We start from the raw sequence: 110,084 nt of genomic DNA on the forward strand, positions 1-110,084 counted from the left end.
CGCCAGCACCAGCCCGACAAGGCCGCTGCCCAGCACGCCGATGCGCATCGCCACCAGTTGCAGCGCCACCAGCATCCCGCGCCGCTCCGGCGGTGAACTCTCGGCCAGGAACGCCGTCGTCGGCCCCACATCGCCGCCCGCCGCAAGGCCCTGCAACAGGCGGAAGATAACCACCAGCACCGGCGCCCATATGCCGATGACAGAATAGCTCGGCGTCAACGCCAGCCCGATTGCACTCACGCCCATCAGCGCGAAGGTCGCCAGCATCGTCGGACGACGGCCAACCTTGTCCCCGAGCAGTCCGAACAGGATCGCGCCCAGCGGCCGTGCGCCAAAGCCGGCCCCCGCCGTCATCAGCGTCAGCAGCAGCGCACTCCCCGGCGCACCTGCGGGGAACATCACCCGCGAGACGTTCACCGCGAAAAAGCTGAAACTGAGGAAATCGTAGAATTCCAGCGCATTGCCGGAAATGACTGCCGCGAACTGCTTCCGCGTCGGCAAGTGCCGTGGCTCGTGTGCCTGATCGTTCATGCTGCCCTCTCCCCCGTCAGGCAAATTCAATCCTCGGCAGCGCACTCCGCACAATGGCCGCGGATTTCCACTACCGGTCGCACCTCGGCAAAGCCCGCCGCCTGTGCCGCCAGCCGCAGCGCGCCAGTCAGCTTGTCGTCGTCGTTGTGCACGGCCTTGCCGCACAGGTCGCAGATCAGGAAGATGCAGTCATGCCGACAGCCGGGATGGCTGTTGGCAACATAGGCATTGGCGCTTTCCACCCGTCGCGCCAGATTGGTGCGCACGAACAGGTCAAGGATGCGATAGACCGAATTGGCCGCCACCCGCTTGCCCCGCCGCGTGCCGACGCTTTCGGCAATGTCATAGGCCGAGGCCGGCTTCTCGTGCGCTGCAAGCGCCTCGAATACGTCGGCGCGCATTTCGGTCCACTGCTCTCCAGAAGCCGTCAGCGCTTCACGCGCCGCCTCGATCAGCTTGTCGCCTGCGAAATCGTGATGATGGTGCCCGGACATCGGCCCTAGATAGGCACGACCGCGCGCCTGCGCAAATCAGTTCCGCGTGAAGCCGGCCTTGTAGAGGTCCGGGAATAGCCGCTTGAGGTTGGCCACCTTGGGCGCGTCCCACCGCTTGATATAGCCGTGGTCGGGATTGTTGGCGGCAAAGTCCTGATGATAGCCTTCAGCTGGGTAGAATGCCTTGTACGGCTCGATCGTGGTGACGATCGGCTGCTTCCACAGACCGGACTTCTTCAATTGAGCAAGATAGGCCGCAGCAACCTTGGCTTGTTCCTGATTCATCGGCACCAGCGCATTGCGATACTGCGTGCCGTGGTCGGGGCCCTGGTAGTTCAACTGCGTCGGGTCCGCGCCGACGGCGAAGAACACGCGCAGCAACTGGTCGTAGCGGATCTTCGCAGGGTCATAGGTCACCCGCACCGCTTCGGCATGGCCGGTCCGTCCAGTGCCGACAACGTCATAGATCGCGGTGTTCTTCGCCCCGCCGTGATAGCCGGAGACGACGCTGCTCACACCGTTCAGGTGGCTGAACACCGCCTCAATGCCCCAGAAGCAGCCGCCCGCGAAAACCGCAGTCTTCTTGCCGGCAGGCTCGTTGGCCTGAACCGCTGCGGCGGGCGTTGCCACTGCGCCCTCGGCCTGTGCGGGTTGCTGGCAGGAGGCGGTGAAGATCCCAACCGCCAGTGCTGCGGAAAGGATCGGTCGGCGCATCTTAGCGCGAAGCCTGTTCGCTGGCGTGTTCAAGATCCGGCGTCGCCAGTGCGGTGGTCCCGGCAGAAATGCCCATGACAGCGGCCCCCATCAGGAACCCAAAAGCCAGAGCGCGGAAGAAGTCAGGCTTGAACAGGCCCATTGTCGTCAGCTTTCACAAATCGTCTTTGCGTCTCGCTGCCCATGGCCCGAGTCGCCTGAATCTTCGGTGACGCCCTGCACAGGGATTCATTCAGGTGATGTGACAATCTGCGAACCGTTCACGGCGTGCGACGAAGCGTTAGGCTCGAAGCTGCACCCACACCGGCGCATGGTCGCTGGCCTTCTCGCGCCCGCGATATTCCTTGTCGACGCCCGCCGCCACCAGCCGGTCGGCCAGCTCTGGCGAGAGCAGGGCATGATCAATGCGAAAGCCGTGATCGCGCTGCCAGGCACCGGCCTGATAGTCCCAGAACGTCCACACCCCGCCCAGCGGGTTGAAGGTGTCGATCGCGTCGGTCCAGCCATCGTTGAGCAACCGCCGGTAGGCATCACGCGATTCGGGCTGCATCAAGGCATCATTGGCCATGGCCTTGACCGAGAAGGTATCCTTGTCTTCCGGGATCACGTTGTAATCGCCGATCACCACCGCGGGCACGTCCTCGGCAGTAATCTCGGCCATGCGCTTGCGCAGGCGCTCCATCCAGCGCAGCTTGTAGTCGAACTTCGGCCCCGGCTGCGGATTGCCGTTGGGCAGGTAGATGCACACCACGCGAATGCCGAATACATCGGCTTCGAGATAGCGCGAATGCTCGTCCTCGGGCTCCCCGGCTAGACCGCGCTGCACTTCGACCGGCACTTGCCCATCGGCAAGAATCGCCACGCCGTTGAAGCCCTTCTGGCCATGCCAGATCGCGTGGTAGCCGATCTTCTCGAACTCGGCAGCCGGGAAGCCCTCGTCCTGCGTCTTGATCTCCTGCAGGCAGGCAACCGATGGCCGCGTCTCCTCAAGCCATTCGAGCAGGCGGGGAAGGCGGGCCTTGATCCCGTTGATATTGAACGATGAAACCTTGATCATATCGCGAAGCTTGCGCCGCAACCGCAACCCGATGCCGCCTGGGGATTACTCACCCGGAACGCCGCCCCCCCAAGCGATTCGACATACTCCACCACGCTGCCTTCCAGCAGGCCAAGGCTGACCTCGTCGACCACCAGCCGCACGCCATCGGTTTCGGCGATGAGGTCACCGTCCTCCGGCGCATCGGCGAGGCCGAACTTGTACTGGAAGCCCGAACAGCCGCCGCCTTCCACCGAAAGCCGCAGGATTGCGGGCTTGCCCTGCTTTTGCGCGATGGTGGCAACGCGGGCGGCAGCGCTGGGGGCGAGGGTGACCTGGGTTTCGCTCATGCGATGCAAGATAGGAGCGCGGCAGCGAAACCTCAACGCCCGAAGCTAGCGATTCCGCTCGTCCTCAAGCCGGTCCTCGATCGATTCATCGTGGCCAGTCCCGCTGGAGAGGAACACCAGCCCCATCAGCGCCGCCATCAGCATGATCGTCAGCCACACGCCCAGCGCCGAGGCGATGTAGAGGTGGATCGAGACGAAGCCGATCTGCATGTAGAGCACGGTAAGCACCACGCCGACGACCGCAGTGCTGAACAGCGCCATCCAGTTCATGATCTGCCGGTATCGCGCCCAGGCAAATCGTGCGTTTTCAGGATCATCGAGCGGGGAATGTCCGGCCATGGCAAAGTCCTTTGGCGATCGAAGATGGTGCGCGCAACGGCTTTGACAATGGCGACCAAGATGTCATGATCCCTATGGGAGATCAGGCGGCCCGAAAAGACGCCCGAAGGCGCAAGTCGGCCGCATCACGCAGGAGGATGCCATGACGATTGCGCAAGTCATTCAGGGAAGAGGGGAAGTCTGGAGCGTGTCGGCCGACGCGCAGGTATCCGACGCGATCGACATGCTCGCCCACCACCGCATCGGCGCCCTGCCGGTCAGCGATGGGGACAGCGGCGTGGCCGGGATTTTCTCCGAACGCGACATGATCCGCTGCCTGCACAAGCATGGCGAGGCGGCGCTGCACATGAAGGTGCGCGACATGATGACGGCACCGGTCGTTACGGTTTCACCCAAGACTTCGGTGATGGAGGCGCTGGCCCTGATGACCCAGCGCCGCTTCCGCCATCTCCCTGTAGTGGAAGGAAATCGCATGGTCGCCTTCGTCTCGATCGGAGACCTGGTGAAGCACCGGCTCGACAAGATCGAGGCCGAAGCGGACGCGATGCGGGTCTATATCCAGCAGGCCTGAAGCCACGATTCAGCGTTTCCAACTCTCGGGGGCAGAAGGGCAACTCCCCCCGAACTCTCCCCCAACTCCCCGCATCCCCCGGGCACTTTCGCGCTGCAAACGGCGATCTCGTATTTCACGTGAAACACTCTAGGCTTCCCTCACACTTGAGGAAATCCATCATGCACCTGACCCGCCGTTCGCTCCTCGCGGGAGCCGCCGCGACTGCCTCGCTGTCGATCTCGATCCGGGCGCAAGTCCTGCCACCGCGAGGCTTCGCCACCCCCTCGGGCACGTTCCCCTTTGGTCCGGAGGTCTATCGCGAGCGCCGGGCGAGGCTGATGGCCATGCTCAAGGACGGCGTGGCGGTGATCCATGGGGCCGAGCGGGACCGGACCAGCGGGCCGGTGAGCCCGCCGTTCCATCAGTCCGGCGATTTCGCCTGGCTGACCGGGATCGTCGACGAACCCGGCGCGGTGCTGGTGCTCGCGCCTGCCGAGCGGACCTACCGCGAATTCCTGCTGCTCCCGTCGCGCGATGTCGAGACCGAGCGCTGGGATGTCGAGCGCCTGCCGCTGGGTTCGCTGATCGAACAGCGCACGGGAATTCAGCGGGTAAGGCGCACTTCGGGGCTGGACGGCCTCGTGACGCAGCTCGCGGCACGCAGCCGGACGCTGCATTTCATGGGGCCGATCACCAGCGCTTCGGCCCCGGTGCCACCGGCGATGGAGCTTTATGGCCGGGTGATGAGCCATGTGCCCGGCTGCACGATGAAGGACCAGAGCGCGCTGCTCCCGGCCCTGCGCACGGTGAAGGAACCGCGCGAGCTGGAGCTGATGCGCAAGGCGCTCGCCGCGACGCAAGCGGGGCACTTGGCGGCGATGAAGGCAGTGCGCCCCGGCATGACCGAGCGCCAGCTGACCGCCGTGCTAGAAGACGGCTTCCGGCAGGGCGGGGGTGAGGGGCTATCGTACGATTCGATCGTGGCGACCGGCCGCAATGCCGCCTCGCTGCATTATGCCCATGGCAATTCCGCAATTGGCGCGCAGGATCTGGTGCTGATCGATGCTGCGGCCTCTGTCGGCACTTACGCCTGCGATATCACCCGCACCTTTCCAGCCTCGGGCAAGTTCACCGCGCAGCAGCGCGCGGACTACGAACTGGTCATGGCGGCGCAGGATGCGGCGGCCAAGCTGTTGAAACCCGGCGTGATTCACGAGGACATGACCGAAGCGGCCAGCGCCGTGTTCCGCAAGGCCGGGCGGATCGACGAGTTTACCCATGGCCTCGGTCATTTCGTCGGCCTCGATGTCCATGACGCTGGTGATTATGCCAAGCCGATACCGGCGGGCGCTGTCATCACCATCGAGCCGGGGCTCTACAACCAGCAAATGAACCAGGGCATCCGCATCGAGGACCTCTACCTCGTCACTGCCAGCGGCTGCGAACGCCTGAGCACCGGCATCCCGCGCACCGCGGCCGAGATCGAAGCGTTCATGGCGCGATAGGGCGACCCGCAAGACTTACGTTTCCGCAGCGCAGGCCCGGGGTTCATGGCCTCACCATCAGGCACGCCATAAGCGTTGTGGACCCCGGCCTTCGCCGGGGTGACGGTGATTGGTGCCAAGAATGGTGCGGCACCCTTTCGGTCCAAAAATTGGTATTGCCCTTGAGCGATTCCGCTTGCGCGGTGCGCCCCTGTTGCCATGATCCGGGATCAATAGGGGAGTTCCTGGGATGGGTGGGCTGCTGGCCCCCGAAAATCTGCCGTTCGCCGTCGCACTGGCCTTGCTGGTGCTGCTGGTCATCGTGCAGGTTACGGGAATATCGGATTTTCTGGGCGACGCCGATGGGCATGACGCCGAGCTTGATGCGGGGTCCGCGCTGGCCAGCGTGACCGGGTTGGGCGCGCTGCCGTTCGTGGTGTGGCTTTCGTTCTTCCTTGCGACCTTCGGGCTTGTCGGCCTGTCGCTGCAGCAGCTGGTGACGTCGTTCTTCGGCGCGCCATTCGGCCCCGGCGCGGCGACCGCGATGGGGCTGCTTGCCGCGTGGCCGGTGAACACCGTGATTACCCGTCTGCTGGGGCGCGTCTGGCCGCATGACGAAACCACTGCCGTGCCGGTCGATGCGCTGCTCGGGCGCAAGGGCACGATCGAGATCGGCCGCGCCACGCGTGGCAGCGCGGCGCGCGCGCAAGTGCGCGACATGCACGGGCAGGTGCATCTCGTCATGGTCGAACCGCACGAGGACAGCGCAACGCTTGGCGAGGGCTGCGAAGTCCTGCTCGTCCACCGCGAGGGCGAGACCTTCTATGCGGTGCCGGTCGACGGCCCGCTGCGCCTGGCCGACTGATCCCTTCCAAAGTTCCTTCCTCTTCGGAGACTGACATGAACCAGCTTGTTCCCATCGGCATCTATGCAGGCACCGGCCTTGCGCTTCTGCTGGTGATCGCCTTCACCTTGACCCGGCTTTACCGCCGCGCAACCAAGGAAGTGGGCTTCGTGCGAACCGGCTTTGGCGGGGAAAAGGTGGTGATCAACGGCGGCGCGCTGGTGCTGCCGGTGCTGCACGAGACGATGCCGGTGAACATGAACACCGTGCGCCTTGCCGTGGAGCGCAAGAACACCGATGCGCTGATCACGCTCGACCGGTTGCGGATCGACGTGAAGGCCGAGTTCTACGTGCGCGTGCGCCCCGATGCCGGTGCCATCGCCATGGCCGCGCAGACGCTGGGCATGCGCACGATGCAGCCCGAAGCGCTGAAGGATCTGGTCGAAGGCAAGTTCGTCGACGCGCTGCGCTCGGTCGCGGCGGGCATGACGATGAACCAGTTGCACGAACAGCGCGCCGACTTCGTGCAGAAGGTGCAGCAGGTGTCGTCGAACGACCTGGCCATGAACGGGCTGGAGCTGGAATCGGTCTCGCTGACCGGGCTCGACCAGACCAGCATCGAGCACTTCAATGCCAACAATGCCTTCGACGCCGAGGGTCTGACCAAGCTGACCGAGCAGATCGAACTGCGCAAGAAGGCGCGCAACGACATCGAGCAGGACACGCGCGTGCAGATCGAGATGAAGAACCTCGAGGCCGAGCAGCAGTCCCTGAAGATCAAGCGCGACAACGAATTTGCCCGGCTGGAGCAGGAGCGCGAGATCGAGATGCGCCGCGCCGAACAGGCCGCCGAAGTGGCGCGCGAACAATCCTTGCGCAATCAGGAAGCGGAAGCCGCGCGGATCGAGGCCAAGAAGCTGGTCGACAGCCAGCAGATCGAGGCTGACCGCGCGGTGCAGCAGGCGCGGATTGCGCAGCAGCAGGCGATCGAGATCGCCCGCCAGGAGCAACAGATCGCGATCCAGAACAAGAGCCGCCAGGAAAGCCAGGCCAAGGCCGAGGCCGACGAGGCCCGCGCCAAGGCGGTCGCCGCCGAGGAACAGGTCGTCACCTCGCGCGAGACCGAAGTAGCCGAGCGCGGCAAGCGCATCGAGCTGATCGAAGCGGCCAAGGCGGCCGAGCGCGACGCCATCCGCGTGAAGGTGGAAGCCGAGGCCGAGAAGGCCGCAGCCGCCAACCGCGCCGAAGCCGCCCGGCTTGAAGCCGAGGGCGAGGCCGAGGCCGAAAAGCTGCGCGCCGAGGCAGCACGGGTGCGCTTCGAAGTGGAAGCGGCAGGCCAGCGCGCGATCAACGAGGCGGCGAACCTGCTCTCGTCCGACCAGATTTCGCTGCAGACCAAGCTGGCGCTGCTGAAAGTCCTGCCCGAACTGGTGCGCGAATCCGCCAAGCCGCTGGAAGCGATCGATTCGATCAAGATCGTGCAGGTCGATGGGCTGACGCGGTCATCGGGCGGGGCGGGTTCCAGTGGGGAAGGGGGCGGGGTGGCTCCGGCCAATGGTAACCTTGCCAGCGATGCACTGACGGCTGCACTCAGCTATCGCGCGCAGGCACCGATCATCGATGGCTTGATGAAGGAACTCGGGCTTGATGGCGGTTCGCTGGAGGGGCTGGTCAAGGCCGCGCCGGCGGTGGCTGAAGTGCCAGCGGCTGCGGCCAGCGAGGAACCGGAGATTTGAGAATCCTCCCTGATTTTCCGAAGGACAATCGGGGAGTGGGACCGCCAGCGCAGCTGGGGGTGGAGGGGTGATACTGATTGCCCCTCCGTCAGTCCTGCGGACTGCCACCTCCCCATTTGCACTTCGTGAAAATGGGGAGGAGCTGGATGGTGTCGGCCCATTTGCACTTCGTGAAAATGGGGAGGAGCTGGATGGTGTCGGCCCATTTGCACTTCGTGAAAACGGGGAGGATCTTTAGGATCAACCGAGCCGCTTGGCGACCAAGTCCTGCAGGTTGGCTTCGGGCCTTGCGCCGTAATGCGAGATCACTTCGGCGGCGCAGACGGCGCCCAGCGTAAGGCTTTCGGCAAGCGGCTTGTTCCGGACGTAGCCATAGAGGAAGCCGGCGGCGAAGAGGTCGCCGGCGCCGGTGGTATCGATGACCTTGGCGATCGGCTCTGCGGGCACGTGGGCGTGTTCGCCGTTGCTGATGGCGTGGGCGCCGTTTTCGCTGCGGGTGACGACGACGGTCGGCACCTTGGCGGCGATCTGTTCGATACCGGCGTGGAAGTCCTCGATACCGGTGAGTGCGGCGAGTTCGTGTTCGTTGGCGAACAGGATGTCGATCTGGCCGTCAGCGATCAGGGCGCGGAAATCGTCGCCGTGGCGCGAGATGACGAAGGCATCGGAGAGGGTAAAGGCGACCTTGCGACCGGCATTGCGCGCGGCGGCGATGGCGCGGCGCATGGCCTTGCGCGGCTCTTCCGGGTCCCACAGGTAGCCTTCGAGATAGAGCACGCTGGCCGAGGCGATCTGGGCGTCGTCCAGCGCTTCGGCGGGCAGGAACTGCGAGGCACCGAGGAAGGTGTTCATCGTGCGCTGGCCGCAGGGCGAGACGAAGATCAGGCAGCGCGCCGTCGGCGGTTCCTCGGCGCGGGCGGGGGTCTGGAAATCGATGCCGCCTGCGCGAATATCGTGGGCAAAGACCTCGCCCAGCTGGTCATTGGCAACCTGCCCGATGAAGGCGCACTTGGCACCGAGCGCGGCAAGACCGGCGAGCGTGTTGGCAGCAGAACCGCCGGAGATTTCGCGCGCCGGGCCCATCGCGTCATAGAGCTCCTGGGCGCGGGCGGTGTCGACCAGCGTCATGCCGCCCTTGGCGAGGCCCAGCCGTTCGATGTCCGCATCCTCGCAAGGGGCCATCACATCGACGATGGCGTTGCCGATGGCGATGACGTCGTAAAGCGGTTCGGACATTCAGGCAGGCTCCGTGATTTCGGGAATGGCGCTGGCCTAGCGGCTAGGCTGGATTGCAGCAAGGGCGAGGGGAGGCAGCAATAGCGGGGGGCAGCAAGCGCGCGAACGCGCCGGGCGGGACGGCTCGCGCGCCAGTCCGCCCAGAGCCACGGTTGACGATGCGCCGACAGCGCGGCATCCCGCACCTGTGACGCATCCCAAGATCCTTGCCGTTCCCGCTCTGGCTCTTCTGCTCGCATCCTGCGGTGGGGGAGCGGTGCCTTCGGGTGGAAAGACTCCGGTTGTGCGATCCGCTTCGTCAGCTCCGGTGCGGACCACGGTGCCGCGTCCGGCTCCGGTGGGCAAGCCCGTCGCGCAAGTGCAGATGATCCCGGGCCTTGAAGGCGTGATCGGAGCGGACGCACTGCAATTGGGTCGCGTGTTCGGCACGCCGCGGCTTGATGTGATCGAGGACGATGCCCGCAAGATGCAGTGGTCGGGCACGGCCTGCATTCTCGACGTCTATCTCTATCCACCTGCGAACGGCGGCAAGCCCGCTGCGACTTACGTCGATGCGCGACGCGGGGACGGGCGTGACGTTGACCGCGCGGCTTGCGTGGCCGCGCTCAGGAAGGCGCCGTAACCGCGCAGGACGGGGCTGCGGGAAGCGTCGCCCAAGGCGCAAAGGCTGAGACGCCTTCGCGGGAGACATCGGCCAGCGTGTAGCGATCGAGCACGGCGAGGAAGGCTTCCAGCGCTTCGGCCAGGACACTGCTGAGCGCGCAGTTGTTGCGCAGGGCGCAAGCGGCGCAGTCGGCCAGGCGCATGCCCCTTTCGAGCTGGCGCACCGCTTCGCCGACGGTGATTTCCGCTGCCGGGCGGGCCAGCGTGATGCCGCCGCTGCGGCCACGCTGCGATTGCGCGAGGCCCGCCTGCACCAGCCCTTGCGCGACCTTGGCGACATGGTGGTAGCTGAGGCCCTGCTCGGCCGAGAAGGCGGGCAGGCTGACCGCCGAGCCCTTGCGCGCGAGCACGATCAGCAGGCGCAGGCCGAAGTCGGTGTGCTGGGTAAGTTGCATGGCGCAGAGATGATTTTTCCGCTTGCGTGAATCAAGCAAATTAAATACCGGTATTTTCAATACCTGATTGGAGATCCCTGATGCGCACCGCTTCCGAACATGCAAAGACCATCGTCAAGGCCACCGCTCCGGTGATCGAAAAGCACGGAGTGGACATCACCACCGCGATGTACAAGCGCCTGTTCCAGAACGAAGATGTGAGGAACATGTTTGATGCAGCCGCGCAGGAAAGTGGCGAGCAGCCGCGTCGTCTTGCCGCAGCGATCCTTGCCTATTCGAAGAACATCGACAAGCTGGAGAACCTCGGCCCGGCGGTGACGCGGATGGTGCAACGCCACGTCGAAACCGGCGTGAAGGCCGAGCACTACCCCTATGTTGCCGAGGCGCTGCTGCCGGCGATTCGCGACGTGCTGGGTGCCGAAGTTGCCACCGACGAAGTGCTGGCGGCTTGGGGCGAGGCTTACTGGATGCTCGCCGACATCTTGATTGCCGCCGAAGCCGACGCTTACGCCGCAGCAGCCTGACCCCCCAGATCGAGGGCCGTTGCTGCAACGCGCCCGCCTGCCGTGGATCCCCTCAGAAGCGGCAGGCGGGCTATGTTGCGTGTGGGCTACTCCGCGGCGAAGCTGATTTCGGCGTGGGCGCGCAGGCGCTCGACCAGCGCTTCACCGAGGACCGCGCCGGGGGTGCCTACCATGCCGGGGGCCTTGGCCGAGAGCAGGGCGATGCCGGTTTCCGCGATCATCCGGCTGGTCGAGCCATAGCCGGGATCGTACCGCCCCTTCACGCCATAGCGGATGGTCTGGCCATCGGGCATTTCACCGAGGAACAGGACATCGTAGAAACCGGTCTCCCGCTCTTCCTTAGAGGGGCCTTCGCCCGGTTGCGGATCGTCGGGGCGGCCGATCATCGGCGTCTTGGCCATGTGCTCGGCTATGGCCTTGCCCTGATCGCCGGGGCCGGTGAGGACCATCTCGTCGTAGACGAAGTCCGTGCCCCAGGCGTGGCCGAGCAGCGCGTTGGTGCGGTGGACGTTCTTGGTGTTGATCGCCGCCATGATGAACGGCGTTTCCCATGAATCCAGCGCATCGTCGTGCTGGACCTTGTCGCCCGCAGGCTGGGCTGGGCCTTCGAAACCGGGGGTAAGGCAGAAGCTGCTTTGCATCAGCGGGATCAGCGAGGGGTCCTTGCCCAAGGCGGCGAGCGTGGCCTTGAGACTGGCGGCGGTCCCGCCCGAGGCGCCACCCTTCATGCCGCGCACGCGCCCTTTGACGCGGGGGGCGGGGCGGCCAAACCGCGCCACCGCTTCCTTCTGCAGCATCAGCACGCCCAGATCGAACGGGATCGAATCGAAGCCGCTCGAAAAACAGATGCGCGCGCCGGTGCGCTGGGCCGCTTCGCCGTACTTGTCGATCATCTGGCGCATCCAAACCGGTTCGCCGCACAAGTCGGCATAGTCGGTGCCAGCGGCGATGCAGGCGGCAAGCAGCGGTTCGCCATAGAGCTGGTAGGGGCCGACCGTGGTTACGACGACCTTGGCCTGCTCGACTATGGCCTTGAGACTTGCGGGATCGGCGGCATCGGCGACGATCAGCGGGGTGTTCTTGGGCGCCTCGATCAGGGCACGCACTTCGGCGAGCTTTGCGGCCGAGCGCCCGGCCATGGCCCAGCGCGGGCCTTCCTGCCCGTAATGGCGTGCCAGATATTCCGCGACCAACCGCCCGGTGAACCCCGTCGCCCCGTAGACGACAATGTCATAGGGCCTTTCCGACTTCTCCATCAGCCTCTCCGCCTGTTGTGCTTATGCACGGCAGCTTGGCGAGTTCGGTGACGATTGCAACCGGATTTAAGCGGAAGGTTAAGGCGCTGCTACAGGCGTGGCAGCGTTACGCCGCGCTGGCCCATGTATTTGCCCGCGCGGTCGGCGTAGCTGACTTCGCACGGTTCGTTGCCCTGCAGGAACAGGAACTGGCAGGCGCCTTCGTTGGCGTAGATCTTGGCCGGCAGCGGCGTGGTGTTCGAAAATTCGAGCGTGACGTGCCCCTCCCAGCCCGGCTCCAGCGGCGTGACGTTCACGATGATGCCGCAGCGGGCATACGTGCTCTTGCCGAGGCAGATCACCAGCACGTCGCGCGGCACGCGGAAGTATTCGACGGTGCGCGCCAAGGCGAAGGAGTTGGGCGGGATCACGCAGACATCGGTCTCGCGGTCGACAAGGCTGGCGCCGTCGAAGTTCTTGGGGTCCACCACAGCGGAATCGACATTGGTGAAGATCTTGAACTCGGGCGCGACGCGGGCGTCATAGCCGTAGGACGAGAGGCCATAGCTGATGCAGCCATCACGGCGCTGGTTCTCGACGAAAGGCTCGATCATGCCTTCGTTGAGCGCCTTGTCGCGGATCCACTTGTCGGAAAGAATGGCCAATTGGCTCTCCCATGTGAAGCTTGTGCGGGAATGCCCACCCCCGACCCCTCCCGCTTGCGGGAGGGGGGAAAGGCCCCGGAATGTCTAGGCGAGATTGGCGGGGCCGAAGGCGTTGGGCAAGAGCACCGACAGGCGCATTTCCACGGTTTCCTGCGCGCCGACGCAGATCACCAGCGGATCGGTGCCGCCCAGTGCCGCCAGCTCGTTGAGAATCTGGCGGCAGCGGCCACACGGGCTGATCGCCGCCTCGACCGCGCCACCCATGCCGCCATGCACTGCCACGGCCAGCAGACCGCCGCGGCGTCCGGCGTGCGAAGCGATGGAGGCGGCCACCGTTTCTGCGCAGAGCGAGAGGCCGTAGCTGGCATTCTCGAAGTTCGCGCCGGTGACGATCGCGCCGTCATCGAACAGCAGCGCCGCGCCGACGTGAAAGCCGGAGTAGGGGGCGTAAGCCGTGTCCATCGCGCGCCGGGCGGCGGCGATCAGGTCCTCGCGGGAAGCGGTCAGAAGGTCAGTCACGCAAAGGTCCTCACGGTTGCACCACCACCCAATGCACGGGCTTTGTGCTGGCATCCAGACGCAGGCGGTCGCTTGCCGTCCACATCACCCATGGCCGGCCCGCATAAGTCGGTGCGAGGAAATCCTGCGCCACCCAGATATTGCGATCGATCCGCGCGGCGAGGTGGTACTCCTTCTCGAGACTGCGCGAAACCATCAGGATCACCGGCTTTTCGGCGTGCTTTTCCACCTGGTTGAGGAACGTGGTCAGCTCGCTTTGCATCTGCGCTTCGCCGGGGACCTGCGGGCAGGTGCGCGAATCGAGGTCGAGCCGGATGGCGGGCGGCAGCAGGTCCTTGTCGCGCGGGACGATGGTGACGAAATTAGCGGCCTGCGCATCGGCCGGAGCGCACAGGTCATAGACGTGGAGCGCGCCGACCTGCATGCCCCGCTGGCGCGCGGCGATCACGCCATCGGCAAAGGCGGTATCTCGGGTCGAAGTGCCCTCGCTTGCGGTGAGGTAGGCGAAATCCGCACCTGCAGCGCGCAGCAAGCGCCAGTCGATCGGGCCGTCATCGTCGCTCAGCCAGACGCCTTGCACGGCATAGTCGCGGCGGTCCGGCATCCAGTTGCGGGCCTTCCACCAGGCAAAGCCACCGGCGACCATGGCCGCCAGCAGCAGGACGCCAAGAATGCGTCTTCGTGCCGCACCAGGGCGGCCAGTTTTCCGTTTTTTCGGCATATCGAGAGTTGCGCGCCCCGATTCTCAGATCAGCCCCTGATATGCAGCACGCAGATCAGGGTAAAGAGCCGACGGGCCGTGGGAAAATCCGTATCGATCTTGCCTTCGAGGCGTTCGAGCAGGGTATCGGCAGCATCGTTGTGAATGCCGCGCCGGGCCATGTCGATCGTCTCGATCTCGGACGCGGTGGCCTTGCGAATCGCCTGATAGTAACTGTCGCAGATCGCGAAATATTCGCGGATCGGGCGGCGAAAACGGCCGAGGCCGAGAATGATCGTCTCGAGCGGGGTGCCGGCATCGTCGGCAATGGCCAGCACCAGCCGCCCGTCGTCGACTGAAAGCTTGAGCCGGTAGGGCCCGGTGTGCCCCGCCTCGAACGCGCGCAGCGGCTTGAAGGTGTTTTCCTCGATCAGATCGAAGATCGCGATGCGCCGCTCCTGCTCGATATCGGCGTTGCGCCAGATGATCGTCGCTTCGTCCAGCTCGATATGGGAGATGCGCGGGTCTGCCATCAGGGCTTCATGTGTTGCAGACGCGCAAGGCTCGGGCAAGGGTTTTGACCGCGTGCTCCCCGCTATCCACAGGGTCTGTCCATTGCCGGATCGGGCCCGTTCGGGCACTATGCGCCGATGTCCGCCAGCGAAGCCATCCTCACCCGCGAACCTTCGGAAATCCGCGCGCTCCCCTCCAACGTCGAGGCGGAAGCGGCCTTTCTGGGGGCGGTGCTGATCGACAATCGCATTCTGGAAGAACTGCAGACCCCGCTGAAATCCGAGCATTTCTTTGCGGCCGTCCATGGCCGCGTGTTCGAGCGCATCCAGGCGCTGATCGATCGCAAGGCAGTGGTCACCCCGGTGACGCTCAAGCCCTATTTCGAAAGCGACGAGGGGCTGAAGGAACTGGGCGGCGTTGCCTATCTGGCGCGGTTGACGTCTGACGGCCAGGGCCTGCTAAACCCGCGCGAGTTGGCCGAGCAGATCTATGACCTCGCCCTGTTGCGCGAGCTGATCTCGGTCGGGCGCAATCTCGTCGAAGGCGCGTTGGACACCAGCGATTCGGTCGCCCCGCTGGAGCAAGTGGAGAAGGCCGAAGCCGCGCTCTATGCCGTGGCGGAAGGCGCGCAGACCGGCAGCGAGGCGCAGAGCTTTGCCCAGGCTACGCGCGCATCGCTGGAAATGATCGAGAAGGCGCTGCTTTCGGGCGGCCATATCTCGGGCAAGACCACGGGCCTGACCTCGGTCAACGAGAAGATCGGTGGCCTGCACGATTCCGACCTTATCATCCTTGCCGGACGCCCCGGCATGGGCAAGACCTCGCTCGTCACCAACATCGCCTTCAACGCCGCCGACCGGCTGCGCCGCGACATGGCCGATGGCATTTCGCTCAAGGATTCGGTCGGGGCGGGGGTCGCCTTCTTCAGCCTGGAAATGAGCGCGGATCAGCTGGCCACGCGTATCCTTGCCGAACAGTCGGGCATCAGTTCCGAAGCGCTGCGCATGGGCCGCATCAGCCGCGAGGATTTCCAGCAACTGTCCTTCGCCAGCCAGCGTCTTGCCGAACTGCCGCTGTATATCGACGATACGCCGGCGCTGACGATCGGGTCACTGCGCGCCCGGGCGCGCCGGTTGAAGCGTCGCCACGACATCGGCCTGATCATCGTCGACTACCTGCAGCTGCTGCAGGGATCGGGCCGCAGCGACAACCGCGTCAACGAAATCTCGGAAATTTCGCGAGGGCTCAAGACCTTGGCCAAGGAACTCTCGGTTCCCGTCATCGCGCTTTCGCAGCTTTCGCGTGCGGTGGAACAGCGTGACGACAAGCGCCCGATGCTTTCGGACCTGCGCGAATCGGGCTCGATCGAGCAGGACGCCGACATGGTCTGGTTCGTGTTCCGCGAGGACTACTACGTCGCTGCCAAGGAGCCGAAGCAGCCGCAGGGCAATGACGACGCCAAGGTGCAGGAAGCCCACGCCGCATGGCAGGCGGAAATGGAGCGTGTCTATGGCCTGGCCGAACTGATCGTGGCCAAGCAGCGCCACGGTTCGACCGGCAAGGTCCGCCTGCGCTTCGAATCGCGCATCACCCGCTTCAGCGATCTGGCGCCGGACGACCTGCGCGCGGCTTATGCGAGCGATGATGAGTAAAGACGCGCTCTCGCGAATCCTTGACTTTTCCACACCTCCGGCCTAGCTGCCGTCCTTTCCGTATCCTTTGATTGATTGGAGTGCCTGATGGCGCGCGTTACCGTCGAAGATTGCGTCGACAAGGTCCCCAACCGTTTCGATCTCGTCCTGCTGGCTGCCGAGCGCGCACGCGCGATCTCGGGCGGCGCCGAACTCACCGTCGATCGTGACCGTGACAAGAACCCGGTCGTCGCCCTGCGCGAGATCGCCGAAGAGACCGTGCGTCCCGCCGTGCTCAAGGAAAACGTGATCCAGTCGCTGCAGCGCGTGCTGCCTGACGACGATGATGAAGTCGATGAAATCGGCTCGCTGTCGCAGTCGGCCGAAGCGCTGCGCATCACGGCTGCGGCGCCGGTGCGCAACACCTCGCTGGGTGCCGATTACGACGGTTGATTTCAGTTTGAAATCAATGGCTTAGATTAAAGCTCGCAGTTCGCGCTGCGGGCTTTTTTCATGTGTTAACGCCTATCAGGTGTTCTCAAGCCGCTCGGCCATGAGCTGCCAGACCTTGTTGATCGCCTTCAGCGGGCGGACCATGACCTTGAAATCGACGATGCGGCCTTCAAGGTCGAAGCGGATCAGGTCGATGCCGTTGACCTTGATGCCGTCCATCTCGCATTCGAACTCGAGGCAGGCCTCGGGTCCGTCCACCAGTTCGCGCACATAGCGGAAGGTGCCGTTGCCGAAGACCTGGCCCGCGGCGGTGAGATACATCAGCACCTTCTCACGGCCCTCTTGCGGGGTGTGGACGACGGGGGAGTGGAACACGGCATCGTCCGCGACGAGCTCGTCGAGCAGCGCAGTATCGCCGCTGACCATGTACCGGTGCCAGGCTGCAAGGCCGAGTTTCATGTGCTTCTCCCGTTGTTCTGGTTCTGGTTAGGGCAGGGGCGCTGCGCCGGCATTGATCCGGCGCAACGCAAGAAATTTAGCCGAGATGCTGCGCAAAGAAATCGCGGGTACGGCGATCGGCGAGGGCGGCACCTTCCTCGTCACGGCGGCTGCCCATCTCGGCGGCAAAGCCGTGGTCGAGGCCCTCATAGTCGTGCAGCGTGACCTTCGGATGCGGATCAAGGCCATCGTGAATCGCCTTCTGCGCTTCGGGGCCAACGAAGTGGTCAGCCGTGGGAATGTGCAGCATCAGCGGATTGGCGATGGCGTGCGATTCGTTCAGCATCTGGTCGATCATCACGCCGTAGTAGCCAACCGAGGCGTCGATATCGGTGCGCGCCGCGGCCATGTAGGCCATGCGTCCGCCCAGGCAGAACCCGACGAGGCCAACCTTGTCGATGCCTTCGTAGCCGCGCAGGAAGCGAATCGCCGCCTCGATGTCCTTCACGCCCTTGTCGGCATCGTACTGGCCGAAATAGCCCAGGGCTTCCTGGAACTGCTCTGGCACATCGGCATCGAGTTCGACGCCTGCCGCGAAGCGCCAGAAGATGTCAGGCGCCAGCGCCATGTAGCCCTGATCTGCCCAAGCCTCGCACTTGTGACGAATGCCGGGGTTCACGCCGAAGATCTCGGGGATGACGATGATGGCGGCACGGATCGGGCCATCGGGCGTGGCCAGATAGCCGGGGATATCGCCTTCGCCATCAAGTGCTGCAAACGTGATCTTCTCGCCCATGGTTGTTCATCCTGCGATTCAAAGGAGTTGGTCGAAAGCCATGTTGGCCCCGGCGGTGGACTTTGCCAAGCGTGCATGACAATCTCCGCCGACCAGCGGATGCCGGAAAGGGCGCACATGAAAGTCACCGTCGAAGTCGATTGCACGCCCGAAGAAGCCCGCCGTTTCCTCGGCCTGCCCGATGTTTCGAAAGCGAACGACGTCTACATCGAAAGTGTCGCCAAGGCGATGCAGGGGGCGGGCAGCCTCGACCAGTTGCAGAGCTTCGCCAAGCAAGTGGCGCCTATGGGCGAGATTGGACTGAAGCTGTTCCAGAACTTCATGGAGCAGGGCGGTCTTGGCGCAATGACAGGGGCGAGTTCCAAGAAGTCGAAGGACTGACGTTTCACGTGGAACAGTGTAGGGCGGGGCGGTGACCGATACCATCTTCGCCCTTTCCTCCGGCCCGCCGCCTGCGGGCATCGCCGTCATCCGCATCAGTGGCCCACAGGCAGGCCCAGCGTTGCGTGCACTCTGCGGCAAGCTGCCTGCGCCACGCCGCGCGAGCTTGGCGACACTCGCTGACCCGGCGGACGGTACGCATCTTGACCGGACGATGGTGCTCTGGCTGCCCGGTCCCGGTACGGCGACCGGTGAGGACAGTGCCGAACTGCATCTCCATGGTGGCCGCGCTGTGGTGGCCGCTGTCGAAGCAGCACTTGAGCGGCTGCCGGGATTGCGCCGGGCACAGGCGGGCGAGTTCACCCGCCGGGCTTTTGCCAATGGCCGCATCGATCTGGCCGAAGCGGAGGGCCTGGCCGACCTGCTTTCGGCGGAGACTGAACTGCAGCGGCGCGTTGCGCTGGCCATGGCCGAGGGTGCGCTTTCGCGCGACGTCGAAGCATGGCGCGCGGAGCTCCTGCGCATCTCGGCGAGGCTCGAGGCCGCGCTCGACTTTTCGGACGAGGACGATGTGGGTGAGGGGGAAGCCACGCTTCCCGCAGGCTTTGCCGGTGAGTGCATTGCGCTGGCCGAGCGAATCGACGCATGGCTTTCCCGTCCGCGCGCAGAACCGCTCAAGGAGGGCTTCCGCGTCGTACTTGCCGGGCCTCCCAACGCGGGAAAGTCGACGCTGTTCAATGCGCTTGTCGAACAGGAAGCGGCAATCACGGCGGCGGAGCCCGGCACGACCCGCGATGTTCTGACTTTCGGCGCCTCGCTCGATGGCGTGCCGTTCACCTTCGTCGACACGGCAGGACTGCGTGATGATGGCGCGGGAGAGATCGAGCGGATCGGCATTGCACGGGCGAGGGCGGCCGCAGAGAAGGCAGACCTGATCCTGTGGCTTGGACCTGAAGGAGAGGGGCCGAAGGGGCGGACGCTGTGGGAAATCGCAGCACGAGCGGACGATCCGATCGCGCCATGTAAATCGGACAAGGCGCTGGCGTTGTCGGCCCGGACAGGGGAGGGACTTGCAGCCTTGCGCTCCGCACTCGTCGACCATGCGCGACGCTCCCTACCAGCGCCGGGTCAGGCGGCACTGAACCAGCGGCAGCACGACCGGCTGAGCGAGGTCGCGGAAGCCCTGCGCTTTGCGGCGGTGGAGCGTGACGGATTGCTGGCGGCGGAGAACCTTCGCCTTGCTCGGCGCGCACTGGATGCTCTGGTCGGCAGGACCGGGACCGAGGACATGCTCGACGCGCTGTTCGGACGCTTCTGCATCGGCAAGTAGTGTTTCACGTGAAACACCGCACCTGAAACTTTGACGCGAATCCACAAGTCGCGTATCGCGCCAGTCATGCAGCAATTCGACATCATCGTGGTCGGCGGCGGACACGCCGGCGTCGAGGCGGCCGCCGTTGCGGCGCGGATGGGTGCGCGCACCGCTCTGGTCTCGTTCGATCCCGCAACGGTTGGCGCGATGAGCTGCAACCCGGCGATCGGCGGCCTTGGCAAGGGCCACCTCGTGCGCGAGGTCGATGCCTTTGACGGCCTGATCGCGCGCGCAGCAGACGCCGGAGCGATTCACTACCGCATGCTCAACCGGTCGAAGGGTAGCGCAGTGCAGGGGCCACGCGTGCAGGCGGACCGCAAACGCTTCAAGGCGGCGATCCAGCTGATGATCGCCGCACAGCCGAACCTGACGCTGGTTGGTGGAGAGGCGGCGGCCCTCCATCTTGAACAGGGCCGCGTTGCCGGGATCGACCTTGCCGACGGTACGCGGCTTGAGGGCAGTGCGGTGGTTCTGTGCACGGGCACCTTCCTCGGCGGGCGCTTGTTCCGCGGCGAGGAGCGCATGGACGGCGGGCGGATCGGCGAGAGTTCGGCGCATCGCCTGGCTCAACAGTTGCGGGCAGCGGACTTGCCGATGGCGCGACTGAAGACGGGGACGCCGCCGCGCATCGATGGTCGGACAATCGACTGGGCACGCCTGCCAGAGCAGCCGAGCGACGCCGACCCGTGGACGATGTCACCGCTGACAAAGGATCGTCCGCTGCCGCAAGTGTTCTGCGCGATCGCGCGGACCAATGAACGGACGCATGAGATCATCCGGGCAGGGCTGGATCGCTCTCCCCTGTTCACCGGTGCCATCGGCGCACAGGGCCCGCGCTATTGCCCGTCGATCGAAGACAAGATCCACCGCTTCGGCGACCGCGATGGTCACCAGGTGTTCCTCGAACCGGAAGGCCTGGATGACCCCACCGTCTACCCCAACGGAGTCTCCACCTCGTTGCCGACCGATGTGCAGGTGGCGATGATCCGTTCAATGGAAGGGCTGGAGCAGGCCGAGATCACCGTGCCGGGCTACGCCGTCGAATATGACCACATCGACCCGCGCGCGTTGCGCCGGAGCCTCGAGATCAAGGCCATCCCGGGACTCTATTGCGCCGGACAGATCAACGGTACGACCGGGTATGAGGAAGCGGCGGCGCAGGGACTGGTCGCGGGAATGCATGCCGCGGCGGCCGTGCTGGGGCGTGAGGCTCCTGAACTTGATCGTGCCAACAGCTACATGGCGGTGATGGTCGATGACCTGACCTTGCACGGCGTGAGCGAGCCCTACCGGATGCTGACGGCGCGGGCCGAGTATCGCCTCCGCCTGCGCGCCAACAATGCCAGTTCGCGGCTGACGCCGATTGGGCTTGCGGTCGGGTGCATTGGCGATGAGCGGGCCAGGTGGTTCGAGGCGCGGCAGGCGCAGCGGGGCCGATTGGAAGAGGCGCTGGCGCTGGCAGCAACTTCGACAGAACTCAGCCGTGCCGGCATGGCGGTCGGCGCGGATGGCGCCCGGCGCTCACTGGCCGAGTGGCTGCGCTTTCCGGAAGTGACGCTCGAGACTTTGCGGCCCTGGATCGGCGATGCCATCTTCGATCCACTTCTTGCCGAGGAGGTAGAGGAGGACGCGGCCTACGCGCCATACCTTGCGCGGCAGGATGCCGAACTGCGCGACTTGCGCGCGTCCGACCATGTGCCTCTGGGGGAGGGCTTCCCCTTTGCCGAGGTGCCGGGTCTGTCACGCGAAATGGTCGAGCGTCTGGAGAAGGCCCAGCCAGATACGCTTGCCGCGGCCGGTCGCATTGCCGGAATCACGCCTGCGGCTCTTGCCAGCCTCCTGGTTCACGCCCGGCGGAGGATCGCCGCATGACGATCGTTACCGAGGCCGAGGCGCAGGCATGGTTGCGCGACGTGCTTGGTGTTGACGCGCCGGGCATGAAGCGTCTGGAGCAACTTGTGGCGCTGCTGCTCGAGGAGAACGAGCGCCAGAATCTCGTCGCGCGAGGGACGCTGCCGCACGTCTGGGTGCGCCACATCGTCGACTCCGCACAGCTACTGCATGTTTCACGTGAAACACTTCCCAATGGTGAGTGGCTCGATCTCGGCACGGGTGCGGGCTTTCCCGGTCTCGCGATTGCTGCCCTGCAGCCGGATCGCCCGGTCACCTTGGTGGATTCCCGGCGTCTTCGCACTGAATGGCTTCAGCGCGCTGCGGATGCGTTGGGGCTTGGCAATGTTCGCGTGGTCCTGTCGCGGGTGGAGGATCTGCCGTCAGGTCCGCGTGCAGTCATCTCTGCTCGTGCTTTCGCGCCTTTGGACAAGCTGGTTACTCTTTCCGCACGCTTTTCCACACCGGACACGGTCTGGCTGTTGCCGAAAGGGGCAGGGGCAGCGCAAGAATTGCAGATGCTCCCCGAATCATGGAATCACATGTTCCACGTGGAACAATCCCTGACGGATGCGAACGCTGGTGTGATATGCGGCCGACTTCTCGGCGGCAGTCCACCGCGACCCTCGAACGCCAAGGGCAAACGCAAATGATCACGATCGCGGTCGCAAACCAGAAGGGCGGGGTGGGCAAGACCACCACGGCGATCAACATCGCCACCGCGCTCGCGGCAACGGGGTGGAAGACGCTGCTGATCGATCTCGATCCACAGGGCAACTGCTCGACCGGAATCGGCATCTCTGCGGGTGAGCGTGAGCGTTCTTCCTATGACCTGCTGATCGATCAGGCGTCTGTCGCCGAGTGCCTGATGGAGACCCGCATTCCGGGGTTGGACATCGTGCCCGCGACGGTCGACCTCTCCGGTGCGGAAGTGGAACTGGTCAGCGTCGAAGATCGCACCCATCGCCTGCGCAAGGTGCTCAATGGCGACACCGGGCATGACATCTGCCTGATCGATTGCCCGCCGTCGCTCGGCCTGCTGACGCTGAATGCCCTGACTGCGGCGGACACGATCCTGGTGCCCTTGCAGTGCGAGTTCTTCGCGCTCGAAGGGCTGAGCCAGTTGTTGCAGACGGTGGAGCGGGTGCAGGAGCGGTTCAACCCGGACCTCGGCATCCTTGGCATCGTGCTGACCATGTATGACCGGCGCAATCGCCTGACCGATCAGGTCGCCGACGACGTGCGCTCATGCCTGCGCGATCTGGTGTTCGAGAGCGTGATCCCGCGCAACGTGCGCCTGTCCGAAGCGCCGAGCCACGGGTTGCCGGCGCTGATCTATGACCATGCCTGCCCCGGTTCGCAGGCCTACATGAAACTGGCGCGCGAGCTGATCGGTCGCCTGCCCGAGAGGAGACAAGCGGCATGAGCGGCGAAGACGCAGTGAAGGCACCAGTGCGCAGGACCGGGCTTGGCCGTGGCCTTGGCGCACTGATGGGCGAAGTGCGACGCGAGGAGCCGATCGCGCGCATCTCGGTTTCGCCGGCTGACGTTGCCGAGAGCCGCGACGGCGGGCTGGCGCTGCTGACCGTCGCCTCGATCGAACCGCACCCGGAGCAGCCGCGCCGTCACTTCGATGAGGATGCGCTGGAGGAACTGGCGCAGTCGATCGCAGCGCGCGGCGTGATCCAGCCGGTGGTCGTGCGGCCGCTGTCGGGCGGACGCTATCAGCTCGTGGCCGGTGAGCGCCGCTGGCGTGCGGCGCAGAAGGCGCAGGTTCACGAAATCCCGGCTATCGTCCGCAAGCTGGACGATCGCGATGTTGCCGCGCTGGCGCTGATCGAAAACCTCCAGCGTGAGGATCTCAACCCGGTGGAAGAGGCGCGGGCGTATCAGCGCCTGGCCGACAGCGAGGGACTGACGCAGAACGACATCGCCAAGTTCGTCGACAAGTCGCGCAGCCATGTTGCCAACATGATGCGCCTGCTCGGGCTGCCCGATGAAGTGCTCGACATGGTGGTGCGCAGCGAACTGTCGATGGGCCATGCCCGCGCGCTGATCAACGCGCCCGATCCGGTCGGTCTGGCGCGCGAAGTGGTGGCCAAGGACCTTTCGGTGCGCGATGTCGAGAAGCTGGCGCGCAAGGCTTCGCGGCCCGAAGGCCAGCGCAGGCAGGCGCGGGCGGGCAAGGATCCTGTGGGCGCGGCCGATCTTGCCGCGATCCAGCAGCACCTCGAGGACTTCCTCGGGCTCAAGGTCGTGATCCAGCCCGACTCCGATCCGACGACCGGAGCCGTGACGATTCGCTACAAGAACCTCGACCAGCTGGACCTGATCTGCCAGCGGCTGACCGGCGGAGAATTCTAAGTAATTGAAATTGCTGATGCATGCTGACGTCACAGCGTCAGCATTGCCTGCACCATCGGACATTAATTGGTCGATTAATTCTCGTTGACCGGGACGGGCTTGTGCGCATAGGCTGCGTGCAAACAACCAGAACCGGAGAGAATGGCCATGTCGCTCGACCTGATCCCGCGCACAGCCTATAATGAAGACCACGAAGCCTTCCGCCAGACCGTCCGCCGCTTCCTGCAGGACGAGGTAGCGCCGCATTCGAACGAATGGGCCGAGGCGGGCATCGTGCCCAAGAGCATCTGGCCCAAGGCTGGCGAGCTCGGCCTGCTGTGCCCGACAGTGCCCGAGGAATACGGCGGGCTCGGCCTCGACTTCGGCTACAATGCGATCGTCGACGAAGAGAGCGCCTATTACGGCCGCGTGGCCACCGGCTTCTCGCTGCAGTCGGACATCGTGGTCAACTACATCGTCTCCTACGGCTCGGAAGAGCAGAAGAAGAAGTGGCTGCCCAAGATGGTTTCGGGCGAGGTGATCACCGCCATCGCCATGACCGAACCCGGCACCGGCTCAGACCTTCAGGGTATGAAGACCACGGCCAAGAAGGACGGCAACCATTACGTGATCAACGGGTCGAAGACCTACATCACCAATGGCCAGAACGCCGACCTGATTCTGGTGTGCTGCAAGACCGACACCGAAGTGCAGCCGGCCTGGAAGGGTGTTTCGATCGTGCTGGTCGAAGCCGACCGCGAAGGTTTCAAACGCGGGCGCAATCTCGACAAGATCGGCCAGGACGAGGCCGATACGTCCGAGCTGTTCTTCGAAGATGTGCGCGTGCCGATCACCAACTGCTTGGGCGAAGAAGGCAAGGGCTTCATCTACCTGATGAGCGAGCTGCCGCAGGAGCGCCTGTCGATTGCCGTCAGCGCGCAGGCTTCGGCGCAGAAGGCGTTTGACGATACGGTCGAATTTACCCGCGAACGCAAGGCGTTCGGCAAGCCGATTCTCGATTTCCAGAACACCCGCTTCACGCTGGCCGACATCAAGGCGAAGCTGCAGGTGGGCTGGGCGCACCTCGACTGGGCGCTGGCTCGGCACCTGAAGAAGGAACTGACCGCCGAGGAAGGCGCCGCGGCCAAGCTGTGGCACACCGAACTGCAATGGGAAGTGATGGACAAGTGCCTCCAGCTCCATGGCGGCGCAGGCTACATGAACGAGTATGCGATTGCCCGTGCATGGCGCGGTGCGCGCGTGACGCGCATCTTCGGCGGCACCAACGAGATCATGAAGGAACTGATCGGGCGCAAGCTCTGATCAAAAAAGCTGATGCAAACGAAAGGGCCCGCTCTCCAGGTCGGAGGGCGGACCCTTTCCTCTGACATTCTGCCGGTTCAGCCGGTGTAGACGCGCTTTTCCTTGACCCGCTTGTCGCGAACCGGACGCCGCGGGATCACGCGGGCGCGCCTTGTCTCGACCCAGGTTTCGGTCACGACGGTCTTTTCAACGCAGGGCTTCTGCGGGGGCAGCATGACCGGGACCATCACATAGCCATAGGGCGCGTAGCCGGGATAATAGCCCGGATAGGCTCCGGGGAAGGGCCCACCGGGATAGGGCTGCGGCGGGAGCGAGGCGAAATAATCGTCGCATTCGCGGCGCAGGCCCTTGTCCTCGGCCTTGTCGATCACATTGCCAGCCACTGCACCGACGGCAGCACCGGCGACCGTGCCGAGCACGCGGTTGCCCTTGCCGGCGATGCGGTTGCCCGCCACGCCTCCAACGACGCCGCCGAGCAGCGCGCCACCGACGCCCTTGTCGCCATAGACCTTGGCGCAACGCTCGTTCATCTCGGCCCAGCGCGGATCTGGCTGCGGATAGGCCTGGGGATAGTAGCCCTGCGGCGGCGGAGGTGGCGGCGGCGGCGGCGCATCCACCACGGGCTGGGTCATCACCACCGTGGGATAGGGCGCGCCGATCATGGGCGGGTAATAGACGGGACCAGTCGCACCGCCGTAATAACCACCGGTGTAGCTGCCCTGCCACCCACCGCTGACGGGACCGGGACGACGGTGTTCACCAGCCAAGGCCGGAGATGACACTGCACCCAGCGCAACAGCTGCGATCAAGAGACGACGAAGCATGCGGTTTGCCCCTGAAAAGGTTCGTTAACCGCAAACTTACCATCATGACCCGCATAAAACCAAGGTTTCAGGGGGGCGAGAGTCCCGTCTGTCCCGAATCGGGGCAGGAATCAGATACGGGTCGCGATTGCTGCCGCCAGCGCCTCGATCCCGCGCGCATCGTCCTCGTCGAAACGGTCGGGCGAGGGGCTGTCGAGATCGATCACCGCGATTACCGCGCCATCGCGAATCACCGGCACGACCAGTTCGGAACGGCTTGCCGCGTCGCACGCGATATGGCCCGGAAAGGCGTGCACATCGGGCACGAGCTGGGTCGTGGCGGTCGCCGCCGCCGTGCCGCATACGCCCGAGCCGAGCGCGATACGGATGCAGGCTGGCTTGCCGACGAAGGGGCCGAGCACGAGCTCCCCGCCGACCATGCGATAGAAGCCTGCCCAGTTCAGATCCGGCAGATATTGCCAGATCAGCGCGGCAAGGTTGGCCATGTTGGCGATGCCGTCGGGCTCGCCATGGGTGAGGGCCTTGGCGGCCTCGAGGAGATCGGCGTGGAGTTCGGCGCGGCTCTGGCCGTCGGTGGGTGCGAATGTGAACATGGCAGGGCATCTAGCGCAACCGGACCGAAAAGTCGCGCCGCGCAACTTCGCACAGGTGTGCCATTGCCCTGAGACACGGTCAGGCCTAGATTCCAGGGCATGAAGCTTCTCAAGAAACTGCTGATCGCGCTGCTCGTGATCGTCGCCATCGTTGCCGCCTGGGTTGCCTGGTCGATCCACGGGTCCTCGGCCGAGTACACGCTCAACGAAACCTCGGGCCCGAAACCCAAGCTGGCGCGGCCTGAGGGCCAGACGATCCCGACGATCAAGACGGCCGACCCGATTGGCTGGAAGGATGGCGAGGCGCCGGTCGCAGCCCAGGGCCTGCAGGTCACCCGCTTTGCCGACAAGCTCGATCACCCCCGCACCGTGGTGACCCTGCCCAACGGCGATGTTCTGGTTGCCGAGACCAATTCGCCACCGCGCAAGGTCGAAGGCATCACCGGCGCGGTGATGGGCTATCTGTTCAGGAAGGTCGGCGCGGGCGGCCCTTCGCCCAACAAGATCGTGCTGCTGCGCGATGGCGATGGCGATGGCAAGGCCGAGCAGCGCTTCGTGATGGAGAACCCGGCGCTGGATTCGCCGTTCGGCATGGCCTTCCGCGAAGGGCGCCTGCTGGTAGCGAACCACAATGCGGTGCTCTCGTTCCCCTATGAACTGGGCCAGACCACGCTGACGGGCAGCCCCGAAAAGCTGATGGACCTGCCCGGCGGCGGCAACCACTGGGCGCGCAACCTGCTGCTTTCGCCGGATGGTTCGAAGCTTTACGTCACGGTTGGCTCCGCCTCGAACATCGCCGAGGGTGGCATCGATGCCGAATATCGCCGCGCTTCGATCCACCAGTACGATTTCGCCAAGAAGAAGTCGTTCGAGTATGCAGGCGGCCTGCGCAACCCGAACGGTCTGGACTTCAATCCCTACAGCGAAGAACTGTGGACCGTGGTCAACGAGCGCGACATGCTCGGATCGGACCTCGTGCCCGATTACCTCACCAACGTGCCGTTCGGCGCGAACTATGGCTGGCCGTGGGTCTACTGGAAGAACAATATCGACCAGCGCGTGACGGCGCCGATGCCGGAATACATGCTCGATTATGTGCGCAAGCCGGAATATGGCCTTGGCGCGCATGTGGCGCCGCTCGGCCTTACCTTCGCCAAGGGCGGCAACCTGATGGGCGACAAGTTCCAGCAGGGCGCGTTCATCGCGCGCCATGGTTCATGGAACCGCCGTCCGCTGTCGGGCTATGACGTCGTTTTCGTGAAGTTCGACACGCGCGGCAACGTCCTGCCCAATCCGCCGGTGCCGGTGTTGACCGGCTTCCTTGCCGACGAAAACACCGCGCACGGACGCCCGACCTGGGTCGCCTTTGCCAAGGATGGCGCGCTGCTGGTCAGCGACGATACCGGCGGCGTGATCTGGCGCGTGGTTGCGCCGGGGGCAAAACCGGCAGCCGCGATCACGCCACTCCCGACGCGCACGGCACCGCCCCAGCCCAAGGGCACCGGCAAGTTCATCATGAAGCCGAACGCAGATTCGGACCTTATGAAGCCGCAGCAGTAAGCGCTTTTGCCCACCCCTGAACCCTCCTGCCTGCGAGAGGGGCGTAAGATCGCGCTTATACCCTCCCACACGCGGGAGGGCTGAGAGACTTGGCGAGCTGGAGGCGAGGTCAGTCGCCGCGGGGTGGGCAGATCAGAGCGACCGGCCAGCCCGTCCTGCCAGTTCGTTGACGTACTGCCACGCCACGCGGCCGGAGCGCCCGCCGCGGCGTTTTGACCATTCCAGGGCATCGCCTTCCTCATAGGCCAGGCCGAAGTGCGCGGCGTAGCCGGCGATGATCGCGAGGTAATCGTCCTGCGTGCAGTTGTGGAAGCCAAGGCTCAGGCCGAAGCGGTCGGCAAGGGCGAGACGATCGTCCACCACGTCGCGTGGGTTGATTGGATCGTCCTGCTCGGAAAGATGGCGCTCCACGATCGCGCGACGGTTAGACGTTACCGCGAGGCGCACGTTTGCCGGTCGCGCCTCTACGCCGCCTTCCAGCCACGAGCGCAACTTGCGCGCGCCGTCGCTGTCGCCCGCGTCGAAACCGAGATCGTCGAGGAAGACGAGGAAGCGACGGTCGATCTTGCGCAGGATCGCGAAAAGATCAGCCAGGCCAGCGTCAGGGCTGGCCTGCACCAGTGCGATGGAACCGGGCAGCGCGGTCTGCGCCGCCAGCGTTGCCGCCCGCAGCAGAGCCGACTTGCCCATACCGCGCGCGCCCCACAGCAGCATGTCATGCGCCGCAGCACCGCGCGAAAGCCGCGCGACGTTTTCGACCACGGCTGCCTTCTGCTTGTCGATCCCCTGCATCAGACCCAACGCGGGCGCTTCCAACGGATCGATCCCGCGCGCCGCCTTGCCGTCCCAGACATAGGCGGGGAAGGCGAGCCAATCGGCACTGGCCCCGCGCGGCGGGGCAAGGCGCTCCAGCGCCTCGGCGATGCGGGTGAGCAGGGCGTCGGTCATGGCCAGGCGATTATCGGGCCGGCGGTTATCCGGCAAGCGCCTCGCTGTCGAGATCGTAGAGCAGCGCTGCGCCCGCCATCGCCGAGGAGCCGAGGCCGCGCGCCTCGGGCACGATCACGCGGTTGAAGAACTTGGTCACGGCGATCTTGCTGTGCAGGTCCGATGCGCGCGATTGGCGGGCCAACTGCCACCCGGCAACGGCAACCGCGCACATCGTGGTGAAGGGCACGGAGCCTGCCAGCTTGTCGTCAAGCGAGGCGGTCGTGCTCATCCACTGGCCGATCGCAGCGGCATCCTTGGCCAGAGCCGCGACCTCGGGGACGTCTTCCATCTCGGACGCGATTTCGGCCATCAGTGCCTGCAGCACACCGCCGTTGTCGTAACCGAGTTTGCGCGTGACGAGGTCTGCCGCCTGGATGCCGTTGGTGCCTTCATAGATCGGGGCGATGCGGGAATCGCGCAGGTGCTGGGCGGCGCCGGTTTCCTCGATGAAGCCCATGCCGCCGTGGACCTGAATGCCGAGGCTGGCGACTTCGCAGCCGATATCGGTGCCCCACGCCTTGAGCATCGGCACCAGCAGTTCGGCGCGCTTCTGCGCCGCGTCATTGCCGAGCGCGCCGCGGTCGACCTGGCCTGCCGTGTAGTAGAGCAGGGCGCGGCTGCCTTCGGTCAGGGCGCGCATGCGCATCAGCATACGGCGCACGTCGGGATGCTCGATGATCGCGACCGGGGCCTTGCCGGCCGCACCGGCGCGGGCCGACTGCACGCGGTCTCGCGCATAGGCCCGCGCCTGCTGGAACGCGCGCTCGGCGATCTGGACGCCCTGGCTGCCAACATTGATGCGGGCCGAGTTCATCATCGTGAACATCGCGCGCAGGCCGCCATTCTCATGGCCGACCATCTCGCCGATACATTCGCCCTCGTCGCCATAACTCATCACGCAGGTGGGCGAGGCGTGGATGCCGAGCTTGTGCTCGATCGAGACGCAGCGCACGTCGTTGCGGGCGCCGATAGAACCATCCTGTTCCACGTGAAACTTCGGAACGATGAACAGCGAAATGCCGCGCGAACCCTCCGGCGCACCGGGGGTGCGGGCAAGAACGAGATGGACGACGTTGTCAGCCGCGTCATGCTCGCCGAACGTGATGTAGATCTTGGTGCCGACGATGCGCCACTTGCCGACGTGCGGCCCTTCGGTGATCGGCGTGGCGGTGGTGCGCAGGGCACCCACGTCGGAGCCGGCCTGTGGTTCGGTCAGGTTCATCGTGCCCGACCATTCGCCGCTGATCAGCTTGGGCAGGTACATCGCCTTCTGCGCTTCGCTGCCGTGATGCTCCAGCGCCTCGATCGCGCCGACTGTGAGCATCGGCAGCAGGGTGAAGCCCATGTTGGCCGCGCCCAGCGTTTCGAGCGTTGCCGTGGCCAGCGTAAACGGCAGGCCTTGCCCGCCGAACTCGGTCGACCCGGCAATCGAGTTCCAGCCCTGCTCGACGAAGGCCTTGTAGGCATCGACATAGCCGGGCGGGAGAGTGACCTCACCATCGCGCCACTTTGCGCCGATCTGGTCGCCCGCGCGATGGAGCGGTGCCCATTCACCCGCGGCGAACGCGCCAATGCCCTCGACGATCGCCTCGACCAGATCGGGCGTGGCGGCGGCAAAGCGTTCGCTCTGGGCCAGTTCGTCGATCCCGGCGCTCACGCGGATGGCGAGCAGCTGGTCGGCGGTGGGCGGCGTGAAAGTCATCGTCCTCTCCTGTCTCGCGCAATCTCAGGCGCAGGGCATGTGCGCTTGGCGCGGGGCCTGGCTCTCCCTATAGCGAGCCTGATGGAGCCGACAAAGCCTTCCAAAGTGCATCTGTCCGACGCCCGAGGACTGGAGCTTGCCGCGCAGGTGATAACGCGCGGCGGAACTGTCGCCGTGCCGACCGAGACGGTCTATGGCCTGGCCGCCCGCGCCGACGACGATGCGGCGGTGGCCGGGATCTATCGGGCCAAGGGTCGGCCCGATTTCAACCCGCTGATCGTGCACGTGCCCGACGTTACGGCAGCCGAAGCTCTGGCCCGGTTCGACGAGCGCGCGAGAAACCTGGCAAAAGCCTTCTGGCCCGGCGCCCTGACCATGGTCCTGCCCCTGCGCGAGGGCGCAGGATTAGCCCCCGCAGTCAGTGCCGGATTGCCGACAGTAGCCCTGCGCTGCCCGGCACATCCGGTGATGCAGGCCCTGTTGAAAACCTGTGGATTACCGCTCGCTGCGCCGTCGGCGAATCGCTCGGGCGGAGTGAGCCCGACCAGTGCAGCCCATGTCGCAGCCTCGCTGGGTGACCGCGTCGATCTGATCCTCGATGGCGGGGAAACGCGGCAAGGAATCGAATCCACCATCGTCGGCCTGCGCGCGGATGGGTCGTGGACCGTGTTGCGGCCAGGCCCGATCACCGAGGCCGAAATTGCCGGCGTTCTGGGCGAACAAAGCGCCGCCATGACGTCAGCAAAGATCGAGGCTCCCGGGCAGTTGGCGAGCCACTACGCCCCGGGCAAGCCGGTGCGACTGAACGCTGCGGAGGCGGGGGCAGGGGAGTTCCTGATCGGTTTCGGCGACATCGCCGGAGACGTGACGCTGTCTGCTTCGGGCGATCTGGCGGAGGCAGCGGCGCGGCTCTACGCCTGCCTGCATCACGGCTCGGCAGCGCCGCAGCCGCTTATCGCCGTGGCGCCGATCCCCGACCATGGCATCGGCGTGGCGATCAACGACCGCTTGCGCCGCGCTGCTGCCTAGTCGCGAGCTTCGTAAGGCACGCTGGCGCGCATCGCGTCCATCTCGGCATAAATGCTGCGGGCATCCTCGCATGCGTCATCGTCGCCTCGGCTGCAATCTTGGCGAGCCTTGTCATATTCGCGTGACAGCTTGCCATAACGCTCTTCGCGGCGGCGGATTTCGCGGCCGCGCTTCTGATCCCGCTCGGACTCGCTGACGGTCATGCGATCGTAGACGCCGGCGGTGGTGTCGATCGCCTTTGCGCCCACCCGCACCGGTGCCGTCGCCAGATCGAACGCGCTTTTGGCGACGCAGCCTGACAGCGCGAACGCGAGAATGGAAAGTGCTATGAGGCGATGACGCATGGACTTCTCCCTCAAGGGAAAAATCCCACCCTGCTAAATACTTGGCAAGCAGGACCTGCACCGGTTTGGTCCTTGCCGCGCCGATCCGGTGCAGGTCCTGCAGAAGATCACTGCTCGTCGGCTTCAGCAGTCGCCTCCACCGGGGCCGCGTCCGCGTCATCGCTGTTCGGCGTGACACCGTTCTCGCAGACCAGCTTGCCCGAGCCCATGGCGCTGACCTTGCAGGTGGCGCGGCCGAACACGCGCACTTCGCCCGAACCCATGATGTTGGCGTTGACGTGGCCGTTGGAGGCGAAGCGGGCGTTGCCCGAACCGGCGACGTCGACCTTGACCTCGTCGACCGTCAGCCCGTCCATTTCGGCATCGCCGCTGCCGGCCACGGTCATCTTCAGTTCCCTCGCCTTGCCAGCGGCGCGCAGCTTGCCCGAACCGACCACGTCGATGCCGAGCTTCTGCGCGTCGATCGCGCGCGCCTCGACCACACCCGATCCGGCGACGGTGATCTTCGCATCATCGCCGCCGAGCTGGTCGGTGGTCAGGTTGCCGGAACCGGCGAGCACGACCTCGTTCAACGCCGGAAGCGTGACGTTGACCGTGGCCGCGCGGGTTGACTGGCCAAGCTTCCAATCCTCGCGCGTGATGCCAAGCTGGCCTTCCGACAGGGCAAAACGCAGCTTGTCGGCGCCTTCGCCCTCGACCGTGATCGCCAGCTTGTCGCCCCGGGTGATACGGACATTGTCCGGACCCAGAAGTGCAATTCCGGTCGGCGCAGCGCCGCTCATGTCGAGATCGGCAAGCGGAACGCCCTTCTTACCATTGAACGAGATGTTGCCGCCGTCACAACCAGCCAGCGCAGTGGCCAGACCCATGACGGCAACACCCGCCAATGTCCGTAAAAGGGGGGCACGAACGAAATTCCTGAACATGACGAAGTCACTCCTGCCGCCATTCCTAACTGTATTGCCGATATAACACGGTGATACGATATCGGCCAAGTCGTTGGTGGAGCCACGGCAGGAGTTGGTCGTTCGAGACAAAGGCCCGCGACGATCAACCCGTCGACGAGATCGACAGATCGGTGAACAGAAATTCCCCGGTCGAGCAAATGACTCGCACGACTGGCGAATTGATCTCTGTGGCAAATGTCCTTTTGCTTCCGGCAAAGTTGATCGAGACCGAGGTGCCGGTCAACCGCAGCGAGAACGGCAGGGCCTCACCCACCGGCAGCACATTGATCGGTTCGCTTTCGACTTCCTTGCCGCCGGCAAACTCGTCCCACTGCAGAAGCTGGATAGCCAGCTTGGGGTCCTTGATCGACTTGTCGACCAGCTTGGCCGGCATCGCGGTGATCTTGATGCCGGCAATATCCACCGGCGCTTCACCGGGATTGCCTGCAGACTGTGCAAATCCGATCCGCACCAAGGGCGCGTACTTCTTGAACTCCGCGAGATCCCGGACCTGCACCTTCCCGGTGACCGTAACCGATCCATCAGGGACCGGCAGCAACAGCTCCGAGAAATGGTCGCCCCGGGTATCGCAGTCATACGAGATAGCCGAGGCTTTCGCCTGTACGGGAAGGGCCGTCAGCAGAAAAACGGGCAAAAGGGCAAGTGCAGCAGATTTCACAAAGTAATCCCCCAAGTCAGGCCAAAGAGCGCTCCGACCGCCGGGATGGTCCTTCAGGACAATGTGAAAAGCCAGAGACAATGCTTCCATCGCAACGAAAAAGGCCCCCGGTTTCCCGGAGGCCTGTTTCATGCACCAGTGCGTGAAACGGATCAGGCCGTTTCGTAATACTTCGGCGCGTGTTCGTTGAGGATCGCGAGGATCTTCTTGAGCGCGGCAGGCTCGTCAGTCTTTTCCATCGCCGCGAGTTCGCGGGCGAGGCGCGAGGAGGCTGCTTCGAAGATCTGGCGCTCCGAGTAGGACTGTTCCGGCTGATCATCGGCACGGAACAGGTCGCGCGTCACTTCGGCGATCGACACGAGGTCGCCCGAGTTGATCTTCGCTTCGTATTCCTGGGCACGGCGCGACCACATGGTGCGCTTGACCTTGGGCTTGCCCTTGAGCGTATCGAGCGCTTCGCGCAGCGTCTTGTCGGACGACAGCTTGCGCATGCCGATCGCTTCAACCTTGTTGACCGGAACGCGCAGAGTCATGCGTTCCTTTTCGAAGCGCAGCACGTAGAGCTGCAGCTTCATGCCGGCAATTTCTTCGTCCTGAAGTTCGACCACCCGGCCGACACCATGCTTCGGATAAACGACGTAGTCCCCAACATCGAAGGCGAGAGCCTTACCTGCCATTGGTAATCCTTTCGACGCGGGCAGGACTGGCAAACGGAGGTTAGCGAAGCCTTGGGGGAAATAGGCATGAGTCCGCCGGATCGACGGTCATGCGAGGCTTGCGATCCGGTTGCTGTTCTTGTCCTGCCGTTTTTCGTGGTGAAAAGACGCCGGACAGGCATGAACCCACCGGCGCTTGGGGCATGATATAACACTTCGGCAACAAAATTACCACCCCTGAACGCACTGCAGCGCAGCGGAAATCGTTTGCTGTCTCCGTTGCGGAGCCAACAAACGCCTTACGCTGCGCCGGCAGAGGGATGGAAGGGCAAGGGCGACTTCAGCCGCCGACCCCTGCAACCTGCTGGAATCAGTCGCCTTCGCCGGGTTCGGCAGAGAAGTACTTGTCGAACTTGCCTTCTTCGCCCTTGTGCTCATCGGCGTCCTCGGGCGCATCCTTCTTGGCGGTGATGTTCGGCCATTCCGCCGAATACTTGGCGTTCAGTTCAAGCCACTGCTCAAGCCCGGATTCGGTATCGGGCAGAATCGCTTCTGCCGGGCATTCCGGTTCGCACACGCCGCAGTCGATGCACTCGCTGGGGTTGATCACCAGCATGTTCTCGCCCTCGTAGAAGCAGTCAACGGGGCACACTTCGACGCAGTCCATGAACTTGCAACGGATACAGGCGTCGGTGACGACGTAGGTCATGGCGATTTGATCCCTCAGGTCTTCGTTTGAGGCCGTGCTAGAGGCCTTTGGGCCGCCCCGTCAAGCGGGCGCTTGACCGGGTGACGATTGGTCAGGAATTTCGACCACGCGATAGCACGATTGCGCTTCGGTTGCCGGACCGCGCCGGGCGGGGATGGCGAGAACTTCGATCACCGTCACCCGGCTGCGCATCGGCAGGACCAGCACGTCGCCTTGCTTGATACCGGCACTGCATCGCTCGATCCGGCGGCCGTTGAGGCGAATATGGCCGGCGGAAACCCAGTCCTGGGCAAGGCCGCGACTGCCGGCGAAACGGGTGAACCAGAGGAACTTGTCGATCCGCAAGCAGGCTCTCTCCTTGTCCTATCGCGCCACCAGTTCGGCAAGCGCGGCGAATGCGCCGGTGGGTGGCGGCTTGGGTCTTTCCGGGTCGGCTGCAGGTTCGCGGCGCGATGGCCGCCAGTCCCACAACGGCGGATGCGGTGGGCCGTATGCCTTTTCGGGCAGGCTCCGGCCCATGTGCACGCGAAAGCCACCGGCGCGCAGCAGCGCTGCATAGGCGGCGGTAGAAAGGCTCATCGATCGCGCCACCGCAGGATCGAGGAACACGCGTTTCGCCTTCGTCCCCATGCGCGTGGCGTGCGCGGCGTGGAGCAGCTTTTCGGCCAGATCGACGCGCAAGGCCTCGTTGCCGAGGCGGCGGTATCCGGCAGGAGCGATTCTGGTATGGACCACGGGCTGCATTGTCTCGGGCGGCAGGGGCGCGGGCTTGCCCCAGATGCGCGCCAGACGGTGCCACGCCTGCATCGCGCCCGGCCGCAAGGCGTTGGGCAGGAACAGATCAAGCGCACCAATGCGGACGCCCAGCTTCTTCAGGCGCTGGCGCTGGCCCGCGTCGAGCCGGTCCAGTCCCGAGCCCTCCCGCACCAGCACCCCACCCGCTTCGACCAGGTGAAGCAGCAACGCGCGCAGCTCAGGTCCCGAAGCGGGATCGCGGCTCGCATCGTCGAGCGCGAGCAGGGGCTTGAGATGGCGCTGATGTTGCGCCTGCAGCCATGCCTCCAGCGCCGCGACCACCTCAGCCTTGTCGTCGGGAGCAAGCCGGTCCAGCGCGACATCAGGCTTGAGCCGAGGGGCCAGCATCGCCCGCCCGCGCTCGAGCTTGGCAACCACCGTGTCCTGCCAGACCAGCGCAGTGTCCTCGAACGCGATGCCGTTCGATTCACGCGCCGCTTCAGCCAGAGCCTTGGCACGATGGCGCAGCAGGCCCGGCAGGTGGCGCTCGGCCGCAGCCAGAAGCAGGCGACGATCCTCGGCGCGGGCGAGGGGATCGACGACGAAGCGGAAGCCTTCGAGGTGGCCGATCGGCTCGTCATCGACGAGAACTGCGCCTTCGTCCGCCAGGCGCACCGGCAGCAGCGAGGCGTCAGCGCCGGCCTTGCGCATCAGCACCGCGGTGCGGCGGTTGACGAAGCGTTCGGTCAGCCGCGCGTGCAGCGCATCGGACAGCCGCGCCTCGACCGCGCGGGCACGGGCCGACATTTCTTCCTTGGCCAGCACCCAGTCCGGCCGCTGCGCGATATAGGCCCACGAACGGATCGCCGAGACGCGCGCCTGCAGCGTGTCGATATCCCCGGAAGGATTGTCCAACTGGGCAATCGCCTGCGCCACGTAGTCTGCGCCAAGGTAGCCGTGGCGCAAGTCCTGCCACAGGCGGGCGACAAAGCGACTGTGCGTTTCCTCGCCCTGCGAGCGGAAGTCGGGCAGGCGGCAGACCTCCCAGAAGCGTTCGACCGCACGCTTGCCACGCACGCTGGCAACAGTTTCGGGATCTTCGGCGAGGCGCTTGAGCACGGCGAGGTCGATGGCCTGGGGCGGCGTCACCAGTTCGGGGCGCGGGGGAATGCTTTCGAGGTCCTCGATCAGCGCGGCCAGATTGTCGAACCGCGGCTCCGCCTCGCGCCAGAACAGACGGGTGAGGGGCGGGAAGCGGTGTTCCTCGATCGCGTAGATTTCCTCGTCGGTGAACTCGGGATTGGTGCCACCCGCGCCCGCTAACGTACCGAAAGTGCCATCGCGCTGGTGACGCCCGGCGCGCCCGGCAATCTGCGCCATTTCTGCGGTGGTGAGCCGTCGCTGGCGGTGACCGTCAAACTTGGAGAGGCCGGCGAAGGCCACATGGTGCACGTCGAGGTTGAGGCCCATGCCCACCGCATCGGTCGCCACGAGGTAGTCGACCTCGCCCGCCTGATACATCGCTACCTGGGCATTGCGGGTCTGCGGGCTCAATGCACCCATGACCACTGCCGCGCCGCCCCTGAAGCGCCGCAGCATCTCGGCCATGACGTAGACCTGCTCGGCGCTGAACGCGACGATCGCGCTGCGCGGCGGAATGCGCGAGAGCTTCTTGGCGCCGACATGGCTCAGCGTCGAAAAGCGCGGGCGGGTGACCACTTCGGCCTCGGGCACCAGCGCCTTGATCATCGGCTCCAGCGTGGAGGAACCGAGCAGCATTGTCTCCTCGCGGCCGCGGGTATGCAGCAGGCGGTCGGTGAAGACGTGACCGCGCTCGGGATCGGCGGAAAGCTGGGCCTCGTCGAGCGCGACAAAGGCAAGATCGGGGCGCGAGGGCATGGCCTCGACCGTGCAGAGGTGCCAGCGCGCGCCCTTGGGCTCGATCTTCTCCTCGCCGGTGATCAGCGCGACATTGTCCGCGCCCTTGATCGCGCAGACCCGGTCATAGACCTCGCGCGCCAGCAGCCGCAGCGGAAAGCCGATCGCGCCCGAGGAATGCGCGCAGAGCCGCTCGATCGCGAGGTGGGTCTTGCCGGTGTTGGTCGGCCCGAGCACCGCCTTGACCACGCCGGTATGCGCAGGTCTCCGAGGCTGGGCAGGATTGCGCGGGGCCATGTGTCTGAATGTGGCGGGCATGATGCCCATAAACAAGAAAGGGCGGGGAATTTATCCCCGCCCTCGATTCTCGCGCGCTTCGGGCGCTTGCCGATTCCCGGAGTTACTGGTTCATCGTCGCGAAGAAGTCTTCGTTGGTCTTCGAATCCTTCATCTTGTCGAGCAGGAATTCCATCGCATCGACGGTGCCCATCTGCATGAGGATGCGGCGCAGGACCCACATCTTCGAAAGCTGGTCCTTCGGCACGAGCAGCTCTTCCTTGCGGGTGCCGCTCTTGCCGACGTCGAGCGCGGGGAAGATGCGCTTGTCGGCAACCTTGCGGTCCAGCACGATTTCGCTGTTGCCGGTGCCCTTGAACTCTTCGAAGATCACTTCGTCCATGCGGCTGCCGGTATCGATCAGGGCCGTCGCAATGATCGAAAGCGAGCCACCTTCCTCGATGTTGCGCGCCGCGCCGAAGAAGCGCTTGGGGCGCTGCAGGGCATTGGCGTCGACACCGCCGGTCAGCACCTTGCCCGATGACGGCACCACGGTGTTGTAGGCGCGGCCAAGGCGCGTGATCGAATCCAGCAGGATGACGACGTCACGCTTGTGCTCGACCAGGCGCTTGGCCTTCTCGATCACCATTTCGGCAACCTGCACGTGGCGCGTGGCAGGCTCGTCGAAGGTCGAGGAGATGACCTCGCCCTTCACGCTGCGCTGCATGTCGGTGACTTCTTCCGGACGCTCGTCGACCAGCAGCACGATCAGGAAGACTTCCGGATGGTTGTCGGTGATCGCCTTGGCCATGTTCTGCAGCAGCACGGTCTTGCCGGTGCGCGGCGGCGCGACGATCAGCGCGCGCTGGCCCTTGCCCTGGGGGCTGACCAGATCGATCACGCGGGCCGACTTGTCCTTGACCGTCGGGTCGAGCGTGTCGAGCTTCAAGCGCTCGTTCGGGTAGAGCGGGGTGAGGTTGTCGAAGTTGACGCGGTGGCGCACGGCCTCCGGCTCGTCGAAGTTGACCTTGATCAGGCGGGTGATCGCGAAATAGCGCTCGCCATCCTTGGGCGCGCGGACTTCGCCTTCCACGGTATCGCCGGTGCGCAGGCCCCACTTGCGGACCTGGTTGGGTGAAACGTAGATGTCGTCCGGCCCGGCGAGGTAATTCGCCTCGGGGCTGCGCAGGAAGCCGAAGCCGTCAGGCAGGACTTCGATGGTGCCGATACCGAGGATTTCCTCGCCGTCTTCCGCCATTTCCTTGAGGATGGCGAACATCAGGTCCTGGCGGCGCATGGTGCTGGCGCCTTCGACCTCAAGCTCTTCGGCCATCTGGACCAGCTCGGCGGGGGTCTTCTGCTTGAGTTCCTTCAGGTGCATTTCGTGTTTTTCCAAAGGGTTGGATAGATGGCCGGAAACCTCTGAAGGGCTTGGAGAAAGCGAGAGGGCGGCTGCATCGATCGGCAGCACATCTGCATTCCGGTTCGCCGCAGATATGCCTGCGCCAGCCGATAGTCAATTGTGGATAGGGGCAGGGGGGTGGTATCCTCCCGGCATCAAACCGGAAAACCGGTCTTTCGAGAGGAACGGCACATGATCAGACTGCCCCGCCGCAACGAAGCTTTCCCTCGCCCGCAGGCACACGATACTCCGGCCAACGCCTGGGGCTCGCAATGGAAGCACCTGCCGCGCTCGCCTTTGCGATTGGTGCGCAATGCGATGCGAGATGGATTGCGGACCTTGCGCGGCTAAACAAGGATTTCACACGCGAAGACGCAAAGGCGCGAAGATGTTGCGCTTCGGCGAAGGCGAGTGAACAATCGCGGCAATTGATTGACGCACATCGCCTGCGGCAATCGCAACCTCTTTGCGTCTTCGCGTCTTTGCGTGAAACCGGAATCAGAACGGCTTCACGATCACCATGATCACGATCACTGCAGCGGCAATGCCGGGGATCTCGTTGAGCATGCGCAGTTTCTTGCCGGACAGTTTGCGAACGCCTTGCGCTAGTTGCTGCGCATAGTTCGCCAGCCAGAAGTGGTAGGCCGTCAGCACGAGCACGAAGGCCAGCTTGAGGTGGAACCAGCCTTGCGCAAACGCGCCGATGTCCACGGCCAGCAGCAGGCCGAGCACCCACACCACCACCAGCGCCGGCCACATGATGATCTTCATAAGCTTGCGCTCGCGATCCACCCAGATCGCATTCTCGGGCGAACCTTCCGGCGCTTCCTGATGATAGACGAAGAAGCGCGGCAGCATGAACAGGCCGGCCATCCAGAAGATCACGAAGATGACATGGCCCGCCTTGAGCCAGAGATAGAGCATCGCCAATACCTGCTGCATCTGTTGCGGCTCCGCCTGCCAGTGCGCCCCTGCTGAGGGCTATTTCGGCGCGGAAACCATGGTTTGCAAGTGCCCGAAAAGGTTCAGTCGCGCGACCAGCCCCGCACGATCTTGAGCAGCGCCTCGACGTTTTCGATCGGGGTGTGCTGGCCAATGCCGTGGCCAAGGTTGAACACATGCGGGCGGTCGGCGAAGGCTTCGAGCACGCGGTGAGTCTGCTTTTCCAGTTCCGGCCCACCCGCCAGCAACAGCAGCGGATCGAGATTGCCCTGCACCGGCATGCCCGCCGGCATCTCGCGCGCGGCCCACAGCGGGTCGATGGTCTCGTCCACGCCCACGGCATTGACGCCGGTCTCGCGGGCATAGGCGGCAAGCTTTTCGCCCGCGCCTTTGGGGAAGCCGATCACCGGCACGTGCGGATAACGGCGCTGCATTTCGGCCGCGATCTTCGCATTGGGCGCGATCACCCAGCGCTCGAACTCGGCAGGCGCAAGGCTGCCCGACCATGAATCGAACAGCTGCAAGCCTTCGGCGCCGGCTTCGACCTGACCCGAAAGGTACTCGATCGTCACTTGCGTGATCGCATCGATGATTGCCTGGAACTGGCCGGCATCGCGATAGGCCAGCGCACGGGTGTCGTGGTGATCGCGGCTGCCTTCGCCTGCCACCATGTATGTGGCAACCGTCCATGGGCTTCCGGCAAAGCCCAGCAGCGTCGTCTCAGGGCCGATCTGTGCCTTCACCTTGGCCACCGTCTCGTAGATCGGCGAAAGGCGCTCAGGCACCGCGACAAGGCTTTCCAGCGCCACGTCGAGCAGGCGAGGAGACAGGTCCGGGCCTTCGCCGACGAGGAACTTGAGATCCTGACCCATCGCATAGGGCACGATCAGGATGTCCGAGAACAGGATCGCACCGTCGAAACCGAAGCGGCGGATCGGCTGCACGGTCACTTCTGCCGCGGCGTCAGTGTCATAGACCAGCGCCAGGAAACCGCCCTTTTCCGCGCGCAACTCGCGGTATTCGGGCAGGTAGCGCCCCGCCTGGCGCATCAGCCAGATCGGCCGACGGGAAAGATTCTCACCCTGAAGTGTCCTGAGCAACGGGCCGGGCATTTCGATCCAATCCACTAAAATAGATTCTTAGAATCAGGTTGAAGGTGTTTGTTGGCCCTGTGGAAACCGGGGATTGCCTGTCACTGCCCGATTTGTGAGCCCGCTTCCACACTTTTTGCTGTTCGCGACTCTGGACAGCATGTGAGTCAACGCGAAGTTCTCACCGCTCTCCACAGGCTGGGGAAAACGCTGTCCACTTGTCCACAAATGGCCCTGAACAGGACTCGGATCGAGAGTGAATCTCACGCTGAAACTTGTCCCTGACTCTGTCCCGTGGTTTATCGGTGCTGTTTCCACAGAGTCATCCCGACCCCGTCCGGACCCCCTGCCGGACACCCTTTGAAAGTCCGCAAATGCAGCGTCTGCACCTGCACCTCCTGTCGGATTCCACCGGCGAAACACTGGAAATGATCGCCAAGGCGGCGCTCGCGCAGTTCGATGGCGCCGACGTGGTCCGGCATTTCTGGCCGATGGTCCGCTCGATGCAGCATCTCGACCGCATCATGGGCGAAATTGCCGCAAATCCGGGGCTCGTACTGTTCACGCTGGTCAATACCGAAACCCGCGCCCGGCTGGAGCAGCGCTGCGCTGCGTTGGGCTTGCCGATGGTCCCGGCACTCGATGCCGTGACCGACGCGCTCGAGCAGCAGCTCGGGGTTCAGGCCAAGGCCCGGCCGGGCCGCCAGCACATGATGGACGAGGCCTATTTCGCGCGCGTCGATGCGATCCAGTTCACCATCGCCCATGATGACGGAGTGAACTGGGAAAATTGGGAAGAGGCCGACATCGTGCTGGCCGGCGTTTCGCGCAGTTCGAAGACGCCGACCTCGATCTACCTCGCCAACCGCGGCTACAAGGTCGCCAACATCCCGATCGTGGTGGAAAGCCCGCCGCCGTCGATGCTGTTCTCCTTGCGCCGCCCGATGGTGGTTGGCCTCACCACCAGCCCGGAACGCCTGATCGCGGTGCGTCGCAATCGGCTGCTGTCCTTGAATCAGGCCCCCGAGACTGCCTATGTCGACAACGAACAGGTGACGCGCGAAGTGCAATACGCGCGGCGCATGTTTGCCGACAACGGCTGGCCGGTGATCGACGTCTCGCGCCGCTCGATCGAGGAAACGGCCGCTGCCGTGATCAATCTCTACAACGAACGCGGCGCTGCGGGCGGCAGCGGCGATGGAGCAAAACCGATATGACACTGGTACTGGCGAGCCAGAGCTTCTCGCGCCGGATGATGCTCGAGGCGGCAGGCGTGCCGTTCGAGACGCGTTCGTCCGACGTCGATGAAGGTGCGATCAAGCGCGAGCTGATCGGCGTTACCGGCTGCCAGATCGCCAGCGTGCTTGCCGAAGCCAAGGCCTTTGCCGTGTCGCTCGCCATGCCCGGACGGCTGGTGCTCGGCGGGGATTCGATGGTCGAAGTCTGCGGCCGCCAGTTCGACAAGCCGACGAGCCGCGAGAATGCCGCGGAGCATCTTGAGTTCTTCTCCGGCAAGGACATGAAACTCCATTCCGCCGCCGTTCTGATGCGCGATGGCAAGGTGGTGTGGAAAACCTGCGAGACCGCAAACCTGCGGGTCCGCGCGCTTTCTCCCCAATTTATCCAGAGCTATCTCGACAGGGAATGGCCGGAGGTTTCCGGCTGCGTCGGCGTGTTCCGCATCGAGGCGCTGGGCGTGCAACTGTTTGAAACGATCGAAGGCAGCCACTTCACTGTGCTGGGGATGCCGCTATTGGCGCTGCTCGGTGCATTGCGCGAACAGGGTGAGTTGCCGTCTTGAGTCTTCCTTATGCCGAAGTGATCGGCGATCCGATCGCTCAGTCCAAGTCTCCGGTGATCCACGGCTTCTGGCTGGAAAAGCTCGGCCTTTCGGGGCGCTATGATCGCGCCCATGTGAAGGCCGAAGAGCTCGCCGACTATCTCGCCGCGCGCCGCACCGATCCCGACTGGCGCGGCTGCAATGTCACCATGCCGCATAAGCAGGCGGTGATTCCGCTGCTCGACCGGCTCGATCCGCTGGCCGAGCGCATCGGCGCCGTGAACACCGTGGTGCCAGAAGACGGAGCGCTGGTTGGCTACAATACCGACGCGCCCGGCTTTCTCGAACCCCTGCGCGAGGAACTGGCCAAGACCCACTACTTCCGCATGGCCCGCGTTCTCGGCACGGGCGGCGCGGCGCGGGCGATCATCGCCGCGCTGGCGGACGAGCACATGGTCGTGGTGCTGGCCGGCCGCAACGTCGACAAGGCCCGCGCCCTGCTCGATGAACTCGACCCGCAGGGCGAACACCACGTCGCCCCGCTCGAACATTTCGCCGACGCCACCGACTTCGCCTTCGACAATCGCGAAGGCTGCTTCGATCTCGTGGTCAATGCCTCCTCGCTCGGAATGACGGGGCAAGCGCCGCTCGCCTTCGACATGAGCCACGCCCCGCCCGGCTCGGTGTTCTACGACATCGTCACCAGCCCGCTCGAAACCGAATTCCTGAAAGCCGCGAAGGCCGCCGGATTCCGCACGGTCGATGGCCTGTCGATGCTGATCGGACAGGCCGATCATGCCTTCCGCCGCTTCTTTGGCGCCGTTCCACCACGCGGAGAGGCGGACGCCGACCTTCGGGCGAGAATCCTGGGATGAGCCGCCCTTACATCCTCGGCCTCACCGGTTCGATCGGCATGGGCAAGTCCGCCGTGGCGCTGATGCTGCGCGAACTGGGCGTGCCGGTGTTCGATGCCGATGCCGCCGTCCACCATCTCCAGGGCCCGGGCGGAGAGCTGCTCCCGGCCATCGAGCAAGCCTTCCCCGGCACCACCGGACCCGAAGGCGTCAAGCGGCAGGAGCTGGGCGCGCAGGTCTTCGGCGATCCGGAAGCGTTGAAGCGGCTGGAGGCCATCGTCCACCCCGCGGTCGCGCGGTTGCGCCACGCCTTCATGGTCGAGCACATGGGCGAGCCGCTCGTCGTCTTCGACATTCCGCTGCTGTTCGAAAAGGGCCATGGGGCCGATCTCGACGCGGTCATGGTCGTCTCCGCCCCCGCCGAGGTGCAGCGGCAGCGCGTGCTCGCCCGCCCCGGCATGACGCCCGAAAAATTCGCCCACATTCTCTCTCTGCAAGTGCCTGACGCCGAAAAGCGCGCGCGCGCCACCCACGTGATCGATACCGGCGTCACCCTTGCCGAGACCGAGGCGCAAGTCGCCGCGCTGGTTGCGGCCATCCGGGAAAAAAACCCCCGCCAGTAACCTTCGCAACCCCTTGTCAGCCCGCCACGAGGGGTCCACATATTCTTCAATGCGTGAGATCGTTTTCGATACCGAGACGACCGGACTGGACCCGAAAAGCGGGGATCGGCTGGTCGAGATCGGCTGCGTCGAAATGGTCAACCGGGTGCCTACTGGCCAGGTTTTCCATTGTTATTTCAATCCCGAACGCGACATGCCGGCCGAGGCCGAGGCCGTCCACGGCCTGTCATCCACGTTCCTGTCCGACAAGCCCAAGTTTGCCGCCGAAGCTGACGCGCTGCTCGACTTCCTCGGCGACTCGCCGCTGGTCGCCCACAACGCCGGATTCGATTTCGGCTTCATCAACAACGAGCTGGAAATGTGCGGGCGCGAACCCGTCAGCCGTGATCGCATGGTCGATACGGTGGCGATCGCCCGGCGCAAGCACCCCGGTGCCAAGCTCAGCCTCGATGCCTTGTGCACCCGCTACGGCATAGACCGCAGCCACCGCACCAAGCACGGGGCGCTACTGGACGCGGAACTGCTCGCCCAGCTCTATGTAGAGCTGATGGGCGGGCGGCAGATCGGCCTCGAACTGGCGGCAGATGCCGCTGGCGCAGCCGGTCTTGTTGTGGTGGAGGAGTCGATCACCGTCACCTCCAGCCTGACCCGCACCTTCCGTTCCCCGCGCCCGCATGCCGCGAGCGCCGAGGAGCTTGCCCGTCATGCCGAATTCATGGCGGGCTTTGCCGAGCCGATCTGGTCGCGCTGAAACCAACCCGCAGTGCGGATGGTTCAGCAAGACCGGGCGTCTCGCCCGAGTGACAGGAGAAGTGACTTATGGATATTCGCGTTTCGGGACACCAGGTCGAAACCGGCGCTGCACTGCAGACCCATGCCGAGGAGCGCCTTGGCGCCATCGTCGACAAGCACTTTTCCCGAGCGCTTTCCTCGAACGTCACCTTGGGCAAGGCCCCGCACGGGGGCTTCCGATGTGATATCGTCACGCATGTGACGCAGGGCCTGATCCTCAAGGGCAGCGCCGTGGCGCAGGACGCCCACGTCGCGCTCGACCAGTCGGCCGAGAAGATCGAGAAGCAGCTGCGCCGCTATCGCCGCCGCATCAAGGACCGCCACGAAGGCGCCGATCACGCCCGCAAGGCCGAGGAAGCTGCGTTCGAACCGCAGGAAGCGGCCTATACCGTCTTCGTCCACGACGAGGTGAGCGAGGATGAACCGGCCGACGCACCGCTGGTCATCGCCGAAACCCGTGTCGACGTGCCCACCGCCAGCGTCTCGGACGCGGTGATGATGCTCGACTTGCGCAATACCAATGCGCTGCTGTTCAAGAACGCCGGCACCGGCATGCACAACATGGTCTATCGCCGCGGTGACGGTTCGATTGGCTGGGTCGAACCGAAGTAGATCGGGCCAGGATAATAAAGGAGGGGGGTGTTCCGGCGCCCCCTTTGCATTCGGTCGGAGCATCGCTGCACAAACCGATTGCGCTTGCCTTCCCCCGCATTCGGGAGCATGGCGCGCCCCAATTCACCGTGCCTTTGCACTCATGTGATACGTTTTTTCGTATGTCGGCTCTGTTCCAACTCGATCCACAAGCTGTCCGCGTCATCCGCGCCGATTCCAAGCAGCAGATCCTTGCCGATCTCGCCGCCTGCTTCGCGTCGGTCTACGCGCTTGACGCCGAAGTGGTCATCGACGGGATCGAGGAGCGCGAAAAGCTTGGCAGCACGGGCTTTGGCCGGGGCGTTGCCATTCCCCACGCCCGTATCGACGGTCTGGAACGGCCGGTTGCGGTGTTCTTCCGGCTGGAGAATCCGGTCGAATTCGCCGCCGCCGATGGCATGCCGGTCGATTGCGTGTTCGGCCTGCTCTCGCCCTCGCAGGCGGGTGCCACACATCTTCAGGCCCTCGCGGCGATCTCGCGCCTGATGCGCGACGAACGCATGCACGAGCGTCTGGTCTCAGCCACTGATGCCGATGCGATCTACGGGCTGCTCGTCAACGTCATCGATCGCGATGCCGCCTGAGCACGGCGCCGACAGCGCAAGCCTGCACTGGCGCGCGCTGGAAGGCCTTTACGCTTCGGCGCCGGTCAACAGCCTGTTCGAATCGCGGCTGGAAATCATCGGTGAAGGCCTGTCCCGCATCCATTTCGATGTCTCGCCATCCTGCTTCCACGCTGCAGGTGCCGCCCATGGCACGATCTATTTCAAGATGCTCGACGACGCGGCGTTCTACGCGGCGAATACGCTGGTTACCGACCGTTTCCTGCTGACCACTTCGTTCAACCTGTTCTTCAGCCGCCCGATCAAGGGCGGGCGCGTCACTGCGGAAGGGCATTGGGTCTCGGGACGCCGTCGCGTGCTTGTGGCCGAAGCCCGCCTGATCGACGAGGACGGCGAGGAAGTGGGCCGTGGCACCGGTACGTTCCAGCGTTCGCGCATCCCCCTGTCCAGTCTCGATGGCTACAACGCCGGCCTGCGCGCCGCGCTCGCCTGATCGGCCAAATTGTGGACTCGCGGCTCCCGGCACATCTCGAAGTCCAGGGAATCGTCCGTGCCGTGCAGGCCGACGGCGGCTTCGGCATGGTGCTGCACAAGGGCGAACGCGACGGCGGCACCATACTGATTGTTATCTTGGAAAATCAGTCGCTTGCCGTGCTTTACGAGCGCATGCCAGACCTTGATGGACGCCGCCAATGGCGCGTTTCCAAGGTGCAAGTAACTGACAATAAACAGGAATTTGAAGACTATCTGAGCCGCAGAATGCAACAGGATCCCGACGTGTGGATAGTCGAACTGACCGTCGCGGATCGCGAACGGTTCGTCCGGGACAACCTTTCTGCTGGCTGAACGCGGGTTGACTCTTCTGCAGCGCACAATAAAGGCCCCATACCGATTTTTGCGCAGGCGGTGACGGACGGCAGCAAGGCCCGACGCACTGGCACGCAGACGGGGGGCAACCGACATGGCCCTTCGGCAGTTGACCGGCACGCGGCATCGCTCGCGCTCACCGGTCTTTTGTCGCGCCATGGCAGGAAGCTCACCGCCCATTGACGACAAAGTATGAGCACGAAGTTCAAATACGCAGCCAGCTTGAGCATTGCTGCGACTTTTATCACAACGCTTCTCAGCACAGGCGGATCCCACGCCGCCGCGCAGTCCACCAATGTAGTGGGCATAACAACTCCGGTCGCAGTCACTGCGACGTTCATCTCCCAGCCCGTGGTTCAGCCCACTCCGATCCAGGCCGTTGCCACCGCAACGCCGGAAGCTGCCATCGAAGCTGAAGCCGCCGACGCGGCATCGCTTACCGAGCTGGTCGAGGAAACCCAGATTCCCGCTGCGCTTTCGAACGAGCTCGAGTGCCTTGCCGGCGCCGTCTACTTCGAAGCCAAGAGCGAAACCCTTGCCGGACAGCTTGCCGTCGGTCGCGTCATCGTCGCCCGCGCCAATTCCGGTCGCTTCCCCTCGTCGTACTGCGGCGTGGTCTACCAGCCCTCGCAGTTCTCGTTTGTTCGCGGCCACGGCATGCCGGCGATCAACCGCGACAGCCGCGCTTGGCAGACCGCCGTGCGCATCGCCAAGATCGCCGATGAAGGCCTGTGGAAGAGCCCGGTAGAGGGCGCAATGTTCTTCCACGCTGCCCACGTCTCGCCGCGCTGGGGCAAGACCCGCATCGCGCGCGTCGACAGCCACATCTTCTACCGCTGAAGATCGGCGCTGATTTCAGCTGCCTTGGACGGCAATGAAAAGGGCCGGTCCCCGCTGCGGGGCCGGCCCTTTTGCTATGTTCCTGACAGCCAACGTTGGTGTGATGCCCACCCCGCTGCGACTAAACTCGCCTGCGGCTCGCCAAGTCTCGCTCCCCTCCCGCAGGCGGGAGGGGTTGGGGGTGGGTTTGCAACGCAATCAATGCCGGAAGTGGCGCATTCCGGTGAAGACCATGGCGAGGCCGGCCTCGTCGGCAGCCTTGATCACGTCTTCGTCGCGGATCGAGCCGCCGGGCTGGATCACGCAAGTCGCGCCTGCTTCCACTGCCGCCATCAGGCCATCGGCAAACGGGAAGAACGCGTCCGAAGCCACGGCTGAGCCGACCGTGCGCACATCGGCAAAGCCGTGTGTCTCGGCCGCTTCCTTGGCCTTGGCTGCCGCAATGCGCGAGCTGTCGCGGCGGTTCATCTGGCCCGCACCGATACCGGCGGTGACGCCGTCCTTGGCATAGACGATGGCGTTGGACTTGACGTGCTTGGCCACGGTCCACGCGAACAGGGCGTCTTCCAGTTCCTGCTCGGTCGGCGCACGCTTGGTCACGACCTTGAGGTCGGCCTTTTCGATCTTGCCGGCATCGCGATCCTGCACCAGCAGCCCGCCGGCAATCGGCACGGTCGTCAGGCCCTTGCGATTGGCATCGGGCAGGCTGTCGATCAGCAGCAGGCGCAGGTTCTTCTTGCGGGCAAAGGCTTCCTTGGCCGCATCGTCCGCGCCGGGTGCGACGACGACTTCGGTGAAGATCTCGCAGATCGCGTTGGCGGTCGGCCCGTCGAGCGGCACATTGGTCGCCACGATACCGCCGAATGCCGAAACGGAATCGCACTCCAGCGCGTCCTTCCACGCATCGAGCAGGGTGTCCGCCGTGGCGACGCCGCAGGGGTTGGCGTGCTTGACGATGACCACCGTCGGCTTGGCGCCGGCGAACTCCGCCACCAGTTCCAGCGCGGCATTGGCGTCGTTGTAATTGTTGTAGGACAGCTCCTTGCCCTGCACCTGCGTCGCCTGCGGCAGGCCGGTGACGGCGGGGTTGCGCGGCACGTAAAGCGCCGCATCCTGGTGCGGGTTCTCGCCATAGCGCAACGTCGTCACGCGCGTGTGCGCGGCGGCGAGGACGGGCGGGAAGTGTTCGCCCTGATCGACCGTGGCAAACCATTGCGAGATCGCCGAGTCATAAGCGGCCGTCGCGGCATAGGCCTTGGCTGCCATCTTGCGGCGGAAGGCCAGCGTCGTTGCACCGCCGGTCTGCTCCAGCTCGCCCAGGAACGTTGCGTAATCGGCAGCGTCGGTCAGGATCGTCACATAGTCGTGGTTCTTGGCGGCAGAGCGCACCATCGAAGGCCCGCCGATATCGATGTTCTCGATCACCTCGTCACGCTCGGCACCCTTGGCCACGGTCGCCTCGAACGGATAGAGGTTGACCACGACAAGATCGATCGCGCCGATCTGGTGCTCGGCCATCGCGGCCGCATGTTCGGGATTGTCGCGCACGGCCAGCAAGCCGCCATGGATCGTGGGGTGCAGCGTCTTGACGCGGCCGTCCATCATTTCGGGAAAGCCGGTGTGCTCCGAAACGTCCTTCACGTTCAGGCCGGCATCGCGCAGCGCCTTGGCCGTGCCGCCGGTCGAAAGCAGTTCGACACCGCGCGCCGCCAGCGCCTTGCCAAGATCCACAAGACCGGACTTGTCGGACACCGAAAGCAGCGCCCGCTTGATCGTAACCTCGCTCACGTGGGAATTCCTATCTATCGCATCTTCTTCAGCAGCCAGGAGAAGCTCTCGCCGCTGCGGGGAACCTTGGCCGTCACGACCAATTGCCGCGTGCCGATAGGCCTTCCGAGCCCGTCTGCCCAGAGGGATTCCTCGATTCCGACCGCATCGCGGCCAGAGCGGAACTGCCACAGGCTGCCATCGGGCAGCGACAGCGTCACGCCCTTGCCATCCGCGCTGGCCGCCAGTTCGATATGCGGGCCGAGATGGAAGCGCAGGGCAACGCCGATCATCCCGCGCTTGCCCTTGCGCCCTGAGGGCACCAGCAGGTCCTCGCCGCGCAGCTCGGTGCCGTCATCGCGCAGGATCAGGATGCGGCGATGGGTCAGGCCATAGCGGCTGACATAACCATTGTGGCTCGCCTCGATCCGCGTCGCCCCCGGCCCTGCGCCTTCGGCCGAAAGCGTGCGGCGATCGACCTCGACCTCGGACACGCCCGATCCCAGCTTGCCGTTGATGAGCACGGCGGTGGAGTTGAAATCGTCGATCGTCAGCGTCGAATGGGCAGCCGTGGCGCGCAGGCCCTGTTCGAGCCGAAGCGGGATCATGCCGCCGGCAAAGGCCGCGCCGCCGCAGTTGACGATCAACCGCTCACCTGCGTGGCTCAGTTCGAAGGCCAGCGTGGAAGCGCAGCCATCGCGCGTATGCCGCGCCACCGGCGGCGGCCCTGCGTCGAACTGCAGCACCGCCTTGCCCGCCGTGGCACGCTGGTAGCCCCACTGCCGCGCATCGCGCAAAGGCCGCGTGCGGACACCGCTGGCGCGCACCAGTTCCTCGATCCGCTCGGCCGGGATCGCTCCCGCGCCCTGCCAGTTGCCGAGGCCGCCATCGCCATGGAGCAGCGCCAGCAGGGGCGGCACCAGCAGCGTCAGCATCGTCTGGATCTGCGGCAGCGGTTCGGCCCTGATCGCCTCGTAGCAGGCGCACAGGTCCACCAGCAGCTCGATCGCCTCGATCTGGCAGAGCGGGCTGCGCGACAGCACGCCGCCATCGTCACCCACCAGCTCGCCCAGCGCCTTGACCAGCCCGGCTTCGCCATAAAGGCGGCGCGCCTTGCCGTCGGCCATGAGCAGGCCGACCGCGACCAGCGCACACCAGCCCGCCACTTCGGAAAGCCGGTCGTCGGCCTTGGTCACGCGGCGGTCCAGCCAGCGCGCCGTGTCCTCGATCGTGTGCAGCACCCGCGTCCGGAACGCGCGGTCCTGTCCTGAAAGGATCAGCGGCGCGTGGACCATCCAGTTAAGCAGGCGGTGGCCGACATTGCCCACGTCCCATGCCGGCGTCGGGTCCGGCTTGGGATTGGCGGCGAGCCAGGTCTGGAGAATGCGCTCGGCCACTTGCGCGCATTGCGCCCGGGTGCCGCCGGATTCGAGATCGCGCAGCCAGCGAAAGCCATGCACCATTCGCTCGAACGATGGCGACAGGCGGGGCCCTGAAAAGGCCGTGTCGGCGATCGGCGACTTGTAGCCGTGGACCAGGAAATGCCCGGCGCGCAGGGCCTTGCCCGCAGCCGCATCGCCCGGCAGCGGCGGCGTGACGGTGGCCGTCAACCGCGTGCGGGCGCGCTTGCGGAACGGGTGTATCGCGCTGGCCGGAAGGCCAAGGCTGTAGGCGAAGCGCACCAGCCTGTCGCCTGCACCGATCGCTGGCGGCGCAAAGTCGGCCAGGGCAAGCGCGCGCCCCGGCTCGATCACCGCCGGGTCCGGACGGTCATCGTCCAGCGCAACGTAGCGACTGCTTGCCTCGGGCGTCGGATCGGCCAGCGGTTCCTCCTTCGTCGCATCGAGCGGAATGGCAGGCGTGGGGGCGGAACGGCCAGCCTCCGCCGGGCGACTTCCAACTTCGGGGAAGCCGCCGGTCTTCATCTCAGGCCTGCCCCGCGCCGATGGCCTTCAGCCCGGCAATGTTGGCCGCATATTGCGAAGGCCCGCCCTTGAACGTGGCGGTGCCGGCGACCAGCACGTCGGCCCCGGCGTCGACGCAGGCACGGATCGTGCGGGTATCGACCCCGCCATCGACCTCGAGGTGGATGTCACGGCCCGACTTGTCGATCATCTTCCGCACCGCCTCGATCTTGCGAAGCTGGCTGGAAATGAAGCTCTGCCCGCCAAAGCCGGGATTGACGCTCATGATCAGGACCAGATCGACATCATCGATAAGGTAATCGAGCATCTTCGCCGGGGTTCCGGGATTGAGCGATACGCCGGCCTTCTTGCCGAGGCCCTTGATTGCCTGAACCGTGCGATGAATGTGCGGCCCCGCCTCGGGATGAACCGTGATGATGTCCGCACCGGCATCGGCAAAGGCCTGGAGGTAGGAATCGACCGGCGAGATCATCAGGTGCACGTCGAACGGCTTGGTGGTGTGCGGGCGCAGCGCCTTTACGACCATCGGCCCGATCGTGATGTTGGGCACGAAGTGACCGTCCATCACGTCGACGTGGATCCAGTCTGCCCCGGCTGCATCGATCGCGCGCACTTCCTCGCCCAGCTTGGCGAAGTCTGCGGAAAGGATCGACGGCGAAATCAGCGGGGTCATCTGGTCATCTTCCTGCGGCGGGTGGCAGGCAGATTGGTAAACGCTCATGCGCTCAGGCATAGCCACCCCATGCCATGCGCTTACCTTTGGCGAATCGGCGGAACAAGCACTATCGGCCTTATTATCCACACGGAATGTCCCGCTTTGGAGGCGGTTCTTGGGATGAACGGCAGGCGAGGCGAGAATTCAGCCGCTATTCACGGCACGAATCTTACTTAACGAACCAGCCAACCGCCGTTATTGGAAGCGGCGGGGAAGAAAAGAGGCGCTGCGCGGGCTTCCGTTGGAAGCGCGTGGATCAAGCGGTTGCCGCAGGAAACATCGAAATCGGGGCTTTTTGACATGACCAAGCCGGGACGGCTGCGCGCTGCAGCCGCTTTGACTGCCACTGCACTCGCCGCCACTCTGATGGGCGGAAGCACTGCTGCCAGTGCGGCTGGCCCGAACTGTGCCGGGCCGGTGAGCGACACCTGGATTAACGTCACCATTGACGGCGTGCGCAACGGCAACGGCCTGATGGCCGTGACGCTCTATGCTGACGAGCCGCGCAAGTTCCTCGTCAAGAAGGGCTCGATGTACGTTGGCCGTGTCGATGCCACGGCACCGGAAACGCGCATGTGCCTTTATGTGCCCAAGCCCGGCGTCTATGCCCTGGCCGTCTATCATGACGAGGATGCAAGCCGGAACATCAAGCGCAGCGGCGTTCTTGGCCTGCCCGAGGAAGGCTTCGGCTTTTCCAACAACCCGCCGACGATCGCGAGCATTCCCTCGTTCCGCTCGGTGCGCCTGAACATCTCGAAGACCGGCCTCGCGACCCGCATCCACCTCAAGTATCCTTGATGGGATAAGCCTGCCTCCTCCCCTCCCGCAGGCGGGAGGGGCTGGGGGTGGGTCTTTCAATTTGTCACGCAAAGGCGCGAAGATGCTGCGCCAGAAGCGGAAATTGCATGTATTACAGCTGGGTCATGCGAAAGATTGATCGAGCCGCGTAGTCGACAGCGCGACAACTTCGCAACTTTGCGGCTTCGCGTTATAGTCAAAAAAACCGGCTCACTCGCCCGCCGGCACGCCGATATCCGCGAAGGTGCGCGCGAGGTGCCACGGCGCCAGCTCTTCCGCCAGCGCATGGGCGCGCGGATCGTCCACGTCCATCCACCAGGCATCCTCGATGTCCATCGTGCCCGCACGGCCCGCATCGGCAAGGCGCTGCATGCCGTCCGAAAGGCTGCCGGGCTTGCCTTCGGCAATCGCTTCGTGGATTGCCTTGGCCAGATCCGGCGTGGCCAGAAACGCGCCGCAATCGACCGCGTCATAGGGCGCGATGGTCTTGCCGATGGCGGTGATCATGCCATCGTCGTCCATCTTCACCCACGTCGCGTCCTCGGGATCGACCAGCGGGTTGTCGATGCGACGGTCAACCGCCAGCGTCACGGCGCAGTCCGGCCGGTGTTCGTGGATCAGCCGCTCCAGAATGTCGGCATCGAACATGTGGTCGGCCATCATCAGCAGATAGTTGCCGTCGCAGCGCGTGGCTCCGGCCATCACCGAATGGCCGTTGGGCGTCGACCAGTTGGTCAGCCGCACCGGTACGATCTCGACCCCGGCGCGCATCGAAAGATCGGCCAGGAAACCTTCGAGCAGTTCGGCCTGATGGCCGGTCACCACGACGACGCGCGTGACACCGGCCTGCATGGCCTGCCGCACGCCGATTTCGATCAGCGGCACGCCCGCAACCGGCGTCAGCGGCTTCGACGGTGATAGTTCGGCAAGGCGGCTGCCGAAACCGGCAGCGATGATCAGCGCATCCATGGTCGCCTCGGGTAGAGGTTTCGGCGGCAAATGAAAAGGCCGACCAGACGAAACGTCGGGCCGGCCTTTCAATCCGTCAGCGAAGCTGTCGCTTATTCAGCGGCGAGCTTCTCCACCGAAGCGTACTCGTCAACCATCTGGGCGGCGACGTCGTCGTTGAACTGCTGCGGCGGGTGCTTGCAGAAGTAGGCCGACGGGCCGATCAGCGCACCACCTTCGCCACGGTCCAGCGCGACCTTGCAGCAGCGGATCGCGTCCATCACGCAAGCGGCCGAGTTCGGGCTGTCTTCAACCGACAGGCGCAGTTCCAGGTTCATCGGAACGTTGCCCCACTGCTGGCCTTCCATGCGGATGAAGCACAGCTTGTTGTCCTTCTGCCACGGAACATAGTCCGAAGGACCGACGTGGATGTTCTCGTCCTCGAGACGCGTGGCGAGCATTGCCTGCACGGCCTCGGTCTTCGATTCCTTCTTGCTGCCCAGACGCTGGCGGTCGAGCATGTTCATGAAGTCGGTGTTGCCACCGGTGTTGAGCTGGTAGGTGCGCTCGACGTTGACGCCGCGGGCAGCGAACAGGCTCGACAGCACGCGGTGAACGATCGTTGCACCGACCTGCGCCTTGATGTCGTCGCCAACGATCGGGATGCGCTTTTCGCGGAACTTCGCTTCCCATTCCGGGGTCGAAGCGATGAACACGGGCATGCAGTTGACGACGGCAACGCCGGCTTCAAGCGCGCATTCCATGTAGAATTCGGTGGCTTCCTGCGAACCGACGGGGAGGAAGTTCAGGAGAACTTCGGCGCCCGAGTCCTTCAGGGCCTTGACGATGTCGGCCTGGGTGGCTTCGGGCTCGTCAGCGACGATGAAGCCCTTTTCGCCAACCGAGGTCATGTGCGCGGCAACGCCGTCCGACACGCGACCCATGATCACCTTGCCGCCAGTGGTCGGCACGTTGGGCTGGAACACGGTGGTGTTGTTCGGAGCAGCGAAGATGGCTTCGGCAATGTCCTTGCCGACCTTGCGCGCGTCGACGTCGATGCCGAGCACGAAGTCCACGTCACCGGCGCCATAGCCGCCAATGCGGTCGTGGATGAGGCCCTGCGACGAGTTGTTGCTGCGATAGTAGGCTACACCCTGCACCAGCGAGCTAGCGCAGTTGCCCACGCCGATCATGGCGACCTTGATTGGCTTCATGAAAAACGATCCCTTCAGACAGGCGCCTTGCGGCGGCTGTAATCAAACTGCCTCAAAATACCGAAATGCCACCGAATGCAAGCCGAATCCTCAGTCCGTCAAGACGAAGCGGAGAACCGCCGGTCATGGCAGACCTTGCAATCCCCACTCCCTGCTCGCAATCGCGCCGCCTGCGCTGCACCAAAGTATGGGCGCGCAAACCACAGCAATTTCCGATGGGACCGCGCCCTTAACCGAAAAAAGCTGCCAGCGATAGCCCGTTTCGCCAGATGCCCTTCACAAGCTGGCAACAGTGTCGGTGACCGTTGCAATATGGTCACCAAGCTCGGCCAGGCTGGTCAGGGTCCGGGTGCCCGGAACCGCCCGTTCGAAGTCTTCGGGGCCGAAGGCATCGGTCAGTAGGGCACGAAAACGCACCCCTGCGGCGGCCGCGATGTGGGCGTCGTTCGGTGAATCTCCGGTGAACAGAAATGCGGACCGGTCGATACCGAAGCGTGCCTCGATTGCCGTGAAGTGCGGCTCGCCCTTGGCAAAGCCGGCATCGCCTGCCGACGGCGCGCGGTATCCCAAGGCGCAGTCGACCGGCCAATCGCGGGCCAGGCGCTCGACATACTGTTCAAGATTGTTCGAGGAGATGACCACGAGCAGGCCGGAATCACGCCACCGTTGCAGCAGCGCGGCTGTGTCTGCGGCAATGGCAATCCCGGTGAGGTAGCCGTCCTTCCAATCCTCGAATCGTTGTGCGACCGGGTCGGTGTCCTGCCCGGGGTAAAGCTGGCGCAACTGCTTTTCGAACGGCAGGCCCGAAGTAGCGAAATAGGAGCGGCGGGCCTGCGCAAAGGGCGTGCCGAACGATTCTTCCATCAATTGCGCCGCACGGTCGGCGTAGTCCTCCATCGTCGGCACCAGCGTACCGTCGAGATCGAAGACCAGAACGCGGACGTCAGGCTCCTGAATCACGCAGTCAGGCTTTCGCGCGCGACCGCCAGATCCTCGGGCGTGTCGACCTCGAACCACTTGAGCCCCGAAAGCCAGCGCACCTGCGGCGCGGTCGCCACGTCCTGCGCCAGTTCGTGCAGCACCATCTCGACCGAGGCGGTGGCCAGGTCCTTGGTCTCACGCACCCGCTCGAACGCGGCCCAATATGCGTCGCGCGCAGCCTCGCGCACAAAGGTCGTGCCGATATAGGCGCCGTCGTACTTGGGCAAGGTCTTGGAAATGGCCTGCAGCGCGCCGTCCTTCTCGATGACCTTCATCTCGTCGGGCAGGACCGGCCGCTCGCGCTCGCAGGCGACAGCCACTGTCGCGCCGCCGGCTGCGGTGGTGAAGTGACGGGTGTACATGTCGGACGGAAAGAGGTGGTCGGCGTTGGTCAGCACGAAGGGCGCATCCCCGATCAGCGCCCGCGCCGCACCCAGCGAGGTCAGGTTCCCGGCCTCCAGCTGCGTATTGCGCACGGTCCGCACCGGGGCGTTCCCCCACTCGGCCGCGATGTGATCCTCGATCAGCTGCGCGCGATAGCCGGTCACCACGATGACGTCGTCAGCCACCGCCAGCAGGGCTTCGATCGCGAAATCGAGACAGGTGCGCGAGGCGACCGCCATCAGCGGCTTGGGCAGGGAGTTGGTCGCATCGCCGAGCCGACTGCCTCGGCCCGCAGCAAGGATAACACCTTTCATGGTTTCTCACGGTTCCTTGTTGCGGTCGTTGCTTGCGCTAATTTGGGGGAACGCAGCGCGTCGCGCAAGGGGTGGGGCTGATTGATGCCGCGTTGCAGCACCAAAGGGTGCCCCAGTTGCAACAGGGTTGCGCCCGAGTTGAAGGGGAGTTGCGGGGGAGTTGCCCCAGAGTTGAGGGGGAGTTGGGGTAGAGTTGGAAACGCCGGCTCAGAGCTGGCGCATGTGTGGCGGCAGCAGCAGGCCCTCGCTGTCGGCGGCGATCAGCGGCGCGCACCAGGCCACTGCGCCAAGCCAGATGCACAGCCCGCCAAGCAGCATTCCCGGCAGGACCCAGGCAAGACCCAGCAGGCAGAACACGCAGGCGACAAGCACATAGACGTCGCGCTTGAACAGGCGCTCCAGCGTCAGCGTGACGCTCTGCAGGACGGGGCGCCCCTCCAGCCTGCGTTCCAGCGCGGCGCGCAGAACGTCGAAGCTGCCGCGCTTGGGGCCGATGCGGACAAGGATGCTCATGGCAACGATGCCGCAGACCAGCAGCACCACGCAGGCCAGCGCAATCCAGCCATATTCCGGGCCATAAGTGCGGATCACCCCGGTCATCAGGCCGATCACGAAGCCGAGGTTGGCCACCATGTCGCATGCGGTATCGAGCAGCGCGCCGCGCCGGCTCATCGCCCATGAAACGCGGGCAATGTCGCCATCGACGCAATCGGTGACGGAAACCGCCTGAAACAGGAAACCGCCCAGCGCCAGCCATTCGACGCCGCCCTGTCCCAGTATGACCGCCATGACCATCGCCAGCGCGAGGGTGAACCAAGTGATGGGATCGGGACCAAGGCCGAGCTTCATCGCCAGCGCCGACATGCGGAACGAGATCGGCCGGTTGATCCAGCGACCAACCGGTCCCTCGGTGGGCTTCAGTGTTGCGCGCAGCAGTGCGAGGACGGTGGCCTGGTCGGTCTCGCCGCGAATCAGGCGTGGATCGCCCCGGACCAGGACCAACGCCGGATCCTCGCGCAGGGCTTCGAGCGCGGCCTTGGTGGGCTGCGCATCGGCTGGCAGCAGCGCGGTGCCGGGAGGCAGCGGCGTCGAGGCAGCGACGCAGGTGACTTGCGGCAAGGGGCGTGCGCGCATCGCAAAGCTGCGCTGCCAGTCCTCGGGAACCGGGGAATCGGCGAGAATCACGATTTCGCTGGCGCCGGTGAGATCGGCAAGAATCACCGCTCGCGCCACGCCGCTGATGCCACCGATGCGGCGGCGCAGGTAGGGACTTGCCGGAATCGCGACGGAAAACGGGGTATTCAAGCGTGCGTGCCTCATCCAGAGCCATCAGGCCCTTTCCACGGCCTATAGACACGGCTACCTGATGCGCCAAGCCAGCATCGTCGGGATGCATGCTGGCTGGCCAAGGCATTCAAGGGGTCGCAAGGGTGAACGCGGGAAATCGGACCGGGGCGATCGAACGCCCCAAGCGTCCGCGGGAATTGCAGGATGGACTGAACTACCATCTCTACCATCCGCTGGCATGGCGGCTGGCGCGGCTTCTTGCGCATACGCCGCTCACGCCGAACATGGTCTCGGTCTTCGGTGGCTTGCTCGTCGTGGCGGCGGGCGTGGTCTATTTCAACATGGATTCGACCGGCGGCACATGGACATTGGGCTGGCCGATGGGGGCAATGCTGGGCATGGCCCTGCACATGAGCTGGCACGTGGTCGATGGCGCCGACGGCGATCTGGCGCGGATCACCGGCAGGACCAGCCCGATCGGCGAAATGGTCGACGGCATCTGCGATTATGCCAGCCACATCGTGCTCTACGTGCTGCTCGCCTTCGTGCTGACGCGGCAGATCGGGTCGGGGCAGGCCTGGGCATGGACCTTGGCGGCTGGCGCCAGCCATATCGTGCAGTCCAACCATGTCGAGGTGCAGCGCCGGTTCTACCAGTACTGGACCTATGCCGTGCCCTGGCTCAACAACGCCAAGGACAACAACGCGGGCCTGTTCGGGGAAAAGACGCTGTTTTCCCGCCTGTTCGAACCGATCGCGCGCGGATACCTGTTCCTCGCCGCCGGGATGACGCCGCACGCCCGACAGATCGATGAAGCAGTGCGCCAGGCGCTGGCGGCGGACGACAAGGCGCGGCTCGAGGCCATCCGTGCCGAAGTGGCGCGCGAGCAGAAGCCGCTGCTTGATTTCCTCAAGCTGCTCGGGCCAAATCCGCGCGCCATCGTGCTGGGGCTGGGGATGATTGCCGGCAGCCCGGTCTATTACTTCTTCTATCAGGTGGTGGTGCTCAACCTGCTGCTGCTGATCTCGGTGCAGTTGCACAACCGCGCGGCCACGCGCACCGCGTCGAGAGTCTGATCAGCTGACGCGGTAACGGTTGAGCGAGAGCACGCCCGGCTGCGCCTTGCGCCAGATCATCACGAAGCCGGCATAGAACAGCAGCGCGATCAGCGGCGAAACTGCCTTGGTCACCACCGGATGCGCCCCCATCAGCGCCGTACCCTTGGCAAGACCGCCGAGCCACATGCCGAGCAGCACGGCCGCCCCGGCTGCGAGCACGGGGATTGCGGCATGGAACGGATGCGGGCGCACGCCGAGGCCCGAAAGCCAGTGCCGCCGCATGAAGGACGCCACCAGCGCCGCCAGCAGCATGGCCAGCGCCGCGCCGAGAATGCCGTATGCCGGAGTCAGCAGCGGGATGGCGAATCCCGCGATCACGATCAGGATCAGGTTGACCTGCAGGGCAAGCGCAGGTCGGCGGTAGTAGAGGATCAGTTCGGACACCCCGAATGCGCCATTGACCGTTTCGGCCAGCACCATCGCCAGCAGCGCGGCATAGCCGCCGGCATAATGCGCCCCGAACAGGTCGAGCAGGGCTTCGCCGGTTGCCGCCATCAGCAGGACGACGCCGAGCTGGATGGTCAGGATCACGCGCGTTGCCGCCGCCGTGGCCTTGCCGGTGGCGATGTCGCCATCGGTCATCATGGTGCGCGCCGTGAGCGGGGTGAGGATGCCGTCGAAAGCCTGGCGAACCTGCAGGATCGGCGTGCGCAGCTGGCGCAGCACGCCATAGACGCCCACCGCAGCATCGCCGAGCAGGAAGCCGACGAGATAGAGATCGATGCGCTGGGCCAGAGTGGTCAGGAAGTCGCTGCCGCTGGCCGGCGCCAGGGCGCGGGCGCGGCGGAGCAGTTCGGCCGGGTGCGGACGCCAGCGCCGCAGGCCAAGCGGACCGAGGCAGTGCCGCGCGCTCCACACTGAGAACAGGGCCAGCGCGATGGACCCGGCCCAGTAGCCGATGATCATGCCGGTCTGTTCAAAGCCCAGATACCAGGCGCCGAAGGCCACTGCGGTCAGTACATAAGGTTCGACAAGGCCGCGCGCGATGACCTCGTAGCGCATCTTGTGGGTCCAGCGGGTGGCGGCGAGCGCGACATCGCCGGTGATCTGGCCGAGCACGGCGGGCGCGATCAGGGCAAGCGCGAGGCGCAGGCTTTCGGACACCAGGCCATCCGGCAGCGCCTGTGCGCCAAGAACCAGCAGCATCGAGACTGCGATTCCGGCAATCGCGGCCAGCAGCAGCGCATCGAGCAGGACATGGGTGGCGCTTCGCGGGGCAGTGTCTGGCGTCGTTTCTTCCAGCCAGGGGAAGATCATGCGCTTCAGCCCGAGGCTGGCGATCGGCACGGCCAGTTCGACCATGGCGCTGGCCATCGTGAACACGCCATAGTTTGCCGCGCCATAGAGCCGCGCGCCGACATAGAGGAACGAGGCGCGCGCGGCGAAGCGGATCACGAAGCTCAGGGCGTTCGATCCCGCGCCGCGCGCGATTACTGTCTGTGAGCCCCGGTCTGCCGTCATTGCGCCCGCGCGCTTGGCGGCAAATGCGCGCAGGCGCAAGGGTGCCGGGCTGTGCGGAGGGCGGTCAGGCCGGGTCGCGCTTCATGGCAACGAGGCACAGCAGGACCACCCCTGCCGAAAGCACCTCCATCACGCCCCATGCCAGCCACTGCGAGTGATTGTAGAGCCAGACGCCAATGGCCGGGGCTGCGATATAGGCCGCGCCATTCACCGAAGCGACGATACCGGCGGACTGGCCCTGTTCGGCTGGCGAAACGGCAAGACTGGCACCCGAGGTGAAGCCGGGGCGGAACAGGCCGAAGCCCATCGAGGCGATGGCAAAGCCGACGGCAATGGTGTGCAGGTCACGGCCCATGGCGACTGGTATGATGCCTGCAGCGGCCAGGCTCATTCCCCACAGCGTCGAGGTTCTGGGTCCGAGTCCAAGCATCGGGATCAGCCCCCATTGCGCCAGCAAGGTCGCCACTGCGCCGCACATCAGCACGAGGCCGACCGGCCCTGCGCCGGCATCGGGATCGCCGCGCAGGCCAAGCCGGTCGAGCAGCAGGAAGCCGATCACGCCAAGGACCATCGCCTGCGCGTGCCCCCCGATCAGCCCTGCTGCCAGCCACGGACGCAGGCGGCGGTCGGTCCAGCGCAGACGGTCGCTTCCCTGGTGCCGGGGTTCCGCTTCGGGCAGTTCGTCGGGACTGCCATCGGGATGATCCTCGACCATGCGTGGATTGGACGAGGCGCTGAATGGCGCCGACATCACCTCGCCGCGGGCGGCAAAGCGGGGATCATCATCGGGCAACTGCGTGCGCAGCAGGACCAGCACGATCACGCCGAACAGGGCGAACATCGCGAAGGGGCCAACCAGTCCCAGGCCGGGCAGGATCAGCAGCGGAGCAAGCGCGGGGCCGAGGACCGTCCCCAGACCAAAGCTCGATGCGACCAGCGACAGCGCCTTGGTCCGGTCGGCGCGGCCGGTGCGGCTGGCGACGTAGGCTTGCACGGCGGGCGGGGCTGCGGAACCGAAGCCGCCATAGAGCGAGCGGGCAACGGCAAAGAGGATCATCGTCAACCCTGCGCTGAACCAACCATCGAGGCCGAAGTGGAGGATCGCTCCGCACAGGGCGAATGAGGAGATGAAGCCGACGACTCCCAGTGCCATCATCGCCTTGCGCCCGCGACGGTCGGACCGACGCGCCCAGAAGGGGGCCATGATCACCCACAGCAGCGCCGACCATGAATAGGCGAGGCTCACCCAGACGTCGGCAATGCCAAGCCGCGTGCCGATCGAGGGCATGACCGATTGCATCGCGGTATTGCCCGCCGCCGTGACCAGCATGACCGCAAACAGCAGGGCCATGCGCTCTTTCGGCAGGCGGATGGCGCCTTCGCTCATGCCTTCGCCCCCAGGGCAGGGATCGGAATTGTCCACGGCTGGTTCATCCATTGCTGACTAGGCCGGGCGAACGGTGCTTGCAATGGCAGGCCAAATTTGCGACCCGCTTCAGCCAAGCTTGACCGGCAGAGGACCATTTCCTGCAATGACTTCGACCCAGGTGGCGCGTGAGCCTCTTCTTCAGCGGGCAAAACGCAAGGTGGTACGCTTGGCTGGGCCGGCCGGGATCTTCTTCAAGGGCTTTCTCAAGCACCCCGCCATGGTTGGCGCAATCGTCCCGTCGTCGAACCGCACGATCGAGCGCGTGCTCTCGGTGGTCGATTGGGAAGAATGCCGCCTGTTCGTGGAATATGGCCCGGGTGTCGGGACGTTCTGTCGCCCGGTGCTCGAAAAGCTGCGCCGCGATGGCCGCCTGATCGTGATCGACACCAACCCCGATTTCATCGCCTATCTGCAGAAGACGATCGGCGACAGCCGCTTCATCGCCGTTCACGGTTCAGCCGCCGACGTGGAGGACATCGTCAAGGCGCATGGCTTTGACCACGCCGACTATGTGCTTTCGGGCCTGCCGTTCTCGAACCTGCCCGAAGGCGTCGGCCCGGCGATCATGGGGGCAACGCATCGCGTGCTGCGCCCCGGTGGCGCGTTCCTGGTTTATCAGTACACCGCCCGCGCGCGCGATCTGATGGGCCAGTTCTTCCGCCGCATCGACAAGGGGTTCGAGCCGGTCAACATCCCGCCCTGCGTGATCAGCTGGGGCTGGAAGGAATAAGCGCTCAATCGAAGATCGAGCGGATTTCCGAGGGCTGCCGTCCGCCAAGCTGGCGGTAGACCGCCGCCAGCACCGCAATGAAATAGATCAGCGCGCCCGAGGTTATGGCGCTTGATACCGCAGCCGTCAGCACGCGCTGCAACTCGCCCCCGGTCGTCAGCACCAGGACGACGCCGACCAGCATCATGGCCAGGCCATAGACCACCGCGAAGAGCAGGCCGAGAAGCACGAGGAAGGCCAGCAGGCGTCCCGAATTGCCCTGGGTCAGCGTCCACGAGCGGCGCAGCGCCTGGATCGGATTGCGCTCGCCCTCGATGGCAAGGACGGGCGCGACAAGCGCCATGCGCAGGCTGCACCAGACCATGGCCACGAACGCGGCAAGGATGACGACTGCGCCGATGGCCTGAACGCCGGTCAGCGCGGCCGCGCTCACCAGCACGAGGAACGCCATGCCAAGCGCGCCGCCGACGATGATCTGCGCCAGCACGTAAGGCCCCAGGGCGCGGAAACCGCGCGCGATGGCCTGGGCCACTGTCGGTCGTTCGGGATCGGTCATGACGATCAGCACGGTGACCGTCCCGGCCATCTGCAGCAGCGTGACGATGATCAGCAAGGGCAGCGACGACGTCCAGGCATCGGCCATGATCTCCATCATCCGACCCGGCGGCGTGCCCGGGGCCATCTGCGGTTCAGGCACGAAGATCGAGAAAGCAAGTCCGGGCAGCAGGAAGAACACGCCGGCGATGGCCATCAAGACATCGCGGTTGGTCGCAACGAGGCGCGTGGCGGTCTTCCAGGCAAGGCTGCTGTCGAGTTTGCTGTCAGGGCGGGGCGTCATGGCGGGGTCAATAGCAGCGTCGGACGATCACGTCGAACGTCAGTTTTGCGTGTCCAGCCTCTTGTCACCCGTCCGGCGCTGGGCCATTTCGCAGGCCATGGCCCGAAATGAGACTATCGAAATCCGGCGTGAAAGCGCGCAAGTGCCCTATCGCGCGGCGCTGGACGAAATGGCCCTGCGCAATGCCGCGATTGCCGAAGGCACCGCGCAGGAGCTGATCTGGCTGCTCGAACATCCGCCGGTCTATACCGCCGGGACCAGCGCCGTGCCCGACGAACTGCTCGATCCGCGTTTCGAGGTGGTCGAGGCCGGGCGGGGCGGGCGCTACACCTATCACGGGCCGGGGCAGCGCGTCGGCTATGTCCTGCTCGACCTGCGCAAGCGGGCGCGGGACGTGCGCGGTTTTGTCCATGCGCTCGAAGGCTGGGTGATCGAGACACTGGCCGACTTCGGCGTCGAATCGTGGCGGGCCGAAGGGCGCGTCGGCATCTGGACTCACGGAGCGGACGGGCGCGAGGCCAAGATCGGCGCGATCGGCGTGCGCATCCGTCGCTGGGTGACGATGCACGGCTTTTCGGTCAATCTCTCGCCCGATCTCTCGCACTTTGGCGGGATCGTGCCCTGCGGCATCGAGGAATTCGGCGTGACCAGTCTTGCCGCGCTGGGCAAGGAGGTTACACCGGAAGCGTGGGACGAGGCGCTGCTCTCGCACCTCGACCGTTTTCTCGAACGTCTGGATACGCCGTGCCCGCCATCAGCCGCCTGATTGTCCTCCCGCTCGCTCTTGGGCTCGCACTTGGCGGTTGCGGCAAGAAAGCCGACGACAAGGCGGCGGCGGCAGCCGGTGCGGAGGTTCTGCCCGGAACGATCTCGGACGACATGATCGACCTCGATACGTCCACGGCATCACCGCCGTTGGCACCGGCCCGCACCGAGAAGAAGAAGAAGGCAGCAGCGCCCTCGGCAAGCGAAGCCGCTGCAGAAGCACCGGCGGCTGGCGATGATCCTGCGGCCGGGGTGGCAGCTGGCTCAGCCGATCCCGAGTAACTGCCGCGCCATCCTCAGGTGCGGCTGATCGACCATGCGGCCGTTGTATTGCAACGTGCCGGCGTGGGGATTGGCGGAAAACAGGGCCACGATCGCGTGCGCCTCGGCCAGTTCCTCCGCGGTGGGGGCAAAGGCCGCGTTGATGATCGGCACCTGTGACGGGTGGATCGCCAGCATCCCGGTGAAGCCATCGGCCTTGGCCGCTTCGGCGGCGCGGCGCGTGCCGTCTTCGTCACGGAAATCGTCGTAAAGCGTGTCGACTGCCCACACGCCCTTGGCATGCGACACCAGCAGGCACTGCGCGCGAATGAAGCGGAACGCATCGGTCCACGCGCCGGCAGCATCGCGCTTGCGGCTGGCGCCGAGAACGGCGGACAAGTCTTCCGCGCCCCAGGTCAGGCCGGCAAGGCGCGGCATGGGATCATCGACATAGGACGGAATGGTCAGGGCAGAGCGTGCGGTCTCGCTGACCAGCGGCAGGATCTTTGTTGCGCCATTGGGCAGGCGGTTGCGCTGTTCCAGTTCGTAGATCTCGGCGGCGACCATGCGGATCTGGTCCGGCCCTTCGCACTTGGGCAGCATCACGCCATCGGGTGCCCCGGCCATGACCACGGCGAGGTCCTCGCGCCACAGGCCGGTCTCGATTGCGTTGATGCGCACCCAGCGTGCCAGCGGGCGGTTTTCCGTCACGTGCTGGCGATGGATCGCCAGCCAGTCGCGTGCGAGGATGCGGGCCTGTGGCTTTGCCGCCGGAGCGACCGCATCCTCGAGATCCACGATCACCGCATGCGCGCCGGTGGTCATGGCCTTGCCCAGCTTCTTGTCACTGTCACCGGGAACGAAAAGCCATGATCTTGGCGGCATGCGGCATTGCTCCATTGGGGCGTTGTCAGTCGGCGGCGGCGGTTTCCTCCGCCAGCGTCGGATAGTCGGTATAGCCGACCTCGCCCGGGAAATACCACGTCTGTGGCACCCCCTTGTTCGGATTGATGTGCGCTCCGACACGGATGCGCTCGACCAGATCGGGGTTCGAGATGAACGGACGGCCGAAGCTGATTGCATCGGCGCGGCCCGAGGCGACGTCGGCGGCGGCCTGTTCGGGCGTGTAGTCGCTGTTGAGGACGAGCGGGCCGGTATAAATCGAGCGGATCAGCGCGTCCTGCTGCGGCACGTCGGTCTGCCCGAAGGTTCCATCGGGCCCCGGCTGGCGAAGTTCGAGGAAGCCGATGCCGAGGTCCTGCAGTACCCGCGCCGCTTCGCCGAACGTGGCGGCGGGATTGCTGTCATCCGTGCCTTGCGAATCGCCGTTGGGTGACAGGCGGACCGAGACGAGGTCCTTGCCCCATACCGCGATCAGGCGTTCGACCACTTCACGCAGGATGCGTGACCGGTTCTGCGGCGAACCGCCGTAGTCGTCATCGCGCAGGTTGGTGCCATCGCGCAGGAACTGGTCGATCAGATAGCCATTGGCGGCATGAAGCTGCACGCCATCAAAGCCGGCCTTCTTGGCGTTTTCCGCAGCCAGGCCGTAATCATCGACAAGGCGTGGCATCTCGTCGAGGCGCAGGGGCCGCGCCGTGGCGAAGTCCTGCTTGCCTTCCGGCGTGTGCGCCTGCCCCGGCGCACGGGTGGCCGAAGCCGAGACCGGCGGTTCGCCACCGAGGAAGTACGGGTGAACAATCCGGCCCATGTGCCACAGCTGCATCACGATGCGACCGCCCGCCTGGTGTACGGCTTCGGTCACCGGCTTCCACGCTTCGGTCTGTTCTGCCGACCAGATGCCCGGTGCGCTTGGCCAGCCAAGGCCTTCGCGGCTGATGCCGGTGGCTTCGGAGATGATCAGGCCGGCGCTGGCGCGTTGCCGGTAGTATTCAGCCATGACCGGCGTAGGCACGCCTTCGCTAGTGGCGCGTCCACGGGTGAGCGGCGCCATGATGACGCGGTTCGGTGCTTCGATCGCGCCGAGGCGCAGGGGCTGGAACAGCGGTTCGTGCATGCTAGAGGACCTTTCCGAAGATAACGGGGAAACGCCAGATTTCGCCCTAAGTTTCTCTTTGCAACTGGATTAGGCTGCGCCCATGACGAATTCAAGTGACGCAGACCTGTCATTTCGCACCACACCGAAGCATTTCCTTGCACTGCTGACAGGAAACATTGCGCTGGCGCTGGGGCCTTGGTTCGTGCGCATTGCCGATAGTGGGCCGGTCTCGGCGGGGTTCTGGCGGCTGGCACTGGCGCTGCCGTTGCTCGCCCTGCTGGCATGGCGCAGCAAGGAACCGTTGCGCGGCTACCCGGCCAAGGACTGGTGGTTCATTGCTGCTGCGGGCGTGGTCTTCGCGCTCGATCTTGCCAGCTGGCACGTCGGGATCGAGCGGACCAAGCTCGGCAACGCTACGCTGTTCGGGAATTCCGGCAGCGTGATCCTGATGGTGTGGGGACTGGTGACGATGCACCGCCGCCCGCACTTGCGCGAGTTTGCCGCTGTGGCGATGGCGCTGGGCGGAGCGGGGCTGCTGCTGGGCCGCTCGATGGAGATCGATGCGCGCACCCTGGCAGGAGACCTGTTCTGCATCCTCGCCGGGCTGTTCTACGTGGTCTACATCCTGCTGGTGCAGAAGGTGCGCGAGCGACTGCGCCCGTGGAGCCTGCTGTTCTGGTCAAGCCTTGCCGGTTGCCCGGTCATGCTCGGCACGGCACTGGCGATGGGCGAGCCGGTACTGGCGCACAACTGGTGGCCGCTGATCGGGCTGATGCTGGCGAGCCAGATCGTCGGCCAAGGCTTGCTGGTCTATTCGCTCGGCCACTTTCCGCCGCTGGTGATCGGCCTCGTCCTGCTCACGCAACCGGCCGTCTCGGTCCTCGTCGGCTGGCTCTCGTTCGGCGAAGTCCTCGCCCTGCCCGACGCCATCGGCATGGCGCTGGTCGGCACCGCGCTGGTACTGGCGCGGCTAGGCGAGGGAAGGAGCGCCTAGCTCAGCTGCCGAACGGCCGCGCGCCCAGGTCGCCGAGGCCGACGGTGCCGCTGGCCATGTCGAGCATGCGGTCGAGGCTCTTCTTGGCAGCGAGGCGCAAGGTTTCGTCCATCTCGATGCGCGGCTGCAGGTCGCGCAGGGCGAGGTAGAGCTTTTCCATCGTGTTCAGCGCCATGTACGGGCAGATGTTGCAGTTGCAGTTGCCGTCCGCGCCCGGTGCACCGATGAAGGTCTTGTCGGGGACGGCCAGTTCCATCTGGTGGATGATGTGCGGCTCGGTCGCCACGATCAGCGTATCGCCGGGCATGGTCTTGGCAAATTGCAGGATGCCGCTGGTCGAGCCGACGTAGTCGCAATGGTCGATGATGTGCGGCGGGCATTCGGGGTGGCCGGCCACAGGCGCGCCGGGGTGCTGCGCCTTGAGCTTCAGCAGTTCGGTCTCGCTGAAGGCTTCGTGCACGATGCACACGCCCGGCCAGAGCAGCATGTCACGGCCGAACTTTCGGTTGAGATAGCCGCCGAGGTGACGGTCCGGCCCGAAGATGATCTTCTGCTCGGGCGGGATCTGGGCGAGGATCGTCTCGGCGCTGGAACTCGTGACGATCACGTCCGACAGGGCCTTCACCTCGGTCGAGCAGTTGATGTAGGTCAGCGCGATGTGATCGGGGTGGGCTTCGCGGAACGCCTTGAACTTGTCGGGCGGGCACGAATCCTCGAGGCTGCAGCCGGCGTCCATGTCTGGCAGGACCACGATCTTGTCAGGCGACAGGATCTTGGCGGTATCGGCCATGAACTTGACGCCGCAGAACGCGATGACGTCGGCATCGGTTTCAGCGGCCTTGCGCGAAAGCTCGAGGCTGTCGCCCACGAAATCGGCAATGTCCTGAATTTCCGGGCGCTGGTAATAGTGCCCGAGGATCACCGCGTTGCGCTCCTTGCGCAGACGGTCGATCTCGGCGCGCAGGTCGAGGCCGGAAAGGTTCAGGGGCTGGGCAGTCATCGTGTCACATCCTCCCGCCCGCTTGGGCGCGCGGGCGAGAGGCGGACTTAGGGACCTCAACCCGCCGCGGCAATACCTTCTGCCAGCGAAACGAACGGCGGAAACACGGCAAGGCCCATGACCACGCCGAACAGGACCACTACGGCCAGTGCGCTGAAGCGGGTGGCCGGGTGCACCGATCCGGTCTCGCGCAGGTCATGCATCGCGATCAGGCCCACGGCAAAGAGCTGGAAGGCGCCCTCGACAATTGGCGTCAGCGTTGGCCCGAGGATCGGCGCGGGCACGAGCCGGCCGATGGCAGGTTCGAGGATCAGGATCATCGCGCCCATCATCAGGCGGCGATGCCACTGGGTTTCGCGCCGCATGGCGATCGCGGCGATGACCATCGCGGCGAACAGTGCGGTGCCGATGTGCGTCAGCGCCAGGAAATAGGCATTGCTGAAGAATGGCGGCACGCGATGCAGTTCGATCGCCATGCGGCCGGTGAACATGCCAAGCCCGGCGATGAACAGGACGAGCGCCAGCGACACCCAGCCGAGCTTGCGGTGCAGCGCGATGTTGCCGGTGAGCGCCAGCTGGTTCTGCAGCACGAACATGCCGAGCCATGACAGCATCGCCACGCCGTGGAGATGCACCCAGACCGGTGCGGTGGACGGCGAGGCCATCCCGCGCAAGGCCCACTGGCCGAACGCGAAGACGACGAACACCGCCATGCCGATGGCCATGCGGGTGAAAAAGCGCTGGTCGCGCGAGTACGGATAAACAGTATTGATTGCGGCGGTTGCCATGAGGTGTCTCCACCAGTCCCGAGGCGCCCGCTAGGCGATTCGGTCCGATCTGGCGGTGACGTCAGTCACACTTGCAACCATTTCGCCAGGGCTGTCGCCCTTTACTTGTCGAACGTGACCTCGACCTTGGCCTTGCCGTAACCCGCCACCTGCAGGGGGATCGACAGATTTTGGGCGATGGCTTCCCGGGCGGCCTGCCGGGCAAGGTTCATCAGCACGGGATTGGCCGCCTGCTGCACCGCCTGCGCTTCGGCAAGCCGTGTGTTGTCGCGGGTCAGCTTGTCCTGGGCATCGCGGCTGATCCAGATGCCGTCGCGCAAGTACTGCGCCCGCGCCTCATCGAGATTGGGACGGCTGACGGTGAGCGGCGGCAGGCGGACTGCAAGGGTCTGTCCTTCCGCATTCCACGTCAGGCGGTCTCGGCCGACTTGCGCAAGGTTGATCGTGTAGTCGATCCGCGCCGGGATTACTGCGACCTGTTTGGAATTGACGAGGCCGAACAGGCGGGAATCGTTGCTCGATACGACAGGGGCGAGCTCGGCGCTGAACACTGTCAGCTTGTCCTGTTTTTCGAACGCGACAAGACTGGTGGAGAGCGGATCGCCAAGATCCTCGGGCTCCCACCATTGCCAGGCGAAGAAGGCTGCCGCTGCCAGCGCGACAAGGAACAGGCCCCAAGGCAGCAAGGAGATGCGCGCCAGCGAAGGCGCTGCCGGTTTGGTCGTAGGGCGGGAGGTCAGGCCTGGATCATCCATGTCTCATCCTCAACCCTCACCCGTCCCTGACGTTCCAGATCGAGCAGGTGGGCAAGCACCGAGCGACCTGCTGCACCGTGGAGCCGCGGATCGAGGCCCTTGTACATGGCGCTGACGAACTCGGGAATGGCGTGCGGTCCGCCGTCTTCCAGCAATCGCAGGATCTGGCGTTCGCGCTGGCGGCGATGGCCGAGCATGCCGCGCACGAGCTGGCGCGGGTTGTCGATCTGCGGCCCGTGCGCGGGATAGAGCACGCGATCGGCGCGATCGTGGAGCTTCTGCAGGCTCGCCATGTATGCCGCCATGTCGCCATCCGGCGGTGAGACAACCGAGGTGGACCAACCCATCACGTGATCGCCGGTGAACAGCGCACCGCTTTCCACCACGCTGTAGCACAGGTGGTTGGAGGTATGGCCGGGCGTGGCGACGGCTTCGAGCGTCCAGCCATCGCCCGAAATGCGCTCGCCATCTGCGAGAACGCGGTCGGGCATGTAGTCGGCATCGAAAGCGGCATCGGCGCGCGGGCCGTCGTCCTCCATGGTCAGCGGAGCGCAGCCGATGATCGGGGCGCCAGTGGCTTCGGCAAGGGGGCGCGAGGCGGGGCTATGATCGCGATGGGTGTGGGTGCAGACAATCGCGACGATCCTGGCATCGCCCACTGCGGCGAGGATGGCGTCGAGATGGCCCTGGCTTTCCGAGCCGACGACATGGTCCATGCCGTAAGGGCCGGGATCGATCACCGCCACGTCCTTGCCAGCTCCGACCAGATAGGTCTGCGTGCCGGTGAAGGTGTAGGGCGAGGGGTTGGGGGCGAGCACGCGGCGCACCAGCGGTTCGAGTTGCTCGGCGCGGCCGACGGGCCATTCGCTGCGGTCGGGGATCGGGGGCATCTGGGCCATGGCCGGGGTATGGGGACTGCAACGCCCGGGCGCAACCGCGCAAGTCATGTCAGATTGCAGTGGATGCCGCTACCGTGCCGGCAGATCAGGCGGCGCTTGAATGATCCTCGACAGCACGGGCAAGGCGGTCGCGCAAGCGTTGCACGGCACTGCCATTGGCGATGGCCTCGGATCGCCACGCCTGTTCCAGCCGCTGGATGCGCTGGTAAAGCCGCTGGCTGTCGTGAACCAGCGCCTGCACGTCCTGCGGCAGGTTGGCGACGACTTCGCGATCGCTGTCGGGAAAATTCGCGATCAGGCGGCCATGGCGGCGCAGTTGCAGCTCCGAAAGCTCGCCTGCGAAGTGGGCGCGATGATTGAGCAGCCAGGCCAGGCAGTGCATCACGCGTGTCGTCGTGCGCAGCGCTTCACAGCTTACCTGCACGCGCCGCAGATCCTCGTCATCGGCGACGATCTGGTTGGTCTCCTGGCGCAGCCGTTCGAATCGTGTGCGCACCTGATCGGCAAGACCGAGCGCCTCGGCATGGAGAGCGTCTACGATACGCGGATTCAGGCTCGGCAACAAAGGCATGAAATGCGCATAGCCCGACCGTCTTTGTTTCGCCAACATGACATCGAACCAAATCTGTCCCGTTTCGTGAACGTTTCTTAACGGGACACTCGCGCATTGCCGAGCGCGTGATTCAACTGTCTGATTTCAGGCGATGATGTCGGGAATAAGGTAATCCTCGATCATCGCGATCTGGTCTTTCAGCAGCAATTTGCGCTTCTTGAGACGGGCGATCTGCAACTGGTCGCGCGCACCGTTGAGCGAGAGCGCGTCGATCGCCGCGTCGAGGTCACGGTGTTCGATACGCAGCGCAGCAAGCCGCTTGCGCATTTCCTCTTCGGTCACGTTCCGCCCAACTCCTTCGACCCGGTGAACCGGTCGTAATCTGCGACTTACGGCATAACCCGTAAAGTGCAACGCTCCGGCGCGGTTTGGCTTGCAAGATACGGCCAATGTGGGAGCATGACAACGCGCCGCCTGTTCGAGTCGTGAAGAACCGGCCGAAAGGTTGCGCCGCCCCGCACGGGGATGGCCTCGTGCGGTTTTCTGAAGGGGGCTTTCCCTTAAGGAGGAAAAAGCATGGAATCGACGCACATCAGCGCACTCCAGACAAAGCACGCCGGACTTGAAAAGCAGATCCAATCGGAAATGTCCCGGCCTCTCCCTGATGAAACGCTGGTGGCTCAGCTCAAGAGAAAGAAGCTGAAGATCAAGGAAGAGCTATCGCGCTTCCACTGATCCTTGCGCGCCTTTAGGCAACACACGGAGCCGCCCGATCGGGCGGCTCTTTTGCATCGGCAACTCGCCATTCTCTACCTGCATAGCTATCCGCAGCATAATCGCCTCGGTATCGGATTGTGCGCAACATTCCCAAACCGCGCGCACTAGGCTAATCCATGTCCATGCTCAGTGCCGTGACCTCTGCCCGACAAATCCTGACTTCGCTGCACGAGGTCATGGCCTCGCGCGCGGGTGCCCAGGCCAAGCTGAACCAGATCGTCGAAGTCATCGGCGAAAATCTCGATTCAGAGGTGTGCTCGATCTACCTCCTGCGCGAGGGGATGCTCGAGCTCTTCGCCACGCGCGGCCTCAACCAGGCGGCGGTCCACGTCACCCGGCTGGCCGTGGGCGAGGGTCTGGTCGGCACCATCGCTGGCAATGTCGAGACGCTGAACCTTGCCGAGGCAGCGGCGCATCCCGACTTCGCGTTCCGTCCCGAAACGGGCGAGGAAAAGTTCCACTCCTTTGCCGGTGTTCCGATCGTGCGGCGCGAACGCGCGGTGGGCGTGGTTGCGGTCCAGCACGTCGAACCGCGCCGCTACGAAGAGGTCGAGATCGAGGCGCTGCAGACGGTGGCGATGGTTCTTTCCGAACTCATCGCCAATGCAGAGCTGATCGACGACGAGGAAACGCTGGGGGTGCCGGCCCACCTTACCGGGCCGGACCGCATCAAGGGGCTGACCCTGGTGAAGGGCCTCGCCAGTGGCGTTGCCGTCTATCACCAGCCCCGCGTCACGATCGAGCATGTCGTCGCAGAGGACACCGAGGCCGAGCGCCAGCGCGTCTATCTGGCGTTCGACAAGATGCGCGAACAGATCGACCGCATGGCCAGCCAGGCGGAATTCGGCGTAGGCGGAGAGCATGAGGAGGTGCTCGAGACCTACCGCATGTTCGCCTATGACGAAGGTTGGTCGCGCCGGATCAACGAGGCGATCGATTCCGGGCTCACGGCAGAAGCGGCGATCGAGCGCGTGCAGCAGCGCACCCGCATGCGCATGCGCCAGATCGACGACCCGCTTCTGGCCGACCGCATGCACGATCTCGAGGATCTGTCGAATCGCCTGCTGCGGATCGTCTCGGGTCAGCTGGGCACCGCCGCCAGCATGGGCCTCAAGGGCGATGCCATCCTGATCGCACGCAATCTCGGCCCGGCCGAACTGCTCGAATACGATCGGCGGCGCCTCAAGGGCGTCATTCTCGAGGAAGGCTCGCTCACCGCGCATGTCGTCATCGTGGCGCGGGCCATGGGCATACCGGTGGTCGGCCGCATGCGGGCGCTGCGCGGCAAGGTGCGCGATGGCGATCACCTCCTGCTCGATGGCGATCAGGGCGTGGTCGACGTCCGCCCCGCACCCACGCTGATAGAAGCGTTCGAGGCGCGCTTTGCCAGAAACCGCGAACGGCAGGCCCATTACGCCACGATGCGCGAGGTCGAGCCTTTCACTCGCGACGGCACGCGCATCGCCGTGCTGATGAATGCGGGGCTGCGCGACGATACGCCAATGCTCAACCTCACCGGCGCGGATGGCATCGGCCTGTTCCGCACCGAGTTCCAGTTCCTCGTTTCGGCGACGCTGCCCTCGCGTGAGCGCCAGACCCGGCTCTATCGTGATGTGATGGACTCGGCCGGCGATCGTCCGGTGGTGTTCCGCACGGTCGATATCGGCGGTGACAAGGTGCTGCCCTACCTGCGCCATAATGACGGTGAGGCCGAGGAGAACCCGGCCATGGGCTGGCGCGCGCTGCGCGTGGCGCTGGAACGCGATGGCTTGCTGAAGGTGCAGGCCCGCGCCCTGCTCGAAGCCGCGGGCGGGCGGACGCTCAACGTCATGTTCCCGATGGTCACCGAACCGTGGGAGTTCGATGCCGCCAAGGCCGTATTCGATGGCCAGCTGGCCTTCCTGCGCAAGCAGAAGAAGATCCTGCCCGAGGCGATCCGCTATGGCGCGATGCTCGAAGTCCCGGCGCTGGCCGAGTGTCTCGACCTGCTGGCTCCGAAGCTCTCGTTCCTGTCGATCGGCACCAACGACCTGACGCAATTCCTGTTCGCCGCCGACCGTGCCAATCCCAAGCTTGCCGAACGCTACGACTGGCTCAGCCCGGCCATCCTGCGCTTCCTGCGCCGCGTGGTGAACACGGTGGCGCCGTTCGGCACCGACGTGACAGTCTGTGGCGAGATGGGCGGACGCAGGCTGGAGGCGCTCGCCCTGCTCGGCCTTGGCATCACGCGCCTTTCGATTACGCCTGCGGCGGTCGGGCCCGTCAAGGAACTTGTCCGCAAGGTCGATGTGAACGAGATTCGCGCGGCAATGGCCGGCTGGCTGTCCGAACCCCCGCAAGACCTTCGCGCTGCGATTGCCGAATGGGCCGCCGCACGCGGGATCGAGTGCGACTGAGGGTGGCTCAGGGGCGTTTCGTCGTCGAAATCCGCCATTCTTCGTCGAAAGCCGTTGACAATCGCAGGGGCGACGCGAACCCTGTTAACGGGTTGCAAAGCATACGCGGAAGACGGGAGTAACGCCTTGGCTGAAGCCGGCGGTCTGCACGACATTACCAATATCGACACCACGCCCATGCCCGCCGGGCAGCCGGGCCCGCAAAGCGTGGGCGAAATGCTGCGCGCGGCGCGTGAGGCCGCAGGGCTGGACATCAAGCAGCTTTCACAAGCCACGCGGGTAACGACGCGGCATCTGCAGGCGCTTGAAGTGGGCGATTATGCCGCCTTCCCCGGACGGCCCTACGCGCTTGGCTTTGCCAAGAGCTACGCAAGAGCCGTCGGCCTCGATGACAAGGCCGTTTCCGAGGCCGTTCGCGCCGAGCTTGACCGGCAGGCGCCGCCACCGCCGCCGCGCGTGATCAACCAGTTCGAGGTGGGCGATCCTGAAAAGACGCCTTCGCGGCTGACTGCGTGGCTTGCCACAGGGCTGGTAATCGTCATTGCGCTGGCGGGGCTGGTGTTCTGGCGCAGCTATTACCTGCCGTCTGCCGAACTCCCGCCGCTGGTCGGGCCGGAAGAGGCGAGCCCGGCGCCGAGCCAGGTCGCCGCCGCTGCACCGGCTCCCGCACCGACCGGCCCGGTCGTGTTCACGGCCACCGAAGATCGCATCTGGGTGAAGTTCTACGACGGCACCGGCAAGCAGATCCTCCAGAAGGAACTGGCCAAGGGCGAAAGCTTCACCGTGCCGGCCGACGTGCCCGAGCCCAAGCTGTGGACCGGGCGTCCCGATGCGCTTGCGATCACGGTGGGCGGGCAACCGGTTCCGCGCATCGCCGAGAAGGAAGGCATCGTTAAGGACGTGGCGGTCAGCGCAGCGGCCTTGCTGGCGCGCGGTACTGCGGCGGCCACGCCAGCTCCTGCGGCGACGCCTTCTGCGGCGGCCCCGGCCGCACGACCTGCCCCGCGCCGCCGTGTGCAACAGTCCGCTGCGGCAAGTGAGCCGACAACGGCTCCGGCTCCGGCCGCAGCCCCGGCAGAGGGTACGCCGCCACCTGCCGCCCAGCGCTGAGGCGACGGGCCGAGGCGGATAACCTGCTGGCCGGTCTCGACTTGGTGCAGGCTATCGGGCAAACTTGCGGCGTTGATTGAGGGTGCGCGGGGGATCGTGCGCCGCTGAACGGGAACGACCATGACCATGACTTTCCGGCGTGCTGCGCCGCTTGGAGCCCTCCTTCTGGGGCTGACCGCCCCGATCGCTGCGCCGCTGCTGGCCCAATCCACTGCGCAGAAGACCACAGCCGCGCCGGTCGACCCGGAAATGCGCCTGCGCCGGATGGAGGCGGAAATCCGCGCGATGCAGCGCAAGGTCTTCCCCGACGGCGCCGGCAAGACATTCGTTCCTGAAATCACCGCAGGCCCGACGAACACCACACCGGTTGGCGCGCCCGCCTCGTCCGCGGTGACCGACATTCTTGCGAGGATGGATGCAGTCGAGGCGCAGATGGCGCGGCTGACCGCGCAGGTCGAAGAGGGGCAGAACCGCTCGGCCAAGATCGAGGAGCGGCTGGCCAGGCTTGAGGCCGCTGCCGCGCCGCCGCCCGAGGAACCGGCGGCGACGCCAGCGCCTGCCGCGACGACGACGCCCGCTCCTGCGGCAGTGACGCCGAAGCCCACGACGCCAGCCGCTGCCAAGCCTGCTGCAACCAAGCCGGCCGAGACCAAGCCTGCAACGCCTGCCGCAAAGCCGGTATCGCCTTCGGCCGCGCGCGTGGCAGCTGTGCAGGCGATCGAGAAGCCGGCGACGGGTGATGCCGCGCTGGATGAATACAACTATGGCTTCCGCCTGTGGGAAGCCAAGTTCTATCCCGAAGCGCAGCAGCAACTGCAGATCTATGTCGATCGCTATCCCAAGCACAACATGATCAGCTTCGGCCGCAACCTGCTGGGTCGGGCCTGGCTCGATGATGGCAAGCCCGGCACCGCGGCGCAGTTCTTCCTGCAGAATTACCTTGCCGACAAGAAGGGCGCGCGTGCGCCTGACAGCCTGCTCTATCTCGGGATCGCCATGGTGCGCCTCAAGGATACCGAAAAGGCATGCGGCGCCTTCACGGAGCTGGCCTCGACCTATCCCGATGAAGTCGCCGGTCGTCTCAAGGGCCAATACGATGGCGCCCGCGCCTCGGTGAAGTGCAAGTAATGGACTCGGGAATAGCCTGACCGCTGCTGCTGCGCGCTTTGCCGCGCAGTGGGCGGCGGTTGCCCCGCATGAGCCCGTCGGCATTGCCGTATCGGGCGGACCGGACAGCCTCGCCATGCTGCTGCTGTTCCACGAAGTTGCGCCGCGCAACTTTCAGGTGGCCACGGTCGATCATGGCTTGCGGGCGGAATCGGCCGATGAAGCGGCAATGGTCGCTGCAATCTGCGCTGAGCGCGGCATTGCGCATCGGACTCTGGCGCTCTCGCTCGAGAAAGGCAGCGGCGTGCAGGAGCGGGCGCGGGCTGCGCGCTACGCGGCGCTGGCGCAGTGGGCGCGCGACCAGGGTCTGGCGGCTATCGTCACCGCCCACCACGCCGACGATCAGGCCGAGACGATGGTCATGCGCCTCAACCGTGGTGTCGGCTTGCGGGGGTTGGCAGCGATGCGCCCCGTTGCACAAGTGCCGGGCGCTCCGGGCCTTACGCTGCTACGGCCCTTGCTGTCATGGCGGCGGGCGGAATTGCAGGCGGTTGTCAACTTGACCGGCCTTGCCGCGGCCGACGATCCTTCGAACCGCGATCCGGGTTACGAGCGGGTGCGCATGCGTGACGCTCTGACGTCAACCGATGCGTTTGCAATCATGGGTTTCGCTCGGAGCGCCCGGCACCTTGCCGAAGCCGATGCTGCGCTGGATTGGGTTGTCGGCCAGCTGTGGGAAAGCGTGACAACGGCGGGCGAGGGTTTCACGTGGAACCCGCCGCCAGGCCTGCCCGACGCCATCGCCTTGCGCCTGCTCGAGCGCGTGCTCGCCAGATTGGGCGGAGGGACGCCACGAGGCGCAGAACTGGTCCGCTGGCTTGAAACCCTCCGCCAGGGCGGCGTTGCGACGCTTGGCGGGGTAAAGGGGGATGCCCGGAGCGGCGCCTGGCGCTTCACCCTGGCGCCGCCACATTGCGCTTGACGGCATGCCCTATCGGCACAGGTCGCTGAAAAACCACATTCGCGCTATATTGCCAGTTACCCGATATTGAGAATCGGGGTGGCAATCCTACATTGCCTCCATACCCGCCCGCGTCCCCGGGCGATTGCGGAAAGACAGCGATGAACGACGACCAGCCTCAGGGAAATCCGTGGATCAAGAGTCTCCTTGTCTGGGGCATGATCTTCCTTGCGCTCTTGCTGGTGGTTTCGATGTTCGGATCACGGGTCGATACCAACGCGACGACGATCCCCTACTCGGCCTTCCGCTCGCAAGTCAGCGATGGTGCGGTCCGCTCGGTCGAGATCGCGCCGGAGCGCATCACCGGCACGCTCAAGAATGGCAGCCAGTTCGCAACCGTGCCCGTGCCCGGCGATTCCGATCTGCCGAAGCTGTTGCAGGACAACGGCGTGCAGTATGCCGGCAAGGCGGCTGAACAGCCGAACATGCTGATGTACATCCTGTTCAACTCGCTGCCGTTCCTGCTCATTCTCGGCGTTGCCTTTTTCGCGCTGCGCCAGATGCAGAAGGGCGGCGGATCGGGCGCGATGGGTTTTGGCAAGTCTAAGGCCAAGCTGCTGACCGAACGCTCGGGCCGCGTCACCTTCGATGATGTCGCCGGCATTGATGAAGCACGCGAGGAGCTTGAGGAAATCGTCGAGTTCCTGCGCGATCCTTCGCGCTTTTCCAAGCTCGGCGGCCAGATTCCCAAGGGCGCGCTGCTGGTCGGTTCGCCCGGCACCGGCAAGACCCTGCTGGCCCGCGCCATTGCGGGTGAAGCGGGCGTGCCGTTCTTCACCATTTCGGGTTCGGACTTTGTCGAGATGTTCGTCGGCGTCGGTGCAAGCCGCGTGCGCGACATGTTCGAACAGGCCAAGAAGAACGCGCCGTGCATCGTCTTCATCGACGAAATCGATGCGGTCGGTCGTCACCGTGGGCACGGTCTCGGCAATTCGAACGACGAGCGCGAGCAGACGCTGAACCAGCTGCTGGTCGAAATGGACGGCTTCGAGGCCAACGAAGGCATCATCATCATCGCGGCGACCAACCGCCCCGACGTGCTTGATCCCGCGCTGCTGCGTCCCGGTCGTTTCGATCGCCAGGTGGTCGTGCCGATCCCCGACATCGAAGGCCGCGAGAAGATCCTTTCGGTCCACATGAAGAAGGTGCCGCTCGCGCCCGACGTCAATCCGCGCACGATTGCGCGCGGCACTCCCGGCTTCTCGGGTGCTGACCTTGCCAACCTCGTCAACGAGGCCGCCCTGCTCGCCGCGCGCCGCAACAAGCGCCTTGTTGCCATGCAGGAGTTCGAGGACGCGAAGGACAAGGTCATGATGGGCGCGGAACGCCGCTCCATGGTGATGACCGACGACGAGAAGAAGATGACCGCCTATCACGAGGCGGGCCACGCCATCGTCTCGGTCAAGGAACCGGCCTCCGATCCGATCCACAAGGCCACGATCATCCCGCGCGGTCGCGCGCTGGGCATGGTCATGCGCCTGCCCGAGCGGGACAGCTATTCCTACCACCGCGACAAGATGCACGCGAACCTCTCGGTCGCGATGGGTGGCCGCGTGGCGGAAGAGCTGATCTTCGGGCACGACAAGGTCTCGTCCGGTGCCTCGTCCGATATCCAGTACGCCACTTCGCTGGCGCGTTCGATGGTCACCAAGTGGGGCATGTCGGACAAGCTCGGTCCGTTGCAGTACGAAGATCAGCAGGAAGGCTACCTTGGCATGGGCGGTTCGGCCCGCCTCTTCGCCTCGGACGAAACCAACAAGCTGATCGACAGCGAGATACGCCTGCTCGTCGACGGTGCGCACGAACGCGCGACCGACATCCTCAAGACCAACGAGGACAAACTCCACCTCCTCGCCCAGGCATTGCTTGAATACGAGACGCTGACCGGCGACGAGATCAAGGAACTGCTCGACAGCGGCAAGCTGGACCGCCCGCAGAACCCCGGCGGCACGGCACGGCCAGTCGCAGCCCAGGGCTCGGCAGTGCCGCGCGCGGGCAAGAAGTTCGGCTCGACCAATCCGCAGCCGGCCTGATTTTAAAGACTGATCGAAAAGAAAGGGCCGGGGCGAAACCTCCGGCCCTTTTGCTTAACCGCCTGCTTCCACGAGGATGAGCATCGCGAACAGGATCAGTGCCGTAAGGGCGAACATGGACAGGAACCACGTCCGCAGCCATGCCCCGAACCACGACAGGCCGTAAGTTCCTCTCAACTGCACCAGCATGTGGAACGGCGGCACCAGACCGAGAAGTCCGAGTGAAGGCACGCCAAGCTTGGCGCCGAGCATCGCGACGATTGCCAGCAGCGTCATGAAGCAGAGCGAATAGGTGACGAACACGGTGTGATCATAAAGTCCGAAGCGGCGGCTGAAGGGAAACAGCAGCCAAAGGAACGGTACCGAGATCGGGATCAGTGCCCAGCTCAACTTGTAGCTGTAAGTCTGCACCTTGTAGAGCGCGAGCTTGGGGTTCTCTTTCCACACTTTCACCGCCTCGTAGACGAACGGGACTTTCTCGAGCCCCTCGATATCCGTGTCGGGCTGGATCATGTTGATGTTCACGTTGCTGGACCTGAGCGTTGCCAGCCCATCGAGACTGGATTGCGCAACTTCGATCTTCCGCTTCAGTCGCGCGATGTCATCCGCATCGGTCTCGGTCCTGAGTTTCGCCTGAAGCGCACTCAGCTCTGCTTTCTGCTGAGCCTCTGCCTGCTCGATCGAAGTGGTCGCCGATTTTCCGAGGTCGCCGGCGTTCATGGAATTGATCGTCGTGAACAGCAGGAACACGCAGAACAGGAACAGCGCGATGGGTGAGACATAGCTCGCCCGCCGCCCGTCGATGTATTCGCGGGTAAGTTGGCCGGGCTTGGTCACCAGCATTGGCAGCGTCCGCCAGATCTTGCCTTCGAAGTGGAACACGCCGTGGAGCAGGTCGTGGAAGAATGCGCCGATTGTCTTGTGGACATGCGCAGCTTGCCCGCAGGCATGGCAATGGCTGCCGACCAGCGGCGTGGCGCAGTTGAGGCAAGCCGATTCGTGGGTGTGGCCGTCGGCCCGATACTCCCCCGCCGTCGGCTCAACCGTGCGTGCCGCAGCAAAGGCACCCGCCATTTCGCCCAGAGTCTCCGTGCCGCTCAAAATCTTGTTCCCCTTGTAACCAGTTGCAGCATAACGAGCAGGCTCGGTTCACGCCACATCCTTGAGACAGCGCGGCAAAATGGCTGATTTCACGGAACATTAACCTTGAACGTGCAGTCCGGAGCCCAAGAGGGTAAGCAGGACACGTGTTCACACCGCGGGATCAACTGATAGCACTCGCCGGAGCGGGAGGGGGAAGCGGCTTCGGCCAGCGCACCACGCCGCCCCGCGCCCCCGTGACGCCGCCCCGCTGGGAGCTGTTGCTCAAGAACACCGAGCTGTTCTTTTCGCGCCACTGGCCGCGCCTGACTGCGCCGGTGGAGCGCGCTTTCGCCAGGTTCGATCTCGTGCCCGACCTTGCCGAAGACCTCGGCAGCGCCCGCTGGTTCCGGGGCTTTGGCACCATGCTCGGCCTCGGCGCGGCTGCCGTGCTGATGTGGCCGAGTTTTGCCCCGTTGCAGGCCGCGCCGCTGACCATGCTGGACGATGCCGCGCAGGACGAGTTCCGCGTGATGGGCATTCGCCCGCTCGCCTTCGGTGCGGACAACGGCCGCCGCATCAACGCCACGTCAGCCGTCATCCCGCTCGCTGCCGCGCCCGAACGGCCCAGCATCGACCTGACGGCAACCCTTGGCGCCGGCGACAGCTTCCCGCGCATGCTGCAGCGCGCCGGCCTTGCCAGTACCGATATCGTGCGCGTGCTCGATCTTGTCGGCGGCCAGGTGAAGCCCGGCGCGATTGCGGAAGGCACGCGCTTTTCCATTCGCCTTGGCGCGCGCACCAGCCCAGCGCAGCCGCGCCCGCTCGAGCAGCTGTCCTTCCGCCCGCGCTTCGATCTCGCGCTCGACATCCGGCGCAGCGGAGGCGGACTGGCGCTGGCCAGCAACGCCATTGCCGTCGACACATCGCCGCAACGCATTCGCGGGATCGTCGGGGCGAGCCTCTATCGCTCCGCCCGCGCTGCCGGGGCACCGCCGTCTGCGGTGCAGGACTACTTGCGCACCATCGACGAGCACATGGCGTTCGAGGAAATCGCGCCGGGTGACGAGTTCGACCTGGTCTATGCCAATCGCCGCGCCGGCACGGGCGAGCAGCAGGCGGGCGACCTGCTTTATGCAGGCGTGGTTCGCGCCGGGAAGCCGGTGCTGCAACTCCTGCGCTGGGGCAACGACGGGGCGTTCTATTCGCCCCAAGGTATGGCCGAAGGCGCGCAGGAGACCACCGGCTTCCTCGGCGCGCCGGTCAACGGTCGCATCACTTCGGGCTATGGGGCGCGTCGCCACCCGATCCTCGGCTATGTGCGCATGCACGCCGGGATCGATTTCGCCGCAGGCTGGGGCGCGCCGATCTATGCCGCAACCGATGGCCGCGTAAGCATTGCCGGGTGGCATGGCGGGCACGGCAACTACGTTCGCCTCGATCACGGCGGCGGCATCGGCACCGGCTATGGCCACATGAGCCGCATCGCTGTTTCGGCAGGCATGACCGTGCGGCGGGGCCAGGTGATCGGCTATGTCGGTTCCACCGGCCTTTCCACCGGGCCGCACCTCCATTACGAGATGTATCGCGGCGGGCAGACGGTGAACCCGATGTCGATGACCTCGATCGTCCAGCGCGCAGCCGTCGATCCGGCGCAACTTGCCGCCTTCCGCAGCAAGCTGGCGCAGATCACCGCGATCCCGGCAAACCGTTCCCGGTGATTGCAGCGGGGCGAGCCAGCGGCTAGGCCTTCGTGCCATGACGACTTATCCGATGACTCGCCTGCGCCGCACCCGTGCCACCGCATGGAGCCGCGCCATGCACCGCGAAGTGCTGGTCACCCCGGCAGACCTGATCTGGCCGCTGTTCGTGACCGAGGGGGAGGGCGTCGAGGATCCGATCCTGTCGCTCCCGGGCGTATCGCGCTGGTCGGTTGACGGGATCGTCGCGCGGGCAAAGGAAGCGGTGGCGCTGGGCATTCCCTGCCTTGCGCTGTTTCCCAACACCCAGCCCGATCGCCGCAGCGAGGACGGCAAGGAAGCGCTCAATCCCGACAACCTGATGTGCCGGGCGATCAAGGCGATCAAGGATGCCTGCGGTGACAGCATCGGCGTGCTGACCGATGTCGCGCTCGATCCCTATACCAGCCACGGGCAGGACGGGCTGATCGACGAGGCGGGCTATGTCCTCAACGATCAGACCGTCGAGGTGCTGGTCGGCCAGAGCCTCAACCAGGCCGCTGCCGGAGCCGATATCATCGCCCCCTCCGACATGATGGACGGCCGCATCGGCGCGATCCGCGAGGCGCTGGAAGGCGCTGGACATATCAACGTGCAGATCATGTCCTACGCCGCCAAGTATGCCTCGGCATTCTACGGTCCGTTCCGCGATGCGGTCGGCTCGCGCGGGCTGCTCAAGGGTGACAAGAAGACCTACCAGATGGACCCCGGCAACGCCGAGGAAGCCCTGCGCGAGGTGGAGATGGACCTTGCCGAAGGGGCTGACAGCGTGATGGTCAAGCCGGGCCTGCCCTATCTCGACATCGCAGCCCGCGTGAAGGACACTTTCGGCGTGCCGGTCTTCGCCTATCAGGTGAGCGGCGAATACGCGATGATCGAGGCGGCAGTGGCGGCCGGTGCAGCCGATCGCGATGCCATGGTCCTGGAAACCCTGCTGTCGTTCAAGCGCGCGGGCTGTTCCGGCGTGCTGACCTACCACGCCGCCCACGCCGCACGCCTGATGGGCGCCTGAAGGACTTGGCCATGTACCCCGACGTCTCGATCATCCCGCTGAATGGCAAGACCCCGCGCATCCACGAGAGCGCCTTCATTGCGCCGGGATGCCGGATCATCGGCGATGTCGAGATCGGGCCGGACGTGTCCATCTGGTACAATTGCGTCCTGCGCGGCGACGTCAACTTCATCCGCATCGGCGCACGGACCAACATCCAGGATGGCAGCGTCATCCACGTCGACAGTCCCGCGCCGAACAAGCCCGATGGCTTTCCGACGATCATCGGCGAGGACGTGCTGGTCGGGCACCTCGCCATGGTCCACGGTTGCGTGATCGAGGATCGCGGCTTCGTCGGCCTTGGCGCTATCGTGATGAGCGATGCCCACATCGAAAGTGACGGCATGCTGGCGGCAGGCGCGATGCTGACCGGCGGCAAGCGCGTGCTGTCGCGCCAGTTGTGGGGCGGCCGTCCCGCCAGGTACATGCGCGATCTCGATGATGCGGCCATCGCCGACATGCAGCGCGGCGTGCAGCACTATGTCCGCAACGGGCAGGCGCACAAGCTGGCTGTCGGGGCGGCCGTCCTTGGCGCGGCCGAAGGCTGAGCTGCCGCCGCCGGAGGCCTTGCGCGCGCTGGTCGATGCCGAAGGGCGGTTGGCCGTGCGGGTGACGCCGGGCGCGCGCAGCGAGGGCATCGAGATCGAACAGGGGCGCATCGCCGTCAAGGTCCGCGCCAAGCCCGAGGATGGCAAGGCGACCGCAGCGGTGGGGGAGCTACTGGCAAGGGCGCTTGGCGTTGCGCCGTCCAGGGTGGAAATGTTGCGCGGCGCAACTTCCCGGGAGAAGCTGTTCAGGATTCCGCCGGCCTGACTTTCCCCGGCCTAGCTCTCCGAAGGCACCCTGAAAGCAACGACCACCATTGCCACGCTCCAGGCGCTGGCGATCCACAGGCATCCCATCGGCAGGCGATCCTGCAGAAAGGCGCCCAGCACGGCACCGGCGAGCAGGCCGAGCCACAGCTGCGCCCATGACGTCCACCGGCCATCTCCTTTGCCCACGATGCGGCGGGCCATGCCAATGCCGAGCTTGACCAGCGCACCGGTCATGTAGGTCAGGCCGACAGTCACTTCGCCATCGCGCTGGAAAGTGTTGTTCAGCGCACCCATTGCCAACACCAGTGCCGCCATCATGAGCGTTCCGATCCCGGCAGCGCGGGCCAATGCGCCGATCACCAGCAGCGCGGTCACCAGCGCCAGCACGGCGGGTTTGCGCATCGACCCCGCACGCTCGGAAACGAGTGCGCCACCCGTCACGCCAGTGATGAAGCCACCGATCAACAGAGCGGGAACGATCGCGTCATGCGGGGAAGTGCCAAGCGCAACGCCAAGCCGCGTCGTGTTGCCCGACATGAATGAGACGAAATAGGCCTGCGCGGAGAGAAACCCGACCGCGTCCACGAACCCGGCCATGGCGGCAAGAGCCATGGCAAATGTCCGGCGCTGGCGGTCGTTGAGGATCACGCTCGCCTTCTAGCGCGGCTTTACGCGCAAGGGAATCAGGTGCGCGCCATGCCTCGGGCCATCTGGCCGAGGACTTCGCTGAGCCCGGCGGCAATTTCGCGGTCCTGCGGCGCGATATCGGCGATCGCCCGCGCCATGCAGTCGGCCCATTGCGTGGCCGTCTCGCGCGTGATTGGGAAGGGCTTGTGCATCGACATCATGCACTTGCCGGGGTGTGCGTCGAACCAGTCGCGCGGACCGCCGCTCCAGCCGGCCAGAAACCCCGGCAAGGATTCGCGCATTGGTGCAAGGTCGGGCGCATGCATGGCGCGCAGCTCTGCAAAGGCCGGTTCGGTTTCCATCAGATCGTAGAAGCGATCGGTGATGCGGCGCAGCGTTTCAATTCCGCCAAGGCGGTCATAGGGACTGGTTGCGGGGGCTTGGGTCGCCAAGGGAATGCTCCGGAACAGGGATCTGGAGCCTTGCTTGTGCGTCAAACAAGTGCCGAAAACATTGACCGCAATCAACCGCTTGAGCAACCGCTCGGCGCTTCAGTTGCGGTGAGGGAGCGCCTTGGCCGCAAGGCTTGCCGCCATTCCGCCAAGGACTGCCCCGATCGCCCAGTTGGTCGCCACCGCATCCCACTGCCGATAACGCGTCCATTCGCCGCCGGTGCGCAGCGATGTCCAGGCGAGTCGTCCGAGCGCATAGGCCGGAGCGGCGAGCAATACGTTTGCCATTGTGTTCTCTCCCAGACGTTTTTCTGGAAACGGCAGGCAGGTGACTAGGTTCCGCAAGCTCAGTCGGCGATCAGGCCTTTCAGCGTCTCGAGCCGGTCCGCTTCATGCGCCGGCTTGTCTGCGCGGATGCGGCTGATCCGCGGGAAGCGCATGGCGACGCCCGACTTGTGCCGTTTGCTGGCATGAACCGAATCGAAGGCAACTTCGAAAACCAGCGACTTGTCGGTCTCCCGCACCGGGCCAAACTTGCCGACAGTGTGCTGCCGCACGTAGCGGTCGAGCCATTTCAGCTCCTCGTCGGTGAAGCCGAAGTAGGCCTTGCCGACGGGGAGCAGTTCCGCCCCCTCGTCCGGGTCGCCGTTCCAGCAGCCGAACGTGTAGTCCGAATAGAACGACGAGCGCTTGCCGCTCCCCCGCTGCGCGTACATCAGCACGCAATCGATCAGCAGCGGATCGCGCTTCCACTTGTACCACAGGCCGGTTCGCCGTCCCGCCACGTAGGGACTGTCGCGCCGCTTGAGCATGACTCCCTCGATCGCTTCGTCGCGCGCCCGGGCGCGGATCTCGGCAAGTTCGTCGAAGTCCCGGGCCTCGATCACCTGCGAGATATCGAAACGGCCCTGGTCAAGCTTGGGCACCAGAGCTTCAAGCCGGGCGCGGCGCTGCTCCCACGCCCATTCGCGCAAGTCTTCGCCGTCCTCGATCAGCAGGTCGTAAAGGCGCACGAAGGCGGGATAGTCGCTGAGCATTGCCTTCGACACGGTCTTGCGCCCAAGGCGTTGCTGCAGGGCGTTGAAGCTCGCGGCGCCACCGCTCTCGCCGCCCTGATGCGCCCCGCGTACCAGCAACTCGCCATCAAGCACGCAGGGCGTGGTCAGCGCGGCCGTCACTTCGGGAAAGGTGCCGGAAATGTCGTCGCCACTGCGCGAATAGACGCGCGTCTCGCCCGCCACATGGACAATCTGCACGCGAATGCCGTCCCATTTCCACTCGGCCGCGAACTCCGAGAGGTCGAGGCTTTCCGCTTCGAGCGGGTGGGCCAGCATGAACGGCCGGAACAGTGGCAGCAGGTCGGTGCGCGGCGGCGCGGAACCGTTCGCTGCCCAATCGAACAGCGGCAAGTAGGGCGGCGCCTGTCCGTGCCAGTACTCTTCGACGTCCTCGACACTGACCTCGAAAGCCTGCGCGAACGCGACCTTGGCCAGCCGCGCTGAAATCCCGATGCGCATCGCACCCGTGGCAAGTTTCAGCAGGGCATAGCGACCATTGACGTCAAGACGGTCAAGCAGATCGGTGAGAATTCCGGGCGCCGTTGCGCGCGTGGTGGCGTGGAGTGTCTCGACGACTTCGGCAACCGATGGCGGCGGCAGCTGATCGCCGATTGGCTCCGGCCAGAGCAGGCTGGCCGTCTCGGCGGTGTCGCCAACGTAATCGCGGCTCAACGTCCACAGCACCGGGTCGAGCCGCTCGGCCATCAGCGCGCGGATCAGGCTTGCCTTTACCGCGGGGAAATCCAGCCCGTCGGTCAGCGCAGCCAGCGCCCAGCCCCGGTCAGGATCGGGCGTCTCGCGCATGTAGTCGGCCAGCAGCGCCAGCTTGGCATTGCGCGATGGCGTGAGCACGAGCGCGTCGAGCAGGGCGGCAAAGCGCTCCATCAATCATCCTCGTCCTCATACCCCACCAGCGCCAGGGCCCGCGCCTTGCGCTGCGCCAGTTCGCACCAGCGCAGCAGCGCTTCCTCGCGGCCGTGGGTGATCCAGGTCTCGACCGGGTTCACCTGCGCGATGGTCTGGGTCAGTTCGTCCCAGTCGGCGTGGTCGGAGATGATCAGCGGCAGCTCGACATTGCGTTGCCGCGCCCGCTGCCGCACACGCATCCAGCCTGACGCCATGGCGGTGACTGGGTCGGGCAGGCGGCGGCTCCAGCGGTCGTTGAGCGCCGATGGCGGACAGATCACGACACTGTTGGCCAGCGCCGCCTTGGGCACACCGGCCACGGCCTTGAGATCGCCCAGGTCGACGCCGTGGTCCTGGTACAGCCGGCACATCCGCTCCATCGCGCCGTGCAGCCAGATCGTCTCGTGAAATCCTGCAGCCCGCAGTTCTGCGATCACCCGCTGCGCCTTGCCCAAGGCATAGGCGCCAACGAGCACGCAGCGCCCCTGATCGTTCTCACGGGCACTGAGCAGCTTGGCCATTTCCTCGGCAATCGGCGGATGGCGGAACACCGGCAGTCCGAAGGTGGCCTCGGTGATGAACACGTCGCATGGCGTCACTTCAAATGGCGGGCAGGTGGGATCGGCCCGGCGCTTGTAGTCCCCGGTCACGATCACCCGCTCGCCTGCATGCTCGAGCAGGATCTGCGCAGAGCCGAGGACGTGGCCCGCGGGCACGAATGTCGCCCGCACACCCCCCGGAAGGCTGATGGTTTCGCCATAGGCGACGGGCGCCGCCCGGACTTCGTTCTGCGCTTCCACGCCATACCGCAATTGCATGATGGCCAGCGTTTCGGGGGTTGCCACGGTTCGCCCATGTCCGCCGCGGGCGTGATCGGCATGACCATGGGTTACCAGAGCCGTATCGACGGCGCGTGCCGGATCGATCCACACGTCGGCCGGCGCAACGTGGATGCCCATCGGCTCTGCCCTGATCCACGAAAATGACGCTGCCATGGTGGAACAATGGCGGGCTCACAGGTTTCGTTCCAGATGAACTATCGCCACAGCATTCCGCGCGCGGGACAGGCAAGGTTCAGGTCACCGGGTTAGCTTTCGCCTGCCCACTAACAGACGATCCGGGAGACAAGCCATGCTCCGCAAAAGCACATTGCTCCTCGCGCCTTTATGCGCCGCCCTGCTGCTGGCCGGGTGCGACGGCAAGGAGAAGGAGACCGGCCCGGATGTTTCGCCAACCGCCTCGATCCCGGCGATTGCTGCGCCCGAACCAGCCGTTACGTCAGTGCCCCTCGCTGCCAATCCGCTCACTGACTTCGCCCGGCTCGACGCCGCGCGCGATGGCGCGATCTCCAGCGCGGAATATGCACAAGGGGCGCAGACCCTGTTCGAGATGATGGACCTGAAGCAGAACGGCAATCTCGATGCGGACCAGCTCCGCGCGGGCGCTGCAATGCTGGCCGAGATCGACGGGCTGACTCCGCAGGTGCTGCTGAACGTGGCCGATGCCGATGGCGACGGAAAACTGACCCTGTCCGAATGGATGGCCTTCAACAATGCCCGCTTCTCGATGATCGACCGGAATGGCGATGGCATGGTCAGCCGCGCCGAATGGGACGCCCCTCATCCCGCGCCGCCGCAGGCGCCGTAGAGTGACGACCCTGAGAACAACGAGAAGGGGCGGCACCTCGCGATGCCGCCCCTTTGTTCATTTTCACCAGTGAAGCTTACTCGGCTTCGTCGGCGCTCGGCTCTTCGGTTGCCGTGCTTCCGGCCTTGCCCTTGCGGGCCTTCTTCTTGACCAGCTTGGGCGCAGCCGGCGTCAGTTCGAAGGACAGCGCGTCCTCCTTAAGGCTGACGTGGACTTCGCCGCCATTGGCCAGCTTGCCGAACAGCAGTTCCTCGGCGAGCGGCTTCTTGACCTTCTCCTGGATCAGGCGGGCCATCGGGCGGGCGCCATAGAGCTTGTCATAGCCCTTCTTGGCCAGCCAGCTGCGCGCATCGGCATCGAACTGGATGTGGACGTTCTGTTCGGCCAGCTGCAGTTCGAGCTGCAGCACGAACTTGTCGACCACGCGGCTGACAACCTCGGGCGGCAGGTAACCGAACGGCACGATCGCATCGAGACGGTTACGGAATTCGGGCGTGAACATCTTCTTCACCGCCTCGTCACCCGCGTCCGCCTTCGACACGTCGCCAAAGCCGATGCCCTGGCGCGCCATGTCAGAAGCGCCCGCGTTGGTGGTCATGATCAGGACCACGTTGCGGAAGTCCACCGTCTTGCCGTGGTGGTCGGTCAGTCGGCCGTTGTCCATCACCTGCAGCAGGATGTTGAACAGGTCCGGGTGCGCCTTCTCGATCTCGTCGAGCAGCAGGACGCAGTGCGGCTGCTGGTCGATGGCATCGGTGAGCAGACCGCCCTGATCGAACCCGACATAGCCCGGAGGGGCACCGATCAGGCGGCTGACCGAATGGCGCTCCATGTATTCGGACATGTCGAAGCGCTGCAGCGGGATGCCCATGATCTGGGCAAGGCTGCGGGCGACCTCGGTCTTGCCGACGCCGGTCGGGCCGGAGAACAGGAACGAACCGATCGGCTTGTCTGCATCGCGCAGGCCCGCACGGCTCAGCTTCATTGCCGACGACAGGACCTCGATGGCCTTGTCCTGGCCGAACACCAGACGCTTCAGATCGCGCTCGAGATGTTCGAGCACCTTCTTGTCGTCGGAGCTGACCGACTTGGGCGGGATGCGCGCCATCGTCGCGATGACCTGTTCGATCTCGCGCGCGGTGATCGTCTTCTTGCGCTTGTTTGGCGGCACCAGCATCTGCATCGCGCCCACTTCGTCGATCACGTCGATCGCCTTGTCGGGCAGCTTGCGGTCGTTGATGTAGCGCGCCGAAAGCTCGACCGCGGTCTTGATCGCATCGGGCGTGTACTTGACCTTGTGGTGTTCCTCGAACGCGGTGCGCAGGCCACGCAGGATCTTGATCGTGTCCTCGATGGTCGGCTCGTTCACGTCGATCTTCTGGAAGCGGCGCAGCAGGGCGCGGTCCTTCTCGAAGTGGTTGCGGAACTCCTTGTAGGTGGTCGATCCGATGCAGCGGATCGTCCCGCCCGAAAGCGCGGGCTTCAGCAGGTTCGAGGCATCCATCGCGCCGCCGCTGGTGGCCCCGGCACCGATCACGGTGTGGATCTCGTCGATGAACAGCACCGCGTGCGGCATCTTCTCGAGCTCCGAGACGACCTGCTTGAGGCGCTCCTCGAAGTCACCGCGATAGCGCGTACCGGCCAGCAGCGAGCCCATGTCGAGCGAGTAGATCACCGCTTCGGACAGCACTTCGGGCACTTCGCCTTCGACGATCTTGCGGGCAAGGCCCTCGGCAATCGCGGTCTTGCCCACCCCCGGATCGCCCACATAGAGCGGGTTGTTCTTGGAACGGCGGCACAGGATCTGGATGGTGCGGTCCACTTCGGGGCCACGTCCGATCAGCGGATCGACCTTGCCGTTCAGCGCCTTCTCGTTGAGGTTGACGCAGAACTGGTCGAGCGCGGTTTCCTTCTTCTGGCCCTTGGCGTCAGCCTTCTCTTCCTGCTGCTTGGGAGCCTCCTCCTCTGCGCCCTTGGGCGTGCGGCCTTCGACCTGGCGACCGCCCTTGCCGATGCCGTGGCTGATGAAGCTGACCGCGTCGAGGCGGCTCATGTCCTGCTGCTGCAGGAAGTAGACGGCGTATGAATCACGCTCGGAGAACAGCGCTACCAGCACGTTCGCTCCTGTCACGGTGTCCTTGCCCGAGGACTGCACGTGAAGGATGGCGCGCTGGATCACCCGCTGGAACCCGGCGGTCGGCTGCGGATCGGCCTTCTCCTGGGTCTTGAGCGACTGGTATTCCTGATCGAGGTACTGGCGCACCACATCGCCGAGATCGCCGAGGTCCACGCCGCAAGCCTGCATGACCTGCGCCGCGTCCGGATCATCGATCAGGGCCAGCAGGAGATGCTCGAGAGTCGCGTACTCGTGGCTGCGCTCGGACGCGTTGGCGAGCGCGGTGTGCAGCGTTTTCTCGAGACTCTGGGCGAAACTGGGCATGTTGCGGCTACTTTCTGGCTTGCGCCGGTGGGTTCTCCGACATGGAGAGTGCACACGCGTTATTAACCCGGGCTAAACCACGTGTGAGGGTGAGAACAGATGCCTGAAAGACACCCGTATATCGTGAGATATGGTAACGCCCTTCGGCAAAGGGAAGGGCGCGCGAATTCATCCTGCCTCGCCTGATGGTGGAGGCGTTCGGAACAGCGCTTCGGCCGCAGCGCGATGTGCGCTCGCCTTGTCGCGGTGGGCGACAGTGCGCATGATCTCGAGTTCGAGCAGGCGAATGCGCTCGTTCAGTTCGTCGTGTGAATAAGGGTCGAGCACTTCGGTTGCCAGCTGGCTGGCCAGGTCCCCTTTCGGGCGAGGGCGCTCGTCAATGTCCATTCCGGGCAGTTTGGGCACTGCAGTGCCTTGCTGTCAACGCCTTGCATGGTTAGCCAAGGGCAAATTGGTATTCGATAACGACAAGGGCGGTGGATGAGCGGCATTCCTGCAACAATGACGGCAATCGGCTGGGACGCACCCGGCGGGCCCGAGGTCCTGCGGCCGGAAAGCGTTCCGATTCCGGTGCCCGGACCCGGACAGGTGCTGGTCAAGGTGGCCTTTGCGGGCGTGAATCGCCCCGATGTCATCCAGCGCCAGGGCTTCTATCCCCCGCCGCCCGATGCCTCGCCCCTGCCGGGCCTCGAAGTGTCGGGGCAGGTCGTCGCGATGGGCGAAGGGGTGACCTGGCCCTTTACCGGCACGATGGTCTGCGCGCTCGTGGCGGGCGGCGGCTACGCCGAGTACTGCATCGCCGAAGCCGCGCAGTGTCTCCAGGTGCCAACCGGCCTTTCCATGGCAGAGGCTGCGGCGATTCCGGAAACCCTGTTCACTGTCTGGCACAACGTGTTCGAACGCGGCATGGCAGCGCCGGGCGAAACGATCCTCGTCCATGGCGGCACCAGCGGTATCGGCTCGATGGCGGTCCTGCTCGGCAAGCTGTTCGGCGTGACGGTGATCGTCACCGCCGGCGGGTCGGAGAAGTGCAGGCAGGCGCTGGCAATCGGCGCGGCTCACGCGATCGATTACAAGGCCGCCGATTTCGTGGAAGAGGTCAAGCGCATCACCGCAGGTCGCGGCGTCGACATGGTGCTTGATATGGTCGCGGGTGATTACGTCGCGCGCAATCTCAAGTGCCTCGCCGATGATGGCCGCCATGTGACAATAGCGGTGCAGGGCGGGGTGAAGGCGGAACTCAACATGGCCGAAGTCATGCGCCGCCGCCTCACGCTCACCGGCTCGACGCTGCGCCCGCGGTCAAAGGCCTTCAAGGCGGCGCTCGCCTCCGAAATCCGCGAAACAGTCTGGCCGCTCGTCGCCACCGGAGAATTGCGCCCGATCATGGACCGGACCTTTGCCTTGGCTGAAGCATCCGCCGCCCACGCCCGCATGGAAGAGGGCAGCCACATCGGCAAGATCGTGCTGGCGATCTGACGCACGTCGCGACTTCTTCCCCTCCCGCACGCGGGAGGGGTCAGGGGTGGGCATTGGCGATAGCCAACAAAAAGGCCGCCCCTTCGCAAGGGCGGCCCTTCTCAATTCAGCAATCAGCCGAAAGCTCAGCTGTCCGAAATACCTTCAGCGCGGCGGGCAGCCAGCCATGCGGCCGCTTCAGCTTCCTGCGCCGCTTCGGAAGCAGCCTTGGCCGAGGCCTGACGCTCCGCGCGCAGCTCCTCGATCAGCGCTTCACGGTCGGTGCCAAGGCGCAGCGCGGCTTCGCCGTTGTCCTCGATGCCGGCCTTCTTGGCAGCCTTGGCCACCAGCGAATCGAGTTCGCGCTGCGAGCACAGGCCCAGCGTCACCGGGTCCTTGGGATTGATGTTGCCGATGTTCCAGTGGCTGCGATCGCGGATCGCGGCGATGGTGGTGCGCGTCGTGCCGATCAGCTTGCCGATCTGCGCGTCCGAAACTTCCGGGTGGTTGCGCAGGATCCAGGCGATGCCGTCCGGCTTGTCCTGGCGCTTCGAAACCGGCGTATAGCGCGGGCCCTTGGTGCGGCTGACCGAGATCGGCGCACGCTGCATCTTGAGCTTGTATTCCGGGTTTGCCTGGCCCTTGTCGATTTCGGCCTGGTTCAATTCGCCCGAGTGGATCGGATCGCGCCCGGTGTACTTCTGCCCGGCGAGGTCATCGGCCATGGCCTGCACTTCAAGGATGTGAAGGCCGCAGAACTCGGCGATCTGCTCGAAGGTCAGGGCGGTGTTGTCGACGAGCCAGGACGCAGTGGCGTGCGGCATCAGCGGATACGTGGGCTGGTTGCTCACGGACAATCTCCCGAAAAAAGCGGTCCCGCAAAAAGCGGATACAATAAGGGCCGCCCCTCGCGGAGCGGCCTTGAACCTCGCCGATGTAAGCCGGGAATGGCGAATCGGCAAGAAAAGAGTTGCGGCACCGGCCCGCTCCGCTGCCCGCTCGCCCTTTGCGGCAGGATTTGGGTGGCCGGGCGGGGGAGCGGGCCGGTGCCGCAAGCCCCTGACGGATGTCAGGGGCGCACCAGACAAAGAACCCTCAGCTGACCAGAGTCAGCGACGGCTCCTCGCCCGCATGGACGCGATGGGCGAAGCGCCCATCGACCTGTGCACCCTGCTCGATGGTCAGCGCGTCGTAGCTCACATCGCCGTGGATGCGCGCGGTCTTGAGGATCACCAGCTCGCCCGCCTCGATAGACCCGTGCACCGTGCCCGAAAGCCGCGCACTCTTGGCCTTGATCGCGCCGGTGACGGTGCTCTTCTCGCCCTGCACGAGCGCGGCGCAAGTGATGTCGCCTTCGACGCTGCCGTCGATGTGGAGATCGGCCGTCGCCGAAAGATCGCCCTTCACGGCGAGATCGGCACCCAGCACGGAGAAAGTCGCGGCCATTGCTGAATTACTTCCCCCCAAGATTGTTGACGCGGTGCGCGGCGCTTCCGGCGCGGATTTCCTGAACATGCCTGTTTGCCTCAAGGAAGGGGCGCGGATTGACCGGACGGTCGCCTATCCGCACTTCGAAGTGAAGATGGGGCCCGGTCGAGCGCCCAGTATTGCCGATCTTGCCGATCTCGCTGCCGGCGTCGACCTTCTGGCCGAACCGCGCCTCGGTGCGCGACATGTGGGCATAGCGCGTCATCAGCCCGTTGCCGTGGCTGACTTCGACAACATTGCCGTAACCCTGGCGCTGGCCGACGAAGCTGACCGTGCCTGCCGCCGCCGCATAGATCGGCGCGCCGACGGGGCCGCGGAAATCGAGCCCGGCATGAAACGCCGGACCACCGGTGAACGGGTCCGAACGGTAACCGAAGCCGCTCGAAATGTACTCGAGGCTGGCAGGCAGGGTGTTCGGGATACGCCGCAGCCCCTTTTCCAGCGCGGCCATCCGCTCGAGGCTGGCACCAAGGCGGGCAAAGCGAGGATCGACGCTGTCATCGTTGCCGGTGAACAGGCGGATCAGCGGGCCGCCCTGGCCTTCGCGCGAAGCAGCGCGCAGCATCGCCGGGTTGAGCCCGACGCGCCGGATCGCCGTCTCCGCCTGCGCCGAACGCGCATCGGCAAAGCGGGTGAGGCGTTCGATGAAGGCCAGCTGGCGCGCTTCCACTTCGGCAAGGCGCCGCGCTTCAGGCAATTCCATCGAGATCTTGCGCACGGTTTTCTGCGCTTCGCCGCTGCTGTCGGATACGGTGCCTTGCGGCAGGTCCTTGGGCAGCTCGCCGATCGTGCCTTCGATCGCCTTCTCGATGAAGTCCTGGCGACGATCGAGGTCGTCCGCCACGCCTTCCAGCCCGCCGCGATACTTCGCCACCCGGCTCTCGGCCGAAGCGACTGCCGCCTCACGCTCGAGCAGTGCGGCGTGATCGCGCGCGGCGGTGAACTGCGAGAACAATGTCGCCGCCATGACCACCAGCCAGAGCAGCACCGCCGCAGCAACGCCACCGGCCACGGTCATCTGCAGGCGCGAGGAAATGCGGATGAAGCGGACCTGACCCTGCGAGCGCATGAAGAACTCGCGCTCCGGAAACCAGCGGCGCACACGGGCGACAGCGCTGGCCACAGCTGGCGCAGCCGCAAAGCGGGCAGGCTTTATCGATGGCACAGGCAGGCGACCCCCGTCGTATATCTGCGTGGTTTTGGTTAATTCAGATCCCGTCGCGGCGCGGACTAGACGTCGGGTTCCCGGCTGGCGAATCCGAATCGGGAAAGACGCGCTGAATCGTGTGAGTCCCCCGATGAATCGTTTGCAGCGGTGTAAGCAGGCGCACAATGCGCGCTCTCGAAGATTTCGACTCGACGGTTCGTGCTCCCATCCGGATGACACGCGACAATCGCGGTGCTAGTGCGCAGCCCATGTCCAGTCAGCCCGCACAGCAGCCCGAATCCGTGACCGATCTGGTCGAAGGCCTCGCCCGCGCCGCCCGCACGGCGCAGCGCCAGCTGGCGCGGATGGATTCGCCAGCCAAGGAGCGCGCGCTCAAACTTGCCGCTGCAGCCCTGCGCACTGCCGAGGCCGAAATCCTCGCCGCCAATGCGCAGGACATGGCCAATGGCGAAGCAAATGGTCTCACCGGCGCCATGCTCGATCGCCTCAAGCTGACGCCGGAGCGGCTTGCCGGGATCGCCGATGCGGTCGAACAGGTGGCCAGCCTTGCCGATCCCGTCGGCGAAGTCATTTCGGAGGCCGCGCGCCCCAACGGCATGGTGTTGCAGCGCCTGCGCATTCCCGTCGGCGTGATCGGCATCATCTACGAAAGCCGCCCCAACGTGACCGCCGATGCCGCTGCGCTCTGCGTCCGCTCCGGCAACGCCACGATCCTGCGCGGCGGCTCCGAAGCTGTCCACTCCAACCGCGCGATCCACAAGGCGCTGGTCGCTGGCCTCGTCGAAGGTGGCGTGCCCGCCGATGCCGTCCAGCTCATGCCCACGCAGGACCGCGCCGCCGTTGGTGCCATGCTCGCCGCCGCTGGCCTGATCGACATGATCGTGCCGCGCGGCGGCAAGAGCCTCGTCGCACGCGTCCAGGCCGATGCCCGCGTGCCGGTTCTCGCCCACCTCGATGGCATCAATCACACCTTCGTCCACGCCGCTGCCGATCCCGCCATGGCCAAGGCGATCGTGCTCAACGCCAAGATGCGCCGCACCGGCATCTGCGGGGCGATGGAAACGCTGCTGATCGATGCGACCTATCCCGATCCGCACGGCCTGGTCGAACCGCTGCTCGATGCAGGTTGCGAGCTGCGCGGGGATGCCCGCGCCCGCGCCATCGATCCGCGCATCGTGCCTGTCGCCGCGAACGACTGGGACACCGAATATCTCGACGCCATCCTCTCGGTCGCCGTGGTCGACGGCCTCGATGAAGCACTGGCGCACGTCTCCGCCCATGCCTCGGGCCATACCGACGCCATCGTCACCGAGGATCAGGCCGTGGCCGACCGCTTCCTCACCGAAGTCGACAGTGCGATCGTCATGCACAACGCCTCCAGCCAGTTCGCCGATGGTGGCGAATTCGGCCTTGGCGCGGAAATCGGCATCGCCACCGGGCGCCTCCATGCACGCGGCCCGGTCGCGCTCGAAGGCCTCACCACCTACAAGTGGCTGGTCCGCGGTTCGGGGCAAGTGAGACCCTGAGGAATCCCGCAGCATCCCTGACCGGCCTGTTCGGCGGCAGCTTCAACCCCGCGCACGGCGGCCACCGCCGCGTCACGCTCTTCGCGATTCAAGCGCTGGGGCTGGATGAGGTGTGGTGGCTGGTCTCGCCCGGCAACGTGCTCAAACCGGTGCAGGGCATGGCTCCGCTCGAAGCGCGGCTGGCCTCGGCCCGCGGGCAGAGCCGCAACGCTCCGATCCGCGCCACCGCGATCGAGCGTGAACTCGGCACGCGCTTCACTGTCGACACCCTGCGCGCGATCAAGCGGCGCTATCCAAGACGCCGCTTCATCTGGCTGATGGGGGCTGACAACCTTGCCCAGTTCCACAAGTGGAAACACTGGCGGCAGATCGCCCGCGAGATGCCGATTGCGGTGATCGCGCGTCCGGGTTATGATTCGGCTGCCTTGGCAAGTCCTGCCATGGCCTGGCTGCGCCGCTGGCGCCAGCGGCCCGGACAGTTCGTCTCCGGCGCAATGCGGAGCGCTCCGGCGCTGACCATTCTTCGCTTTGATCCTGACCATCGGTCTGCCAGCGCGATTCGCGCAAATGACCCTGATTGGTCACGCCGCTATGGCAATGCGGCCATGCGCGATGCCGTCACGCATCGCCGGATCAATCGGGGCCTTATCAAGCGAGGAAAACCCTGACCGCGCAATACCTTGATCCATGTTCCGCCACGGGGCGGAGCATAGAAACTCTTGCGCGTTCCAACCGTTATCACTTGACTCTTGAGCCACGGAGGCCATTTCGCGCATCATGACCAGCGTACAACCGCTGTCGGCCAATGCCGGCACCGCACCCAAGACTCCTTACACCCCCGCCGCGCTGCACGATCTCGTGCTGCAGTCGCTTGACGACGATCAGGCGCAGGAGGTCGTGTCCATCCCGCTTGAGGGCAAGAGCTCCGTTGCCGATTACATGGTGATCGCCTCGGGCCGATCGACCCGTCAGGTCGCCGCAATGGCGCAGAAGCTGGCCGAGCGCATCAAGCACGGCGGTTTCGGCCACGTGCGGATCGAAGGGCTTCCCGCGGCAGACTGGGTGCTGATCGATGCGGGCGACGTGGTCGTCCACCTTTTCCGCCCGGAAGTGCGCACGTTCTACAACCTCGAACGCATGTGGGCCTTCGGAGACGCTGGCGCGGCGTGAGTTCGTGAAGTGCGCCCTTGGCTTCCGCCAAGGGCTTGCGGCTGCATTTTCGCCAGGGGATTCTCTTGCGGTGTAAATCCCGCTAGACCCCGCCCATGCTGCTCCACGTCATCGCCCGCGGAAAGATCGGTCGTTCGCCCGAGGCCGAGCTGGTCGAGCGTTATGCCAAGCGCATTTCGTGGGGCTGGAAGATGACCGAGCTGCCCGACCGGGGCGGCTCCATCCCCCCACCATCGCAGACGCCCGCCCGCACTGTCGCGCTTGATGAACGCGGCAAGCAGCTGACCTCAAGCGAGTTCGCGGCAATCCTTGGCCGGTGGCGCGATGATGGCGTACGCGAATGCCGCTTCCTGATCGGCGCGGCGGACGGTCATGATGACCCTTTGCGCGATTCCGCCGACCTGCTCATTGCCTTTGGCAAGGCCACTTGGCCGCACATGATGGCGCGCGCCATGCTCGCCGAACAGCTCTGGCGCGCGACCAGCATTCTCGCTGGCCATCCCTATCACCGCGAAGGATAGTGGCGGCATGACGTCACGCCTTGCCTTTGCCTTCATATGCCTGTCGCTGGCTGGCGTGTTGGGCTGGCAGGTCACGGCGCAGCAGGCCACGCCCTATGCCGATGCCGGTGAGGCCCGCGAGGTGCTGCGCCGTGCGGGGCAGGCACTGGCCCAATCGCGCAGCCGCGCCGAACAGCTCGAACAGGCCGCGCGCAAGGTTACCGCCGAGGCGGACCGCACGGCGCGCGAAGCCGCCGCTGTCGCTGCCCGCATCCAGCAGTCCGAGGCCGAGATCCAGCTGGCGCAGGCGAAGATCGTGCTGATCGATCGCCAGCGCGAAACCTTGCGCAACCGCATGGCCGAGCGGCAGGAGCCGGTCGTGCGTCTTACCGCCGCGCTGCAGATGATGGCCCGCCGCCCGCTCGCTTTCAGTCTCGTACGCGCCGATTCGGTGCGCGACACCATCCACCTGCGCGCAGTGATGGAGACCATGCTCCCCGAAGTGCAGCGGCGCACTGCCTCCCTGCGCGCCGAAATCGTGCGCGGTCGCAAGCTGCAGGATGCAGCGCGTCTCGCCGCGCAGCAATTGCGCGAAGGTGAAAAGTCCCTCGGCGCCCGCCGCACCGAACTTGCCGCCCTTGAGAGCCGCCAGCGGCTGGCATCGCGCGCGGCGCAGGGCGTTGCCGCGCAGGAATCCGATCGTACCCTGGCGCTGGCCGAACAGACCCGCGACCTGTCCGGCCTGATGGGCAAGCTCGAAGCCGACGGTGCCTTGCGCCAGCAACTTGCCGCACTCCCCGGCCCGGTGCTGCCGCCGGTTCGTCCGGGCGAGGTACTCAAGGTGCTGGACGCGCCGCCGCCGCTCCTCGCTACATCCACGCCGAAGCTCGCCTGGATCATGCCGGTCTCGGGCCGTCTCGTCTCGGGCTTCGGCGCGCAGTCGCCTACGGGCCTGACAACGGGCGTTTCGCTCGCGCCTGCGGGAGGCGCGCAAGTCGTCTCCCCCGCCGATGGCCGCGTCGCCTTTGCCGGGCCCTATCGCGGCTATGGCACCATCGTCATCGTCGAACATTCCGGCGGCTGGACCACGCTCGTCACCAATCTCGGCCGCGTTGCGGCGCGGGTGGGTGACAAGGTCGTGCAAGGCTCGCCACTGGGAATCGCCGGGCCGGGCCGTCCGGTCCTCACGGTCGAGTTGCGCCGCGATGGCACCCCGGTAAACCCGCTCGACGTGCGCGGCTGACGACGCTGGTCGGACGCCAACTGCAGTTTGTCGACGAAGCGGGCTCGCCCTGTCCCAAAACCTCATCTGGTGTTAATTCAGAGCCGGTTATAGAACCGCTGCAATGATTGCCTCTTCGCGAAAGGCCCCCGGGCACATGAAGTTCGCCCCACTGCTGCGCGCAACCGCGCTCGTTACCGCTGTTGCGCTGATCCCTGCCGCGACCACCGGCCTTGCCGCCGTCGACGCCAAGTCCGGCCCCGAGTTTGGCAAGCTCATGGCCGTCTACGAACGGATCAAGTCCAGCTATGTCGAGCCGGTCGACGACGACAAGCTGCTCAAGGGCGCGATCGACGGCATGCTCGCCACGCTCGATCCGCACAGCGCTTATCTTGACGCGCGCGATTTCGAGAACCTGCGCACCCAGACCGAAGGGTCCTACGGCGGGCTGGGCCTGTCGGTCACCATGGACGACGGCGCGGTCAAGGTCATCGCGCCGACCAAGGGCAGCCCGGCAGACCTCGCCGGCATCAAGGCGGGCGACTTCATCACCCACCTCGATGGCAAGCTGATCTACGGCGGTTCGCTTGACGAGGCGGTCGATCAGATGCGCGGCGTCCCCGGCACGCAGATCAAGCTCAGCGTCTTCCGACCCGGCCGCGACGAACCGTTCGATGTCACCATCACGCGCAAGATCATCGAATTGAAGCCCGTCGAGCTCGAAATGAAGGGCAATGTCGCCGTCATTTCGGTCTCCAGCTTCAGCGCCGACGTCGGCGCTTCGGTCCAGCGCGCCTGGAACGATGCCAAGGCGAAGTCCGGCGGCAAGGTCACCGGCCTCGTGCTCGACCTGCGCGGCAACCCCGGTGGCCTGCTCGATGAAGCCGTGGCCCTGTCGGACCTGTTCCTCGACAAGGGCACGATCGTCTCGCAGCGGGGCCGCTATGCCCGCGATACCGAGGTCTACCCGGCAGAGATCGACACCAAGGGCGATATCGCCAAGGGCATTCCGATGATCGTCCTTATCGACGAAGGCTCGGCCTCGGCGTCGGAAATCGTCGCAGGGGCCCTGCAGGACCAGCACCGCGCCGTGGTCATGGGCCAGCGCAGCTTCGGCAAGGGCAGCGTGCAGACGCTGATCCCGCTCACCCGCGATACCGCCGTCAAGCTCACCACCGCGCGCTACTACACGCCTTCGGGCCGCAGCGTGCAGGAAGGCGGCATCGATCCCGATATCACCGTGCCGCAGATTTCCGACCCCGACCTGCGCAAGCGCCAGCTGCGCTCCTACCGCGAGAGCGACCTGCGCGGCCACCTGATCAACGAGATCAAGCTCGAGGACAAGGACCTCGAGAAGGACAAGATCGAGGACCCGCGCTTCAAGATGACGCCGGAAGAACTGAAGGCGAAGGACATCAAGGATTTCCAGCTGTACTACGCCGTGCAGACCCTGAACCGGACCCAGCCGCGCGCCGCGCTTGCAGCGAAGATGAAGCGCTAATAAGGCGCTGCCCATGACTTCGCAGCAGTCCCGCAACGTCGCCTACGCGCTTGCCCTGATCGTCCCCGCCGCGCTGATGGGCGGGGCGCTGATCTCGCAATACGTGTTCGGGCTTTATCCCTGCCAGATGTGCTGGTGGCAGCGCTATCCGCACATCGCTGCGATCGTTCTGGCGGTTCTGGCGCTTGCGATGAAGGGTAAGGGCTCCGGCGATCTGGCAGTGACGCTCGCCGCCACCGCCATCGGCATTTCCGGCCTGATCGGCGGGTTTCATGCCGGCGTCGAATATGGCTGGTGGGAAGGCGTCACCGCTTGCTCGACCGTTGCTGGCGGCGGCAATCCCTTGGATGCGATCATGAATGCCCCGGTCGTGCGCTGTGACCATGCCCCATGGGACCTCTTCGGAATCAGCCTCGCCGGGTTCAATTTCCTGATCTCGACAGCAGGCGCGATCCTTGTGTTTGCGCTGCTCGGCAAGAGCCGCAAGGGAGCGTGAGATGACCAAATTCGCCGAAATGCTGCGCGTCGATCAGGCCGGCGAATTCGGCGCGACGCGGATCTACGCAGGCCAGCTTGCCGTGATGGGCAACCGCGCACCGCATTCGGCAGAAATCGCCGCAATGGCCGAGCAGGAAGCCGGACACCGCGAAAAGTTCGACGCCCTGATCGCCAAACGCGGCGTGAGGCCCACCGCACTCCAGCCGGTATGGTCGGCAGCAGGCTTTGCCCTTGGCGCGGCCACCGCCCTGATCGGCCCCGAAGCGGCGATGGCCTGCACCGCCGCGATCGAGACCGAGATTGACCGGCACTACACCGAACAGCTCGATGAACTGGGCGACGAAGACCCCGAACTCGCCGCGATGATCCGCGAATTCCGCGATGATGAGCGCGAGCATCGCGATGCCGCGCTGGCGGCAGGCGCGGAAAAGGCGCCCGCCTACCCAGTGCTGTTCCACGCCATCCGCCTCGGCTGCCGCGCCGCCATTGCACTTTCCAAGCGGATTTGATCCAGCGCAGGGAACTGCGCTCCTTCATCTACCATTCACAGGCAGCGCGCCCTATATCGGGGCAAGCCTGACCGGAGACCGATGATGAAGCGCCTGATCCCTGCCGCCCTGCTGCTGTCCAGCGCCTTTGCCGCTCCGGCCCTTGCGCAAGCGGACCAGCCGCTGGTCGATCCCTCGGGCGAGAAGGTCAACCAGCTGATCGTCTATGGCGACGATCCCTGCCCCAAGTCCGAAGGCAGCACGATCACCGTCTGCGCGCGCAAGGAAGAGGAAGAGCGCTTCCGCATTCCCAAGCCGCTGCGCGACAATCCCAACGCCCTTGTCAATCAGGCCTGGAGCCAGAAGGTCCGCGCTTATGAGACGGTCGGCAACTTCGGCACCAATTCCTGCTCGGCCGTGGGCGCTGGCGGCGCCACCGGCTGTCTTTCCCGCCTGATCGATCGTGCCTATGCCGAGAAGAAGAACAGCACCGACGTCCAGTTCGGCAAGCTGATCGAGGAAGAACGCGCCAAGCGTCTCGAGACGATCGATGCCGATGCCGCCGCCGAACAGGCGCGGGTCGAGCAGATCGAGAAGGAATACGAAGCAAGGCTGAAGCGCGAACGGGAGCAAGCCGGGGAGCAGGCTCCGGCTACCCCCGCGCCCGCGCAGCCCTGAAGATCGAATGTGCGGTCTTCCCTCCCGCAGGCGGGAGGGGTTGGGGGTGGGCACCGGCGACAGCCGGTAAAATCACCCCGCCAACGAAATCACCCCAGCGCGATATCCGGCGCGTCTTCCTGCTTCATGCCGACAGTGTGATACCCGGCATCGACATGATGCGTCTCGCCGGTCACGCCCGATGACAGGTCCGAAAGCAGGTAGAGGCCCGCGCCGCCCACGTCCTCGATGGTCACGTTGCGGCGCAGCGGGCTGTTCAGCTCGTTCCACTTGAGGATGTAGCGGAAGTCGCCGATGCCGCTGGCGGCCAGCGTCTTGATCGGTCCTGCCGAAATGGCATTCACGCGCACGCCCGAAGGCCCGCAGTCGTTGGCAAGGTACTTCACGCTGGTTTCCAGCGCCGCCTTGGCCACGCCCATCACGTTGTAGTGCGGCACGACCTTCTCCGCGCCGTAATAGGTCAGCGTCAGGATCGAACCGCCGTTCGGCATCATCTCCATGGCCCGCTTGGTCACCGCCACCAGGCTGTAGGCGGAGATGTTCATGGTCATCAGGAAATTGTCGAGCGTGGTGTCGTAGAACTTTCCGCGCAGCTGGGTCTTGTCCGAATAGCCGATGGCGTGGACGATGAAGTCGATCGTCGGCCACTTGGCTTTCAGCGTCTCGAACGTCTGGTCGAGCGCGGCCATGTCGGACACGTCGCATTCGATCAGGAAATCGCTGCCAAGGCTCGCTGCCAGCGGTCGCACGCGCTTTTCCAGCGCCTCGCCCTGATAGGAAAAGGCCAGTTCAGCGCCATGTTCGTGAAGCAGCTTGGCAATGCCCCAGGCGAGCGACTTGTCGTTGGCGAGGCCCATGATCAGGCCGCGCTTGCCTTGCATAAGTCCGGTCATGCGTCAGTGTTCTCGCTTCTTGTCTCGTTCCCGGCGCTTGTGCGCGATGCGCGTGCGCGATTGTCAGCCTGGCCCAGCATGTCGCGCTCTTCCGGCGTTTCGGCAAGTGCGGCGTTGAGTTCGGCCCCCACAACCATCCCTAAGCCCACAAGCCAGAAAAAGAAAAGGGCGATCATCACCCCGGCAAGACTTCCATAGGTCAGATCGTAGGAAAAGAACGTCCGCAAGGCGGTGGGCAGCAGCGTCGTCACCACGATCCACCAGACCGTCACGAACAGCGCCCCCGGCCACTTCGGATAGCCGCGCCCGCGATAGGCGCCGGGCGTCAGCGAAATGAACAGCAGCCACAGCGCGCCATAAAGAACCGCAGCCGGAATGAAGCGCGACAGGGCAAGGCTGCCAAGCAGATCGGCAAATTGCGGCAGCCACGCCTCGATCACCTCCTGCGCCGCACCGATCACGACCTGGGCGAAAATGGCGAGAAGGATCAGCACAACCGACGCCAGCGTGATTCCGGTCGATGCCAGCCGGTATCGCCAGAAGGCGTGCTCCCAGCGCGTGCCATAGGCGCGGCGCAAGATGTCGCGGATCGTCTCGACCAGACTGCCGACCGTCCACAGGCCGAAGATTCCGCCGATCCACAGCAGCCATCCGGTCCGCGCCTCGATCACGCTTCTGGCAACGGGCTCGATCGTCGTCGCAACGACCGGAGGCAAGGCGATCAGCACTGTATCGATTGCGGCGGCGCGCTGGCTGGCCTCGCCGATGAACGAGAACAGCGCGGCCCCCGTGATGAAGAACGGGAACAGCGCAATCACGATCATGTAGGCCAGATTGCCGGCATGGATCGAGCCGTCGTTGAACACGCCGGTCCACACCCGTTTGATCACTTCCCAGGCCTTGCTGCCGGGACCAAGCTTCTCGCGGGCCTCGGCAAGGCCTGAGCGCCAGCGCAGTGCTTCACGCCGCCGGGCTTCGGGCGAAAGATCCGGCATGTCGACAAGTGGGCGGGGCCCCGGCGGGGTCTGGCCGGGGGCGTTCACTCAGACACCAAGCTTGTCACGAAGGTTGCGCATGTCCGCCCAACCCTCGAGACGCGCTTTCAGGTCCCCGTCATCTGCCGGAAGATCGATCTGCAGCGTCACCAGCTGGTCACCGCGCGTGCCGTCCTTGCGGGTAAAGCCCTTGCCCTTGAGGCGCAGCGTGCGCCCGCTCGAACTGCCCGGCGCAACGGTGAGCATGACCGCGCCGTCGACAGTCGGCACCTTCACCTTGGCGCCGTTCAGCGCCTCGGCCAGGCTGATCGGCAGGTCGAGCCGGATGTTGTCGCCGTCGCGCTCGTAGAACGGGTGGCTGCCGATCTCGAGCGTGACGATGGCATCGCCATTGCCGCCGGGGCCGGGCTCGCCCTTGCCGGCCAGCCGCATCTGCTGGCCGCTTTCCAGCCCCGCAGGCAGCTTGAGATCGATCGTCTTGCCGTCAGACAAGGTGATGCGCTGGTTCGCGCGCGTTGCCGCATCGATGAACGATACCTGCAGGCGGTAGTTCACATTGGCGCCCTTGGGGGGAGGGCCACGGCGTGCGCCGCCTCCCATGCCGCCCATACCACCCATGCCGCCGCGCCCGCCGAACAGCCCCTCGAAGATGTCGCCGATGTCGGGGCCCCCGCCGAAGCCGCCTTCGAAACCGCCATCGTGGCGGAAACCGCCCTGATGCCCGCCGAAGCCGCCGCCGCCACCGAACCCGCCGCCGAACGGGCCGGTCGGGTTGCCATCGGCGTCGATTTCGCCACGGTCGAACTTGGCCCGCTTGTCCTTGTCGGACAGCAGGTCATAGGCGCGGGTCACTTCGGAAAAGCGCTCCGTTGCCTTGGGGTTGTCCTTGTTGGTGTCCGGGTGCAGTTCCTTGGCCAGCTTGCGATAGGCAGACTTGATGTCCTTCTCGCTTGCGCTGCGGGGAACGCCCAGGGTGGAATACGGATCGGCCATGGCTCTCTAGCTAGGGCGCGCGCGGCCTGCCCGCAAGGTTGGCTTTCCTACATCGCAGCAGAAGAGTAGGCCGGTCCCATGCAATTGATCCCGGTCATGGAAAACCGCTCCCGCCAAGCCAGACTGCCCATCGAGGCAGGGAGCCCGGCCGTTCAGAAAACCCCGCCGGAGAGTTTTCTCTGGACTGTGTAAACCCCGTAAACCCCTTTCAGGAAATTCCAGTGCAACCTGAACAGAATTCCGACGCGATCCCCCACGCCGATCCCATCGCGATCTTCGAATCGTGGTTCGCGCAGGCCCAGGCCAGCGAGCCCAACGACCCCAATGCGATGGCGCTGGCCACCTCCACGCCCGATGGCCACCCCTCGGTGCGGATGGTGCTGCTCAAGGGCCACGGCCCGGACGGCTTCGTGTTCTACACCAACTTCCACAGCCGCAAGGGCGGGGAGCTGGCGGCAAATCCCAACGTCGCGCTGCTGTTCCACTGGAAGTCGCTGCGCCGCCAGATCCGCATCGAAGGCACGATTGCCGAAGTCACGGCCGCGGAGGCCGACGCCTACTTCGCCAGCCGGCATCCCGAATCCCGGCTCGGCTCGGCGGCGTCCGACCAGTCGCGCCCGCTGCCCGACCGGCAGGTCTACCTTGACCGGGTCGATGCGCTGCGGCAGCAGTACCCCGATGGCAATGTGCCGCGCCCGGCGCACTGGTCCGGTTACCGCGTGACCCCTTCGGCAATCGAGTTCTGGCAGGATCGCGACTACCGCCTCCACGAACGCCGCCGCTTCGTTGGCGACGGCGCAGGCGGCTGGACCAGCACCCTGCTTTACCCTTAAGGGCCTGAAACATGGACATGACCCGCACCGACACCCACGCCGACCTCAATCGCAAGGCGGCGCTTGCCAGCATTTCGGTGGCGGTGCTGCTGGTCGGCATGAAAGCGTGGGCGGTCCTGTCCACCGGGTCGACCGCCATGCTCGGCTCGCTCGCGGATACCGCGCTCGACCTCGTGGCAAGCCTTGCGACCTTGCTCGGCGTGTGGGTCGCCTCGCAGCCCGATGACCACAACCACCGCTTCGGGCACGGCAAGGCCGAGGCGCTGGCGGCGATGTTCCAGGTCGTGCTGATCTCAATCTCGGCCATCGGCCTTGCCTTCCGCGCGGTCGGGCAGTTCCTCGGGCAGGCGCAAGTGGCCGAGGCCGAATCGGGTGTCGTCGTCTCGACCATTGCGCTTGGCGCCACGCTGGCACTGCTGGCCTACCAGCGCCACGTCATCCGGCAGACCGGCAGCCTGGCCATCAGCACCGACAACGTCCACTACAAGTCCGACCTGTTCCTCAACCTCGCGGTCATCGCCGCGCTGGTGCTCGACACTTACGTGGGCATCAAGGGCGCGGATGCGGTGTTCGCGTTCGGCATCGCGCTGTGGCTGGCATGGGGCGCGTGGGGCGCATCGCAGGAAGCCGTCGATCAGCTGATGGACCACGAATGGCCGCTCGAAAAGCGCGAGCGCTTTCTCGAGGTCGTTGCCCAGCACCCTGAACTGAAGGGCCTCCACGATCTGCGCACCCGCACCAGCGGCAACCGCGATTTCGTCCAGTTCCACGTCTGGGTCGACGGACGCATGACCGTGACCGAGGCGCATCGTGTTATGGACGAGATCGAGGACAAGCTGATGGCGGAGTTCCCCGGCGTCGAGATCCTCATCCACCCCGATCCCGAAGGGCTGGTCGACGAGGACATGATGGGCGCGGAGAATCTGCTCAGCCCAGGTCCCGACGGTACCAGCCCGGCCATCCTCGCCCAAGGTGCGCCCAATACTTGAGGACAGCCGCGTGACCGATTCGAAAGTCCCCTACTTCCACGTCGATGCCTTCACCGCCCGCGCGCTGGGTGGCAATCAGGCGGCGGTGATGATGCTCGAGGCCTGGCCGGACGACGCGACGCTGCAGGCGATCGGTGCCGAGAACATGTTCGCCGAGACCGCGTTTCTGGTGCCCGATCACACCGGCGCGGCCGATTTCGAACTGCGCTGGTTTACCCCTGCGGTCGAAGTCGCGATGTGCGGACACGCCACGCTGGCATCGGGGCACGTGGTGCTGGCGCAGGACCCGATGCAAGGCCGCGTCACTTTCTCGACGCGCAAGGCCGGCGTGCTTGAAGTTGCGCGCGATGGCGATCGCTATGTGCTTTCGCTCCCGGCCGTGCCCACCGTTCCGGGCACCTTCGATGAGGCCGTGCCCCTGCTCGGGCCGGGGCAGCCGAGCGAGGTCTGGCAGACCGAAGGCTACAACATCTTCCATTACGCCACGCCCGACGAAGTCCTTGCACTCGCTCCCGATTTCAAGGCGCTCCTCCGGTTCGGCGACGTCCAGTTCATCGCTACCGCGCCGGGCGCGGGGCATCCCTCCGGCGCGGATATCGTCAGCCGCGTGTTCGTGCCGGGCGGCGGGATTGACGAGGACGCGGCCACCGGGTCGGCCCACGCGGCGCTGACGCCATATTGGGTCGCCAAGCTCGGCCGCATGACGTTCTCGGCGTATCAGGCCTCGGCACGCGGCGCGGACTTCATCTGCCGCCTGGAAGGTGATCGCGTGCTGCTGGGCGGGGATTGCGTGACGGTCGTGGAAGGCCTCTTCCGCCTCCCGTAAGCCACCGCCCTAACTGTAGAGCGCCACCACGTCTGCCAGGCCGTCGACCAGCGGGGCCAGCTTGTCGTCCTGCGTCTTGCCGAGGCGGACCACGGTGAGGCCCCGGCTCGGGCTGACCATGACGTACTGGCCGAGATGGCCGATGCAGGCGAACAGGTCCTTCGGGCCGCGTTCGGGAAACAGCGAGGAAT

121 protein-coding genes (2 of these 121 running past the window's edge) are annotated in these 110,084 nt (G+C 65.2%); 57 read left to right on the forward strand and 64 right to left on the reverse strand.

Going from position 1 to position 110,084, the window contains the following annotated elements; all coding sequences use genetic code 11:
- The 7 genes from HGI46_RS09945 to HGI46_RS09975 all read right to left on the reverse strand — a co-directional run.
- Positions 1 to 531: the beginning of an MFS transporter gene (locus tag HGI46_RS09945; RefSeq protein ID WP_168904041.1), read on the reverse strand. 747 nt of this gene lie to the left of the window's left edge; the window shows 531 of its 1,278 coding nt (coding positions 1-531); its start codon is at positions 529 to 531; the stop codon falls past the left edge of the window.
- Positions 532 to 557: 26 nt separating this feature from the next.
- On the reverse strand, positions 558 to 1,025 hold the full coding sequence (locus HGI46_RS09950) for a transcriptional repressor (protein WP_118072776.1): 468 nt from the start codon (positions 1,023 to 1,025) through the stop codon (positions 558 to 560).
- Between the two features lie 36 nt (positions 1,026 to 1,061).
- Entirely contained in the window at positions 1,062 to 1,739 is a 678-nt protein-coding gene (msrA, locus tag HGI46_RS09955; RefSeq protein WP_118072777.1) for a peptide-methionine (S)-S-oxide reductase MsrA, read from the reverse strand.
- A 1-nt stretch (position 1,740) separates the two neighbouring features.
- The gene (locus HGI46_RS09960) at positions 1,741 to 1,881 is read right to left on the reverse strand and encodes a hypothetical protein (protein ID WP_162895923.1); all 141 of its coding nucleotides are present in this window, start codon (positions 1,879 to 1,881) and stop codon (positions 1,741 to 1,743) included.
- Between the two features lie 138 nt (positions 1,882 to 2,019).
- A complete protein-coding gene (gene xth / locus HGI46_RS09965; RefSeq protein WP_206065647.1) occupies positions 2,020 to 2,796 on the reverse strand; it encodes an exodeoxyribonuclease III in 777 nt (258 codons plus the stop codon).
- The gene (locus tag HGI46_RS09970; RefSeq protein ID WP_168904042.1) at positions 2,793 to 3,125 is read right to left on the reverse strand and encodes an iron-sulfur cluster assembly accessory protein; all 333 of its coding nucleotides are present in this window, start codon (positions 3,123 to 3,125) and stop codon (positions 2,793 to 2,795) included. Before HGI46_RS09970 ends, xth begins: the two co-directional genes overlap by 4 nt.
- Before the next feature lie 45 nt (positions 3,126 to 3,170).
- The gene (locus HGI46_RS09975; protein ID WP_118072779.1) at positions 3,171 to 3,464 is read right to left on the reverse strand and encodes a hypothetical protein; all 294 of its coding nucleotides are present in this window, start codon (positions 3,462 to 3,464) and stop codon (positions 3,171 to 3,173) included.
- Between the two features lie 142 nt (positions 3,465 to 3,606).
- On the opposite strand from HGI46_RS09975, the gene HGI46_RS09980 reads away from it, so the two are divergent.
- The 4 genes from HGI46_RS09980 to HGI46_RS09995 all read left to right on the forward strand — a co-directional run bounded on the left by HGI46_RS09980 (position 3,607) and on the right by HGI46_RS09995 (position 8,081).
- On the forward strand, positions 3,607 to 4,035 hold the full coding sequence (locus HGI46_RS09980) for a CBS domain-containing protein (protein WP_118072780.1): 429 nt from the start codon (positions 3,607 to 3,609) through the stop codon (positions 4,033 to 4,035).
- 161 nt (positions 4,036 to 4,196) lie between these two features.
- A complete protein-coding gene (locus tag HGI46_RS09985; RefSeq protein ID WP_168904043.1) occupies positions 4,197 to 5,522 on the forward strand; it encodes an aminopeptidase P family protein in 1,326 nt (441 codons plus the stop codon).
- A gap of 229 nt (positions 5,523 to 5,751) precedes the next feature.
- On the forward strand, positions 5,752 to 6,366 hold the full coding sequence (locus tag HGI46_RS09990; RefSeq protein WP_118072782.1) for an OB-fold-containig protein: 615 nt from the start codon (positions 5,752 to 5,754) through the stop codon (positions 6,364 to 6,366).
- A 35-nt stretch (positions 6,367 to 6,401) separates the two neighbouring features.
- Positions 6,402 to 8,081: a flotillin domain-containing protein gene (locus HGI46_RS09995; RefSeq protein WP_168904044.1), complete on the forward strand. Its 1,680-nt coding sequence runs from the start codon at positions 6,402 to 6,404 to the stop codon at positions 8,079 to 8,081.
- Between the two features lie 240 nt (positions 8,082 to 8,321).
- On the opposite strand, the gene HGI46_RS10000 is transcribed toward HGI46_RS09995, so the two are convergent.
- Positions 8,322 to 9,317 (reverse strand): adenosine kinase, encoded by a 996-nt coding sequence (locus HGI46_RS10000; protein WP_168904045.1) that lies wholly within the window; start codon positions 9,315 to 9,317, stop codon positions 8,322 to 8,324.
- Positions 9,318 to 9,504: 187 nt separating this feature from the next.
- Here HGI46_RS10000 and HGI46_RS10005 point away from each other — a divergent pair, with 187 nt between their 5' ends.
- Positions 9,505 to 9,939, forward strand: a complete 435-nt coding sequence (locus tag HGI46_RS10005; RefSeq protein WP_346766701.1) for a hypothetical protein — start codon at positions 9,505 to 9,507, stop codon at positions 9,937 to 9,939.
- Here the strand turns inward: HGI46_RS10005 and HGI46_RS10010 are convergent.
- Positions 9,923 to 10,375, reverse strand: a complete 453-nt coding sequence (locus HGI46_RS10010; protein ID WP_168904046.1) for an Rrf2 family transcriptional regulator — start codon at positions 10,373 to 10,375, stop codon at positions 9,923 to 9,925. The two genes, HGI46_RS10005 and HGI46_RS10010, sit on opposite strands and share 17 nt — an antisense overlap.
- Before the next feature lie 80 nt (positions 10,376 to 10,455).
- Here HGI46_RS10010 and HGI46_RS10015 point away from each other — a divergent pair, with 80 nt between their 5' ends.
- Positions 10,456 to 10,899 carry a globin domain-containing protein gene (locus HGI46_RS10015; RefSeq protein WP_168904047.1) on the forward strand — a complete coding sequence of 148 codons (444 nt, stop codon included), beginning with the start codon at positions 10,456 to 10,458 and terminating at the stop codon, positions 10,897 to 10,899.
- A gap of 86 nt (positions 10,900 to 10,985) precedes the next feature.
- Here the strand turns inward: HGI46_RS10015 and HGI46_RS10020 are convergent, their stop codons facing one another.
- From HGI46_RS10020 to HGI46_RS10040, 5 genes are all read right to left on the reverse strand, one after another.
- Positions 10,986 to 12,155, reverse strand: coding sequence for a saccharopine dehydrogenase NADP-binding domain-containing protein (locus HGI46_RS10020; RefSeq protein WP_168904048.1), 1,170 nt, complete (start codon positions 12,153 to 12,155; stop codon positions 10,986 to 10,988).
- 89 nt (positions 12,156 to 12,244) lie between these two features.
- Positions 12,245 to 12,799 (reverse strand): dCTP deaminase, encoded by a 555-nt coding sequence (dcd, locus tag HGI46_RS10025; RefSeq protein WP_039333155.1) that lies wholly within the window; start codon positions 12,797 to 12,799, stop codon positions 12,245 to 12,247.
- A gap of 84 nt (positions 12,800 to 12,883) precedes the next feature.
- Positions 12,884 to 13,318, reverse strand: coding sequence for a cytidine deaminase (locus HGI46_RS10030; RefSeq protein ID WP_346766702.1), 435 nt, complete (start codon positions 13,316 to 13,318; stop codon positions 12,884 to 12,886).
- Positions 13,319 to 13,328: 10 nt separating this feature from the next.
- Positions 13,329 to 14,039, reverse strand: coding sequence for a glycoside hydrolase family 25 protein (locus tag HGI46_RS10035; protein WP_168904050.1), 711 nt, complete (start codon positions 14,037 to 14,039; stop codon positions 13,329 to 13,331).
- 29 nt (positions 14,040 to 14,068) lie between these two features.
- Positions 14,069 to 14,551: a UPF0262 family protein gene (locus tag HGI46_RS10040; RefSeq protein WP_118072789.1), complete on the reverse strand. Its 483-nt coding sequence runs from the start codon at positions 14,549 to 14,551 to the stop codon at positions 14,069 to 14,071.
- A 117-nt stretch (positions 14,552 to 14,668) separates the two neighbouring features.
- Here HGI46_RS10040 and HGI46_RS10045 point away from each other — a divergent pair, with 117 nt between their 5' ends.
- Together HGI46_RS10045 and rpoZ are read left to right on the forward strand one after the other, a co-directional pair.
- Entirely contained in the window at positions 14,669 to 16,183 is a 1,515-nt protein-coding gene (locus HGI46_RS10045) for a replicative DNA helicase (RefSeq protein ID WP_118074590.1), read from the forward strand.
- 87 nt (positions 16,184 to 16,270) lie between these two features.
- The gene (gene rpoZ / locus HGI46_RS10050) at positions 16,271 to 16,615 is read left to right on the forward strand and encodes a DNA-directed RNA polymerase subunit omega (protein WP_039333165.1); all 345 of its coding nucleotides are present in this window, start codon (positions 16,271 to 16,273) and stop codon (positions 16,613 to 16,615) included.
- Positions 16,616 to 16,690: 75 nt separating this feature from the next.
- Here the strand turns inward: rpoZ and HGI46_RS10055 are convergent, their stop codons facing one another.
- Together HGI46_RS10055 and HGI46_RS10060 are read right to left on the reverse strand one after the other, a co-directional pair.
- Positions 16,691 to 17,074, reverse strand: a complete 384-nt coding sequence (locus HGI46_RS10055; protein ID WP_168904051.1) for a nuclear transport factor 2 family protein — start codon at positions 17,072 to 17,074, stop codon at positions 16,691 to 16,693.
- A 76-nt stretch (positions 17,075 to 17,150) separates the two neighbouring features.
- Entirely contained in the window at positions 17,151 to 17,849 is a 699-nt protein-coding gene (locus tag HGI46_RS10060; protein WP_168904052.1) for a dienelactone hydrolase family protein, read from the reverse strand.
- Between the two features lie 117 nt (positions 17,850 to 17,966).
- Between HGI46_RS10060 and HGI46_RS10065 the strand changes: the two genes are divergently transcribed.
- From HGI46_RS10065 to HGI46_RS10095, 7 genes are all read left to right on the forward strand, one after another.
- Positions 17,967 to 18,230: a DUF6489 family protein gene (locus HGI46_RS10065; protein ID WP_118074591.1), complete on the forward strand. Its 264-nt coding sequence runs from the start codon at positions 17,967 to 17,969 to the stop codon at positions 18,228 to 18,230.
- A gap of 31 nt (positions 18,231 to 18,261) precedes the next feature.
- A complete protein-coding gene (gene mnmE, locus HGI46_RS10070; protein ID WP_168904053.1) occupies positions 18,262 to 19,560 on the forward strand; it encodes a tRNA uridine-5-carboxymethylaminomethyl(34) synthesis GTPase MnmE in 1,299 nt (432 codons plus the stop codon).
- A 66-nt stretch (positions 19,561 to 19,626) separates the two neighbouring features.
- Complete coding sequence (gene mnmG / locus HGI46_RS10075; RefSeq protein WP_168904054.1) at positions 19,627 to 21,474, forward strand: tRNA uridine-5-carboxymethylaminomethyl(34) synthesis enzyme MnmG; 1,848 nt, start codon at positions 19,627 to 19,629, stop codon at positions 21,472 to 21,474.
- A complete protein-coding gene (rsmG, locus tag HGI46_RS10080) occupies positions 21,471 to 22,145 on the forward strand; it encodes a 16S rRNA (guanine(527)-N(7))-methyltransferase RsmG (protein ID WP_168904055.1) in 675 nt (224 codons plus the stop codon). The genes mnmG and rsmG overlap by 4 nt, the downstream gene beginning before the upstream one ends.
- On the forward strand, positions 22,142 to 22,918 hold the full coding sequence (locus HGI46_RS10085; RefSeq protein WP_168904056.1) for an AAA family ATPase: 777 nt from the start codon (positions 22,142 to 22,144) through the stop codon (positions 22,916 to 22,918). The genes rsmG and HGI46_RS10085 overlap by 4 nt, the downstream gene beginning before the upstream one ends.
- Positions 22,915 to 23,856: a ParB/RepB/Spo0J family partition protein gene (locus HGI46_RS10090; protein ID WP_168904057.1), complete on the forward strand. Its 942-nt coding sequence runs from the start codon at positions 22,915 to 22,917 to the stop codon at positions 23,854 to 23,856. Before HGI46_RS10085 ends, HGI46_RS10090 begins: the two co-directional genes overlap by 4 nt.
- A gap of 147 nt (positions 23,857 to 24,003) precedes the next feature.
- Positions 24,004 to 25,158, forward strand: coding sequence for an acyl-CoA dehydrogenase family protein (locus HGI46_RS10095; RefSeq protein ID WP_118074592.1), 1,155 nt, complete (start codon positions 24,004 to 24,006; stop codon positions 25,156 to 25,158).
- A 77-nt stretch (positions 25,159 to 25,235) separates the two neighbouring features.
- On the opposite strand, the gene HGI46_RS10100 is transcribed toward HGI46_RS10095, so the two are convergent.
- Positions 25,236 to 25,982, reverse strand: coding sequence for a glycine zipper 2TM domain-containing protein (locus tag HGI46_RS10100; RefSeq protein WP_168904058.1), 747 nt, complete (start codon positions 25,980 to 25,982; stop codon positions 25,236 to 25,238).
- 110 nt (positions 25,983 to 26,092) lie between these two features.
- The gene (locus HGI46_RS10105) at positions 26,093 to 26,575 is read right to left on the reverse strand and encodes a GAF domain-containing protein (RefSeq protein WP_168904059.1); all 483 of its coding nucleotides are present in this window, start codon (positions 26,573 to 26,575) and stop codon (positions 26,093 to 26,095) included.
- Between the two features lie 99 nt (positions 26,576 to 26,674).
- Between HGI46_RS10105 and HGI46_RS10110 the strand changes: the two genes are divergently transcribed.
- Positions 26,675 to 28,135, forward strand: a complete 1,461-nt coding sequence (locus tag HGI46_RS10110; RefSeq protein ID WP_168904060.1) for a sorbosone dehydrogenase family protein — start codon at positions 26,675 to 26,677, stop codon at positions 28,133 to 28,135.
- A 132-nt stretch (positions 28,136 to 28,267) separates the two neighbouring features.
- Here HGI46_RS10110 and HGI46_RS10115 read toward each other — a convergent pair whose 3' ends face one another.
- Both HGI46_RS10115 and HGI46_RS10120 read right to left on the reverse strand, forming a co-directional pair.
- On the reverse strand, positions 28,268 to 29,083 hold the full coding sequence (locus HGI46_RS10115; protein ID WP_168904061.1) for a DUF815 domain-containing protein: 816 nt from the start codon (positions 29,081 to 29,083) through the stop codon (positions 28,268 to 28,270).
- Positions 29,084 to 29,108: 25 nt separating this feature from the next.
- A complete protein-coding gene (locus HGI46_RS10120; RefSeq protein ID WP_168904062.1) occupies positions 29,109 to 30,827 on the reverse strand; it encodes an acyl-CoA dehydrogenase in 1,719 nt (572 codons plus the stop codon).
- Positions 30,828 to 30,908: 81 nt separating this feature from the next.
- Between HGI46_RS10120 and HGI46_RS10125 the strand changes: the two genes are divergently transcribed.
- On the forward strand, positions 30,909 to 31,856 hold the full coding sequence (locus tag HGI46_RS10125; RefSeq protein WP_168904063.1) for an L-threonylcarbamoyladenylate synthase: 948 nt from the start codon (positions 30,909 to 30,911) through the stop codon (positions 31,854 to 31,856).
- Here the strand turns inward: HGI46_RS10125 and HGI46_RS10130 are convergent.
- From HGI46_RS10130 to hemE, 10 genes are all read right to left on the reverse strand, one after another.
- Positions 31,853 to 32,200, reverse strand: coding sequence for a hypothetical protein (locus HGI46_RS10130; RefSeq protein WP_168904064.1), 348 nt, complete (start codon positions 32,198 to 32,200; stop codon positions 31,853 to 31,855). The two genes, HGI46_RS10125 and HGI46_RS10130, sit on opposite strands and share 4 nt — an antisense overlap.
- A gap of 107 nt (positions 32,201 to 32,307) precedes the next feature.
- Positions 32,308 to 33,069 carry a head GIN domain-containing protein gene (locus HGI46_RS10135; protein ID WP_168904065.1) on the reverse strand — a complete coding sequence of 254 codons (762 nt, stop codon included), beginning with the start codon at positions 33,067 to 33,069 and terminating at the stop codon, positions 32,308 to 32,310.
- A 181-nt stretch (positions 33,070 to 33,250) separates the two neighbouring features.
- Complete coding sequence (locus tag HGI46_RS10140; RefSeq protein WP_168904066.1) at positions 33,251 to 33,826, reverse strand: hypothetical protein; 576 nt, start codon at positions 33,824 to 33,826, stop codon at positions 33,251 to 33,253.
- Between the two features lie 152 nt (positions 33,827 to 33,978).
- Entirely contained in the window at positions 33,979 to 34,503 is a 525-nt protein-coding gene (locus tag HGI46_RS10145) for a CarD family transcriptional regulator (RefSeq protein ID WP_011443787.1), read from the reverse strand.
- Between the two features lie 349 nt (positions 34,504 to 34,852).
- On the reverse strand, positions 34,853 to 35,191 hold the full coding sequence (gene fdxA / locus HGI46_RS10150; RefSeq protein ID WP_118072805.1) for a ferredoxin FdxA: 339 nt from the start codon (positions 35,189 to 35,191) through the stop codon (positions 34,853 to 34,855).
- Positions 35,192 to 35,251: 60 nt separating this feature from the next.
- The gene (locus tag HGI46_RS10155) at positions 35,252 to 35,536 is read right to left on the reverse strand and encodes an RNA-binding S4 domain-containing protein (RefSeq protein ID WP_118072806.1); all 285 of its coding nucleotides are present in this window, start codon (positions 35,534 to 35,536) and stop codon (positions 35,252 to 35,254) included.
- A gap of 18 nt (positions 35,537 to 35,554) precedes the next feature.
- Positions 35,555 to 38,101, reverse strand: a complete 2,547-nt coding sequence (locus HGI46_RS10160; protein ID WP_240946684.1) for a helicase-related protein — start codon at positions 38,099 to 38,101, stop codon at positions 35,555 to 35,557.
- 103 nt (positions 38,102 to 38,204) lie between these two features.
- Entirely contained in the window at positions 38,205 to 39,461 is a 1,257-nt protein-coding gene (gene rho, locus HGI46_RS10165) for a transcription termination factor Rho (protein WP_039333211.1), read from the reverse strand.
- A gap of 519 nt (positions 39,462 to 39,980) precedes the next feature.
- Positions 39,981 to 40,424, reverse strand: coding sequence for a CopD family protein (locus HGI46_RS10170; protein WP_168904068.1), 444 nt, complete (start codon positions 40,422 to 40,424; stop codon positions 39,981 to 39,983).
- Between the two features lie 83 nt (positions 40,425 to 40,507).
- Positions 40,508 to 41,536 (reverse strand): uroporphyrinogen decarboxylase, encoded by a 1,029-nt coding sequence (gene hemE / locus HGI46_RS10175; RefSeq protein WP_168904192.1) that lies wholly within the window; start codon positions 41,534 to 41,536, stop codon positions 40,508 to 40,510.
- A gap of 353 nt (positions 41,537 to 41,889) precedes the next feature.
- On the opposite strand from hemE, the gene HGI46_RS10180 reads away from it, so the two are divergent.
- From HGI46_RS10180 to HGI46_RS10225, 10 genes are all read left to right on the forward strand, one after another.
- Positions 41,890 to 42,732: a pyruvate, water dikinase regulatory protein gene (locus HGI46_RS10180; RefSeq protein WP_168904069.1), complete on the forward strand. Its 843-nt coding sequence runs from the start codon at positions 41,890 to 41,892 to the stop codon at positions 42,730 to 42,732.
- Positions 42,729 to 43,316, forward strand: coding sequence for a nucleoside triphosphate pyrophosphatase (locus tag HGI46_RS10185; RefSeq protein ID WP_168904070.1), 588 nt, complete (start codon positions 42,729 to 42,731; stop codon positions 43,314 to 43,316). The genes HGI46_RS10180 and HGI46_RS10185 overlap by 4 nt, the downstream gene beginning before the upstream one ends.
- Entirely contained in the window at positions 43,313 to 44,170 is an 858-nt protein-coding gene (aroE, locus tag HGI46_RS10190) for a shikimate dehydrogenase (RefSeq protein ID WP_168904071.1), read from the forward strand. Before HGI46_RS10185 ends, aroE begins: the two co-directional genes overlap by 4 nt.
- A complete protein-coding gene (gene coaE, locus HGI46_RS10195; RefSeq protein WP_168904072.1) occupies positions 44,167 to 44,772 on the forward strand; it encodes a dephospho-CoA kinase in 606 nt (201 codons plus the stop codon). The genes aroE and coaE overlap by 4 nt, the downstream gene beginning before the upstream one ends.
- A gap of 49 nt (positions 44,773 to 44,821) precedes the next feature.
- On the forward strand, positions 44,822 to 45,523 hold the full coding sequence (dnaQ, locus tag HGI46_RS10200) for a DNA polymerase III subunit epsilon (protein ID WP_168904073.1): 702 nt from the start codon (positions 44,822 to 44,824) through the stop codon (positions 45,521 to 45,523).
- Positions 45,524 to 45,591: 68 nt separating this feature from the next.
- A complete protein-coding gene (gene raiA / locus HGI46_RS10205) occupies positions 45,592 to 46,176 on the forward strand; it encodes a ribosome-associated translation inhibitor RaiA (protein ID WP_118072813.1) in 585 nt (194 codons plus the stop codon).
- A 161-nt stretch (positions 46,177 to 46,337) separates the two neighbouring features.
- Positions 46,338 to 46,799 carry a PTS sugar transporter subunit IIA gene (locus HGI46_RS10210; RefSeq protein WP_118072814.1) on the forward strand — a complete coding sequence of 154 codons (462 nt, stop codon included), beginning with the start codon at positions 46,338 to 46,340 and terminating at the stop codon, positions 46,797 to 46,799.
- Positions 46,789 to 47,271 (forward strand): PaaI family thioesterase, encoded by a 483-nt coding sequence (locus HGI46_RS10215; protein WP_168904074.1) that lies wholly within the window; start codon positions 46,789 to 46,791, stop codon positions 47,269 to 47,271. Before HGI46_RS10210 ends, HGI46_RS10215 begins: the two co-directional genes overlap by 11 nt.
- Positions 47,272 to 47,282: 11 nt before the next feature.
- Positions 47,283 to 47,624, forward strand: coding sequence for a DUF1491 family protein (locus tag HGI46_RS10220; protein WP_168904075.1), 342 nt, complete (start codon positions 47,283 to 47,285; stop codon positions 47,622 to 47,624).
- A 213-nt stretch (positions 47,625 to 47,837) separates the two neighbouring features.
- Complete coding sequence (locus HGI46_RS10225) at positions 47,838 to 48,485, forward strand: cell wall hydrolase (protein WP_118072817.1); 648 nt, start codon at positions 47,838 to 47,840, stop codon at positions 48,483 to 48,485.
- Positions 48,486 to 48,683: 198 nt separating this feature from the next.
- Here HGI46_RS10225 and purH read toward each other — a convergent pair whose 3' ends face one another.
- Genes purH through rpe form a run of 3 tightly spaced genes read right to left on the reverse strand, consistent with a single transcriptional unit; the run spans position 48,684 to position 52,850 of the window.
- Positions 48,684 to 50,273 carry a bifunctional phosphoribosylaminoimidazolecarboxamide formyltransferase/IMP cyclohydrolase gene (gene purH / locus HGI46_RS10230; protein WP_168904076.1) on the reverse strand — a complete coding sequence of 530 codons (1,590 nt, stop codon included), beginning with the start codon at positions 50,271 to 50,273 and terminating at the stop codon, positions 48,684 to 48,686.
- 14 nt (positions 50,274 to 50,287) lie between these two features.
- Positions 50,288 to 52,177, reverse strand: a complete 1,890-nt coding sequence (locus HGI46_RS10235; protein WP_168904077.1) for a heparinase II/III family protein — start codon at positions 52,175 to 52,177, stop codon at positions 50,288 to 50,290.
- Between the two features lies 1 nt (position 52,178).
- Complete coding sequence (rpe, locus tag HGI46_RS10240; protein ID WP_168904193.1) at positions 52,179 to 52,850, reverse strand: ribulose-phosphate 3-epimerase; 672 nt, start codon at positions 52,848 to 52,850, stop codon at positions 52,179 to 52,181.
- 342 nt (positions 52,851 to 53,192) lie between these two features.
- Between rpe and HGI46_RS10245 the strand changes: the two genes are divergently transcribed.
- Positions 53,193 to 53,690, forward strand: a complete 498-nt coding sequence (locus tag HGI46_RS10245) for a DUF2141 domain-containing protein (protein ID WP_118072820.1) — start codon at positions 53,193 to 53,195, stop codon at positions 53,688 to 53,690.
- 210 nt (positions 53,691 to 53,900) lie between these two features.
- Here HGI46_RS10245 and HGI46_RS10250 read toward each other — a convergent pair whose 3' ends face one another.
- The 5 genes from HGI46_RS10250 to HGI46_RS10270 form a co-directional block, all read right to left on the reverse strand.
- The gene (locus HGI46_RS10250; protein WP_118072821.1) at positions 53,901 to 54,659 is read right to left on the reverse strand and encodes an NTP transferase domain-containing protein; all 759 of its coding nucleotides are present in this window, start codon (positions 54,657 to 54,659) and stop codon (positions 53,901 to 53,903) included.
- A gap of 92 nt (positions 54,660 to 54,751) precedes the next feature.
- Positions 54,752 to 55,852, reverse strand: a complete 1,101-nt coding sequence (locus HGI46_RS10255) for an inositol-3-phosphate synthase (RefSeq protein ID WP_118072822.1) — start codon at positions 55,850 to 55,852, stop codon at positions 54,752 to 54,754.
- A gap of 276 nt (positions 55,853 to 56,128) precedes the next feature.
- Complete coding sequence (locus HGI46_RS10260) at positions 56,129 to 56,812, reverse strand: haloacid dehalogenase-like hydrolase (protein ID WP_168904078.1); 684 nt, start codon at positions 56,810 to 56,812, stop codon at positions 56,129 to 56,131.
- On the reverse strand, positions 56,809 to 57,531 hold the full coding sequence (locus tag HGI46_RS10265; RefSeq protein WP_168904079.1) for an NTP transferase domain-containing protein: 723 nt from the start codon (positions 57,529 to 57,531) through the stop codon (positions 56,809 to 56,811). The genes HGI46_RS10260 and HGI46_RS10265 overlap by 4 nt, the downstream gene beginning before the upstream one ends.
- 207 nt (positions 57,532 to 57,738) lie before the next feature.
- Positions 57,739 to 58,836 (reverse strand): CDP-alcohol phosphatidyltransferase family protein, encoded by a 1,098-nt coding sequence (locus HGI46_RS10270; protein ID WP_168904080.1) that lies wholly within the window; start codon positions 58,834 to 58,836, stop codon positions 57,739 to 57,741.
- Between the two features lie 125 nt (positions 58,837 to 58,961).
- Between HGI46_RS10270 and HGI46_RS10275 the strand changes: the two genes are divergently transcribed.
- Positions 58,962 to 59,894 (forward strand): CDP-alcohol phosphatidyltransferase family protein, encoded by a 933-nt coding sequence (locus HGI46_RS10275; RefSeq protein WP_346766703.1) that lies wholly within the window; start codon positions 58,962 to 58,964, stop codon positions 59,892 to 59,894.
- Here the strand turns inward: HGI46_RS10275 and HGI46_RS10280 are convergent, their stop codons facing one another.
- Together HGI46_RS10280 and HGI46_RS10285 are read right to left on the reverse strand one after the other, a co-directional pair.
- The gene (locus HGI46_RS10280) at positions 59,895 to 61,397 is read right to left on the reverse strand and encodes a lipopolysaccharide biosynthesis protein (protein ID WP_168904082.1); all 1,503 of its coding nucleotides are present in this window, start codon (positions 61,395 to 61,397) and stop codon (positions 59,895 to 59,897) included.
- Positions 61,398 to 61,461: 64 nt separating this feature from the next.
- The gene (locus tag HGI46_RS10285) at positions 61,462 to 62,784 is read right to left on the reverse strand and encodes an MFS transporter (protein ID WP_206065671.1); all 1,323 of its coding nucleotides are present in this window, start codon (positions 62,782 to 62,784) and stop codon (positions 61,462 to 61,464) included.
- A gap of 145 nt (positions 62,785 to 62,929) precedes the next feature.
- On the opposite strand from HGI46_RS10285, the gene HGI46_RS10290 reads away from it, so the two are divergent.
- Positions 62,930 to 63,556, forward strand: coding sequence for a methyltransferase domain-containing protein (locus tag HGI46_RS10290; protein ID WP_118072828.1), 627 nt, complete (start codon positions 62,930 to 62,932; stop codon positions 63,554 to 63,556).
- Between the two features lie 4 nt (positions 63,557 to 63,560).
- Here HGI46_RS10290 and HGI46_RS10295 read toward each other — a convergent pair whose 3' ends face one another.
- The gene (locus tag HGI46_RS10295) at positions 63,561 to 64,394 is read right to left on the reverse strand and encodes a glycerophosphoryl diester phosphodiesterase membrane domain-containing protein (protein ID WP_118072829.1); all 834 of its coding nucleotides are present in this window, start codon (positions 64,392 to 64,394) and stop codon (positions 63,561 to 63,563) included.
- Positions 64,395 to 64,491: 97 nt separating this feature from the next.
- On the opposite strand from HGI46_RS10295, the gene lipB reads away from it, so the two are divergent.
- Positions 64,492 to 65,160, forward strand: coding sequence for a lipoyl(octanoyl) transferase LipB (gene lipB / locus HGI46_RS10300; RefSeq protein WP_168904195.1), 669 nt, complete (start codon positions 64,492 to 64,494; stop codon positions 65,158 to 65,160).
- Positions 65,139 to 65,441 carry a hypothetical protein gene (locus HGI46_RS10305; RefSeq protein WP_168903862.1) on the forward strand — a complete coding sequence of 101 codons (303 nt, stop codon included), beginning with the start codon at positions 65,139 to 65,141 and terminating at the stop codon, positions 65,439 to 65,441. Before lipB ends, HGI46_RS10305 begins: the two co-directional genes overlap by 22 nt.
- Here HGI46_RS10305 and HGI46_RS10310 read toward each other — a convergent pair.
- Together HGI46_RS10310 and HGI46_RS10315 are read right to left on the reverse strand one after the other, a co-directional pair.
- Positions 65,424 to 66,305: a CoA ester lyase gene (locus tag HGI46_RS10310; RefSeq protein ID WP_168904083.1), complete on the reverse strand. Its 882-nt coding sequence runs from the start codon at positions 66,303 to 66,305 to the stop codon at positions 65,424 to 65,426. The two genes, HGI46_RS10305 and HGI46_RS10310, sit on opposite strands and share 18 nt — an antisense overlap.
- 25 nt (positions 66,306 to 66,330) lie before the next feature.
- Positions 66,331 to 67,437 carry an alkene reductase gene (locus HGI46_RS10315; RefSeq protein ID WP_118072833.1) on the reverse strand — a complete coding sequence of 369 codons (1,107 nt, stop codon included), beginning with the start codon at positions 67,435 to 67,437 and terminating at the stop codon, positions 66,331 to 66,333.
- A gap of 82 nt (positions 67,438 to 67,519) precedes the next feature.
- On the opposite strand from HGI46_RS10315, the gene HGI46_RS10320 reads away from it, so the two are divergent.
- Positions 67,520 to 68,413 (forward strand): DMT family transporter, encoded by an 894-nt coding sequence (locus HGI46_RS10320; protein ID WP_168904084.1) that lies wholly within the window; start codon positions 67,520 to 67,522, stop codon positions 68,411 to 68,413.
- A gap of 1 nt (position 68,414) precedes the next feature.
- On the opposite strand, the gene nadA is transcribed toward HGI46_RS10320, so the two are convergent.
- The 6 genes from nadA to HGI46_RS10350 form a co-directional block, all read right to left on the reverse strand.
- Complete coding sequence (gene nadA / locus HGI46_RS10325; RefSeq protein WP_118072835.1) at positions 68,415 to 69,413, reverse strand: quinolinate synthase NadA; 999 nt, start codon at positions 69,411 to 69,413, stop codon at positions 68,415 to 68,417.
- A gap of 56 nt (positions 69,414 to 69,469) precedes the next feature.
- Positions 69,470 to 70,201 (reverse strand): adenylate cyclase, encoded by a 732-nt coding sequence (locus HGI46_RS10330; protein ID WP_118072836.1) that lies wholly within the window; start codon positions 70,199 to 70,201, stop codon positions 69,470 to 69,472.
- Positions 70,202 to 70,302: 101 nt separating this feature from the next.
- On the reverse strand, positions 70,303 to 70,956 hold the full coding sequence (locus tag HGI46_RS10335; protein WP_168904085.1) for a DUF4230 domain-containing protein: 654 nt from the start codon (positions 70,954 to 70,956) through the stop codon (positions 70,303 to 70,305).
- Positions 70,938 to 71,846 carry an MBL fold metallo-hydrolase gene (locus tag HGI46_RS10340; RefSeq protein ID WP_168904196.1) on the reverse strand — a complete coding sequence of 303 codons (909 nt, stop codon included), beginning with the start codon at positions 71,844 to 71,846 and terminating at the stop codon, positions 70,938 to 70,940. Before HGI46_RS10340 ends, HGI46_RS10335 begins: the two co-directional genes overlap by 19 nt.
- Positions 71,847 to 71,940: 94 nt before the next feature.
- Positions 71,941 to 72,426 carry a DUF1465 family protein gene (locus HGI46_RS10345; protein ID WP_205525256.1) on the reverse strand — a complete coding sequence of 162 codons (486 nt, stop codon included), beginning with the start codon at positions 72,424 to 72,426 and terminating at the stop codon, positions 71,941 to 71,943.
- Between the two features lie 126 nt (positions 72,427 to 72,552).
- Positions 72,553 to 72,750, reverse strand: a complete 198-nt coding sequence (locus HGI46_RS10350) for a DUF465 domain-containing protein (protein WP_039333267.1) — start codon at positions 72,748 to 72,750, stop codon at positions 72,553 to 72,555.
- Between the two features lie 234 nt (positions 72,751 to 72,984).
- Here HGI46_RS10350 and HGI46_RS10355 point away from each other — a divergent pair, with 234 nt between their 5' ends.
- The 6 genes from HGI46_RS10355 (at position 72,985) to ftsH (ending at position 80,852) form a co-directional block, all read left to right on the forward strand.
- Positions 72,985 to 73,143: a DUF465 domain-containing protein gene (locus tag HGI46_RS10355; RefSeq protein WP_118072838.1), complete on the forward strand. Its 159-nt coding sequence runs from the start codon at positions 72,985 to 72,987 to the stop codon at positions 73,141 to 73,143.
- 164 nt (positions 73,144 to 73,307) lie between these two features.
- A complete protein-coding gene (ptsP, locus tag HGI46_RS10360) occupies positions 73,308 to 75,581 on the forward strand; it encodes a phosphoenolpyruvate--protein phosphotransferase (protein ID WP_205525257.1) in 2,274 nt (757 codons plus the stop codon).
- A gap of 126 nt (positions 75,582 to 75,707) precedes the next feature.
- Positions 75,708 to 76,691, forward strand: coding sequence for a helix-turn-helix domain-containing protein (locus HGI46_RS10365; RefSeq protein ID WP_240946685.1), 984 nt, complete (start codon positions 75,708 to 75,710; stop codon positions 76,689 to 76,691).
- Positions 76,692 to 76,811: 120 nt separating this feature from the next.
- A complete protein-coding gene (locus HGI46_RS10370; RefSeq protein ID WP_118072840.1) occupies positions 76,812 to 77,819 on the forward strand; it encodes a tetratricopeptide repeat protein in 1,008 nt (335 codons plus the stop codon).
- A gap of 16 nt (positions 77,820 to 77,835) precedes the next feature.
- Entirely contained in the window at positions 77,836 to 78,780 is a 945-nt protein-coding gene (gene tilS / locus HGI46_RS10375) for a tRNA lysidine(34) synthetase TilS (RefSeq protein WP_168904198.1), read from the forward strand.
- Between the two features lie 140 nt (positions 78,781 to 78,920).
- Positions 78,921 to 80,852 carry an ATP-dependent zinc metalloprotease FtsH gene (ftsH, locus tag HGI46_RS10380; protein ID WP_168904086.1) on the forward strand — a complete coding sequence of 644 codons (1,932 nt, stop codon included), beginning with the start codon at positions 78,921 to 78,923 and terminating at the stop codon, positions 80,850 to 80,852.
- Between the two features lie 54 nt (positions 80,853 to 80,906).
- Here ftsH and HGI46_RS10385 read toward each other — a convergent pair whose 3' ends face one another.
- On the reverse strand, positions 80,907 to 81,953 hold the full coding sequence (locus HGI46_RS10385; RefSeq protein ID WP_240946687.1) for a DUF3667 domain-containing protein: 1,047 nt from the start codon (positions 81,951 to 81,953) through the stop codon (positions 80,907 to 80,909).
- 146 nt (positions 81,954 to 82,099) lie between these two features.
- On the opposite strand from HGI46_RS10385, the gene HGI46_RS10390 reads away from it, so the two are divergent.
- The 4 genes from HGI46_RS10390 to HGI46_RS10405 are packed head-to-tail and all read left to right on the forward strand — an operon-like array spanning position 82,100 to position 85,535.
- Entirely contained in the window at positions 82,100 to 83,653 is a 1,554-nt protein-coding gene (locus HGI46_RS10390) for a peptidoglycan DD-metalloendopeptidase family protein (protein WP_346766704.1), read from the forward strand.
- 37 nt (positions 83,654 to 83,690) lie between these two features.
- Complete coding sequence (hemB, locus tag HGI46_RS10395; RefSeq protein WP_168904087.1) at positions 83,691 to 84,683, forward strand: porphobilinogen synthase; 993 nt, start codon at positions 83,691 to 83,693, stop codon at positions 84,681 to 84,683.
- A gap of 11 nt (positions 84,684 to 84,694) precedes the next feature.
- A complete protein-coding gene (locus HGI46_RS10400; protein WP_168904088.1) occupies positions 84,695 to 85,270 on the forward strand; it encodes a gamma carbonic anhydrase family protein in 576 nt (191 codons plus the stop codon).
- Positions 85,251 to 85,535 (forward strand): DUF167 domain-containing protein, encoded by a 285-nt coding sequence (locus HGI46_RS10405; protein WP_168904089.1) that lies wholly within the window; start codon positions 85,251 to 85,253, stop codon positions 85,533 to 85,535. Before HGI46_RS10400 ends, HGI46_RS10405 begins: the two co-directional genes overlap by 20 nt.
- An 11-nt stretch (positions 85,536 to 85,546) precedes the next feature.
- Here HGI46_RS10405 and HGI46_RS10410 read toward each other — a convergent pair whose 3' ends face one another.
- The 5 genes from HGI46_RS10410 to HGI46_RS10430 all read right to left on the reverse strand — a co-directional run bounded on the left by HGI46_RS10410 (position 85,547) and on the right by HGI46_RS10430 (position 89,575).
- A complete protein-coding gene (locus tag HGI46_RS10410; RefSeq protein WP_168904090.1) occupies positions 85,547 to 86,185 on the reverse strand; it encodes a YoaK family protein in 639 nt (212 codons plus the stop codon).
- A 35-nt stretch (positions 86,186 to 86,220) separates the two neighbouring features.
- Positions 86,221 to 86,616: a group II truncated hemoglobin gene (locus HGI46_RS10415; RefSeq protein ID WP_168904091.1), complete on the reverse strand. Its 396-nt coding sequence runs from the start codon at positions 86,614 to 86,616 to the stop codon at positions 86,221 to 86,223.
- 99 nt (positions 86,617 to 86,715) lie between these two features.
- The gene (locus HGI46_RS10420) at positions 86,716 to 86,904 is read right to left on the reverse strand and encodes a hypothetical protein (protein ID WP_118072848.1); all 189 of its coding nucleotides are present in this window, start codon (positions 86,902 to 86,904) and stop codon (positions 86,716 to 86,718) included.
- 59 nt (positions 86,905 to 86,963) lie between these two features.
- A complete protein-coding gene (locus tag HGI46_RS10425; protein WP_168904092.1) occupies positions 86,964 to 88,559 on the reverse strand; it encodes a cisplatin damage response ATP-dependent DNA ligase in 1,596 nt (531 codons plus the stop codon).
- A complete protein-coding gene (locus HGI46_RS10430) occupies positions 88,559 to 89,575 on the reverse strand; it encodes a ligase-associated DNA damage response exonuclease (RefSeq protein ID WP_168904093.1) in 1,017 nt (338 codons plus the stop codon). The genes HGI46_RS10425 and HGI46_RS10430 overlap by 1 nt, the downstream gene beginning before the upstream one ends.
- 136 nt (positions 89,576 to 89,711) lie before the next feature.
- Here HGI46_RS10430 and HGI46_RS10435 point away from each other — a divergent pair, with 136 nt between their 5' ends.
- Positions 89,712 to 90,227, forward strand: coding sequence for an EF-hand domain-containing protein (locus HGI46_RS10435; RefSeq protein WP_168904201.1), 516 nt, complete (start codon positions 89,712 to 89,714; stop codon positions 90,225 to 90,227).
- A 76-nt stretch (positions 90,228 to 90,303) separates the two neighbouring features.
- Here the strand turns inward: HGI46_RS10435 and clpA are convergent, their stop codons facing one another.
- Together clpA and HGI46_RS10445 are read right to left on the reverse strand one after the other, a co-directional pair.
- On the reverse strand, positions 90,304 to 92,667 hold the full coding sequence (gene clpA / locus HGI46_RS10440) for an ATP-dependent Clp protease ATP-binding subunit ClpA (protein WP_168904094.1): 2,364 nt from the start codon (positions 92,665 to 92,667) through the stop codon (positions 90,304 to 90,306).
- Positions 92,668 to 92,835: 168 nt separating this feature from the next.
- Positions 92,836 to 93,054 (reverse strand): DUF1192 family protein, encoded by a 219-nt coding sequence (locus tag HGI46_RS10445; protein ID WP_118072852.1) that lies wholly within the window; start codon positions 93,052 to 93,054, stop codon positions 92,836 to 92,838.
- Positions 93,055 to 93,147: 93 nt separating this feature from the next.
- Between HGI46_RS10445 and HGI46_RS10450 the strand changes: the two genes are divergently transcribed.
- On the forward strand, positions 93,148 to 94,146 hold the full coding sequence (locus HGI46_RS10450; RefSeq protein ID WP_168904095.1) for an NAD(P)H-quinone oxidoreductase: 999 nt from the start codon (positions 93,148 to 93,150) through the stop codon (positions 94,144 to 94,146).
- A 125-nt stretch (positions 94,147 to 94,271) separates the two neighbouring features.
- On the opposite strand, the gene HGI46_RS10455 is transcribed toward HGI46_RS10450, so the two are convergent.
- The 3 genes from HGI46_RS10455 to HGI46_RS10465 form a co-directional block, all read right to left on the reverse strand.
- Positions 94,272 to 94,976 (reverse strand): DUF1013 domain-containing protein, encoded by a 705-nt coding sequence (locus tag HGI46_RS10455; protein WP_118072854.1) that lies wholly within the window; start codon positions 94,974 to 94,976, stop codon positions 94,272 to 94,274.
- A gap of 244 nt (positions 94,977 to 95,220) precedes the next feature.
- Complete coding sequence (locus HGI46_RS10460) at positions 95,221 to 95,571, reverse strand: polymer-forming cytoskeletal protein (protein WP_206065648.1); 351 nt, start codon at positions 95,569 to 95,571, stop codon at positions 95,221 to 95,223.
- 7 nt (positions 95,572 to 95,578) lie between these two features.
- The gene (locus HGI46_RS10465; RefSeq protein WP_346766705.1) at positions 95,579 to 96,736 is read right to left on the reverse strand and encodes a peptidoglycan DD-metalloendopeptidase family protein; all 1,158 of its coding nucleotides are present in this window, start codon (positions 96,734 to 96,736) and stop codon (positions 95,579 to 95,581) included.
- A gap of 293 nt (positions 96,737 to 97,029) precedes the next feature.
- Between HGI46_RS10465 and HGI46_RS10470 the strand changes: the two genes are divergently transcribed.
- The 9 genes from HGI46_RS10470 (at position 97,030) to HGI46_RS10510 (ending at position 104,364) form a co-directional block, all read left to right on the forward strand.
- Entirely contained in the window at positions 97,030 to 98,307 is a 1,278-nt protein-coding gene (locus tag HGI46_RS10470; protein ID WP_168904097.1) for a glutamate-5-semialdehyde dehydrogenase, read from the forward strand.
- The gene (locus HGI46_RS10475) at positions 98,271 to 98,975 is read left to right on the forward strand and encodes a nicotinate-nucleotide adenylyltransferase (protein WP_346766706.1); all 705 of its coding nucleotides are present in this window, start codon (positions 98,271 to 98,273) and stop codon (positions 98,973 to 98,975) included. The genes HGI46_RS10470 and HGI46_RS10475 overlap by 37 nt, the downstream gene beginning before the upstream one ends.
- 109 nt (positions 98,976 to 99,084) lie before the next feature.
- Entirely contained in the window at positions 99,085 to 99,477 is a 393-nt protein-coding gene (gene rsfS / locus HGI46_RS10480; protein WP_039337819.1) for a ribosome silencing factor, read from the forward strand.
- Positions 99,478 to 99,572: 95 nt separating this feature from the next.
- Entirely contained in the window at positions 99,573 to 99,998 is a 426-nt protein-coding gene (locus HGI46_RS10485) for a 23S rRNA (pseudouridine(1915)-N(3))-methyltransferase RlmH (protein ID WP_168904098.1), read from the forward strand.
- A 7-nt stretch (positions 99,999 to 100,005) separates the two neighbouring features.
- A complete protein-coding gene (locus HGI46_RS10490; protein ID WP_168904099.1) occupies positions 100,006 to 101,220 on the forward strand; it encodes a peptidoglycan DD-metalloendopeptidase family protein in 1,215 nt (404 codons plus the stop codon).
- A 136-nt stretch (positions 101,221 to 101,356) separates the two neighbouring features.
- Positions 101,357 to 102,700 (forward strand): S41 family peptidase, encoded by a 1,344-nt coding sequence (locus HGI46_RS10495; RefSeq protein WP_118072858.1) that lies wholly within the window; start codon positions 101,357 to 101,359, stop codon positions 102,698 to 102,700.
- A gap of 13 nt (positions 102,701 to 102,713) precedes the next feature.
- Positions 102,714 to 103,196, forward strand: coding sequence for a disulfide bond formation protein B (locus HGI46_RS10500; protein ID WP_168904100.1), 483 nt, complete (start codon positions 102,714 to 102,716; stop codon positions 103,194 to 103,196).
- A gap of 1 nt (position 103,197) precedes the next feature.
- On the forward strand, positions 103,198 to 103,707 hold the full coding sequence (locus tag HGI46_RS10505) for a demethoxyubiquinone hydroxylase family protein (protein WP_118072860.1): 510 nt from the start codon (positions 103,198 to 103,200) through the stop codon (positions 103,705 to 103,707).
- An 81-nt stretch (positions 103,708 to 103,788) separates the two neighbouring features.
- Entirely contained in the window at positions 103,789 to 104,364 is a 576-nt protein-coding gene (locus HGI46_RS10510) for a hypothetical protein (protein WP_168904101.1), read from the forward strand.
- An 89-nt stretch (positions 104,365 to 104,453) separates the two neighbouring features.
- Here the strand turns inward: HGI46_RS10510 and fabI are convergent, their stop codons facing one another.
- The 3 genes from fabI to HGI46_RS10525 are packed head-to-tail and all read right to left on the reverse strand — an operon-like array spanning position 104,454 to position 107,245.
- Entirely contained in the window at positions 104,454 to 105,257 is an 804-nt protein-coding gene (gene fabI, locus HGI46_RS10515) for an enoyl-ACP reductase FabI (protein ID WP_168904102.1), read from the reverse strand.
- Positions 105,254 to 106,252 (reverse strand): YihY/virulence factor BrkB family protein, encoded by a 999-nt coding sequence (locus HGI46_RS10520; RefSeq protein ID WP_118074605.1) that lies wholly within the window; start codon positions 106,250 to 106,252, stop codon positions 105,254 to 105,256. The genes fabI and HGI46_RS10520 overlap by 4 nt, the downstream gene beginning before the upstream one ends.
- Positions 106,253 to 106,300: 48 nt before the next feature.
- On the reverse strand, positions 106,301 to 107,245 hold the full coding sequence (locus HGI46_RS10525) for a DnaJ C-terminal domain-containing protein (protein WP_168904103.1): 945 nt from the start codon (positions 107,243 to 107,245) through the stop codon (positions 106,301 to 106,303).
- Positions 107,246 to 107,466: 221 nt separating this feature from the next.
- Between HGI46_RS10525 and pdxH the strand changes: the two genes are divergently transcribed.
- From pdxH to HGI46_RS10540, 3 genes are read left to right on the forward strand one after another with little or no spacing between them, the layout of a single operon-like run.
- Positions 107,467 to 108,078, forward strand: coding sequence for a pyridoxamine 5'-phosphate oxidase (pdxH, locus tag HGI46_RS10530; RefSeq protein WP_168904104.1), 612 nt, complete (start codon positions 107,467 to 107,469; stop codon positions 108,076 to 108,078).
- A gap of 11 nt (positions 108,079 to 108,089) precedes the next feature.
- Positions 108,090 to 109,067 carry a cation diffusion facilitator family transporter gene (locus tag HGI46_RS10535; protein ID WP_168904105.1) on the forward strand — a complete coding sequence of 326 codons (978 nt, stop codon included), beginning with the start codon at positions 108,090 to 108,092 and terminating at the stop codon, positions 109,065 to 109,067.
- 10 nt (positions 109,068 to 109,077) lie between these two features.
- Positions 109,078 to 109,893: a PhzF family phenazine biosynthesis protein gene (locus HGI46_RS10540; protein WP_168904106.1), complete on the forward strand. Its 816-nt coding sequence runs from the start codon at positions 109,078 to 109,080 to the stop codon at positions 109,891 to 109,893.
- A 9-nt stretch (positions 109,894 to 109,902) separates the two neighbouring features.
- On the opposite strand, the gene HGI46_RS10545 is transcribed toward HGI46_RS10540, so the two are convergent.
- Positions 109,903 to 110,084, reverse strand: partial view of a serine hydrolase gene (locus HGI46_RS10545; protein WP_168904107.1) — the end only. It continues 943 nt past the right edge of the window; the window shows 182 of its 1,125 coding nt (coding positions 944-1,125); the start codon falls outside the window, past its right edge; the stop codon is at positions 109,903 to 109,905.

The organism is Novosphingobium sp. ERW19, from assembly GCF_012641315.1.
Lineage (GTDB): Bacteria > Pseudomonadota > Alphaproteobacteria > Sphingomonadales > Sphingomonadaceae > Novosphingobium.

Coding starts and splice junctions, on each gene's coding strand:
- HGI46_RS10490 (WP_168904099.1), top strand. CDS start 100,006: ATGACGTCACGCCTTGCCTTTGCCTTCATATGCCTGTCGCTGGCTGGC.
- HGI46_RS10000 (WP_168904045.1), bottom strand. CDS start 9,317: ATGTCCGAACCGCTTTACGACGTCATCGCCATCGGCAACGCCATCGTC.
- HGI46_RS09990 (WP_118072782.1), top strand. CDS start 5,752: ATGGGTGGGCTGCTGGCCCCCGAAAATCTGCCGTTCGCCGTCGCACTG.
- HGI46_RS10460 (WP_206065648.1), bottom strand. CDS start 95,571: ATGGCCGCGACTTTCTCCGTGCTGGGTGCCGATCTCGCCGTGAAGGGC.
- HGI46_RS10250 (WP_118072821.1), bottom strand. CDS start 54,659: ATGGATGCGCTGATCATCGCTGCCGGTTTCGGCAGCCGCCTTGCCGAA.
- HGI46_RS10425 (WP_168904092.1), bottom strand. CDS start 88,559: ATGGAGCGCTTTGCCGCCCTGCTCGACGCGCTCGTGCTCACGCCATCG.
- HGI46_RS10120 (WP_168904062.1), bottom strand. CDS start 30,827: ATGACTTTCACGCCGCCCACCGCCGACCAGCTGCTCGCCATCCGCGTG.
- HGI46_RS10135 (WP_168904065.1), bottom strand. CDS start 33,069: ATGGGTCTGGCCACTGCGCTGGCTGGTTGTGACGGCGGCAACATCTCG.
- HGI46_RS10520 (WP_118074605.1), bottom strand. CDS start 106,252: ATGCCGGATCTTTCGCCCGAAGCCCGGCGGCGTGAAGCACTGCGCTGG.
- HGI46_RS09950 (WP_118072776.1), bottom strand. CDS start 1,025: ATGTCCGGGCACCATCATCACGATTTCGCAGGCGACAAGCTGATCGAG.
- mnmG (WP_168904054.1), top strand. CDS start 19,627: ATGCAGCAATTCGACATCATCGTGGTCGGCGGCGGACACGCCGGCGTC.
- HGI46_RS10225 (WP_118072817.1), top strand. CDS start 47,838: ATGAGCACGAAGTTCAAATACGCAGCCAGCTTGAGCATTGCTGCGACT.
- HGI46_RS10020 (WP_168904048.1), bottom strand. CDS start 12,155: ATGGAGAAGTCGGAAAGGCCCTATGACATTGTCGTCTACGGGGCGACG.
- HGI46_RS10340 (WP_168904196.1), bottom strand. CDS start 71,846: ATGCCCCCGATCCCCGACCGCAGCGAATGGCCCGTCGGCCGCGCCGAG.
- HGI46_RS10145 (WP_011443787.1), bottom strand. CDS start 34,503: ATGGCAGGTAAGGCTCTCGCCTTCGATGTTGGGGACTACGTCGTTTAT.
- dnaQ (WP_168904073.1), top strand. CDS start 44,822: ATGCGTGAGATCGTTTTCGATACCGAGACGACCGGACTGGACCCGAAA.
- HGI46_RS10315 (WP_118072833.1), bottom strand. CDS start 67,437: ATGCACGAACCGCTGTTCCAGCCCCTGCGCCTCGGCGCGATCGAAGCA.
- HGI46_RS10160 (WP_240946684.1), bottom strand. CDS start 38,101: ATGGCCCCGCGCAATCCTGCCCAGCCTCGGAGACCTGCGCATACCGGC.
- HGI46_RS10130 (WP_168904064.1), bottom strand. CDS start 32,200: ATGCGTCATCGCCTCATAGCACTTTCCATTCTCGCGTTCGCGCTGTCA.
- HGI46_RS10370 (WP_118072840.1), top strand. CDS start 76,812: ATGACCATGACTTTCCGGCGTGCTGCGCCGCTTGGAGCCCTCCTTCTG.
- HGI46_RS10170 (WP_168904068.1), bottom strand. CDS start 40,424: ATGCAGCAGGTATTGGCGATGCTCTATCTCTGGCTCAAGGCGGGCCAT.
- HGI46_RS10040 (WP_118072789.1), bottom strand. CDS start 14,551: ATGGCAGACCCGCGCATCTCCCATATCGAGCTGGACGAAGCGACGATC.
- HGI46_RS10210 (WP_118072814.1), top strand. CDS start 46,338: ATGTCGGCTCTGTTCCAACTCGATCCACAAGCTGTCCGCGTCATCCGC.
- HGI46_RS10355 (WP_118072838.1), top strand. CDS start 72,985: ATGGAATCGACGCACATCAGCGCACTCCAGACAAAGCACGCCGGACTT.
- ptsP (WP_205525257.1), top strand. CDS start 73,308: ATGCTCAGTGCCGTGACCTCTGCCCGACAAATCCTGACTTCGCTGCAC.
- HGI46_RS09960 (WP_162895923.1), bottom strand. CDS start 1,881: ATGGGCCTGTTCAAGCCTGACTTCTTCCGCGCTCTGGCTTTTGGGTTC.
- HGI46_RS10010 (WP_168904046.1), bottom strand. CDS start 10,375: ATGCAACTTACCCAGCACACCGACTTCGGCCTGCGCCTGCTGATCGTG.
- HGI46_RS10420 (WP_118072848.1), bottom strand. CDS start 86,904: ATGGCAAACGTATTGCTCGCCGCTCCGGCCTATGCGCTCGGACGACTC.
- rsmG (WP_168904055.1), top strand. CDS start 21,471: ATGACGATCGTTACCGAGGCCGAGGCGCAGGCATGGTTGCGCGACGTG.
- HGI46_RS10505 (WP_118072860.1), top strand. CDS start 103,198: ATGACCAAATTCGCCGAAATGCTGCGCGTCGATCAGGCCGGCGAATTC.
- rpe (WP_168904193.1), bottom strand. CDS start 52,850: ATGACCCCGCTGATTTCGCCGTCGATCCTTTCCGCAGACTTCGCCAAG.
- HGI46_RS09980 (WP_118072780.1), top strand. CDS start 3,607: ATGACGATTGCGCAAGTCATTCAGGGAAGAGGGGAAGTCTGGAGCGTG.
- HGI46_RS09985 (WP_168904043.1), top strand. CDS start 4,197: ATGCACCTGACCCGCCGTTCGCTCCTCGCGGGAGCCGCCGCGACTGCC.
- msrA (WP_118072777.1), bottom strand. CDS start 1,739: ATGCGCCGACCGATCCTTTCCGCAGCACTGGCGGTTGGGATCTTCACC.
- nadA (WP_118072835.1), bottom strand. CDS start 69,413: ATGACTGCCCAGCCCCTGAACCTTTCCGGCCTCGACCTGCGCGCCGAG.
- HGI46_RS09975 (WP_118072779.1), bottom strand. CDS start 3,464: ATGGCCGGACATTCCCCGCTCGATGATCCTGAAAACGCACGATTTGCC.
- HGI46_RS10215 (WP_168904074.1), top strand. CDS start 46,789: ATGCCGCCTGAGCACGGCGCCGACAGCGCAAGCCTGCACTGGCGCGCG.
- raiA (WP_118072813.1), top strand. CDS start 45,592: ATGGATATTCGCGTTTCGGGACACCAGGTCGAAACCGGCGCTGCACTG.
- HGI46_RS10045 (WP_118074590.1), top strand. CDS start 14,669: ATGTCCGCCAGCGAAGCCATCCTCACCCGCGAACCTTCGGAAATCCGC.
- fdxA (WP_118072805.1), bottom strand. CDS start 35,191: ATGACCTACGTCGTCACCGACGCCTGTATCCGTTGCAAGTTCATGGAC.
- HGI46_RS10110 (WP_168904060.1), top strand. CDS start 26,675: ATGAAGCTTCTCAAGAAACTGCTGATCGCGCTGCTCGTGATCGTCGCC.
- HGI46_RS10255 (WP_118072822.1), bottom strand. CDS start 55,852: ATGAAGCCAATCAAGGTCGCCATGATCGGCGTGGGCAACTGCGCTAGC.
- HGI46_RS10105 (WP_168904059.1), bottom strand. CDS start 26,575: ATGTTCACATTCGCACCCACCGACGGCCAGAGCCGCGCCGAACTCCAC.
- HGI46_RS10345 (WP_205525256.1), bottom strand. CDS start 72,426: ATGCCTTTGTTGCCGAGCCTGAATCCGCGTATCGTAGACGCTCTCCAT.
- HGI46_RS10535 (WP_168904105.1), top strand. CDS start 108,090: ATGGACATGACCCGCACCGACACCCACGCCGACCTCAATCGCAAGGCG.
- HGI46_RS10055 (WP_168904051.1), bottom strand. CDS start 17,074: ATGAAACTCGGCCTTGCAGCCTGGCACCGGTACATGGTCAGCGGCGAT.
- HGI46_RS10435 (WP_168904201.1), top strand. CDS start 89,712: ATGCTCCGCAAAAGCACATTGCTCCTCGCGCCTTTATGCGCCGCCCTG.
- HGI46_RS10495 (WP_118072858.1), top strand. CDS start 101,357: ATGAAGTTCGCCCCACTGCTGCGCGCAACCGCGCTCGTTACCGCTGTT.
- HGI46_RS10330 (WP_118072836.1), bottom strand. CDS start 70,201: ATGGCAACCGCCGCAATCAATACTGTTTATCCGTACTCGCGCGACCAG.
- rsfS (WP_039337819.1), top strand. CDS start 99,085: ATGACCAGCGTACAACCGCTGTCGGCCAATGCCGGCACCGCACCCAAG.
- HGI46_RS10320 (WP_168904084.1), top strand. CDS start 67,520: ATGACGAATTCAAGTGACGCAGACCTGTCATTTCGCACCACACCGAAG.
- HGI46_RS10095 (WP_118074592.1), top strand. CDS start 24,004: ATGTCGCTCGACCTGATCCCGCGCACAGCCTATAATGAAGACCACGAA.
- HGI46_RS10470 (WP_168904097.1), top strand. CDS start 97,030: ATGTCCAGTCAGCCCGCACAGCAGCCCGAATCCGTGACCGATCTGGTC.
- HGI46_RS10280 (WP_168904082.1), bottom strand. CDS start 61,397: ATGACGGCAGACCGGGGCTCACAGACAGTAATCGCGCGCGGCGCGGGA.
- HGI46_RS10235 (WP_168904077.1), bottom strand. CDS start 52,177: ATGAAGACCGGCGGCTTCCCCGAAGTTGGAAGTCGCCCGGCGGAGGCT.
- HGI46_RS10290 (WP_118072828.1), top strand. CDS start 62,930: ATGACTTCGACCCAGGTGGCGCGTGAGCCTCTTCTTCAGCGGGCAAAA.
- HGI46_RS10060 (WP_168904052.1), bottom strand. CDS start 17,849: ATGGGCGAGAAGATCACGTTTGCAGCACTTGATGGCGAAGGCGATATC.
- HGI46_RS10125 (WP_168904063.1), top strand. CDS start 30,909: ATGGAGCCGACAAAGCCTTCCAAAGTGCATCTGTCCGACGCCCGAGGA.
- HGI46_RS09995 (WP_168904044.1), top strand. CDS start 6,402: ATGAACCAGCTTGTTCCCATCGGCATCTATGCAGGCACCGGCCTTGCG.
- HGI46_RS09970 (WP_168904042.1), bottom strand. CDS start 3,125: ATGAGCGAAACCCAGGTCACCCTCGCCCCCAGCGCTGCCGCCCGCGTT.
- HGI46_RS10510 (WP_168904101.1), top strand. CDS start 103,789: ATGATGAAGCGCCTGATCCCTGCCGCCCTGCTGCTGTCCAGCGCCTTT.
- HGI46_RS10185 (WP_168904070.1), top strand. CDS start 42,729: ATGACACTGGTACTGGCGAGCCAGAGCTTCTCGCGCCGGATGATGCTC.
- HGI46_RS10445 (WP_118072852.1), bottom strand. CDS start 93,054: ATGGACATTGACGAGCGCCCTCGCCCGAAAGGGGACCTGGCCAGCCAG.
- HGI46_RS10115 (WP_168904061.1), bottom strand. CDS start 29,083: ATGACCGACGCCCTGCTCACCCGCATCGCCGAGGCGCTGGAGCGCCTT.
- HGI46_RS10180 (WP_168904069.1), top strand. CDS start 41,890: ATGCAGCGTCTGCACCTGCACCTCCTGTCGGATTCCACCGGCGAAACA.
- hemB (WP_168904087.1), top strand. CDS start 83,691: ATGACGACTTATCCGATGACTCGCCTGCGCCGCACCCGTGCCACCGCA.
- fabI (WP_168904102.1), bottom strand. CDS start 105,257: ATGACCGGACTTATGCAAGGCAAGCGCGGCCTGATCATGGGCCTCGCC.
- rpoZ (WP_039333165.1), top strand. CDS start 16,271: ATGGCGCGCGTTACCGTCGAAGATTGCGTCGACAAGGTCCCCAACCGT.
- HGI46_RS10450 (WP_168904095.1), top strand. CDS start 93,148: ATGAGCGGCATTCCTGCAACAATGACGGCAATCGGCTGGGACGCACCC.
- HGI46_RS10310 (WP_168904083.1), bottom strand. CDS start 66,305: ATGCCGCCAAGATCATGGCTTTTCGTTCCCGGTGACAGTGACAAGAAG.
- HGI46_RS10265 (WP_168904079.1), bottom strand. CDS start 57,531: ATGAAAGGTGTTATCCTTGCTGCGGGCCGAGGCAGTCGGCTCGGCGAT.
- hemE (WP_168904192.1), bottom strand. CDS start 41,536: ATGCCCGGCCCGTTGCTCAGGACACTTCAGGGTGAGAATCTTTCCCGT.
- HGI46_RS10400 (WP_168904088.1), top strand. CDS start 84,695: ATGTACCCCGACGTCTCGATCATCCCGCTGAATGGCAAGACCCCGCGC.
- HGI46_RS10100 (WP_168904058.1), bottom strand. CDS start 25,982: ATGCTTCGTCGTCTCTTGATCGCAGCTGTTGCGCTGGGTGCAGTGTCA.
- clpA (WP_168904094.1), bottom strand. CDS start 92,667: ATGCCCAGTTTCGCCCAGAGTCTCGAGAAAACGCTGCACACCGCGCTC.
- coaE (WP_168904072.1), top strand. CDS start 44,167: ATGAGCCGCCCTTACATCCTCGGCCTCACCGGTTCGATCGGCATGGGC.
- HGI46_RS10285 (WP_206065671.1), bottom strand. CDS start 62,784: ATGAGCGAAGGCGCCATCCGCCTGCCGAAAGAGCGCATGGCCCTGCTG.
- lipB (WP_168904195.1), top strand. CDS start 64,492: ATGGCCCGAAATGAGACTATCGAAATCCGGCGTGAAAGCGCGCAAGTG.
- HGI46_RS10015 (WP_168904047.1), top strand. CDS start 10,456: ATGCGCACCGCTTCCGAACATGCAAAGACCATCGTCAAGGCCACCGCT.
- rho (WP_039333211.1), bottom strand. CDS start 39,461: ATGCACCTGAAGGAACTCAAGCAGAAGACCCCCGCCGAGCTGGTCCAG.
- HGI46_RS10090 (WP_168904057.1), top strand. CDS start 22,915: ATGAGCGGCGAAGACGCAGTGAAGGCACCAGTGCGCAGGACCGGGCTT.
- ftsH (WP_168904086.1), top strand. CDS start 78,921: ATGAACGACGACCAGCCTCAGGGAAATCCGTGGATCAAGAGTCTCCTT.
- HGI46_RS10500 (WP_168904100.1), top strand. CDS start 102,714: ATGACTTCGCAGCAGTCCCGCAACGTCGCCTACGCGCTTGCCCTGATC.
- HGI46_RS10085 (WP_168904056.1), top strand. CDS start 22,142: ATGATCACGATCGCGGTCGCAAACCAGAAGGGCGGGGTGGGCAAGACC.
- HGI46_RS10035 (WP_168904050.1), bottom strand. CDS start 14,039: ATGCCGAAAAAACGGAAAACTGGCCGCCCTGGTGCGGCACGAAGACGC.
- HGI46_RS10335 (WP_168904085.1), bottom strand. CDS start 70,956: ATGGATGATCCAGGCCTGACCTCCCGCCCTACGACCAAACCGGCAGCG.
- HGI46_RS10065 (WP_118074591.1), top strand. CDS start 17,967: ATGAAAGTCACCGTCGAAGTCGATTGCACGCCCGAAGAAGCCCGCCGT.
- HGI46_RS10525 (WP_168904103.1), bottom strand. CDS start 107,245: ATGGCCGATCCGTATTCCACCCTGGGCGTTCCCCGCAGCGCAAGCGAG.
- HGI46_RS10430 (WP_168904093.1), bottom strand. CDS start 89,575: ATGGCAGCGTCATTTTCGTGGATCAGGGCAGAGCCGATGGGCATCCAC.
- HGI46_RS10245 (WP_118072820.1), top strand. CDS start 53,193: ATGACCAAGCCGGGACGGCTGCGCGCTGCAGCCGCTTTGACTGCCACT.
- HGI46_RS10485 (WP_168904098.1), top strand. CDS start 99,573: ATGCTGCTCCACGTCATCGCCCGCGGAAAGATCGGTCGTTCGCCCGAG.
- HGI46_RS10295 (WP_118072829.1), bottom strand. CDS start 64,394: ATGACGCCCCGCCCTGACAGCAAACTCGACAGCAGCCTTGCCTGGAAG.
- xth (WP_206065647.1), bottom strand. CDS start 2,796: ATGATCAAGGTTTCATCGTTCAATATCAACGGGATCAAGGCCCGCCTT.